This window comes from Mesorhizobium sp. P2_D1 (assembly GCF_056404455.1).
This window is the reverse complement of the sequence record NZ_JBFUDZ010000019.1, coordinates 1-109,625: the sequence shown is the minus strand read 5'-3', so window position 1 is coordinate 109,625 and position 109,625 is coordinate 1. Positions and strand designations below refer to the sequence as shown.

Sequence of the window (109,625 nt, the reverse complement as noted above, 5' to 3'; positions counted from 1 at the left end):
GGTTCGAGGCAACAATCTCGACCTCGATGCCGGGCTCCTCGATGCCGAGCCGCGCCGTTATCTCCGGCAGCACATAAGCCGCCACCACCTCGCTGGCGGCGATGCGCACCGTGCCTTCGATCGCCTCGACCGACCCCAGCGCCAGCCGGGAAAAGGCGCTCGCCTGCTCGCTCACCGCCTTGCCGCGCTCGAACAGCGTGCTGCCGGCCTCCGTCAATTCATAGCCGCGTCGCCCACGCCGGAACAGCGTAATATCAAGCGCCTGCTCAAGCTCGGCGATATGGCGGCCAAGCGTCGGCTGGCTGGCAGAGAGCTTCCGAGCGCCGGCCGACAGGCTGCCGGTCTCCGCCACGGTGACAAAACTCTTGATCAGGTTCCAGTCGATTTCATTCATTCATTTATGAATATCAGAAGCCAAATTATGGTCAATTTCCATTCGTGTGCGACGGGACCATATTCGAGCTGCAAAACATCCACACGGAGACAAAAAATGACCAAGATCGCAATTCTCGGTGCCAATGGCCGGCTCGGCCGTGTGGTCGCCAGGGCCTTCATCGATGCGGGTTATGACGTCCGCGCAATCACCCGCAGCGGTAAGGTGCCGGCCGAACTCAAGGGCGCCACGGCCGTTGCCGGCGACGCGCTCGACCGCGAAGCCCTGATCCGCGCCACGCAAGGCGTCGACATCATCTTCAATGGCCTCAACCCGATCTACACCGACTGGGGCAAGTGCCTGCCGATGGCCGAAAACGTCATGGCCGCCTGCCATACGAACGGCGCGCTGCACCTCTTTCCCGGCACCGTCTACAATTACGGCTCACCGATGCCGGCGGTGATCACCGAGGACACGCCCTTCCACCCGACGACGGAAAAGGGCCGCATCCGCTGTGCCATGGAAGACCTATTCCGCCGCGAGGCGAAGGTCGGACGTGTCCGCACCATTCTCTTGCGGGCCGGCGACTTCTTTGGCGGCACCGGCAGCGGATCATGGTTCGACCTCGTCGTCGCGGCCAAGATGAACAAGGGCATCTACACCGCGCCCGGTCCGGTCGATCTGGTGCATGAATGGGCTTACCTGCCGGACTTCGCCCTAGGCTTCGTCGCGTTGGCGCGCAATCTCGACAAGCTCGGCTTCTATGAGGCGCTGAACTTTCCAGGCCATGCAATCACCGATCTGGAACTCAAGGCTGCGTCAGAGAAGGCGCTTGGCAGAGCACTCAAGATGACTTCGATGCCTTGGTGGGTGCTGCGTGCCGGCAGCCCGTTCGTAGCCATGTGGCGCGAGATCGTCTCGATGTCCTATCTGCGCTTCGAGCCGCATCGGCTGGTCTCGACGCGGTTGGAACACATCATCGGCGAGACTCCGCACACGCCGTTGGGTCAAGCAGTCGCCGAGGCTCTCGGGGACATCGGCATCGCCGAGGTGAATGGTGTTGCGAAAGCGGCCTGACAGGCACGTCGGCGGGCGCAGCAATCCCCGCCCGTCTGTCCACACCGTTTCACTACCGAATGAGGGCGGCTCAGAGCCGCCCCATCAACAGCAGCACCAGAAGCACCACCAGCACGACACCGACAATGCCCGACGGCCCATAACCCCAGGAGCGCGAATGCGGCCAGGCCGGTATCGCGCCAATGAGGACAAGGATCAGGACGATCATGAGGATGGTGGTGATCGGCATAAAGAACGCCCCGCGCTGACATTTTGTTCAAGGGACAATGCAAAAGGCCGCCCGGTTGTTCCGGGCGGCCTTTGCGTCGGAGGTTCGCAGGCAGGTCTATTCGGCCGCCTTCGGAAAGGCGATAGCCGGCTCGCTGCCCACATCCGTATCGGGCGTCTCGGTCGACGAGACCTTTCCCTTGTCGCGCCGGAATAGCCGACGGAAAAACGCGTAGAAGCGGCTGTTCTTGCTGCGGGTGAAGATCATCAGCATCGACGGCGTCACCACCAGCGTCAGCAGGGTGGCAAAGGACAGGCCGAAGACGATCGCCGACGACAGCGAGATCCACCATTGCGTCGACGGCGCGTTGATCGTCGTCTCATGATGGAAGATTTCGAGACCGAGGCCAAAGGCGATCGGCAGCACGCCGAGGATCGCCGACACCGCCGTCAGCACCACGGGGCGGGCCCGTTCGCGGCAGGTCTGCAGCACCGCTTCCATCTTGTCCCAGCCTTCTTCGCGCAGCCGGTCATAGGTGTCGATCAGCACGATGTTGTTGTTCACCACCACACCGGCCAGCGCGATCACGCCGATGCCAGACATGACGATGCCGAAGGCCTCTCCCGTCAACAGCAGCCCCAGGAACACGCCGATAGTCGCCATGACCACGCAGGACAGAACCATCAGCACGCTGGTGAATTTGTTGAACTGCATCAGCAGTACGAGGAAGATCAGGAAGATCGCCGCGCCGAAGGCCTTGCCAAGGAAGGCACTAGCCTCCGCGCTGTCCTCGTTGGAACCGGCCAGCTTCCAGCGTATGCCACTGCCGAGATCCATATCCGCGACAGCCTTGGTGACCTCCTGCTGCACCGCCGCGACCTGGGTGCCCGCGGCGACGTTGGCCTGGACGACCACCGTGCGGGCGCCGTCGATGCGGCTGAGGATACCAACGGTCGGCTCGGGCTTGCGCACGACGAAATTCGAGATCGGCACCGAACCTTGCGAGGTCTGTACCCTCAACTCGTCGAGCGTCGACAGCGTCCGCCGGTCTTCGGGCAGGCGGAGCCGGATGTCGACGGCATCGTCAGCACCTGCCGGCCGGTATTCCGAGAGCTTCAGGCCATTGGTCACCAGCTGCACCACCGTTCCGACCGAAGTCGGGCTGATGCCGTACTGCGCCGCCTTGGCGCGATCGACCTCGAGCGCCCAGTCGACGCCGGGCGGCGGCAGGCCGTCGGAAATATCGATGACGCCGGGCACCTTGGCGATGCGGGCCGCCACGGCGCGCGCCTTGTCGTCGAGCCCCTTCGGATCGATCGCCGAAAGCCTGATCTGGATCGGCTTGCCGGTTGGCGGACCGGCTTCAGGCACGCGAACCTCGACATCGACGCCGGGAATGCCGGCCATGACGCCACGCAAATCGCTCAGGATCTGGTTCGCCGACTTGCGCTCGCGCCAGTCGATAAATTCATACTGGATGACGCCGACCACGTCTTCCGGAACATCCTGCCCGCCGCCTTGCGTCTTGCCGACGCGGGTGTAGACCGATTTGATGCCGGGCCAGCCGAGCAGCCTGTTTTCGGCGATCTTGGTCGCGGTATCCATTTCGGCCAGCGAAAGGTTGCCGCGAGCGTGCACGTAGAGCAGGCCGTAGTCTGGCTCGACACTGGGGAAAAACTCGACACCGGCGCCATATTTCGAATAGGCAAAGCCGACGCCGAACAGCAGCGCCACGGTGAGCACCACCACGGTGATGGGGAACCGCACCGCCTGCTTGACGATTGCCATGTACCAGCCGTCGCGATTGTCATCCGCATGGTGCTCGGGTGCCTTGGCGAAGATCGCCCCCAGCGTCGGCGCGAACACCAGCGCGTAGAGCATCGACGCCGACAGCGTGACGATCAGCGTGATCGGCATGTACTTCATGAAGTCGCCGATGATGCCCGGCCAGAACAGCAGCGGCGAGAAGGCGGCGATGCGCGTCATCGTCGCGGCGATGACCGGACCGGCCATGCGCTTGGCGGCAAGCGCGAAAGCTTCCGCCTTCGGCATGCCCTCGCCCATCCGCCGCTCGGCGAATTCGGTGACGATGATGGCATCGTCGACAAGCATGCCGACCGCCAGGATCAGGCTGAACAGCACGATCATGTTGATCGTGTAACCCATCATCGCAAGCAACAGGATGCCGATCAGGAACGATGATGGAATGGCCAGGCCGATCAACAGTGATGCACGGCCCGACAGCGCGTAGAGGATGACGATGAACACCAGGATGACGGCGATCATCACATGGTTCTGCAGATCGCCGAGCAGCTGGTTGACGAAGACCGACTTGTCCTGCGTGTAGGTGACATTCATGCCTTGCGGCATGGTCTTGACGAAGGCGTCGGAGACCTCCCTGACCTTGGCGAGCGTGTCGATCAAATTGGCGCCGATGCGCTTTTTCACTTCGATGGCGATGGCAGGCTTGCCGTTGAGGCGGGTCACCGTCTCGGCATCCTTGAAGGTGGAGCGGATCGTCGCGATGTCCTTGGCCTGAACCACGGCATTGGGGCCGGCGACCACCGGCAGCGCCGCCACATCCTCGGGCGTCTCGATCAGCGACGGCACCTTGACGGCGTATTTGCCCTCCGAGCCCTCGATATTGCCGGCGGCGACCAGGCTGTTGGAGTTGCCGACCGCACCGATCAGCTGATCGAGCTGCAGTCCGTAGGAAGACAGCTTCATCGGGTCGATGACGACCTCGACGAGGTCGTCGCGCGCGCCCTGCAGCGAGCCTTCGAGAACGCCGGGCACTTCTTCGATGCGGTCGCGCAGTTCGCGCGCGGCAGCGGTCAGCACACGCTCGGGCAATTCGCCTGACAGGGTGACGACGAGGACGGGAAATTCGGAGATATTGACCTCGGTGACAACAGGTTCTTCAGCCGCCTGCGGCAGGTCGGCCTTGCCATCCTGCACCTTGCTGCGCGTGTCCTGCAGTGCCGTCGCCAGATTGGTCTGCGGCTGGAACTCGACGAGCACGTAGCCGCCGCCCTGGAAGGCGGCCGAGCGCATTTCCTTGAGGCCCTTCAGGCTCTTAAGCTTGCTTTCCATCGGCCGCAGCAGAAGGCGCTCTGAATCTTCGGGCGAAATGCCCTGGTAGATCAGGCTGACATACATCATCGGAATCGGAACGTCTGGTTCCGCTTCCTTTGGCGTTGACTGATAAGCAACCCAGCCTGCGAGCAGAAGGAAGACCAGAACCGAGATGGTCAGGCGGGCATTGTTGATTGCGAGTCTGACGATATCCATGGCTAACGCCTGTTTTCGAATTTCAGGAGCTGCGTCGCAGCCGATTGTCCCCGCCCAGGGCTGGTCCGTCGCGACCCCTTCTACTGCGTCCCGGCGGTCGCCTCGCCCAGCAGCTTCCGGAGGGTCGCCTGGTCGGCCTCGACCGGATTGACCTCATCGCCTTCCTTCACCAGTTCCTGGCCTGCGACGATGATGCGCGCGTCGGCCGGGATGCCGCCGAGCACAAGGCCGGTCGGTGTGTCGTCGACGAGGTCGATCGGGAAGAACGCCACTTTGTTGTCCTTGCCAACGGCACGGATGCCGAGGTCGCCCTTGTCGCCCAGCGTCACCACCGAGCGCGGCAGTACGACCGCGTCGGTCGGTTGAGCGTTGAGCGCGATTTCCGCCGTCATGCCGGCGGGCACGGAGCCGTCGCCATTGGGGATCGCCACCTCGACGCGGAAAGTGCGGGTCGCCGACGAGGCGTCGCGGCTGATGTAGCGCACGGTGCCTTCGACCGTCTGGCCGCTGACCAGCCGGACATTGGCCTTGTCGCCGAGCTTGAGGTAGCCGAGGTCGCGCTCGCTGATTTCGCCGCGGGCGATCACCGGGTCAAGCTTGAGGATGGTTGCCACCTCGCCGCCCTCCATGATGGAACTGCCGAGTTCCACCGGCACCCGGTCGATAACGCCGTCGAAAGGTGCCCTCACCTCATTGCGCTCGAGTAAGGCCTGTGCCGTTTCCAGCATCGACTGCGCAGAAGTCAGGTTCGAGCGCGCTGTATCGAGCTGCAGCTTCGGCAAATTGCCTGACTTCATCAGTCGCAGAGCTGCGTCCAACTCAGCCTGGCGCTGCACTACCAATTGCTTGGCGTTGTCGACCATGGAGATCTTTTCTTCGGCCGCAAGCATCAGCACCAGATCTCCGGTCTTGACGTGCTGGCCCTGCTTGACCGGCAACTTGTCGATGACACCGGCAACGCGCGTCCCCAGCACGGCCCGCTTGTCGGCTTCGGTCAACCCGGAAACGCGGATGGCGCGCGCATAGGTCTTGCGCGGCGGCGTCACCACAGCGACGGTGCGCAGCGGTGCCTTCGGCTCGGCTTCAGCAGCCTTGGGCTTGTTCGCGTCCGGTGCCTTGCCCTGCTCGACTTCGGCAGCCTTGGCCTTGTTGGCGGCGACGCTGCCGACCGACGAAAACTCGCCTGTCGCCATCCAGGCCGCGAAACCAATGAGCACAACAACGGCTGCAAGCTTGTGAAACCTGATTCTCATCGTCGTTTTTTCCACTGCGGATTCGGCCAGCGTCCTCATAACGCGGGCGCGTCGCCGATATGGGTGCGCGCCAGGCCATCTTCAATTTGCCGTGATCGGCGAAGCGCGCTTCTACATCAAAGTTGCACCGCGATATAGCCTTAAAGTTGCAAGACCATTACGGCACAGGGCAAGGTGAACCCACCGCCAACCAGTTTTCGATCGCTTGAAAGGTTGCTTCGGCCGAACCCGGAGCCGGCTCACGGTTCGACCCCGGCGCCCAGCCCCAGCCGACCAACCTGTCGTCGCGAACATGCAGCGCGATATCGTCCAAACTGCGACCGCCATTGCGCGCCGGATCCTTGATCTGGGCGCAGATTTCGGCGGAGGATTTCCCGAACCAGGCCATCTCGGCCGGCGCCAGGCGCCAGTTCTCGGCTCCGGGCGGTCCATGCAATGCATTGGAATTGCTTGCGAAATGGCAAGTCGTGCAGCGCAGACCAGGATTGCCGAAGCCTGATCCGTCGTCACCGCGCTGGACATTGAAGGCGTGCACGCGCGTGCCGCCATAATGCGCACCCGACCAGCGCGGTCGGCCGTCCGCGACATGACAATCGGCGCAGCGCGGGTGTGAGAACACCGCATAAATCTTGTCCCATTCGGACTGGCCCTTGGTCATGTCGACCGCCTGGCTCGGTGATGTTTGGCTCTCCTGTGCGGTTGCGAACGACGCCACAAAGACGAGCATGGCAGCAGGCGTCAGCATGATGAGGAGCCTCTTCATGCGAAGGCCACCGTTTTCGACAAAGGCAGCGTGCGGATGCGCTTGCCGGTGAGCGCGAAGATGGCATTGGCCAGCGCCGGTGCGGCCGGCGGAGTGCCAACCTCGCCGACGCCACCCATCTTGTGGAAATTTTCCAGGATGGCGACTTCGAAGACCGGGCACTGGAAGATCCGCATGGCGTCGAAATCGTGGAAGTTCGACTGTTCGACCATACCGTCTGCGAAGGTGATCTCCTGTCCCATGGCCGCCGAAAGACCGTAGATGGCGGCGGAAATCAGCTGCGCCTCGATGATGCCCGGATCAAGCGCGGTGCCGACATCGGCCGCGATCCATACCTTCTCGATGCGGATGCCGGCCGGCGTATCCGCCACCTGGATGATCTCGCCGACCCAACTGCCGAAGGACAGCGTGAAGGCCATGCCCTTGGCCTTGCCAGCGGGCAGCGCCTCACCCCATTTCGCCATCGCTGCGACTTTCTCCACCACCTTCACCGCCGCGGGATAGGCGGCCATCAGCTTCTTGCGCATCTCGACCGGATCGATTTTGCCGGCAGTGGCAATCTCGTCCATGAAGCCCTCGTGGAAGAAGCCGTTGATCGAACTGCCGACCGATCGCCAGGAGCCGACGGGAATGGAGACGGGGGCGGCGACACCACTCACCCGATAGTTCGGGATGGTGTAGGGCTGGTCATAGGCGCCGTCGACGATGCTTTTGTCGGGTCCGAGCGGCGAGATCGAGGGAAACAGCCGGCGCAAGGTGCTGGCTATCATGGATGGCGAGGCGATCTTCATGTCGATGGCGATGGGCATGCCGTCGTCGCCGAGCCGCGCCTGGAACTTGCCGACCGCGGCCGGCCGGTAGGCGTCATGGCGCATGTCTTCTTCGCGCGTCCACGTCACCTTGACCGGACGCCCGTCTGTCGCCTTCGCCATCAGTGCGGCGCACAACGCGTAGTCCATCTCGACGCGGCGGCCGAAACCGCCGCCCATGAAGGTGGTGTGCACGGTGACCTTGTCTTGCTCGATACCGACCGCGTTGGCGCAAAGCTGCCGCACCAGAGTCGGCGCCTGGTTGCCGCACCAGATGTCGAGGGCACCATCCTTGAACCGCGCCGTGGCGTTCATCGGCTCCATCGTCGCATGCGCCAGATAGGGCACCGTATAGTCTGCCTCGACCATCCTTTCGCGTGGCGCGTCGGCAAAGGCGGTATCGACATCGCCATTGTCACGCATAGCCGAACCCTTGGTGCCGAGCGCCTGTTTGAGCACGTCGGAAATGGCGGCGCTGCTGAGCGGATATTCGGGATCCGCCCACTGGGCGTCGATGGCATCGGCCGCCTTGAAGGCCGCCCAGGTATTTTCCGCGATGATGCCGAAGCCATGACCGTAATTCGTCTCGAGCGCTACGATCTTGATCACGCCGGGCATTTTCTCGGCTTTGGCGAGATCCGCCTTGACCGGCTTGGCCCAGAAGCGCGGGCTCATCTTGACCGTGCCGTAGAGCATGTCTGGCAGCCTGACATCGATGCCGAAGATCGGTGCCCCGGTGACCTTGGCCAGCATGTCGACGCGCTTCTGCGGCTTTCCCAGCAGTTTCCAGTCGGCCCTGTCCTTGAGCCTGACTTCGGCCGGCGGCGCCATGGCGGCGGCAGCCGCGGCAACCGCGCCATAGGTCAGCGACTTGCCAGATGCCTTATGCAGGATCGACCCATTGGCCGTTTCCAGGTCGGTGGCGGCAACGCCGAGTTTCTGCGCCGCCGCGGCGATCAGCAATTGGCGGGCTGCGGCGCCCGCCTGGCGCATCTTGTCGAAACCGTCGCGCACCGAAGCCGAGCCGCCGGTGGCCTGGATAGCAAGGAGCTTGCCGACCACGCCGAGACCTGAGCGCACCGCCTGCGCGGTCATGCTCTCGTCGAAGAAGGCGAACGGGCCGCCCTCTTCGAGGATCGCGGCGTTGTAATAGGCATAGGAGGCCGGGCCGGGCTCGACCTTGACCTGATCGAGACCGACATCGAGCTCTTCGGCGACCATGACGGCCAGCGTCGTCGAAATGCCTTGCCCCATCTCTGCGCGCGGCGCCACGATGGTGATGGTGTTGTCGGCGCCGATCTTCACATAGGGGTTGAACGTCGCCTCGCCCTTGCCGAGGTCGGTCTCGAGCGGGTTCGGAAACGGTTTGCGATAATAGTAGTAGCCGACGGCCACGCCCCCCGCCACGGCAGCCGCGCCGATCAGGAACGTGCGGCGGGCAATCTTTCCGACACTGGCCATGGTCAGAGCCCCGCCGTCTTGAGCGCGGCGGCCTTCTTGATGGCCGAGCGGATCCTCGGATAGGTGCCGCAGCGACAAAGATTGCCGCCCATGGCGTTGTCGATGTCGGCGTCGCTGGGATCGGCGACCTCGTCGAGCAGTGCCACCGCGCTCATGATCTGTCCGGCCTGGCAGTAGCCGCATTGCGCGACCTGTTCCTCCAGCCATGCCTGTTGCACTGGATGGAGCTTGTCCGCCGTGCCGATGCCTTCGATGGTGGTGACGGCGCCGCTGACCTCGCCGACCGGGAGCGAGCAGGAGCGCACCGGCTGACCGTCGACATGCACGGTGCAGGCGCCGCAGGCGGCGATGCCGCAGCCGTACTTCGGTCCGGTCTTGCCAATGAGATCGCGCAACGCCCACAGCAGCGGCATGTCGGGATCGGCATTGATGTCGAATGACTGCCCATCGACGGTGAGGCGCATGGGGATACCCTTTTGTTGTCGTCCACAGCCCAAAGGCGAAGCGTCCCCTTGGGTCGCTTCGTCTCGATACAGATTGACAAATTACGTCATTTTGTCAATTGAGATTTTTCCAGGATAATGTTGTCCCATGAATCAGATCGAAGACATCGCCGCCGCTGACCCCAAACGCGTCCGTATCCTGGATGGCGCAATGAAGGTGTTTTTGGCTTATGGCTTCTCCCGCACGACCATGGACGACATCGCCCGCGCCGCCGACATGTCGCGGCCGGCGCTCTATCTCCTGTTCAAGAACAAGACCGACATTTTCCGCGCCATCGCCATGATGGTGCTGTCGCGCTCGGTCGAGTCGGCGAAAATGGCTCTGGCCGGCGATAGCGCTTTCACTGAGCGCATGACGCAAGCCATCGACGAGGCGTTCATCTCGATGATGAGCGCGGTCGTTGCCTCGCCGCACGGCGCCGAATTGCTGGACATGAAATCGAGCCTTGGCGATCTGGTCGGCTGCTGGCGCGGCGGTCTTGTCGAACATATCGCCGCCGCGATCGAGGGCGAGGCTGCCAGGAACGGCGCCGATCTCACCGCCAAGGGACTGTCGGCGCAACTGCTTGCCGACATGCTGCTCGACGGGCTGGAAGGCATGAAGGCGCGGATCAGCGATCCCGGCGGGCAGCGGCAGGCCGCCGCCGCCCTGATCAGGGTGATCGACCTGACCCTAAAAGCTGGATGAAGCCAAGAAGCCAGGCTGTGCCGGTTTTCGGGTCAGGCGCGACGGCGCTCTGCCTCCGGGTTCTTGCGCACAGCGAGGAATTCCTTGACCCGCCGGCCAGGTGCGGGACCACGCACCGGCTTGAAGCCGTCATCGAGCTCGCCTGACAGATCGAGCGTCGGGCGCTTGCCGACCGCATCGTAATTCTCCTCCAGCCAGTCGCTGGCGGCGGTGCGGCCGAGATCGCGCATATAGCTCAGGAACGCCCATTCGGCATTGACCTTCGACGACGCCGACAGGTCCTTGAACGCCTCGTCGGCATCGATGCGGTGCATGCGGATGTCGCGGTATTCGCCATGCGGCAGGCGGCCGGCGGCGATCAGCTCCTTGACAAAGGCGATCGAGCGGAATTCGCGCAACAGCCCGGCGTTGAAGGTGATCTCGTCGATGCGGTTCTGGATCTCGTTGGCGCTCCTTGGCGTTCCTTCCCGCACCACCGGATTGATCTGCACCAGAAGCACGTCCTCGGTCGCCGCCGTCTTGAAGAACGGATAAAGCGCCGGATTGCCGCCATAGCCGCCATCCCAATAGGGCACGCCCTTGATCTCGACGGCGCGGAACAGTTGCGGCAGGCAAGCCGAGGCCATCACCGTGTCGAGATCGATCTCGCCGTCGGAAAAGACGCGCAACTGCCCGGTTTCGACATTGGTCGCCGAAATGAACAGTTCCATCGACTTGCAAGCGCGAACATTGGCGAAATTAATCTCCTTCTGCACGACGTCACGCAGCGGGTTGAGGCCGAGCGGGTTGGCGACATAGGGCGAAAATACCCGCGACATGGTGTCGAAGAAGACATAGCCCGGCGTGTTCTCGATCGACCAATTGCCCCAGGCGACATCCCACGGCATGCGCTGCACCGGGCTGAACCGGCCCTTTGCCGCCACCGCGCGCCAGAAATCATCGAGCTTTTGCCGTGCTCCCTCGACGCCGCCACGCACGAAGCCGTCGGCTAGCGCCACCGCGTTCATGGCGCCGGCGCTGGTCCCGGACACCGCTGCGATCTCCAGCCTGCCATCCTCCAGCAGCCGGTCGAGCACGCCCCAGGAAAAGGCCCCGTGCGAGCCGCCGCCCTGAAGCGCGATGTTGATCTTCTTGGTTTCCTCCGCCTTGTCGTTTTTCGTCATGGCGTTCCTGTCGTTTTGGATGCTGCAGGCCTCATCGCGCCCGAGGATCGGGACGGTTCGGTTACAGCGGACCTATGTTGCAGTGCAGCATATAAGTCCTGACCAAGGCAAGAACACGAACACGGTCGCGTGATCACATGAATTTCGGTCATGAAGAACCGCCTCGCCGCTTCGAAGCGGAGGAGGCGGCATCCATCGAAACAGGCAGACAGCTTCAGGCAACGAGGTCCGGCACCGGCCCGACATAGCGCGACTGCGGCCGGATCAACCGTCCGGTCGTCTGCTGTTCGCGGGCGTGCGCAATCCAGCCGGCGACACGCCCGGCGGCGAAGACGTTGCTAAATGCCTCCTTGGGGAAACCCGCCGCCTCCAGCAGCAGCGCGGTGTAGAACTCAACGTTGGTCTGCAGCGAGCGCGACGGCTTGGCAATCCGCAGCACGTCGAGCGCGGCCTGCTCCACTGTCTCCGCGAAGGCCAGCCGGCGACCGGTTTCGCTCTCGCCGCCGAGTTGCCGCACGACCGCCTTCAGCACGTCGGCACGCGGATCGCGCACGCGGTAGATGCGATGGCCGAAGCCCATGATGCGCTGGCCATGCGCGACCTCGTCGCGCAGCCAGCCGGCGGCATCGCCATGCGCCTCGATCGCATCCAGCATCTCGATCACCGGACCGGGCGCGCCGCCATGCAGCGGCCCCTTGAGCGCGCCGAGCCCGGCCAGCACGGACGATGTCAGGCCGGCCTGCGTCGACGCGACCACGCGGGTGGCGAAGGTCGAGGCATTGAGGCCATGATCGCAGACGGTCACCAGATAGGTGTCGAGCGCCTTCGCCAGCGCCGGCGAGGCACGACCGCTGAGCATCCTCAACATGTCGGCGGCATGATCGGACAGGCTGTCCGGCGCGATGGGCGCCTCACCGCGCCGTAGGCGAAGCAGGGCCGGCGTCAGCACCGCGGGCGCCGCAACCAGCCGTAGCGCGTCCGGCAAAGTCTCGCCGTCCGGCAACAGCGCCATGCCGGCGCGCATGGCGCTGTAGACATCGAGCGGAGCCAACAAGGGCAATGAGGGCAAAAGCCGCTCGAACACTTCTGCGCGTGCCTGGCCCAGCGCTCGCGCCAGTTCGGCATCGCCGGGAAGGTCTTCGAAGAAGCCATCGAGCAGCAGGCTGACCACTTGCGCGTAGCTCCAGCGTCCGGCCAGGTCCCGCAGGGAATGGCCGCGGATGGTCAGATGGCCGCCAAGACCATCCACGTCGGAGAGAACGGTTTCAGCCGCCACAACGTCGTCGAGCCCACTCGCCATAGCCTGCCTCCTTGATCCATTTCCGCATCAGAGATAAGGCTAGGCAATCTGCCGATCAATCTTGATCAATATAATCAATATCAGAGTTCGATATGTCCGAGTGGTTGTCGCGGGAAGAGGCGCTGGAAAGGCTCAAGGTGCGGCCCCAGACACTCTACGCCTATGTCAGCCGCGGCCGCATCGGCATGCAACCGGACCGCGCCGATCCGCGCCGCAGCCAATATCGTGCCGACGACATAGCGGCACTGGCAACGCGAAGGGCGCGAGGACGCAGCCCGTCGGCCATCGCCGAAAGCGCCATTGCCTGGGGCGAACCGTCGATCGTCACCTCGATCTCGACCGTCCTGCACGGTCATCTTGTCTATCGTGGCCAGGACGCCGTTGCGCTTTCAGCGAGTGCCACGTTGGAAGAAACAGCGGCAGTGCTCTGGGCGCTGCCTGAACCGGTGGCCTTCCGAGCGCCGGCGCCGGATGCGGCCCACCAACCCGGCCGGGCCTCGGCCTTTGCGCAACTTGCCGTGCTTGCCGGCCAGGGGCGGCCTTCACTCGGGCGCAGCGCCACCTCGCTGCATGCCGATGCCGCGCACGCGGTCGGCGTGTTGGCCAGCGCCTTGGGCGCATCAGCGGGACCGGACCCAGTTCATCGGCGATTGGCGCGGGACTGGTCGGTGGATGCAGCGGGAGCCGATGCGATCCGCCGCGCGCTCGTCCTGCTCGCCGACCACGAACTCAACGCATCGACCTTCGCCGCCCGTGTCGCGGCCTCGACCGGAGCGCCGATGGCCGCTTGCCTGCTCGCTGGGTTGGCGACATTGTCAGGCCCTCGCCATGGCGGCGCCGGCGAAGCGGTGATGCAACTGGCCGAGGATGCGGGGCGGCACGGTGCCGAGGCGGCGATCCGGCGCTGGCTCAGCCATGACCGGCCTCTGCCGAGCTTCGGCCATCCGCTCTATCCCGACGGCGATCCCCGCGCGGCGGCATTGCTGAGCGTAATCGACATCGATGATCTTTCTCAATCGCTGCGTGATGCGGCCCTTGCCGCGACCGGCACACGCCCGAACATCGACTTCGCATTGGCCGTGCTGACACGCGGCCTTGGCTTGCCGCGCGATGCACCGTTCCGCCTGTTCGCACTCGCACGCRGCGTCGGCTGGGCCGCGCACACGATCGAACAGGTGACAAGTGGAAGTGTCATCAGGCCACGCGGCCGCTATGAGGGATTGCTGCCGCGATAGCACTATGCGCCGGCTAGCGGATCTTTCGATCCGAACCGTTCACGACATCGTGTCGAGCTTGCGCTGCATGGCGGCGATCTGATCCTTCAGATCCTGAAGGTCGTCGGGCTTTTCCGGTGTTTCCTTCCTGCCCGGCTCGGCCGGGGCCGCGGCTGGCGCGGAACCCGGCGGCGGGAAGGGCGTGAACAGCCGCATTGCATTCTGGAACATTTCCATGTTGCGCCGCGTCTGCTCCTCCAGCGCCTTGATCGGCGTGGTGATCTTCATCATGTCCAGCGGCGACTTGCCGAGCGCACCCTTCATCTGCTCGCGAAAGCGTTCCTGCTCCTTGGAGAAGGCCAGCATGGACTGTTCGAGGAAGCTTGGCACGATCATCTGCATCTGGTCGCCGTAATAGGCGATCAGCTGGCGCAGGAACGGGATCGGCAGCATGTTCTGCCCATCCTTGTTCTCCAGCTCGAAGATGATCTGGGTCAGCACCGGATGGGTGATGTCGTCACCGGTCTTGGCGTCCTGGACGGTGAACTCCTCGCCCTTCTTGACCATCTCGGCGAGGTCCTCGAGCGTCACATAGGTGCTGGTGCCGGTGTTGTAGAGGCGGCGATTGGCGTATTTCTTGATGATGATCGGATCGTCTTTCGCGGCCATCTGCATCCTCCCCGGGACACCGGCGCCCCCGAGTAAGCCGCCGGTAACGATTGTGCCTTTTTTGAGGATATGCGCAAAAGCCTCACAATTCCAAGCAGTTTGTGCACTGCGGCATCATTAAATGCTGCATAGCAGGCAAAATATGCTGCGCAGCAACGGACAGAGTAGCGCCATCGCAAGGTGCGATGTGCTTGCAGCGCATGGGCGCCATGCCCATTTCCGGTTTGACTTGGGTTCTGGAAAGGGCAAGAAAAGTCCTCAACGACAGAACAACACCCTTGAAGTCTGGAGAAGAAAATGTCCGCTTCCATCGTCATTGCCAGTGCGGCGCGCACGCCGGTCGGCTCCTTCAACGGCGCTTTCGCCACCACCCCGGCGCATGAGCTCGGTGCTATCGTCATCAAGGAACTGCTGTCGCGTGCCGGTGTCGAACCAGGCGAGGTCGACGAGGTCATCCTCGGCCAGGTGCTGACCGCCGCTCAGGGTCAGAACCCGGCCCGCCAGGCATCGATCAATGCCGGCTTGCCCAAGGAAACCACGGCCTGGGGCCTCAACCAGGTTTGCGGCTCGGGCCTTCGCGCCATTGCGCTCGGCATGCAGCAGATCGCCACCGGCGATGCCAAGGTGGTCATCGCCGGCGGACAGGAATCGATGTCGCTTTCGGCGCATGCCCAGCACCTGCGCGCCGGCGTCAAGATGGGCGACTTCAAGCTGATCGACACCATGATCAAGGACGGACTGTGGGATGCCTTCAACGGCTACCACATGGGCAACACCGCCGAAAACGTCGCTCGTCAGTTCCAGATCACCCGCGACGATCAGGACCAGTTCGCGCTCGCCTCGCAGAACAAGGCCGAGGCGGCGCAGAAGGCCGGCAAGTTCAAGGACGAGATCGTCGCCGTCACCATCAAGGGCAGGAAGGGCGACACCATTGTCGACCAGGACGAGTACATCCGCCACGGCGCCACGCTCGACGCCATGACCAAGCTCAAGCCGGCTTTCGACAAGGACGGTACGGTGACCGCCGCCAACGCCTCCGGCATCAATGACGGCGCCGCCGGTGCGGTGCTGATGAGCGAAGCCGAAGCGGTGAGGCGCAGCATCACCCCGCTGGCGCGCATCGTGTCCTGGGCAACCGCCGGCGTCGACCCCCAGATCATGGGCACCGGTCCGATACCGGCTTCGCGCAAGGCATTGGAGAAGGCCGGCTGGTCGGTCGGCGATCTCGACCTGATCGAGGCCAACGAGGCCTTTGCCGCCCAGGCTTGCGCCGTCAACAAGGACATGGGCTGGGATCCCTCGATCGTCAACGTCAATGGCGGCGCCATTGCCATTGGCCATCCGATCGGTGCGTCGGGTGCCCGCATCTTCAACACGCTGGTTTTCGAGATGCGCCGGCGCGGCGCCAAGAAAGGCCTCGCCACCCTGTGCATCGGCGGCGGCATGGGCGTCGCCATGTGCGTGGAAGCGCTCTAGGGATATCACCTGAACGGGCGGCGCGAGCCGCCCGGTCGGTATGCAGTGCCTGCCAAGCCCGACAACAGGGCGATATCAAAATAGGGGAAACGCATGACCAAGGTAGCAATCGTCACAGGCGGATCGCGCGGCATCGGCGCGGCGATCTCGATCGCATTGAAGAACGCCGGCTATTCGGTTGCCGCCAACTACGCCGGCAATGACGACGCGGCGGCGAAATTCAAGGCCGAGACCGGCATCCCGGTCTACAAATGGTCGGTCGCCGACTATGATTCCTGCACCGCCGGCATCAAGCAGGTCGAGGCTGATCTCGGTCCGGTCTCGGTGTTGGTCAACAATGCCGGCATCACACGCGACGCCATGTTCCACAAGATCACGCGCGAACAGTGGAAAGAGGTCATCGACACCAATTTGTCGGGCGTCTTCAACATGACGCATCCGCTGTGGAGCGGCATGCGCGACCGCAAGTTCGGCCGTGTCATCACCATCTCCTCGATCAACGGCCAGAAGGGCCAGGCCGGACAGGTGAATTATTCCGCCGCCAAGGCCGGCGACATCGGCTTTTCGAAGGCGCTCGCCCAGGAAGGGGCCCGCGCCGGCATCACCGTCAATGTCATCTGCCCCGGCTATATCGCCACCGAAATGGTCAAGGCGATCGACGAGAAGGTGCTCAACGAGCGCATCATCCCGCAGATCCCGATCGGTCGCCTCGGCGAGCCGGAAGAGATCGCGCGCTGCGTCGTCTTCCTCGCATCCGAAGATGCAGGCTTCATCACCGGCTCGACCATCACAGCCAATGGCGGCCAATACTTCGCCTGAAGCAATTCACTTCGCCTGAAGCATCCCAGGAAAAGTGTGAAGCGATTTTCTGTCCAGACGGCATAAGCGCCGGTGTGAGTGGCGAGACCGACGGGCCGGCAAACCGGTCCGTCTTTTGCCGGCGGCTTTATGCCTTCGGCCTGCCCCACGCCGGCTGCTGACCCAATCCGGCACGCAGAGGTTAACAGCCACCGGCCGCCTTGTGCAAAAGCGGCTCTGCAACCTGTGGATTCTTGGTGGATAAGCTGTTCGCAACACAAGATATTGGGGTGAACAAAACGGGAAGATTCTGGCATCGCCGATTCGTAGCCGGTTCGTTCCGGCTTTGAGCGGAGTGTTAACGACGACAGCCGGAATCGCCCGTCAAATCCTGAACGCCGTTTAGGAAAGGTTAACAATTTCATAATCTTGGATGAGGCTGACCAAAGCATTCCAGTCGTTCGCCGGCAAAGGTTAACGGCAGAGCTCGCCCTGCATGAAACGGGCCAGTTCGTTGATTCAGCATGTGGTGAGACTCATGGTCACAAAATCCATATGTAGCCGTGAACAAAAGCTGAATCTGGTCGAGTCACTGATTCGTGTCCGATTCGTTCCAGACTCGTTCCAACTGTTAACCCGCAGCCAATCTGGAGCCTGACAGGAGACGACTTCGAGCCGCCGGTGGAACATTCCGCTTTCGCTTCGCGCTCGAAATCCTTATGTGTCGCCTGTCATACGCGCCACTTGAGGCACGCTCCCGACAACGAGAGACCAGAAAGCCTTATTTCCAGGTCGATGAACATCCAGTCGAAACATACCGAGCCGCTGATCCTGTCGGGCCGTGACGTGACCGCCGTGCTTGGGCCGACCAACACCGGCAAGACCCATCTCGCCATCGAGCGCATGGTGGCGCACGAGAGCGGCATCATCGGCCTGCCGCTCAGGCTGCTTGCGCGTGAGGTCTATGGCCGCGTCTGCGAAAAGGTCGGCGCCCACAAGGTCGCGCTGATCACCGGCGAGGAGAAGATCCAGCCGCCCGGCGCCAAATATTCGGTCTGCACCGTCGAGGCCATGCCGCGCGAGACCGACGCCGCCTTCGTCGCCATCGACGAGGTGCAGTTGGCCAGCGATCTCGAGCGCGGCCACATCTTCACCGACCGCATCCTGCACCTGCGCGGCCGCCAGGAAACGCTGCTGCTGGGTGCGGCCACCATGCACGGCATCCTCCAGCGCCTCTTGAAGGGCGTCTCCGTGGTGACGCGGCCGAGGCTTTCGCATCTCGCCTATGCCGGCTCGAAGAAGCTGACGCGGCTGCCGCGGCGCACGGCGATCGTCGCCTTCTCCGCCGACGAGGTCTATGCCATCGCTGAATTGATCCGCCGCCAGCAGGGCGGCGCCGCCGTCGTGCTCGGCGCGCTGTCGCCTCGCACCCGCAACGCCCAGGTGGCGCTGTTCCAGTCGGGCGACGTCGACTATCTGATCGCCACCGACGCCATCGGCATGGGTCTCAACCTTGATCTCGATCATGTCGCCTTCGCCCAGAACCGCAAGTTCGACGGCTATCAGTATCGCAACCTGACGGCGGCCGAGCTCGGCCAGATCGCCGGCCGCGCCGGTCGGCATCTTCGCGACGGCACGTTTGGCGTCACCGGCCAGGTCGATCCGCTGGACGAGGATCTGGTCAAGAAGATCGAAGGCCACGACTTCGACCCGGTGAAGGTGCTGCAGTGGCGCACCGCGCATTTCGACTTCGCCAACCTCGACGCGCTGAAACGCTCGATCGAGACCAACGCCCCGGTCGAGGGGCTGACGCGGGCACTGCCTGCCGTCGATGCGCAGGCGCTCGAGCACCTGTCGCGCGACGAGGATATCCGCGCACTCGCCACCAATGCCAAACGCGTGGAGCTCCTGTGGGAAGCCTGCGCGCTGCCCGACTACCGCAAGATCGCGCCGGCCCAGCATGCCGACCTCATTGCTTCGATCTATACGGACCTCGCCCGGCATGGCCATGTCGACGAAAATTACATGGCCGAGCAGGTGCGCCGCGCCGACACCACCGAAGGCGACATCGACACGCTGTCGCATCGCATTGCCCAGATCCGCACCTGGACATTCGTGTCGAACCGGCCCGGCTGGCTGGCCGATCAGGCACACTGGCAGGAAAAGACGCGCGAAATCGAAGACAGATTGTCGGATGCGCTGCATGAGCGGTTGACGAAACGCTTCGTAGACCGCAGGACTTCCGTCCTCATGCGGCGCCTTAGAGAAAATACCATGCCTGAAGCCGAAATTAGTCCTACCGGAACCGTCCTTGTCGAAGGCCATCATGTCGGCGAGTTGCAAGGGTTCCGCTTCACCGCCGACCAGACCGCCGGCGGCGAAGACGCCAAGGCTGTGCGCACCGCCGCCCAGAAGGCGCTGGCCGCCGAATTCGAGGCGCGCGCCGAACGCTTCGGTGCTTGCGCCAATGGCGACATCGCACTCGGCTCGGATGGCACGTTGCGCTGGATCGGCGCGCCGATCGGCACACTGGTTGCCGGCGAAGACACGCTCAAGCCGCGCCTCGTGCTGCTGGCCGACGAACAGTTGACTGGCCCGGCGCGCGACAAGGTCGCGGCGCGTGCCGAACGTTTCGTCAATTTCCAGATCGAGTTGCTGCTGAAGCCGCTGGTCGACCTGAAGAACGCCGACCAGATTGCCGGCATCGGCCGCGGCATCGCCTTCCAGCTGGTCGAGAATTTCGGCCTCATCAACCGCCGCGACATTGCCGAGGAGATGAAGTCGCTCGACCAGGAGGGCCGTGCAGCCCTTCGACGTCTCGGCGTGCGCTTCGGCGCCTACCATGTCTTCGTGCCGGCGCTGATCAAGCCGGCGCCAGCCGGACTGGTGACGCTGCTGTGGGCGCTGAAGAACGACGGCAAGGACAAGCCGGGCTTTGGCGACGTGGTCCATGCACTCGCCTCCGGCCGCACCTCGGTGGTCATCGATCCCACTTTCGACAAGACCTTCTACAAGCTTGCCGGCTACCGCAATCTCGGCCGCCGCGCGGTGCGCATCGACATTCTGGAGCGGCTGGCGGATTTGATCCGCCCGGCGACCAACTGGAAGCCTGGTCTCGGCCAACGGCCGGACGGCGCCTATGACGGCCAGTCCTTCATGGTGACGCCGCCGATGATGTCGATCCTCGGCGCCACCGCCGACGACATGGAAGAGATCCTGAAAGGTCTCGGCTACCGTGCCGAGCCGAAGCCGGCCGTCGAGGTCAAGGCGCGGCTCGAGGCGCAGGACAATGCCGCGCGCGAAGCGGCGGCGGCGAAGGCCGCGGCTGAAGAGGCCACACGGGCCGAGCAGGCCAAGGCAGCGGAAGCCACGGCGGTCGACGCGGCTGCGGAGGCGCCGGTCGAAGGTTCGGAGCCGGCTGCCGCTGTCGAGGCCACCGCCGAAATTCCTGTCGAAACCATAGCGGAAGCGGCGGCCGAGCCGGTCGCGGAAGAACAACCCGAAGCGCCGGCCGAAGCCACGGAAGAAGCAGCAACCGAGGCCGTCGCCGACGCGGTCGCCAAACCCGTGCTGGCTGCCGAGCCAGAGACGGAAGCCGAACCTGTCGCGACTGCATCGGCCGAGCCAGTTTCCGAAGCTGCGCCCGCGGCTGAAGTGACGTCGGACGAGCCTGTCGTGGTAGCCGATGCAGCCGCCAGCGAGCCCGCTCCGGAAGCCGAGGCCCCAAAGCCGATCCTGTTGTGGCGTCAGGGCCGTTTCGAACAGCGCCCCCGCCATCCCGGCCGCAACAATCGCTCGCGCAACGGACAGGCGCGCGGCCGAAACGACGCGCCTGCGGATGCTGCCGGTGCGCCGGCCGCAGCCACGCCTGGAGAACGTCCTGCCCACGAGGGGCGGCGCGACGGCACCGGCAAGCCGCGCTTCGACCGCTCGAAGTTCAAGCCCAAGCCGCAGGGCGAGGGCGAGCAGCGTCGTGAAGGCCGCCCACAAGGCGAGCGCCCCGACCGACGCGAAGGTCGGCCCGACTGGAAGGGCGGCAGGCCGGATGGCAAGGGTGGCGGCCCCGATCGAGGCAAGGGCGGCGGAAAGCCGACCTTCCAGCCGAAGCCGCGCGAGGAGCGCCCGGTGCGCTTCGATCCGGACTCGCCCTTCGCCAAGCTCGCGGCTTTGCGCGACCAGCTGAAGAAGTAGACTCAGGGCTCGCGTCGATGGTTGCCCCAACGGCTGCCCGAGACCGCCAGCGCATCGACAAATGGCTGTTCTTCTCGCGCGCCGTGAAATCGCGCTCGCTGGCGGCGAAACTTGTGGTCGCCGGCCGGGTTCGCATCAATCGCGACAAAGCAGCGCAGGCCTCCGATCTGGTCAAGCCTGGAGACGTCCTGACCATCACACTTGATCGTCGGATCTTCGTCTGGAAGGTGCTGACCGCCGGCGTGCGGCGTGGTCCGGCCGAGGAGGCACGCACGCTGTACGAGGATATCTCGCCGCCGCCCGCGCCGACGGGCGAAGCCCCTCCCGATGCAATTCCGGCGCTGCGCGAGGCCGGCAGCGGCCGCCCGACGAAGAAGGAACGCCGCCAGACCGACCGCTTGCTTGGTGATGACTGATGGGTCGGCCAAAAAGTGCGCGACGATTTTGGGGCAACGAGACGCACAAAACGAACCCTGAACCCGGCAAACAAGGCACTTCGCGGGACCTGACCGATCCCTACCGGGCCTGCAGTCTGGAATTCCATTTCGGAAACGCCGATGCCGCCAGGCATGGCTGCCCTTGCAAGCTGCGGGCAAAGGCGTTACCTCACGGAAAAAGCCCAACAAAATGGGACGTCCCGGAGCCGACCGATGACCTATGTCGTGACCGACAATTGCATCAAATGCAAATATATGGACTGCATCGAGGTCTGTCCGGTCGATTGTTTCTACGAAGGCGAGAACATGCTCGTCATCCACCCCGACGAGTGCATCGACTGCGGCGTCTGCGAGCCGGAATGCCCGGCCGACGCGATCAAGCCCGACACCGAGTCGGGGCTCGACAAATGGTTGCAGATTAACACCGAGTACGCCGAGAAATGGCCCAATATCACCGCCAAGAAGGAACCTCCGGCCGACGCCAAATCCTTCGACGGCGAGGCCGGTAAGTTCGAGAAATACTTCTCGGCCGAGCCCGGCGAAGGCGATTGACAACAGGTCCGCAAAGGCTGGTATTACGTTGGGTAAGAGACAGGTCACATAAAGCGCCTTGACAGGCGGCGCTTAACTGTGGCCTTCGCTTATGCAGCAAAACCTTGATTCTTCCGACTTTTTGTGTTACATCAGCCAAACATGCCGGTGACACAACGTCGATTTATGGCGCAGACGCCCCAAATCACTGAAAGGTGAAAATCTCATTCCGGACCAGAGCGATCTGGGCCAGGCGGTCGCACTATTGCGGTTTGCCGGTCCCGGCTTTTCCGGATGGGTTCATCTGTTGTGCGGCTAACGATCGGCTTCCCCGATCGCGCGAGTTCGGGCCGGCAGGACGCCGGTACCACAACAAGGAGTTCAGGGCGCAATGGCAACGATAACCCCGCAGAAGAAGTCCACCGCTGCGCGTCACGGTTTCAAGACCGGCGAGTACATTGTCTATCCGGCGCATGGCGTCGGCCAGATCGTCTCGATCGACGAGCAGGAAGTCGCTGGGCACAAGCTGGAACTGTTCGTCATCGACTTCCAGAAGGACAAGATGCGTCTGAAGGTGCCGGTCGCCAAGGCGACCTCCATCGGCATGCGCAAGCTGTCGGAAGAAGATTATGTCGAGCGCGCGCTGAAAGTCGTGCAGGGCCGCGCCCGCGTCAAGCGCACCATGTGGTCGCGCCGCGCCCAGGAGTATGATGCGAAGATCAATTCCGGCGACCTGATCTCGATCTCGGAAGTTGTGCGCGACCTCTACCGCGCCGACAACCAGCCCGAGCAGTCTTATTCCGAACGCCAGCTCTACGAGGCGGCACTCGACCGCATGGCCCGCGAGATCGCGGCCGTCAACCGGATGTCGGAAACCGAAGCCGTGCGCCTGATCGAGGTCAATCTCAACAAGGGCCCTAAGCGAGGCGCCAAGGCCGATAATGAGGAAGCCGAGCAGGAAGAAGCTGCCTGAACTTTTTCAGCTTTGAATCCATGAAAACCCGGCCTCGTGCCGGGTTTTTTGTTTCTGGGACAATAGGCTGAAGGAGGACGGCGCCTACGCCTCACCGCCGCCTTCCCTCTCCGCTTCTTGCTTCAGCGTCGCAATGAAACGCCTCGTCCGCTGGTGTTCCGGATTGCCGAACAGCAGGGCCGCCGGGCCTTTCTCGACGATGACGCCGGCATCGAGGAAGACCACCTCCTGCGCGATCTTGGAGGCGAGSCGCAGATCATGCGTCGCCATCACCATGGTCGTCCCCTCGCTGGCGAGCTTGCCGAGCACGTCGACCACYTCYTGCGCCAGTTCCGGGTCGAGCGCCGAGGTTGGCTCGTCGCACAGCAACACTTTCGGCGACGGGGCCAGCGCGCGAGCGATCGCCACGCGCTGCTGCTGGCCGCCCGACAGGGTTGCCGGCCAGGCGTCGGCCTTGTGTGCCATGCCGACCTTCTCCAGCAAAGCGAGCGCCCGCTCGCGCGCCCGCTCCGTTGGCCATTTCAGCACCGTCACCAGCCCTTCCATGACATTCTCGATCGCGGTGCGATGCGGAAACAGCTGGAAGTTCTGGAACACCATGCCGGTTTGCAGGCGCAGGCGCCGGATATCCCTGGCCGGAACCTTGACGCCGGGGTGGAATTCGAGCGTCTCGTCACCGATCCGCACCGTGCCGGATGTCGGGATCTCCAGCAGGTTGATGCAGCGCAGCAGCGTGCTCTTGCCGCCGCCCGAAGGGCCGACCAGCGCCGTCACGCTGCCTTCGGCGATGGTGACCGTCACGCCCTTCAGCACGAGATTGTCGCCGAAGCGCTTTTCGATGTTGGTGAGGCCGATCATGAGCGCGCCTCCAGGAAGCCGCCATAGCGATTGAGTCGTTCTTCCAGCCGCGTCTGCAAGGCCGACAGCACCGAGCTCATCGCCAGATAGAGGATCGCCGCCTCGACATAGAGGATCAGCGGCTCATAGGTTGTGGCGACGATGCGCTGCGCCGCCTGGAACATCTCCGGAACGGTGATGGCGGCGGCCAGCGACGTATCCTTGACCAGCGAGATGAAGGTGTTGGAGAGCGGCGGCACCGCGACCCGTCCGGCCTGGGGCAGGATGGTGCGCCGCATCGCCTGGCTCCAGGTCATGCCTATCGAATAGGCGGCTTCCCACTGGCCTTTCGGCACCGAGCCTATAGCGGCGCGGATGATTTCCGACGTGTAGGCGCCGATGTTGAGCGTGAAGCCGATCAACGCGGCGGTAAAGGCGTCGAGCAGGATGCCGACCGACGGCAGGCCGTAGAAGATCAGGAACAGCTGCACCAGCAGCGGCGTGCCGCGGAAGATCCAGACATAGAAGCGCACAAGCGCGACCAGCGGCTTCGGGCCGAACAGCCGGGCAAGCGCTGCACCGAGTCCGACCGTCAAGCCGAGAACGAAGGACAGCAGTGTCAACGGCACGGTGAAGATCAGGGCCGCCCACAAGAGCGAAGGCAGCGACTCCAGCATCAGTTGCAGCCAGTGCGGCACGTAAGACCCTCCAAATGGTCGAGGCGGCTTGATCAGGCGCGAATGCGCTCGACATATCACGACAAAAGCGGCGGACCGTCAAAGACGGCTCGCCGCTTGATATCTCATCGGCCGGTGACTGGCCTCGCCGCGTAGATTACTTCGAAACGTCCTGGCCGAAATACGTGTCGGCGATCTTCTTGTAGGTGCCGTCGGCCTTGATGTCGGCCAGCGCCTTGTTGATCGCCGCAACCAGTTCCGGATCGCCTTTGCGCACGATGACGCCGGAATAGTCGGCATTTTCCTCTTGCGCGGCGATCTTCACATTGGCGTCGGGCTTGTGCTTCTTGAAGTCGAGGAACGACAGGCTGTCATTGATGGTGGCATCGGCGCGGCCGGTCAGAAGCAGCTGGATCGACTGGTCGAAGCCGTCGGTGCCGACGAGTTCGGCGCCGTTGGTCTCTGCGAGCTTGCCAAAATTCGAGGTCAGCGACTGCGCCGACTTCTTGCCCTTGAGATCGGCGAAGGTCTTGATGTCGGTGTTGTCGCCGCGCACGATCAGCACCGCCTTGGAGGCGATGTAGGGATCGGAGAAGTCATATTTGGCCTTGCGCGCGTCGGTGATGCCGACTTCGTTGATGACGGTATCATAGCGATTGGCGTCGAGACCGGCGATCAGCCCGTCCCACTTGCCTTCGAGGAACTCGGCCTTGACGCCGAGCTTGTCGGCGATGGCCTTGGCGATTTCGACGTCGAAGCCGACCAGAGCGCCCGAAGTGTCATGATAGGTGAACGGCGCATAGGTGCCTTCCGTACCGACCTTGATAACGCCCGCCTGCTTGATCTGGTCGAGATTGGCGCCGGCATGGCCCGACGTGACAGCCAGAGCCTGCAGCGTTCCGGCGATGATAAGCGACTTGAGCCATTTCATTTTTCTGTGATCCCGTCCTTGGCCGGCTGTCCGGCATGTTGTGAGGGTTGGAAACTGACAGATACAAGTCGAAAAAATAAGGAACGAGATTTCAAAAACAACCAACTTCTGAAATCAGATTCTCGAAATAGTGCTTTTTGGCCGCAATCGACAGGGTCGCCGATCATCGCCGAGATCCCTCGGACAACAAATCCAGCCGCCAACGGCTACGGAACCATTTTCCTGCATGGCACGTTCTGGATTTCTAGGGCACGACGCTGCGATTTCAACCCGGGCGCCCTGCCAAGTTTGCAAAGTCATCCGCATCGCCTGAGCCAGGGAGCGCCTCATGATGGAAGACACTGCAGGACGGATCATGGTCCGCGCGGCAATGAGGGCTCCCTACCTCGAACGTGAAGAAGAGCACCGACTCGCATTGCTCTGGAAACAAGACAACGACCAGAACGCGCTGCACAGCATCACGGTTGCGCATATGCGGCTGGTCATTTCCATGGCATCCAAATTCCGCCACTACGGTCTGCCGCTCGGCGATCTGATCCAGGAAGGGCATGTCGGCCTGCTTGAAGCGGCCGCCCGCTTCGAGCCTGAACGCGAGGTGCGGTTTTCGACTTACGCGACGTGGTGGATCCGCGCCTCGATGCAGGACTACATCCTGCGCAACTGGTCTATTGTGCGCGGCGGCACCAGCTCGGCGCAGAAGGCACTTTTCTTCAACCTGCGCCGCTTGCGCGCGCGGCTGGCCAACGGCACCGAACCGCTGTCCAACGCAACGCTCTATCGCGAGGTATCGGAGGCGCTCGGCGTCTCCGAGGCCGACGTTGCGATGATGGATTCGCGGCTGTCGGCACCCGACTCCTCGCTCAACATGCCGGTTGCCGATGACTCGGGTTCGAACGAGCGCATGGATTTCCTCGTCTCGGACGATCCGCTGCCCGACGAGGTCGTCGGCGACACGATCGATGTCGAGCGCCGCTCCGTGTGGTTGAAAGCGGCGCTCGCCGCCCTCAATGCCCGCGAGCTCCGGATCATCGAGGAACGCCGGTTGAGCGACGAAGGTGCAACGCTGGAAGCGCTTGGCGAGACGCTTGGCATCTCCAAGGAACGCGTCCGCCAGATCGAGGCGCGCGCCATGGAAAAGCTCAAGGTGGCGCTGGTGAAGCAGAATCCGGAATTTCTGGCCACTGCCGCCTGACGCGCGGCAGGTGTCTTACTTGTCGGTGACGATCTTGACCTTGTCGCCGGCCGAGACTGCGGCACCTGGCGACAGCGCATTCAGCACGCGGAACAGGTCGAGCTTGCGATCGACACCAACCATCTGGGCGGAAAGCGAACCCATCGTCTGGCCGGGCTGAACGGTGACGACGCGGATATGCAGCGGCTTCAGCGCCGCCTTTTCCGCGGCACTGAGGATACGGAACGATCCGCTCACCGAACGCGCCACCGCATCCAGCGACGTGCTGGYCGACGGCGCCGCCGTCAGCAGCCGGTAGACCTGGCCGCCGGCGCGGATCACGGCGATATCGAACTGCCAGCCTTCGGCACCGGCATGCGCGGTCGCCGCCTCGTTACCGTTGATCGTTTCCTGCTTGACGGTGCTGTCGTCCAGCCCAGCCACCCAGCCGCTGCGGATATAGTCGGTGAGCGCCCGGTTCTTGTCGATCGAAACACCGTCGAAGCGGATCGCCATGTCACCAGGCCCGGTTGCCGTCACCGCTGCCGCCGAATTGTCGATGATGAAGCCTTGAGGCACCGAGAAGGACACGCCGAGGCCCGGATGCAGGAAGGTTTCGCCGCGGACATAGCCTTCCTCGGGCGTGTCGCCATAGAGCAGGCCGTCTATGCCGGCGAGGAACGAATCGCGGTCGCGGGTGCCGAAGCCGGGCGCGCCGAACTGGCGGGCATGGCGCTGCGCCAGATCGATGCGCTGCGGCGTGTTGGGGTGCGTGGCCAGGAAGTCGAGGCTGGCGTCGGTGGCGCCGCTGATCGAGCGGAAATCGGTATAGGCCGACATCGACTGCAGGAAGCGGCCGGCGGCGAAAGGATCGTAGCCGGCTTCGCCGATCGACTTGATGCCGATGGCGTCGGCCTCCAGCTCCTGGTTGCGCGAGAATTGCGCCAGTCTCAGCTTGCCGCGGATCAAGGCCGCCTTGGCGGTCGGGCTGTCGCCGAGCACATCCGAAACTACCTTGGTCGCCAGGCCTTCCTCGGCTTCCAGCTGTTGGCGCTGCAAGCCATGGTTGGCGGTGACGTGGCCCATCTCATGCGCGATGACCGCGGCAAGCTCGGCCGAATCATTGGCCAGCGCCAGCAGACCGCGCGTGATGTAGAGATAACCGCCCGGCAGCGCGAAGGCATTGACGTTGGGCGAATTCAAAATGGTAATGCGATAGGTCTGCGTCGGATTGGCCGACACGACGGTCAGATTGCCGACCACCTTGGCGACCATGCGCTCGAGCTTGGGATCTGAATATTCGCCGCCATAGGTGGCCAGGATGCGCGGATGCTGCGCCTTGGCCAGTTCGGCGAGCTTGCTGTTGGCAGCGACATTGTCGACAGTGATCGGCCTGTCGGAAGGCTGGAAGCCGGATTCCTGAACCTCGGGAGGCGTGAACATCTGACAGCTCGCCAGCGCCACGGCAAAGCCGGCCAGCGTGAGAAAGCGCGCCAGCGGATTCATTCGTAGTTTGTCAACGCCGATCGCCAGAACGGCTTCCTTTCGGGTCCCGGCGCATGACCACGAAAATCGGGGGCGATCTTCGGAAAATGTCATGCGCTATCTCAAACTGCTGCAGCATCCGTCGCGCGTCCCCTCGGGGGCGAGCGGCGGATGCTGCAGGCAAATCACGGCCTGTGCCGGACCAGTAGGGCGGACCTAGCCACACTCCTCCAGCCATGGCAAGCAAGCGCCGCATCGCCTGGAGCCGGTTTGACCGTAAATTATGTCCGCTTCCGGGCAACATCTCGTGATACGGCATCCCCGGCACCCGTGCCGATATAGCGCCGGAACACTTCCGGGCCAGCCCCGGTGAAGAATTCGTCCGCCTTGCCGGTTGCCGCGACAACGCCATTGTCCAGAAACACCACGTGCTCGCCGATTCGGCGGGCATCCTCCGGCTGGTGGGTGACGAACAGCACCGTCATGCCTCGTTCGGCATGCACCGCGGCGACCAGATCCAGCATGTCGTCGCGCAGCGCCGGGCCGAGCGAGGCGAAGGGTTCGTCGAGCAGGAGCACTGGCCGGTCGCGCACCAGGACCCGAGCCAGGGCGACGCGCTGGCGCTCACCGCCGGAGAGTTCGCGCGGCAGGCGCTTTTCCTTGGCGGCAAGGCCGGTGCGTTCGAGCGCCTCAGCGATCGCGGCGCGGTCCGCTTCGGTCAGCAGCAAGGATGGCGAGCGGCCGAGCCCGACATTCTGCTCCACTGAGAGATGCGCAAAGAGATTGTTTTCCTGGAACACCATCGACACGGGCCGCGCTGACGGTGGCTCAGCGCTGACATCGACCCCGCCGATCAGCACGCGGCCCGACTGCGGCGTCTCGAACCCCGCCACTACGTTGAGCAGCGTCGACTTGCCAGAACCGCTAGGCCCCATGATGGCGGTGATTTTCGCCGCGGCGAAATCGACATCGAAAACGAGCGGCGCCTCGCCATAGCTGAATGACACCTGGTCCAGCCGCACCGGGGCGCCCTTTTCAGTCCTGCTGGCCACCCCGTCAGGCATCCCGGTCCTTCTCCGTTCCCAGCCAGTGCGCCGCCATGATCAACGCGAGGCAGACGAGGCCGAGCAGCAGCGCCAGGCCGGCAGCGTCCTGCGTGCGGTAGCTGCCCATGCGCGCCAACAGAAGGTAAGGCAAGGTCTGCACGGAATCACTGCCGAACAGCGCGATGACGCCGAGATCGCCGAGCGACAGCGCCATGGCGAAAGCAAAGGCGGTGGCGAGCGGCCGCCGCAGCGACGGCCAGTCGACCAGCATCAACCGGTTCCAGCCCGTGATTCCGAGCTGAGCACAGAGCCGTTCGTGACGCTCGCTCGCCGCATCATAGGCGGGACGGACAGCGCGCAGCGCGAACGGCATTGCCATCACTGCGTTGACGGTGACGACCATGACCGGGGCGATGGCAAAGACATCGCCGACATGGCGCAGCAACAGGAACCAGCCGGCGCCGACGACGATCGGCGGCACGACGAGGACAAAACCGGCGCCGGTATCGGCGGCATGTTCGAGCATCGTCTTTGTACCGGAGCGGCGGTTCAGCGCCAGCGCCCGGCGCGCCATGGTCAGCGCCAGCGACAGCGTCACGGAAAGCAGGGCCGACAGGAAGGCGAGCACCGCACTGGTCAGCGTCGCCCGCCGAACGACGGCCTCGCCGGCCAGCCGGCCGAGATCGGCGCCAAGCCCGGCCATCACCGTGGCCGCCATCGGTCCGACGACAAACAGCAACGCCAGCACGATGATCACGACGTTCAGCAAGGTCTCGGTCCCATTGACGGAGAGGTAGCGGCGTGGCGCCACCGGCAGGTTGGTGTCGCCGACCACATTGGCGCCAAGCCGCGTCAACGCCAGCACGACGACAAACGTCAAGGCGATCTGCAGTAAGGTCAGCGTGACGGCTCGAGCGGGATCGAAATCGAAGCGCAGCGCCTGGTAGATGCCGACCTCCAGCGTCGTCGCGGCCGGCCCGCCGCCAAGCGTCAGCACGATCGTGAAGGATGTGATGCAGAGCATGAACACAAGCCCGGCGACACCCGGCAACGCCGCACGCAGCGTTGGCCATTCGATCAACCGGAACGCCGGCCGCGCGCCCATGCCGAGCTGGCTGGCCAACCGCCACTGATCGGCGGGAATGGTCTGCAATGCCTCGAGGAACAGCCGCACGCTGAACGGCAGGTTGAAGAAGACATGCGCGACGAGGATGCCTGACAGGCCATAGATGCCCGGCCAGCTCCCACCGCCGATCACTGCGAACACGCCAGCGAAATAACCGGCACGGCCATAGAGAGCGAGAATGCCGAGTGCCGCGACGATCGCCGGCAGCGCCAACGGTACGGCGAACAGTTGCAGGATGAAGGAGCGGCCAGGGAAGCGTGGATGCCGCGACAGCGCGCGCGCCACCAACAGCGCCGACCCGACCGAAAGCAGCGTCGAGAGCGCCGCTTGCAAGAGCGTGAAGCGAACGACGCGCAGCAGATAAGGATCGAAGGCTGCCCAAGCGCCAGAGAAGTCGTGAGCGCCTTCGAAAAGCAGCCCGGCAAACGCGCCGCCGATCAGCAGCGCGATGGCGGCGAGCGCGATGATGCCGGCGGTGATGCGGGGGTCAGATGGATGGCGCGTGGGCATGTCGCGCTACCCAACGCTGTCATGGGTGTCAATTGATTGAAATGCTTGGCTAAGGTCTAGTTCCCGCCCACCCCCCTCTGTCCTACCGGACAWCWCCCCCGCAAGGGGGGAGATTGCTCGTTTCGCCACCCAGGCCAAATTCCAAAATGGCAGGAATGAGCGACGCGACAGAGCTGCCGATCTCCCTCCTTGCGGGGGAGATGGCCGGCAGGCCAGAGGGGGGTGACTTGGCACAAACATATGGCGAAGCTTGAATCCTACTTGCTCATCGCCGCCAGCCACTCATCGACCCAGGCCTTGCGGTTGGCGGCGACCTCCTCGGGGCTGAACAGCAAGGTCTTGGTCGGCTTGACCAATTTGTCGAAGGCCGGGTTGAGCGGCTTGTCGGTCTTGCCGGCCGGGAACATCCAGTTGGTCTCGGGGATGGCATCCTGGAATTTCGGTCCGGTCATGAAAGCCAGGAACTTTTCCGCCAGCGGGTTCTTCGCCCCTGTCGTGGTGATGCCGGCAACCTCGATCTGCAGATATTCGCCCTCTTCGAACGACGCTGCCTGGTAGCGCTCGGTGTTCTCGGCGACCATGTGATAGGCCGGCGACGTCGTGTAGGACAACACCATCGGCGCCTCGCCCTTGGTGAACAGGCCATAGGCCTCGCTCCAGCCCGGCGTCACGGTCAGCACTTTCGACTTGAGCTTGGCCCAAGCTTCCGGCGCCTTGTCGCCATAGACCGACTTGACCCACAACAGCAGGCCGAGACCCGGGGTCGAGGTGCGCGGATCCTGGATGACGATCTTGTCGTCGGCGCTGCCTTCGACCAGGTCCTTCAGGCTCTTCGGCGGGCTCTTCAGCTTTTCAGTGTCGTAGACGACGGCGAAATAGCCATAGTCGAAAGGAACGAAAGTATCGTCGCTCCAGCCGCCCGGCACATTGACGTCGGACACCGCGCCATGCGGCGCAAACAGGCCCGTGGCCTTGGCATCGGCGGTGAGATTGGTGTCGAGGCCAAGCACGATGTCGGCCTTGGTCGATGCCCCTTCCAGCCTGACGCGGTTGAGCAGCGCGACGCCGTCGGCGACGGAGACGAACTCGACATCGCAGCCGCACTCGGCCTCGAATTCCTTCTTCACCACGGGACCTGGACCCCAGTCGGCGGTGAAACTCTCATAGGTGTAGACGGTGAGCTTGTCCTTGGCCAAGGCAGGTCCGGACAGGGCCACAACCATGGCTGAGGCAAGGGAGTAGAAAAGCGTGCGCATCGGCGCCTCCTTCGTTCGAATTGAAAGGAATTGAGGCGCCGGACTGTCCGAAACGTCTAATCCCTCCGCCGGTACAAACCGGATCAGGTTCAGCGGGTTGGCGAGATTGCCTCTCAGCCGGTCCGCGAAGATCGCGTCCGGCACCCCGTTAGAGCGTTTCGACACATAGGCCGGGCCGATCCCTCACGCAAGTGGCAGTTTGCCGGCCTTCCGTTTCCCGTGCCGGGCTGGTAAGGGCCACACGATATGAGCACTTTCACCATCCTGCTTGGCGGCGATCTCGTCCGCACGCCGCGGCTCGACCACCAGGTCGAAGGCTCCCGCGTTATCGCCGCCGACGCCGGCATCGGCCATGCGCGTCTGCTGGGCCTTGTCCCGGAACTGTGGGTGGGTGATTTCGATTCCGTGCCGGCCAACCTGCCGGATGACCTCGCCGCCGTGCCCCGCCGGACCTTTCCGACGGAGAAGGACCAGACCGATGGCGAACTGGCGGTCGCCGCCGCATTGGAGCGCGGCGCGACCAGCCTGGTGCTCGCCGGCGCATTCGGCGGCAAGCGCGCCGACCACGCCTTCCTGCATCTGGCACTTGCCCTGCGGCTGGCCGAAGCCGGAACCGAGATGCTTTTGACCAGCGGGGCGCAGGAAGGCGCTCCGCTTCTGAACGGGAAAGCGGTCTTCGACTATGCCGACGGCACGTTGTTTTCGGTGCTCGGCTTTTCCGATCTTTCCGGCCTGACCGTCACCGGCGCCAAATGGCCGCTCGACCGCGTCAAGGTGGCGTTCGGCTCGTCATTGACCATCTCCAACGAGGTCAAGGGCCGCCTCGAAATCACACTCGGCCAGGGCCGCGCGCTATTGCTCGCCCACCCTTATCCACTACCTGAAAGCTGATATGGCCCCGCCCCTTCTCAATCTCGACGGGATAAAACTGACCTTCGGTGGCACGCCGCTGCTCGATGGCGCCGCCTTGACCGCCTCGGCCGGCGACAAGATCGCGCTGGTCGGCCGCAACGGCTCTGGCAAGTCGACGCTGCTGAAGATCGCCGCTGGCCTGATCGAGCCACAGGACGGCGAGGTATTCCGGCAGCCTTCGGCGACAATCCGCTATTTGCCGCAGATGCCCGACATGGAGGGTTTTGCGACGGTGCGCGCCTATGTCGAAGCAGGACTCGGGCCTGCGGACGATCCATATCGCGCCAGCTATCTGATGGAGCATCTCGGCCTGTCGGGCGAGGAGCGGCCAAACGATCTTTCCGGCGGTGAGGCCAGGCGCGCGGCACTCGCCCGCGTCATGGCGCCGGAGCCCGATATTCTGCTGCTTGATGAGCCGACCAACCATCTCGATCTCTCGGTGATCGAATGGCTGGAAGAAGAGCTCGTCCGCACCTCCTCGGCACTCGTCGTCATCTCGCACGACCGCCGTTTCCTCGAGCGCGTATCGCGCGCCACCGTCTGGCTCGACCGCGGTCAGACCCGCAGGCTGGACAAGGGGTTTGGCCATTTCGAGGAATGGCGCGACCTCGTGCTGGAAGAGGAAGAGCGCGAACAGCACAAGCTCGGCCGCCAGATCGTGCGCGAGGAGCACTGGCTGCGCTACGGCGTGACGGCGCGGCGCAAGCGCAACATGCGCCGCCTTGGCGAATTGCAGACCATGCGCCAGCGTTTTCGTGGCCATCGCGGCGCCGAAGGCTCGGCAACCATGGTGGCGAGCGACGCCGCCGAATCCGGCAAGCTGGTGATCGAGGCGAAAAACATCGAGAAGAGCTTCGGCGACCTCACCGTGGTTAGGGCATTCTCGACCCGCATCCAGCGCGGCGATCGCGTCGGCTTCGTCGGGCCGAACGGCGCCGGCAAGACGACGCTGCTGAAGATGCTGACCGGTGAGTTGAAGCCCGATGCCGGCTCGGTGCGGCTCGGCACCAATCTGGAGATCGCCACGCTCGACCAGAAGCGCGAAGCAGTCGATCCACAGGAGACGCTGGCGCAATATCTCACCGACGGACGCGGCGAGAACCTCGTCATCAATGGCGAGCAGCGCCATGTCGTCTCCTACATGAAGGATTTCCTGTTCAAGGCCGAGCAGGCACGCACGCCGGTGCGCGAGCTTTCCGGTGGCGAACGGGCGCGGCTCTTGCTGGCGCGCGTGCTGGCGCGGCCGGCAAACCTTCTGGTGCTCGATGAGCCGACCAACGATCTCGACATGGAGACGCTGGAATTGCTGCAGGAACTGGTTGCCGGCTTTGCCGGCACCGTCATCCTGGTCAGCCACGACCGCGATTTCCTCGACCGCACCGTAACCAGCATCATTGCGCCGGACGGCGGCGGCCGCTGGATCGAATATGCCGGCGGCTATTCGGACATGCTGGCGCAGCGCGGCGGCACCAGGCTAGACGATCGCAAGGCGCGGGTGAAAGCCGAAGCCGGCGAAGCCACGGCGGCAACCAAAAATGAAGCCGCCGCGCCAAAGGGGCCGGCGAAGAAACTGTCGTTCAAGCAGAAATTCACGCTGGAAACCCTGCCCAAGAAAATCGAAGCCGTGATGGCGTCGATCTCGAGGCTTGAGAACAACATCGCCGATCCGGCCTATTACGAGCGCGATCCGGCTTCGTTCCAGAAGACCATTGCCGCCCTCGACAAGGAGCGCGCGACGCTGGCCGCATTGGAGGAAGAGTGGCTGGAACTGGAGATGCTGCGCGAGGAGATGGAAGGGTGAGGAGCACCGGACCGCAACGGAGGCGTTAGCCGCCTTCGCTTGCTTGTGGGCTTTTATGCGCCTATATTATGCGCATAAAAGAGGCTATGTCCATGCTCCAATCGACGTCAAAACCTCAGCGCAAGTCCGTCAACACGTCCATTGACTCTCAGTTGATCAACGACGCGAAGGCGCTGGGTATTAACATCTCCCGCGCCGCCGAGGCGGGTATCGCGAAAGCGATTGCGGCGGAAAAAACGCGTCGATGGCAAGAAGAAAACAAGGAAGCCATTAAAAGCTCCAACGAATATGTCGAGCGCAACGGACTGCCATTGGCCAGACACCGGCTCTTTTGATGGCACGTTACGATTTCTATCGGAATACCGAGGGCAAAGGTTACCTTCTCGATGTTCAGTCCGACCTTCTTGACGGGCTGAGCACGAGAGTCGTCATTCCGTTGATGCCGCCCAACATAGCCCCGGTTCCGGGCCGCCGGCTAAACCCGACCTTCGCCATCGATGGCAAAAATCATGTGATGGTCACGCAGTTCATGTCAGCCTTGACGGCCTCTGAACTCCCGGGTGCAGAGGGGAATCTTTCCATGCACCATGACGACATCGTCGCCGCGCTCGACATGCTGTTCCAGGGCTTTTGAGACAGCGGGCGCCACGCCCGACGCCCTGCTCAGCCCGCCGTCTTCGCCTGCCAGGCCTTGATCGCCTCGTCGAACACCTTCTCGCCGGGAATGCCCTTTTCCATGGTCAGCAGCGCCCGCCGTCCGGTCTTGTAGACGACCGGCACATCGATCCAGTCCTGCCCGCGTAGCAAGGTCATGTTGGCGTCCTCATCGGCCTTGGTGTCGTTTAGCGCAACGAGGAAGAAACCGTCGGCGATCTTGGCCGGAATGCCGATCAACGGGCTGCCGGCATCTTGCTCCGAACTCTTCATCGCGACGCGCAGGATGTTGTCGACACCGCCGCCTTCGAAGCCGTCGGGCGTCAGGAAGATCATCTCGATGATATGGCTGGCCGGCAATGTCTGGTCGGTGTTGCGACGGATGGTCATGCGCAACTGGATGTCCTTGCCGGGAATGGTTGCCTCAGCACGGATCGCCGGTTCCGGTGGCAGGTCGCCACCGGGCGATTCCTGCACCAGCGACCAGACGATGCTGCCGGGCTCCGCCGAACCCTGGGCGGTGCTGGTGCGCTCCTCATAGAAGATTGCCTTTTGGCCCACCGGCAACGCGGTTTCCGCAGGCGCGGCCGCCGCGGCTGCAGGTGCCGGCGCGGCGCCTGCCGGTGCTGCTGCCGGTGCTGGCGGCGTGGCGGCTGCCGGTGCTGGCGGCGTGGCGGCTGCAGCCGGCGCCGCAGGTGCGGCCTCCGCTGCAGGAGGCGTCGCCGGTGCCGGTGCCGTACCGGGTGGTGGCGTTGTGGCGGGGGCGGCCGCGGGCGGAGTGGCGGCAGCTGGTGCAGAAACCGCTGGCGCGTTCGTCGCCGAGGGCGGCGTGGTCAGTGCGGCGACCGATTCGCCTTCGCCGATGCCGCTCTGTCCGCCGGCCGGGCCGGGGTCGACTTCGCTGCCCTGCGGCGTCAGCCGCTGGGTGAATTTCGGGGCTTCGCTTTCGGTGCCGCCGGCCGCGGGTGCTGGCGGCGCTGCCGCGGCATCTGTTGCCGGCTTGGCCGGCGCCGGCTTCACCGGTTCCGTCTTCACGACCTTGGTGCTGCCGTCGAGCCCCAGCATCTTGCCGAAGGCGTCCTTGTTCAGCCAGATGCCATAGCCACCACCGGCAACGACCAGCAAGGCGACGACGACAGCGATCAAGCCGCCATAGCTGCGCCTGCGTTCGGCGGGCCTCAGGCGCTGGAAAGTGTCCGACACCGGCTCTTCGTTGGTTGAAAAGACATCGACCCCGTCGTCCTCGGCCTCCTCGCTGTCCATCCCCGGAAGGGGCGTTTCTGTGCGAGCAGAAGGCGCTTGCGTCGGCTTTTGCCAGCTTGGCTCGACCTTGGCGGCAGGTGGTGGCGCCGGTCGATAAGGTTCCGGTTTGGCCGCGGGCGGTGCCGGCCAGGTTGGTTCTTCCTTCGTCGGTTGCCGTGCATGGCTCGGCTGGTTCTTGTTGCGGTCGATCGAGGAAAAGATGTGTTCCAGCTCCGCAAGCGGATCAGTGTCCGGCGCGCTCTTGGCGTAGTCCCGCTCGACACTCGCGACAGCGTCTTCCAGGGAGCGCTTCTGCTTGGCTATGACCTCGGCGGACAGCGGCGGCGAAAATTCCGCAAGCCTCTTTTCGAGCGCGGTACGCGCACCGTCATAGATCCGCTTGCGCGTATCGAGTCCCGGCTCGCCGTGCTTGTCGAGCTGCCTTTTCAGAACAGAAACGAAATCTGCCATGCTTCGGTCGACCTGTATTTTGCTCCCGGGCCGGGCCCCGCAAATCGGCCGCGATGCCCGGAAAGGCTGAGAAACTAGTCTTGAAACGGATCGGTCACAAGTATCGTGTCATCCCGTTCCGGGCTGGTGGACAGGAGCGCGACCGGGGCGCCGATCAGCTCCTCGATGTAGCGGACATATTTGACGGCCTGGGCCGGAAGATCGTTCCAGCTGCGTGCGCCGGCGGTGGTGCCCTTCCAGCCCTCCAGCGTCTCGTAGACCGGTTCGACGCGTGCCTGCGCGCCCTGGCTGGCCGGCAGATAGTCGATCATCTCGCCGTCGAGACGGTAGCCGGTGCAGACCTTGATCTCGTCCAGCCCATCGAGCACGTCGAGCTTGGTCAGCGCGATGCCCTTGATGCCGTTGACGGCGACGGCCTGGCGCACCAGCACCGCGTCGAACCAGCCGCAGCGGCGCTTGCGGCCGGTGACGACACCGAATTCATGGCCGCGCGTGCCGAGGAACTCGCCGATCTCGTTCTTCTGCTCGGTCGGGAACGGGCCTTCGCCGACGCGCGTCGTGTAGGCCTTGGTGATGCCGAGCACATAGCCGATGGCGCCCGGGCCGACGCCAGAGCCGGCGGCCGCCTGCCCAGCGACCGTGTTCGACGAGGTGACGAACGGATAGGTACCGTGGTCGATATCGAGSAACGTGCCTTGCGCGCCCTCGAACAGGATGCGTTCGCCAGCGCGGCGCTTGTCGTCCAGGATTTTCCAGACCCGGTCCATGTAGGGCAGGATCTCGGCCGCGACCGAGGTCAGCTCATGCATGATCGCTTCATGCGTGACTTCGGCATGTCCAAGTCCGCGACGCAGCGCATTGTGGTGCGTCAGCAGCCTGTCGACCTTCAAGGGCAGCGTTTCCAAATCCGCCAAATCCATCACCCTGACCGCGCGCCGGCCCACCTTGTCTTCATAGGCCGGGCCGATGCCACGGCGGGTCGTGCCAATCTTCGTTCCGGAATTGGAGGCGGCGTCCTCGCGGAATCCATCCAGCTCCCGATGTAGCGACAGGATAAGCGCTGTGTTTTCGGCTATTTTCAGGCGATCCGGCGCCACTTCGACGCCTTGCGCCTTGAGCTTCGCCACTTCGGCGACGAAAGCATGCGGGTCGAAAACGACGCCATTGCCGATGATGGACAGCTTGCCCTGGCGCACGACCCCGGACGGAAGCAACGACAATTTGTAGACCTTGCCGTCGACGACCAGCGTGTGGCCGGCATTGTGGCCACCTTGAAAGCGCACCACGACATCGGCGCGCTCCGACAGCCAGTCGACGATCTTGCCCTTGCCCTCGTCGCCCCACTGCGAGCCGACGACCACCACATTGGCCATGTTTCTTTTCCCTTGAGACGCCGCCGAGCGGCTTGAATATGGTTCGAAACGACAGGCCTCTATAACGTCAAGACCTCGTGAGCGCGACCTTTCTTTGCCGCCAAAATTGCGCTGAGGCACAACAATTTTCGGCTTTGACATCATTTACTTGGGCAGACGGGGGCAATAGGCCGGCAAACACCGCAGCTCACCTCTGGCGCCCGGAATCCCGCCATGCATCGACGCGCCTACATATTCCTGCTGCTCACCACCTTGCTGTGGGGCGGCAACTCGGTGGCCGGCAAGCTGGCGGTCGATCACGTCTCGCCGATGACACTCGTCTTCCTGCGCTGGGTGCTGGCCGTGGCGATCTTGCTGCCGATCGGCTTTCAGACGATACGCAAGGACTGGCCGGTGGTGCGCAAGCACTGGCTCGTGCTGGCGGCTCTTGGCGCCAGCGGCTTCACCTTGTTCAACACGATCTTCTACACCGCGCTCAACTACACGACGGCCATCAACGTCTCGATCGAACAGGCGGCGATGCCTATCCTGATCATCGTCGCCAATTTCGTCTTCTTCCGCTTGCGCGTGAACGGGGCGCAGATTGTCGGCGTCGTGCTGACCATCGCCGGCGTGGTCCTGACTGCCTGCCATGGCGATCCGCGTCGGCTGTTGACGCTGGAGCTCAATTTCGGCGACGCCATCATGCTGGTCGCGGTGTTTCTCTACAGCGGCTATTCGGTCGGGCTGCGGCTGAAGCCGGCGATGCACTGGCAGAGCCTGATGCTGGCCCTGTCGGTTGCCGCACTTGTCACCTCGCTGCCCTTCTTCGTGTGGGAGATCGCCGCCGGCAAGGTCATCGTGCCCGACGCGCGCGGCTGGCTGGTCATTGTCTATACCGCGGTCGGCGCCTCGGCCATCTCGCAGATCTTCTACATCAGGGGCAACGAACTGATCGGCGCCAACCGCGCCGGCCTGTTCATCAACCTGGTACCGATCTTCGGCACGCTGCTTTCGGTGCTGATCGTCGGCGAGACATTCCAACTCTACCAGGCGCTGGCTCTGGTGCTTGTGGTGGGCGGCATCGGGCTTGCCGAATACAGCGGGCGCAAGGCAGCGCTGCGGTCGGCCAGGACACGCTGAACAAACGAAAGGCGCGGACCAGGCCGCGCCTTTCGATCTTTCGTAGCAAGTCGCGGGGTCACATCGAGTTGACGTCGAAGTGCAGCCGCTTGGCCGAGTCGATCGACTTGTGCGCCTTGACCTGCTCCAGCACGTTTTCCGGGAATGGCGCATCGAGATAGAGCAGCGCGATGGCATCGCCGCCCGGCCGATTGCGACCAAGCTGGAAGTTGGCGATGTTGACGCCGTTCTCGCCGCACACCGTGCCCAGCAGGCCGATGATGCCCGGCGCGTCGGCATTGGTCGTATAGAGCATGTGCTGGCCGACCTCGGCGTCGAGGTTGATGCCCTTGATCTGGATGAAGCGCGGCTTGCCATCGGAGAAGCAGGTGCCGGCGATCGAGCGTGTCTTGTGCTCGGTCTTGACCGTCAGCTTGATGTAGCCGTCGAACACGCCGGACTTGTCGCGCTTGACCTCGGCAACGATGATGCCGCGCTCCTTCACCATGATCGGCGCCGACACCATGTTGACGTCGGAGACCTGCGGCCGGATCAGCCCGGCAAGGGTGGCGCTGATCAGCGCGCGCGTGTTCATCGTCGCGGTCGAGCCGTCGAACAGGATCTCGACCTCCGTGATCGGGTCTTCGGTGACCTGGCCGACAAAGGCGCCGAGCACTTCGGCGAGCTTGACGAAGGGCTTCAGCCGCGGCGCTTCCTCGGCGGTGATCGACGGCATGTTGATGGCGTTGGAGACGGCTCCCTTGATCAGGTAGTCGGCCATCTGTTCGGCGACCTGCAGCGCGACATTCTCCTGCGCTTCCGCCGTCGAGGCGCCGAGATGCGGCGTTGCCACCACATTCTCCATGCCGAACAACGCATTCTGCTCGGCCGGCTCGACCTCGAAAACGTCGATGCCGACACCAGCCACCTTGCCGCTCTTCAGCGCCGCGATCAGGTCGGCTTCGACGACCAGCCCGCCACGCGCGCAGTTGATGATGCGCACGCCGTTCTTCATCTTGGCGATCGCGGCGGCGTCGATGATGTTGCGCGTCTTGTCGGTCAGCGGCGTGTGCAGCGTGATGAAGTCGGCGCGGGCGAAAAGCTCATCCAGCTCGACCTTGTCGACGCCAAGCTCTTCGGCCCGCCTGTCCGACAAGAACGGGTCGAAGGCAATGACATGCATCTTGAGGCCGACGCCGCGCGTGGCGACGATCGAGCCGATGTTGCCGCAGCCGATGATGCCCAGCGTCTTGCCGGTGATCTCGACGCCCATGAAGCGGTTCTTTTCCCATTTGCCGGCATGGGTCGAGGCGTTGGCTTCCGGGATCTGGCGCGCCAGCGCGAAAATCATCGCCACCGCATGTTCGGCGGTGGTGATCGAATTGCCGAAGGGCGTGTTCATCACGATGATGCCCTTGCGGCTCGCCGCCGGGATATCGACATTGTCGACGCCGATGCCGGCGCGGCCGATGACCTTGAGATTGGTGGCGGCATTGATCAGCTTTTCGGTGACCTTGGTCGCCGAGCGGATGGCGAGGCCGTCATACTGGCCGATCACTTCGGCGAGCTTTTCCTTGTCCTTGCCGAGGTCGGGCAGATAGTCGACCTCGACGCCGCGATCCTTGAAGATCTGCACGGCGGTGGGAGAAAGTTTGTCTGAGACGAGAACGCGAGGCATGGATTTGATCCTTTGCGATTGGCGACCCTCCACCTTGAGAGGAGGGTCGGCGCGGAAGCACCGGGATGGGGTCCTTGTGGGCCGGATGGCCTGATCTTCTGGATGTTGGATCGTTGAGCCGGGTGGAGGCGACCCCACCCAGCCCTTCGGAGTCAGGCCGCGGCCTTGAGCGAGGCCTTTTGCGCGGCAAAGGCCCAGTCGAGCCAGGACAGCAGCGCTTCGAGATCGGCGGTGTCCACCGTCGCGCCGCACCAGATGCGCAGGCCGGGCGGTGCGTCGCGATAGGCGCCGATGTCATAGGCGACACCTTCCTTGTCCAGCACTGAGACCAGCCCCTTGGCGAAAGCCGCCTGCCCGTCGGCGTCGAGCGCGGACACGTCTGGGTCGGTGAAGGACAGGCAGACCGAGGTGTTCGACCGCGTCGCCGGTTCGACGGCGAGATGACCGAGCCATGAGGACTTGCCGACAAAGCGATCGATGACGGCGGCATTGGCATCGGCTCTGGCGATCAGTGCCTCGAGGCCGCCGATCGACTTCGCCCAGTGAAGCGCGTCGAGATAATCCTCGACGCACAGCATCGACGGCGTGTTGATGGTCTCGCCCTTGAAGATGCCTTCGATAAGCTTGCCGCCCGAGGTCAGGCGGAAGATCTTCGGCAGCGGCCAGGCCGGCTTGTAGGTCTCCAGCCGCTCGACGGCGCGAGGCGACAGGATCAGCATGCCATGCGCGCCCTCGCCGCCCAGCACCTTCTGCCAGGAGAAGGTGACGACATCCAGCTTGTGGAAGTCGAGCCTTTGCGCAAAGGCGGCCGAAGTCGCGTCGCAGATGGTCAGGCCCTTGCGATCCGCGGGAATGAAATCGCCGTTAGGCACCCGCACGCCCGACGTGGTACCGTTCCATGTGAAGACCACATCGCGATCGAAGTCGATCTTCGCCAGGTCGGGCAATTGGCCGTAGCCGGCCTCGATCTTGCGCACGTCGGCAAGCCTGAGCTGCTTGACCACATCGGTGACCCAGCCGGAGCCGAAGCTCTCCCAGGCGACCATGTCGACGCCGCGCTCGCCGAGCAGTGACCACAGCGCCATCTCGACCGCGCCGGTGTCCGACGCCGGCACGATGCCGATGCGGTAGTCCGCCGGAACCTGGAGAATTTCCCGCGTCAGCTCGATCGCCTGTTCGAGCTTGGCCTTGCCGATCTTGGCGCGGTGCGAACGGCCGAGCGCAGCAGCTTTCAGCGCCTCGACCGACCAGCCGGGGCGTTTTGCGCAGGGACCTGAGGAGAAATTGGGATTTGCCGGACGGAGTCCGGGCTTCGTATGTGTCGTCATCGTGGTCTATCCTTCCAGATAGTGGCCCCTCGTTGGGGAGGGGTGGCCCACGGACGGCGATATGCGTTCAGGCTTCGGGCGTCAAGAGGAAAGTTTTTGTCGTTGGCAGGATACCGGCGATCCGTGATCAGGATGTCGCGACCTCGAACGCAAACGGCAGATCCGAAGATCCGCCGCCGGTGTTTTGATGTGTACCGAGCCTGCTACCAGAGATCGTAGCGTAGCCCGAGCTTGAGCTGGTGATTGCTGATCCCCTTGTGGACCGGGAAGGAGGTCAGGCTTTCGGCAGTCACATATTCGGCGTCGGGGGCGGAAAAATACTGATAGCCCAGATCGACGGAAACGTTCTTCGACACCTGATAGGCAAGCCCCGCATTCAACGTGTAAGCCAGCGAGTACTTGGTCTGGTCGTCCTGCTGGATCAACTCGCTGGTCGGGTCATTGTTGTCGATGAAGCTAGCCGAAAGCTTGCGCGTGCTGCGGACAACGCCGATACCGGCGCCGAGGTAGGGCGTGATCCCGACATAGGTACCAAGGTCGACATAACCGTTGAGCATGCCAGAGAAGGCGTAGTTCTTCAGCGATGCCGATGCCACGGTCGACTCTACCGGCGGCGTCACGATCGCTGAATTGTCATAGCCGACGCTGATCTTGTTGCCGGGCAGGTAGCCGAGATTGAGATCTGCACGCAGATAGTCGTTGAAATGGTAGCCAAAGCCGATGCTGACAAAGATGGGATCTTCCTTGTCGTCGTAGCTCGCCGGCGTGAAGGTGAAATCCTCATTTTCGAAGCTCTTCTGCACCAGATAGGAGACATCGCCGCGCAGATACCAGCCCGAGCCGACCTCGACGGGCACATAGTCCGGCGCCTGGTCGACGTAGATCGGCGGATCATAGTCGGCGGCGAGCGTGGGCGTCAGCGGCATAAGGGCAAGTGCGCCGAGCGCCAGCGCTATACGCGAAGTAACTGTCATGGACCCGACTCCCGAATTTGGCGCCGCCAGCTATTGCAACGGCAGCCATCGTTTCAGGAAGCATTGTTAACCATAGTGGTTAAGTGCCGGTTAAGGCTAACAGAGCGTTAGCAAATTCATTTCCGGCGGAAACTTTCATTGCAGGCGACCCACGAGCAATCCAGGAAAAGTGTCAAACGGATTGCGTCAAGACAAAGAGATTGAGCGGTTCTGCGTTTCCATGAAACGCAGAACCGCTCAAACGAAAACCGCCCGGTCGATGCCGGGCGGTTCGCGAACTTGCTGGGAATGCTGGCGTTACTTGGTGTAGACCGGCTCGGGTTCGGGCTGATAGGCAACCACCGGCGCCGCGCAACCGTTGTTCCCGCCGAACTGATAGCGCAGGCCACCGCGCACCTCGTGGGTGTTGATGCCGCCGTCGAAGCCGGGGCCGGCGCTGCTTGCGTCCCATTCGAACATGCGACCGCCCTGGATGTGGCTGTAGCGATAACCGGCATCAAGGATGATCTTGTCGGTCAGGCAGTAGGAAGCACCGGCCATCAGAGCGTAGGCGAAGCGCCAGTTGGACGAGCCGGGGTTGAACTCGGTGGTGTTCGGGTCCCTGAGATCATCCCATTTGACATGCGCGCCGCCGATGCCGGCACCGACATAGGGCGTGATGCCATGATATGTGCCGAGATCGGCATAGGCGTTTGCCAGCAGGAGCAAGGCGCTCATCTTTGACTCTTCGGTCGATGTCGAGACGGCATCCGAAGTGCCGCCGTCGAAGTTCGACTTGAACCAGTAGTCGGCAGTCAAGTCCGTGCGGAAGTAATCATTGACCTTGTAACCAACACCGCCGCCGAGCGAGAAACCGCCCTTGAGATTGGCGAAATCGAAGCTCTTGCTGCCGGGTGTGATCAGGCAATTACAGGGATCGATGGAGTAAGTCATGTAGTCGACGCCGCGCACATCCGACTTGTGATAGTCGATATCGCCGCGAATATACCAGCCGCCAATATCGGCCGGCTGCTCGTAGACCGGCGGCGGAGCCTCTTCGACCACCGGGAGGTCGGCTGCGAAAACCGGCCCGGTCAGCCCTGCGAACAGCGCAGCGAGCAGGGCCTTTCTTGCTGTATTGAACATGCTTGTCACCCCTAGGAAGTTCGGAACGGCGATCGTGTCCGAAATGCGATTGCTTTCAGTCGTGGATAATGAATTGCAAAGGTTAAAAGGCGTTTAACCCTGTTGCTTAACCACGAATCTCTACACTTCGAGGAATCAGGGCGCGATTTTCGAGACCGGGAGCGACTGCTGGCCAACAAAAAGCCCGCCAGAAGGGCGGGCCTTTTTTTGCGGGTGGATATGCTGAGGCGCGACGCCTGCATGGGCGCTGGGCGACGCCCTTTGGGCGCGTTGGGCGCGACGCCCTTCGGGCGCGCTAGAGATCAGGCGGCGCTGCGTGTTTCCGAGATGACTTCGACGATGTCGTTGACGACGGCCTCGACCAGTTGCGGGTCGTCGCCCTCGGCCATGACGCGGATCAGCGGCTCGGTGCCGGATGGCCGGATGACCAGCCGCCCGGCCTTGCCCAGGCGGTGGCGGGCATCCTCGATGGCTGCCTTGACGGGCGCTTCCTCGAGCGGCTTGCCGCCGGAAATATGGACGTTCTTCAGAAGCTGCGGCACCGGTTCGAATTTCTTCGACAGCTCGCTGACCGGCCGACCCTGCCGTTTGATGCAGGCCAGCACCTGCAGCGCCGAAACGAGGCCGTCGCCGGTGGTCGAGAAATCCGACAGCACGATATGGCCCGACTGTTCGCCGCCGACATTGAGCCCATGCGCGCGCATATGCTCCACGACATAGCGGTCGCCGACCTTGGTGCGGTGCAATTGCAGCTTCATGTCGCCGAGGAAACGCTCGAGGCCGAGATTGGACATGACCGTCGACACGACGCCGCCGCCGGCAAGCCGCCCTCTCTGGTGCCAGGATTCCGCGATCAGTGCCATGATCTGATCGCCGTCGACGATCGCCCCGTTCTCATCGACAATGACGACACGGTCGGCATCGCCGTCGAGCGCGATGCCGATGTCGGCGCGCACTTCGTGCACCTTCTTCTGCAGCCCCGCGGGATGGGTCGAACCGCATTCCTTGTTGATGTTGAAGCCGTTGGGTTCGACATTGATGGCGACGACTTCGGCACCCAGTTCCCACAGTGCCTCGGGCGCCACCTTGTAGGCGGCGCCATTGGCGCAGTCGACCACGATCCTGAGGCCCGAAAGCGACATCGAGCGCGGCAAGGTGCGTTTGGCGAATTCGATGTAGCGGTCATGCACGCCATCGACGCGCTTGGCCCGGCCAAGCCCGTCTGAATCGGCGAGCGTCAGTTCGATGTCCTTGTCGAGCATGCCCTCGATGCGCTCTTCGATCTCGTCGGAGAGCTTGTAGCCGTCAGGGCCGAACAGCTTGATGCCGTTGTCGTAATAGGGATTGTGCGAGGCCGAGATCATGACGCCGATATCGGCGCGCAGCGAACGCACCAGCATGGCGACGGCTGGCGTCGGGATCGGGCCGAGAAGGAACACGTCCATGCCGGCGGCGCACAGGCCGGACACCATCGCATTCTCGATCATGTAGCCCGAAAGCCTGGTATCCTTGCCGAGCACGACGCGATGACGATGACTGCCGCGCTGGAACGAGAGGCCGGCGGCCATACCGACCCGCATCGCGATTTCAGCGGTCATCGGAAATTTGTTGGCGCGCCCGCGAATGCCGTCCGTGCCGAAATAATTCCCTGCCATGCTTACCAGATTCCTCGACAGTTCTTTGCCGGCACGTCATGCCACAATTGGCCGGGGCGCCATGATCACATTGTGTGATTGTATGTTACCAATCCTTAGAAAATCATTGTTGTGCACCGCACACAACATGACTGCAACCCAATTGCTGAGACTGCCACGCTGCAATATACCAGTCATGCGAGCATTTCAGCGCGAATGCACCTGAAAAAATCTTGCTCGCAATCCAGCAACAGGCAACAATTTCATCACCTTGTCGGGAGGAGCCAGCTTTGGGCGGTATATACGCCACTTAGCATCTGGCGCAACCGACCGTTGAGCGTTATTGATTTGCAGGGACGTATCATGGGCTGCTGCAACGGAGAAACGCTATGCTCATCCACCGACTTGCCACTTTGACCGGCCTCGCCGTCGCGACCTTGTTCCTGGCTTCGCCAGCCAACGCGCTGACGATGGCCGAGTGCAGCACGAAGTATAACGCCGCCAAGGACGCGGGGACACTCGCCGGGGCGACCTGGAACCAGTTCCGCAAGGCGCAGTGCGGCACCGATGCCGCCGCGACCACCGATACCAAGCCAGCCGACACCAAGAAGGCAGCTGAAACGAAGCCGGCCAAGGCAGCCAAGACGACCACCGCCGCGGCAACAGACAGCACCGCCAAGGGTCTGACGGCCAAGGAATGCAGCGCCAAGTACCAGGCGGCGAAGGCTGCCGGCACCCTGAACGGCATGAAGTGGAACGACTTCCGCAAGGCCGAGTGCGCCGCCGGCGCATCAGCCGCCGCCGACACCAAGCCGTCAACCACCAAGGCTGCTGCGGCCGCCGACAGCAAGGGTCTGACCATGGCCGAATGCAGCACCAAGTATCAGGCTGCCAAGACGGCCAACACGCTGAAAGGCATGAAGTGGAACGACTTCCGCAAGACCGAATGCGGTGCCGCCGCGTCGGATGACGACACGGTGCCGGCTCCGAGCGAGGCAAACTACACCAAAGAGCCGGCAAAGCCGACGACGGCTGCGCCGAAGGGCGTCACTTTCCCGTCGGCGATCTCGCCGAAATACGCCAGCGAGACCCCCGGAAAGGGCCGCATGCATACCTGTCTCGACCAGTACTATGCCCTCAAGGACGCAAACGCGCTTGGCGGCCTCWAGTGGATCCAGAAGGGCGGCGGCTTCTACAGCCTCTGCAACGCCAAGCTGAAGACCTGAGCGCCATATAACCAGACAAACACAAAGGCCCGCGAGGCGTCAGCTTCGCGGGCCTTTTGTTGCCTTCAAGCAGTCTCAATCGACCTGTTTCGCTGACCGCAGAAGCTCGACCAGGCTGGTGAGATCGGCGTTGGCCTTGCCGGCCGCCACGCCGCGCTTCATCAGGCCTTGCAGCGGCAGCATGAGTTCGGTGCCGATGCCTGCGGCCCTGCTGGCATCGATCAGATTGACATAGGCCTCGGCCTGCATGCCGAGATTGGAGGCGACATTGCTGGTGTGGTCGCCGGCGTCGATCCGCGCGGCCCATTTCGGCAACCCACCTTGCATCGCTTGCAACCATGACATCAGCAGCGGCACGAATTCGCCGGCTGGAATTCCCGCCGATCCCGTCAGCGCCAGCGCCTGCAACACGCCCCCGAACAGGCCATACATGCCCGCCAGCAGCGCGATATCGTGGAGCGGTGCCATGCCGGCATCTTCGCCGAGATATTTGCTGGTTCGCAGCGCATCGAGTTGTTCCGAGTGCGTGTCGAACCCCTGCCGAGAGCCGCTGTAGAGGATCAGGGCGTGCTGCCCGCCGATCATCGGCGGCACCGCCGACCGGCAACGCTCCGGCAAGGCAAGCGCGCTCGCGCCGCACGCCCTATGACCAACGCCGAACAGCAAAACGCCGCGGGTTGAAGCCGCGGCGTTTGTTTCTCTGAAATCAGTGGCCTCTGTCAGCTTGACGGCTGCGGTTCCATGCCGCCTTCGGGCTCCGGCCCCTTCTTGCGCCGGCCGCCGGACTTCGGCACCGCCGAGCCACGGCTGGGCGGCGTGTCGTCGCCAAGGTCGCGCGAAGGCTTCTGCCCGGCGATCAACTGTTTGATCTCTTCGCCCGACAGCGTCTCGTATTCGAGCAGCCCTTCCGCCAGCGCGATCCATTCCTTCTTCTTCTTGGTCAGGATGGATTTTGCCGTCGAATAGGCCTCGTCGATCAGGCGGCGCACTTCGGCGTCGATGATCTGCGCGGTCTCTTCCGAGACGTTCTGCGTACGCGCCACCGAATGGCCGAGGAACACTTCCTCCTGGTTGTCGCCATAGGCGACGTGGCCGAGCTTGTCGGAAAAGCCCCAGCGCGTGACCATGGCGCGCGCCAGCTTGGTCGCCTGCTCGATGTCCGAGGAAGCGCCCGAAGTGATGTTTTCCTTGCCGAACTTGAACTCCTCGGCGACACGGCCGCCCATCATGATGGCGAGGCGCGAGATCATGTATTTGTAGCTCATCGAGTAGCGATCGCCTTCCGGCAACTGCATGACCATGCCGAGCGCCCGGCCACGCGGGATGATGGTGGCCTTGTGCAGCGGATCGGCCGACGGCACGTTGAGCGCCAGGATGGCGTGGCCGGCCTCGTGATAGGCGGTCAGCGCCTTTTCGGCCTGGGTCATCGCCGACGAACGACGCTCGGCGCCCATCATGATCTTGTCCTTGGCGTCCTCGAACTCGGCCATGGTCACCAGGCGCTTGTTGCGCCGCGCGGCCATCAGCGCCGATTCATTGACGAGGTTCATCAGGTCGGCGCCGGAGAAGCCCGGCGTACCGCGAGCGACGACCTTGAGGTCGACATTGGGTGCCAGAGGCACGTTGCGCACATGCACCTTGAGGATCTTCTCGCGGCCGACGATGTCGGGGTTCGGCACCACCACCTGGCGGTCGAAGCGGCCCGGCCGCAGCAGCGCCGGGTCGAGCACGTCGGGCCGGTTGGTGGCGGCGATCAGGATGATGCTTTCGTTGGACTCGAAGCCGTCCATCTCGACCAGCAGCTGGTTCAGCGTCTGCTCGCGCTCGTCATTGCCGCCGCCGAGACCGGCGCCGCGATGGCGGCCGACGGCATCGATTTCGTCGATGAAGATGATGCAGGGCGCGTTCTTCTTGGCCTGGTCGAACATGTCGCGGACGCGGCTGGCGCCGACGCCGACGAACATCTCGACGAAGTCCGAACCGGAGATGGTGAAGAACGGCACATTGGCTTCGCCGGCAACCGAGCGGGCGAGCAGCGTCTTGCCGGTTCCCGGAGGGCCGACAAGCAGCACGCCGCGCGGAATCTTGCCGCCGAGCCGCTGGAACTTCTGCGGATCGCGCAGGAACTCGACGATCTCTTCCAGGTCTTCCTTGGCTTCATCGACGCCGGCAACATCCTGGAAGGTGACGCGGCCATGCGCCTCGGTCAAAAGCTTGGCCTTCGACTTGCCGAAGCCCATGGCTCGTCCGGAGCCGGACTGCATCTGGCGCATGAAGAATATCCAGACGCCGAGGATGAGGATCATCGGCAGCCACGAGATCAGATAGCCGAACAGCGAATTGGAACCGTCGCTCTCAGGCCGCGCATTGATGGTGACGTTCTTGTCCTGCAGCCGCGAGACCAGCGACGGATCGCCGGGCGAATACGTCTGGAAGCCGCTGGCATTGTCGGTGTAGGTGCCGGTGATGCGAGCGCCCGCAATGGTCACCGTCTTGACCCGGCCGGCCGCGACGTCCTGCAGGAACTGCGAATAAGGCACATCGCTGGAAGCCCCTCGCGTCTGCGGCGTCTGGAACAGATTGAACAGGGCGATGAGCAAGACCGCTATGATCGCCCAGAGCGCGAGGTTGCGATAGTTCGGATTCATCAATTGTCCCGTTGGCGTCCGCGCGTCGGACACACGTCATGAGAGGAAACTTGCGCCTAACATAGGGAGAGCGCCTCCCCTTGCCAAGCAGAACAGCAGGTCTGGGTTAAGCTTTCGCCCAACATCGTCAGGCACTGTGGCCACTGAAAGGCAAGGCGGGAAGCGGGGCCGCGCCAATCAGCCTGGCGACGGCCCGCGCCGGTGCCAGGTCGAAGGACGGCAGGAAGCGGGCAAAGGGGGCAACGGCCGGCCGTGCCTCGACCACAGCAGGGGCCCGGATGCTCCCCGGCAAACCCAAGCATTCACCGGCTCGCCATAGCGCCGGCTCGGCGGCGAGCGCGGCGCGCATCAGGCTTGGCGGGGTTTGCCCCTCGCCAATCGGCGGCCGCTTTGCTGCTGCGCCGAACGGGGCGATCAACAATGCGCCGCTGCTGTCGTTCAATGTGATGCGCCGGCGGCCATCCCAGAGGGTGCCCTCGGTGACTGCGGCGGCGGGCGGCAGGCCGCGCGCCTCGCGGCGCAGGAAAATGCCGGCGCGCCGGGAATCGACCACCGTCCGCGACAATGTGGCGCAAAGAAATCCGGCCTTCAGCCGGCCAAACAGCGCCTCGCTGCGGGCCTGGTCCGGCAGAAAGGCAATCCCGCCGGTCGTGGCCAGCAGAAGGCGCAGTGCGTAGACGGCCGCATGCTCCTCCCCGGCGGTCAGCAAGCCAGGATCAAGACGAATGAGCCCCGCCGCCGGCTGGGTCGCGAAACGGCGGATCAGGTCCGCGGCAGCCAGGCCAAGCTGCCAGCGCGCGTTGCCCTCATGCGCGGCCAGCGCCAGCGCATCGTCGATGCGCTGCATGCCGTTCTCGTCGGCTAGCGTCGCGCGCAGGCGCGGTCGCTCGAACGCCTCGTCGACATTGGTCGGGTCGTCGGCCCAGCCGACATGTTGACGTCGCAGGACGTTGCGCAACGCCGCGCGCCGCGTGCCGAGAAGCGGCCGCACGATCCAGCTGCGCCAGTCATACAAGGTGGCCGGCGCCATGCCGGCAAGCCCGCGGCCCGCCGTGTCGGCATGGCTCCCGCCCTCATCACGGACCTGCCGCATCAATACCGTTTCCGCCTGGTCGTCGGCGGTATGGCCGGTCAGGATCAGGCCGATGCCTTGCGCCAGTGCCGCCGCGGCCAGCAGACGGTAACGCGCTTCCCGGGCCGCGGCGGGCAGACCGGTCGATGGCTTGGGGCCGGACCATGTCAGGATGCGATGCGCAATGGCATGCTTGGCGCACAGCCTCGCCATCCCCTGCGCTTCCGCTGCCGAACCGGGCCGCAAATCGTGGTCGATCGTCACTGCCAGCAGCTTCGTTGCCGGCGCAGTGCGGTCGAGATGGTGTTTGAGAAGGAGGAGCAGGGCGGTCGAGTCGCTGCCGCCGGACACGGCCGCAACGGCGCCGCTGGTAAAATCGATATGCGAAAAAAGGCTCTTCGAGAGGTCAGGCTCGATATCGAGCATCAATGCATGTCGCCCAAAGATGGTCCCGGTTTCGGGGCAACGACATGCACGGAAAGGATCAGCACGCCGCCAGCGCCTTTTCCTGCTTGACGCGTTCCCTGAGCGCACCGGAGATGTCGGGGTAGCGCTTGCCGATCTCGCTGAAGGTGGCGCAGGCCACGTCATGCTGCTTCAGGCCGACCAGCGACACGCCGAGCTTCAACAACATGTCGGGAGCTTTCTTGGCCTTGGGATAGTCCTTGCTGGCGGAGAGGAAAGTCTCGGCCGCGTCGCGATATTTCTGCTGGCCGAGCAAAGACTCGCCAAGCCAGTAATGCGCATCCGCCGCCTTCGCATCCTTGGGGAAGCGGGAGATATGATCGCGAAAACCCTGCTCGGCGGTGCTGTAGTCGCCCGAGAGGATGAACTGATAGGAGTTGCGGTAGAGTTCCTCGGGGTCGTTGGTGGCGGGCAATGCCGCCACCACCGTGCCGTCGGACTTGCCGGCCTTGGCCGGAGCGCCGCTGGCTGGCGCGGTGTCCTGCACCGGCGCGGTCGCCTGGGTGCTGCCGCCGGCATCGATGACATTGCCGTTCTTGTCGACGGTGATGGTGCCGAAAGTCTTTTCCGGCGCTCCCGTTCCTGGAATCACCTTGCCGGGGTCGCCATTGGGCGATTCGACGATGACCTCCTGGCCGGCGGCGGGCGCGGTGCCCGCATCGGCCGGCGCCTGCGTTGCCGGAGCCGCTGCCACATCGGTGTTGGTATCCGTCGTGGTGGCGTCCGATTTCTTCTGTGCCGGCGGCTGCCCGCCTTGCGTGCCGCCTTCAAGCTGCTGGAAGCGGAACTCGTTGTCTTCCTGCTGCTTGCGGATCTGCTCCTGCATCTGCAGGACCTGGAAATTGAGTTCCTCGATCTTGCCGTTCATCTGCCGCAGCTGCTCTTCCAGCCCGGTCACGGCGGTACCGTCGGACTGCACCAGCTGAACCTGATCCGATTTCTTCTTCTGGCCGAAAATGCCGGGCAATTCGATGCTGGGCAGATGGAAGGAAAAGCCGCTGTCGGTCGATTGCCCTGTGCCCGCCAGAGCCGTGACGCCTGATAGGAGCAACAGCGCAAGGGTGCCGCTTAGAACCGATCTCAAATGCATGTGCCTCTCGCCGTGATTTCGTTAGCTTGTTCGCGCCTTCCAATCAGAGTGGGACCAGCCAAGCGCCCTCGGCTCATAGCAGGAGCCGAGACTTCGGCCAAATTTTGTTTCGGGTATCCGGATATGAAAAAGGCGGCCCTGGGGCCGCCTTTCGCAAGGGTGTGTGGCATTTTTGCCGCTAGACCGTAGCGCCTCCTTGACGCTCCGGTCGGCAGCACGAAGGCTCAGGAACCGGCGCCGCTGAGCGTGGTGACCGCGCGGCGGTTCTGCGACCAGCAGGAGATGTCGTCGCAAACCGCGACCGGACGCTCCTTGCCGTAGGAAATCGTCTTCAGGCGGCTCGCCGAAACGCCCTTTGCGACGAGGAAGTCGCGGGTGGCGGCGGCGCGGCGGGCGCCGAGCGCCAGATTGTACTCGCGCGTGCCGCGTTCATCGGCATGGCCTTCGATGACGATGGCATACTGCTTGTACTGGTTCAGCCACTGCGCCTGGCGCGAAAGCGTCGTCTGCGCATCGGCACGGATCGAGGTCGAGTCCGTATCGAAGAAGATGCGGTCGCCGATGTTGACGGTAAAGTCCTTCGCCGAGCCGGGCGTTGCCGCGCCGGCGCCGTTGAGGCCAAGGTCGGCGGCATTGTTAGGCGTCTTCTTCGAGGCGCAACCGGCGATGGCGAGCATCGCCACCAGCGCGATCATGACCGGATTTCTGGTAAGTGCTGCGATACGGCCCATGCCGCCTCTCCTTCGCATTTCGAGTGATTTCGTTGATCACCCAGTAACCACGTTTGGGTTAACCGGCATTCAAGAAACACGGTTAAAATTTGGTTTAGACTGCCCGTCCGCAGCCGTTTGGCAAAGCCACATTTCGCGCGGACCGTAGGCGTAAATGCGGCCAAAACGCGACCGTGACGTGAAAAGAGGCCCTGTTGGGCCTCTTTCAGCAGTGCCGCGCGGGATGCTGGAGCAAGGCATGCTCAAGCCCAGCATTATTCCAGCAACGGCGACCAAGCCGGGTCCGAAGCAAAATTCGTCGTCGGGATCGACTGTTCATTGCGGCCGGTGAGGTCGACCGAGACCAGCTTCGGTCCGCCGGCGGAATCCCGGAAGAACATCAGCACGCGGCCGTTCGGCGCCCAGGTCGGCCCTTCCTGCTGGAAACCGGACGACAGGATCCGCTCGCCCGAGCCATCGGTCTTCATGACGCCGATCTGGAATTCGCCGCCTGTCTGTTTGGTGAAGGCGATGAGATCGCCGCGCGGCGACCACACCGGCGTCGAATAGACGCCGTCGCCGAAGGAGATGCGGTTCTGGCCCGAGCCATCGGCGCCCATCACATAGATCTGGGCGCGCCCGCCGCGATCGGAGGTGAACACCACCTGGCTGCCGTCGGGCGAATAGGACGGCGACGTGTCGATGGCGGTCGAATTGGTCAGCCGCGTCGTCGAACGGCTCCGCAAGTCCATGGCGAAGATATTGGAATTGCCGTCGTCGCGCAGCAGGCTCATGATCACCTTCTGGCCGTCGGGTGAAAAGCGCGGCGCAAAGGTCATGCCCGGAAAATTGCCCACCAGTTCGCGCTGGCCGGTCTCGATCTGCAGCAGGTAGACCCGCGGCTGACCGCTTTCATAGGACATGTAGGTGATTTCCTGGCGGTTCGGCGAGAAGCGCGGCGTCAGCACGATCGACTTGCCGTCGGAGAGATAGCGGACGTTGGCACCGTCCTGATCCATGATGGCGAGGCGCTTCTTGCGCGCGTTCTTGGCGCCGGATTCGTCGATGAAGACGACGCGGGTGTCGAAATACCCCTTCTCGCCAGTCAGGCGTTCGTAGATCGCGTCGGCGATGATGTGGGCGACGCGCCTCGTATTGGCGTCGTTGGCAAAGAACTGCTCGCCGGACATCTGCTGGCCGGCAAAGGTGTCCCACAGCCGGTACTGGGCGCGAATGCGGCCGTCAGCCTCCTTGCCGACGCTGCCGGTGACCAGGGCCTGCGCATTGATCACTTTCCAGTCGTCGAAGCGCGGTGCTGCATCCGGATTGGAGATCTTCTCGATAAAGGCACTCTTGTCGATCGGCGCGAACAGTCCCGAGCGCTTCAGATCGGCGGTGACGATTTCGGAGATCTGGGCGCCAAGCGCGTCGCCGCCCTGGAAATCGGTGATGGCGATCGGCAGCGGTTCGACATTGCCCTTGTTGACGTTGAGCTCGACGAGCGCCAGGGCCGGCAACGTGCCGGCAGCAGTCATGCCCATCGCCATAGCTGCGATCATCAGGAGCGGCTTGAGGATTGATTTCATGTCTTCTCGCTTCTCGTACTGATTTTCGGATACTCGGGCCTACAGGCCCAGCATCTCCCTTGGATCGAAGGTGACGCGGACGTCGGCCCAGATGTCCTGCTTGCCCGCGGGGACCTGCAGGCCGGTGACATCGCATTTTTGCACGGCGCGAACGGCACTTTCGTCGAACTGGCGGTTTCCGCTCGACTTTTCGACATTCGGGCGGCCATCCAGCTTGCCGGAGGCGTCCAGGTTGAAGCGGACGACGACKACGAAGTTTTCCGAACCTTCAAGGCCAACCGGAAGGGTCCAGCAGCCGCCGAGCTGGCTTTCAAGGGCGCCCATTTCCGATTTCGACAGCTTCTGGCCCTGATCCTTGTCGCCGCCGAGCGAGGCCTGCTGGGTCGAGCGCTTGGCGCCGCCGCCGGACGGCTTCTGCTTGTCGAGGAGAGCCGAGATTTCGTCGGCGTTGAACTGCTTGTCTTCGGACTTCGGCTTCGACGAGGCTTCCTTGACCGGCTTGTCGGCATCCTTGCGTTCCGGCGCCTTGGCGCTTTCGGCCTGCGCCGGCTGCGGCTTCGGCCGCGCTTCCGGCGCGGGCGCCGAATTCGGCAGTTGCGTCTCTTCGGTGGGCGGATCCTTGGCTATGGCTTCGGCGACAGCGTCAGGCTTGACCTCGGGCGTCGGATCGATGGCCGCGGTCTTGTCCTGCGGCGGCGGGGTCGGCGCCGGCTTGGCCGGCGTCGGCTTGGGGTCCGCCTGCTTGACCGGCTCGGGCTTCACCTCTTCCTTGGGCGTCGGCGCCGGCGCCACTTCCGTTGCCGGAATGGGCTTCGGCTTTTCCTGCGGCTTGGGCACGTCCTCGGGCTTCGGCTTTTCGATCGGGGTCGGCGCCGGCGGCGGAGCCGATGTCATGTCGACCGGCTTCGGCTTGGCCTCCGGCGTTACCGGCTTGTCGGTGTCGACGCTGTTCTCGCCGACCTTCTGCGATACCGGCACGATGTCCGGGCGCTGGGTCGGCACAGGGGCCGGCTTTTCATGCATCACGGCCTTCTTGTCGCCCTGCAATGTCTGCGCGATGGCTTCCATCGGCACGATGTCGACCGCGACCGACTCGACATCGGCGGACGGGAGTGCGGCCGGCGCCGACAGCGTGAACAGGCCGAAGGCCAGCACCGCCGTATGCAAGATCACCGATGTGGTGAGGCCGGTCTTCATCTCGCGTCTATTGATCCTGTTCCTGCAGTGAAACCAGGCCGATATTCTTGTAGCCAGCGGCCGAAATGCGGGCCATCACCTTCATCGCCGTGCCATAGTCGGTGGTCTTGTCGCCACGGATGAAGATGCGCTCTTCATAGCCGGTCTTCGAGATCGCCTGCAGCTTGGCCACCAGTTCCTCGATCGGGATCTCGGTTTCCTGCAGATAGATCTGGCCGGCGGCGTTGATCGAGACGGTGATCGGCTGCGTGTCGGCGTTCATCGCCTTGGCCTGCGTGTCCGGCAGGTCGATCGGCACGCCGACCGTCAGCATCGGTGCCGCGACCATGAAGATGATCAGCAGCACCAGCATCACGTCGACCATCGGCGTGACGTTGATCTCAGACATCAGTGCATGGTGACGGCCGCGCCGCCTGTGGCCGCGCCCACCGCGTCCTCCCATGCCAACGGACATACCCATCAGTTACTCCTCAGGCCTTGGGGGCCACTTTTTCATCGATTTGGCGCGAGAGTATGGCGGAGAACTCGTCGGAGAACCCTTCCATGCGCACCGCTATCTTGCTCGCGTCGGACGACAGTTTGTTGTAGGCGATGACGGCGGGGATGGCGGCGAGCAGGCCGATGGCCGTCGCCAGCAGCGCTTCGGCAATGCCGGGCGCGACCACCGCGAGACTGGTGTTCTTGGAGCCGGCGATCGCCTGGAACGAGGTCATGATGCCGATGACCGTACCGAACAGGCCGATGAAGGGTGCCGCTGAGCCGGTGGTGGCGAGGAAACCGAGGCGCCCCTCCAGCTTTTCCATCTCGCGGGTCAACGCCAGGTCCATCGCCTTGTCGATGCGGGTTTGCAGGCCGAGCGGCGACTTGGCGCCTTTCTCGAAGCTTTTCTTCCACTCTCGCATCGCCGCCACGAAAATGGCGCCCATGCCGGTGGTCTTGCGGTCGGCGAGCGTGCGGTAAAGTTCCTCCAGCGACTGCCCGGACCAGAACACCTGCTCGAACCGGTTGAGTGACAGCCGCATGCGGGCATAGGCAACCAACTTGTCGACGATGATTGCCCAGGTCCAGACCGACGCGCAGAGCAAACCGATCATGACCAGCTTGACCACCCAGCTGGCCTGCATGAACAGCGCCCAAATCGACAATTGCGCGCCCGGTTCGGCGAGTGCGATATTTTCCATCGTTACGTCCTTAAGATTTTCCGGGCGAAGCTGGCGGCTGGCCCCTGGCATCCCTTGTGGTCGGTTCGCACGCAGCTACCGTAACAACCCCAAACCGTGCCGTTGGTGGCCTTTTCAGGGCAAATATTGGTGAAAGGAAGGCGCTTGATAACGCCAAACTTCACCAATCTCTTCATGAACCGTTATGGTTAAGGATGGGTTAGTCCATAAGGCGCGGCGCATTGCCGCGTCCCGCCATCGCAAAGAACCGGAGCGGAGCGTACTTGAAGTACGTGAGCACCGGAAGCGCAGGAAACCCCCGTTTGCAGGCCGGCATCACCTGAATATCAGCGCACCCGCGGCATGAACGCCGCCATCCATTCCCTCGGAAAGCGCCTTGGCCTGCCATTCTCGCCGATGATAGCCGCCTCGACCTTGGCCTCGACCAGCACCTCGTCGCCGCGTTTGAGCTGCTGCGCCATGAAGATGCGCGCACCGGAAATGTCCTCGGTGCGGGTCTCGATCGTCAGGATGTCGTCGATGCGGGCGGGGCCGCGAAAATTGATCTCCATGCGACGCACCACCCAGACGATCTTCTCGCCATGCTTGCCGTCGGCGAGCTCGGTGTGGTGCACGCCGGTCAGCCTGAGATAGTCGGAGCGGCCGCGTTCGAAGAATTCGAGATAGCGCGCATGGTAGACGACGCCGGAGAAATCGGTGTCGGCGTAATAGACGCGCGCCATCAGCCGGTGGCCGAATTCCGTCAACGCGCCGGAAAGCCCTGCCAGCAACGCCGCCGATTCACCATGATCGTCCATTGCGCTTCCTTTTTCAGTCCCGACCGGGCACGTGTTTTCCGCGCGACATAGCATCGGATGGCACTGTTGACGGCGATGATCAAGACCTTGATGGCGGCGCTGTTCGTGCTGGTGGCTCTGTCGCTGCCCGGCCAGGCGGCCACCTTCTCGATGAAGCGCGGCCTCAACCTCGACCAGTGGACGACGTGGCCGGGCGAGGACCGGTGGGGCGATGCCAAGGCGATCCTGCCCTATCCGGAATGGCGCAAATTCCTCAAGGACGACGATCTCAAGGCGCTTAAGGAGGCAGGCTTCGATTTCCTGCGCATGCCGGTCGATCCGTCGCCTTTCCTTTCCGGCCAGACCGTGGCCTTGCGCGACGACCTCTATGCCAGCGTGCTGGACTCGGTGCGCATGATCAACCGCGCCGGGCTGAAGGTGATCGTCGACATGCACCTGATCCCGGCCGGCGGTAGCCGCAAGATCGGCATGGCCGAAGTGATGGACGACCCGCGGACCTTCGACGCCTATGTCGACATGGTGCGCGAGATGGCCCGCACTCTGGCCGGCGAAGACCCCGAAAAGGTCGCCTTCGAGCCCATGAACGAGCCGATCGTCGACTGCGACAGTGACGGCACCAGCCTCTGGCCGGAGCGCCAGCGTAAGCTGTTCGCGGCGGCGCGCTCCTCGGCGACGAAACTGACCCTGGTGCTGACCGGCGCCTGTTATTCGGCCGCGACTTCACTGCAGAAGATCGATCCGAAGACGATCCCTGACGACAATGTCATCTGGACCTTCCACTCCTACGATCCGTTCCTGCTCACCCATCAGGGCGCGACCTGGGCCGGCGACTTCATCCCCTATGTGACCGGCCTGCCCTTTCCGCTGACCGCGGTGCCACAGGCACAGCTCGAGGTGACGCTCGACACCATCCGCGCCAGGATCAAGGCCGAGGCACCGTGGACACGGCGGAGCGGCCTGCTTGCCTATCTCGACGAACAGGTCGCCAGCATGGACAGCCCCGACAAGCTGCTCGGCCTGATGGATGCGCCATTCAGACAAGTCGAGGCGTGGGCGAAGGCAAACGGCATCAAGCCGCAGAACGTCACGCTGGGCGAATTCGGCATGATCCGCCAGGAATATGGCAACGCCTATGTGATGCCGGCCGCGTACCGCGCCGCCTATGTCAGGGACATGATCGCACGAGCCGAAGCGCATGGCTTCTCATGGTCGGTGTGGAGCTATGGCGGCGCCTTCGGCATCGTCGATGCCTTCAACGGCGACAGAGCCGAGCCTGAGGTGATGGATGTGATCCGCGCCCTGCATTGACCGCTCAGCCAAGGTCGATCGACAGGATTTCAGGGCGCATCCCGAAACGCACCGGCACAATGCTGAAGCCAAGCCCGCCCGAGACGATCAGATTGCCGTCGTTCTCGACGACATGGCCATAGGCATAGCGATTGCCGAACCGCGACGGCACGACCGGCGAGTAGCCGAACAGCCGTACCTGTCCGCCATGGGTGTGGCCTGACAGGGTCAGCGACACCCGCGACGGTACGGTGGGAAAAATATCGGGTTCATGTGCGAGCAGGATGACCGGCGAGGCATCACTGACTTTGGCGAGCGTGCCGTCAAGATCGTCAAGCCCCTTGAAGCCGGCGCGAGCCCTGGTCGGCAGCAGGGCCAGCTGATCGGCGAGCCCGGCGATCCAGACGCCATGCCCGTCCTTCTCCAGGCGCATGACGTCGTTCTCCAGGACCGGGATGCCGACTTTCTCCAAGGCTTTACGCGCTATGGTCGGGCCGGCGCCGGCCCGCTGCGCGAAGCCATCGCCCCACCAGTCGTGGTTGCCAAGGATCGACAGCACCCCGAGGGGTGCCTCGAGGCCCGACAGCGCCGATGCCCATTGTGACGGCATCACCGGCCCGGTCACCAGGGGCATGCCGGCGATGTAGTCGCCAAGCAGGACGATCAGGTCCGCTTGCTGCGCATTCGCGTCTTCGACAAGCGAAGCGATCCGCTCCGGTGTCATCCACGGCCGGCAGGCATGGATGTCGGCGAGCGCGACGATGCGCAGTTTCAATCCCGCCGGCCAATGCGGCGGGGTCAGCGTGTAGCGCTTCACATGCGTCAGCAGCATCGGTTCGATGCCGACCGCATAGGCGCTGAGCGCGGCGACCGACAGAAACGACCCGCCGACGAAGCGCAGGATCCCGCGTCTGGTTATCATGCTCGGCTCCGGGACAAAATCGCGGCGACAGTCGCCAAGGCCGCGTTAAAGTCCATGATTGCGCCGGCAAACCGGCGAAGCTGAGGAGATTTTGCGCAAGGACGGTCACGGATCCTTGATCGCCGATCCCAGTCCAATCGTCCGGACCGCTACTCTTCCTGGAACAGGTTGATCTGCTGCTGCGCCAGATCCTTCGGCGCATCGAGGCCGAGGTGCCGCCAGGCATTGGCCGTCAGCATCCGGCCGCGCGGCGTGCGTTGGATGAAGCCCTGCTGGATCAGATAGGGCTCGATGATGTCCTCGATGGCGTCGCGCGGCTCGGACAGGCCGGCTGCGATCGTCTCGATGCCGACCGGGCCGCCGCCGAAATTGCGGGCGATCATCGACAGATACCGGCGGTCGAGGGCGTCGAGGCCGAGCGCGTCGACCTCCAGCCGGGTGAGCGCCTCATCGGCAATCTGGCGATCGACATGGCCATCGCCGGCGACCGAGGCGAAATCGCGCACCCGGCGCAGCAGCCGTCCGGCAATGCGGGGCGTACCGCGTGCGCGCCGCGCGATCTCCAGCGCGCCATCGTCGCCGAGCGGCATTTGCAGGATGCGGGCGCCACGCCGGACGATCTGTTCCAGTTCATCGACCGTATAGAAATTCAGTCGTACCGGAATGCCGAATCGGTCGCGCAGCGGATTGGTCAGCAGGCCAAGCCGCGTGGTGGCGGCGACCAGGGTAAAGCGAGCAAGGTCGATCTTGACCGAGCGCGCCGCCGGTCCCTCGCCGATGATCAGGTCGAGCTGGAAATCCTCCATTGCCGGATAGAGGATTTCCTCCACCGCCGGGCTCAGCCGGTGGATCTCGTCGATGAACAGCACGTCGCCTTCTTCGAGATTGGTGAGCAGGGCCGCGAGATCGCCGGCCTTGGCGATGACCGGGCCGGAGGTCGAGCGGAAATTGACGCCGAGCTCGCGCGCCATGATCTGCGCCAGCGTCGTCTTGCCGAGACCCGGCGGCCCGACGAACAGCACATGGTCGAGCGCTTCGTTGCGGCCCTTGGCGGCTTCGATGAACACTTTGAGATTGGCCCGCACCGCCGCCTGGCCGACGAAATCGTCAAGCGTCTGCGGCCGCAAGGTCTGCTCTGCATCCTCGCCGCGTTTTTCGGGCGTAATGAGACGGGGTGACAGGCTCATGGCACCTTCCTTGCACGCGGCAAGGACCTGAACAAGCGACGCCTCACCGCGCCAGTTCCTTCAGGCCGAAACGGATCAGCTTCGGTGCATCGGCATCCTCGCCCGCAGTCTTGAGCGCCGCCGCCACCGCATTGGCGGCTGTGTCGCGCGAATAGCCGAGATTGACCAGCGCCGAGACGGCGTCGGTGATCGGCGCCGGAGCAACGCCTTCGCCGAGTTCCTGCTTCAAGCCGATGGTGCCCGAGGCGGTGCCCGCATAGGCCGGCGCCTTGTTCTTCAACTCGGTGACGATGCGCTCGGCCACCTTCTTGCCGACGCCAGGCGCACGAGAGACCATGGCGATGTCGCGCAGCGCAATGGCGTTGGCGAGATCGGCCGGCGCCAATGTCGACAGGATGGCCAGCGCCACCTTGGCGCCGACGCCTGGCACATTGTTCATCAGCAGCCGGAACCATTCGCGCTCCAGCTGCGACTGGAAGCCGTAGAGCCGCAGCATGTCCTCGCGCACGTAGGTCTCGATGAACAGCACCACCGCGTCGCCCGGCGCCGGCAGCGCGGCCAGCGTGYGCGCCGAGCAATAGGCGACATAGCCGACACCATGGATATCGACGAGGCAATGGTCCTCGTCGATCTCGTCGAGCGTGCCCTTGAGTTTGCCGATCATGCCAGATCTTTCATGGAAGATGGGCCTTCATGGGTGCGTTTCAGGAGAGATGATGTCGAGATCCGGGAAGTAACTGCGATAGCGGGCAGCGTCGCGGGTCAGCAGACGATGTCCGGCAACGGTCGCATGGGCTCCGATGAAAAAGTCTGGCAACGTCCGCTCGCGAACCCCGCCAGCACGGCGATAGCGGGAATGCGTGACGCCTGCAAGGAATGCCGAATCCCAGGGCAGGAACTCGCGATCCATCTCGAGCATGTCGACTGCTTTTCGAAGCGCTGTCTCTGTCGCTATGAGCGGCGCGAGCTCAGACCAGATGATAGTATTGATCACCAAGGCCCCATCGCGGCGGCATGACGCAATCGCCGATGCCGACCATTTTGTCAGCGGTCCGGCCGGTCCCCAGACATCGATCAGGACATTTGTGTCAATCAACGTCGAGATCTTCACGCGGCCCCCTCAGCCAGTCCATGTACTCGTCGGTCGTCATGCCTCCCAGATCCAGCGTCCCCTCCATCCGGTCAAGGACATCACTGAACCTGCGGGATGCCTCTTCCTCGGACAGGTTTTCGTTGACGGCGACAAGACGAGCGCCCTCGTCGGTGGCCACGAACTCCACCTCGGAGCCCGGGCCGATTCCCAGATGGTCTCTTATCTGTTTGGGGATTGTGACTTGCCCCTTGGTGGTCACGCGCATGGTAATACCTCAGAAGTATTACTTATCGCAGGCATGGGAACAAGTCAAGAACATGGCTACCCGGCGAGTGCCATCCGATAGGCGACGCTTTGCCGGTGATGCGCATGGCAGATGGCGATGGCGAGAGCGTCGGCGGCATGCTCGGTGTCGAAAGTGGCCTTCGGCAACAGCACCTTCACCATCATGTGGATCTGTTTCTTGTCGCCATGGCCGACGCCGATCACCGCCTTCTTGACAGCGTTGGGCGCATATTCGGCGACGACGAGCCCCGCGCGCGCCGGCACCAGCATGGCGATGCCGCGCGCCTGGCCGAGCTTCAGTGTCGCCACCGCGTCCTTGTTGACGAAGGTCTGTTCGACCGCTGCCTCGTGCGGCATGGCGGTGTGCAGGATTTCGGCGAGCCCGTCATGCAATTGGCAAAGCCGCGTCGCCAGAGCCGCCTTGTCGTCGGAACGCACGGTGCCTGAGGCAACGAAGCGCAGCGAATTGCCGAGGCTCTCGACGATGCCCCAACCGGTGCGCCTGAGCCCCGGATCGATACCGATGATGCGAATCGCTTCCCCCATGCTGCCAGTCTACCTCCGACGGACAGCGATGCCAGCGAAATGTGAACAAACCGGAAACGAATGGCGCCGCCCAGGTTTAGCCGCGAGCGAAAGCCGTGTTCAGCAGGCTGATCTGGTCGGAAACCGGATTGGGGCGGCGGGCCGCCGGTTGCATGTCGACCACGGCGTCGGAGCCGTAGATCTCCTCGTCCATGCGGCGCACCAGCGCCTGCAGGCGCAGCGAGCGGGTGACGAGGTCGAGGAAATCCTCGGGCAGTTCGGCCCAGCCCGCGGCTTCGTCATGGGCGGAAGCGGTGTCAAGGCGCACCTTGGACTTCTCAGACGCAACCTGGTCGCGGGTCATCTCACCGGAATTCGCGGCGCGCTGCAAAAGCAGCCACGAGGCAACCTGCATCAGCCTTGTGGTCAGCCGCATCGATTCGGCCGCATAGAGCGTGGCCCCCAGCCTGGACAATTTCTTTGCCTCGGCCCGGCCCTTGCCGTCGAGATACTCCGCCGCCTGTTCGACCAGGCCCATACCTTCCTGGTAAAGCGGCTTGAAGGATTGCGTGAAAACCCGGCGCTCCGCCAGCTTGACGGTTTTCGCACTGCCCGTCGAAGGCTCGTTCATTGCTACGCCCCTGCACCTACAGCCGGCTGATTCGGCTCACTGCCGATACACCCGGCAGCCTATATGACTGAAGCTTCAAAATGCGCTTCGTCACCCGCGATGGCAAGCACATGTTTAACAGAAGGTTAACGGCGAGCCGACATCGGACGCCCCCGGAATCCAGACAAAAAAAGAGCCGCGGATAAGGCGGCTCTCAGGAGTTTAACAGGGAGGCGTCAAACAAAGTGGCTCCAACCACTCGGTAAGAATCCAGATCACTGGATGGACATAGTAAACACCTGTAAAGCTTAATGAAGCCTTAACGGCGCGCGTGTTTTTTGATCCAACGCCGCTGTCCTGTGCCGTAACAGCACAGCCCGAACCTCACCTCCAGAGTCCGTTTCGAAATTCGCTCTGGCGAGTCACATGGCGGTGGTTTCGAGAACCGGAGCGGAGCGGACATTTGGTCCGTGGGCACCGGAGGCGCAGAAAACCCCATCAGATGGCCGCCAGAGTAGAGTTTCCGGACAGGCTCTCGGCTCAGGCTTTCTTCCAGACGGTCGGCAAGGCGATGAAGGCAAACAGCAGCATGGCCGCGTAGAAGCCCATCGAAGAAATCCCGACCAGCGGTTCGATCGCGGCATTGCCGGCAAGCAGGAAATAGAGACCGATCAACAGGCCGATGCCGCTGATTGCCGTCAGCCAGAAATGGATCGTGGCGAGCATCTTTTGTCCGACTGCCGGAAATAGATGGTAGAAGAAGGCGAAGACCGCCGACATCAGCCATCCGGCCACCATCGTGTGGGCGTGGGTCGGCATCTGGCTATGGTCCTGACTGATCGCCATGTGCAGGCCGAGCGCCATCCCGCACAGCGAATAGATGATGGCCAGCGTGAAGAAATTCCGTGCTACCCCTTGCATAATGTCCCCTCGAATGCCTCTTCCCGTGTGCGGGAATGGGTTGTTGTCAGGCGAATCTTGTCGCCACCGGGCTCCCGGCATTGGCGCACTAGCATCGGCACTGTTTCCAGACGATGTCGCGCCAACCCCTCCCGACACTTCTCCCAATAGCAGAAAACCAGGAAGCGCATTCACCATCTCAGTGGCTTCGTGTGCTGGCTGCAAACTGAAACAGAACCGGCTTTTCGCGACATCGTTCCGAAACAGGCGCGGCGCTAAACGCTCGCTCGTCTGACGGCCGGCGCAAATCGCCCCTGCCGCATCCCCTCCAGAACACTCCGGGAGCAACCATGGACTGGTACTCGATCGTAAAATTCCTCCATGTCGTCACGGCCATTCTATGGGTCGGAGGCGGCTTCGTGTTGTTCCTCCTCGGCGTGCTTGCCGAGCGCGCCGGCAACATCGAGGAAAAGTTGCAGGCGATGCGCGCCAGCGGGCAGTTGGGTGGCCGTTTCTTCGCGCCGATGTCGATGCTGACCCTGATCTTCGGCCTCATCATGTGCAGTTTCTGGGTTGGCTTCTCGGATCTATGGATCATCATCGGTCTGGTCGGCTACGCGACGACCTTTTCGATCGGCATGTTCATCTTCAAGCCAACGGGCGAGCGCATGGGAGCGATGATCGCCAAGGACGGTATCACGCCTGCTGTTCTGGCCATCGGCCAGCGCATGATGAGCGCCGCACGCTTCGACTACGCAGTGATGCTGGTAGTCATCGCCGACATGGTGCTCAAGCCGACTGTGCATGACATCGGCATTCTTGCTGGCATGGTGCTGGTCGTCGTGGTCGGCGCCACACTGGCCCTTGGCGTCGACCGTCGCCTCGTGCCGAGCGCCGCCTGACACCGCCGAGATGATGCGGGCGGCTGCACGACCGCCCCCTCTACATGAGGCCGGCGATGCCGTCCCACAGTAGCTTTAGCGCCACCACCGCCACGGTAGCGTAGGTGAAGGGATAGAAGGTTTCCGGGCGCATGCGCCGCACCAGCCAGGCGCCGGCGACGGTCGAGAGCGGCGCCAGCGGCATCAGCACCGCCGAAGCCGTCAGATTGGCGGTGTCGAACTGGCCGAGCGCGAAATAGGGAATGAGCTTCAGCGCATTGGTTGCGGCAAAGAAGATCGCCGCGGTTCCCGACAGAATTTTGGGATCGAGCCGGATCGGCAAGGCATAGACCTGGAACGGCGGGCCGCCGACATGGGCGACGAAGCTGGTGAAGCCGGCGACCGTTCCCCAGATGGCAGCAGCGACGCGATTGGGCGCGACCGCGTGGTCGGCGCCATGGCGAAACTGCAGATAGAGCCAGCGCAGGACGAAGATGATGGCGACGGCGCCGACGATCAGCCGTACCGCCTCCTCGGTGACCAGTGCTGCCGTCAGCCAGCCGAGTCCGATGCCGACGACCGCGCCCGGCATCATGTCGACCAGCATCTTGCGGTCGTAGACACCCCACCATGTCCACACCGACACGATGTCCATCAGGCACAGGATCGGCAGGAGGATCGCCGCCGCCTGCACCGGCGGCATGGTCAGCGCCATCAAGGGCACGCCGACGAAACCAACGGCGCCGCCGAAGCCGCCCTTGGACAGGCCGACCAGAATGACCGCCGGAATGGCGGCCGCGTAGAACCACGGTTCGAGAAGCAGGCCTGACATGGGGAGGGGCTGGGCTGGAGGGAAAGCGTATCGACGTCTGAATAGCCCAGATTCCCCAGCGGAGCGACAGCAAATATACCGCACCGACCGCCGGCGTTTCACCCGGCGTCGATCAGGAAGCCTGCAAGATCTTTGCCTTGTCACGCGGGGCGGTTACGTCGAGAGGTGGCGGCCGCCGCCGGATCGGCTGCGCCTTGATGATGGCGGTGCTCGTCTCAGCCTTGTCGGCGATGCGGTCGAGAATGCCGTCGAGATCGCCGATCGAGCGCACGAACAGCCGGGCGACGAAGCAGTCATCGCCCGTCACCTTGTCGCATTCGCCAAATTCGGGGATCTCCTCGATCAGCTTCTGGACGATGTGCAGCTTGCCCGGCAAAGGCCGGATGCGCACGATGGCCTGCAACGTATAGCCTAGCGCCAGCGGATCGATCTCGACGGTGAACGCCCGGATGACGCCGCGTTCCTCGAGCCGTCGAAGCCGTTCCGAGACGCTCGGCGATGACAGCCCAACTTGGGCAGCCAATTCCTTCAGCGAAGTCCGCGCGTCCTTGATCAGAATTTCGAGGAGGCGTCGGTCGAGATCGTCAAGCATTTTACATTTCCCGCAAATTTGGAGGCGAGGCCTAATATAATTAGGTCAATCGTCTATACTACCTTTCTCATCAGATGGAAAGCTTCGTTGCCGCATGAGATTATACCGGCTCAACGGGTTCGGAGGTTTGTCGTGAACGATACAGTGCGCGGTACGGTCGAAATGTCCGCCGCAATGGCGATCCTGGGGACGATCGGATGGTTCGTCGTCATGTCCGGCCAGCCGATCATGGACGTGGTGTTCTGGCGTTGCGCGTTCGGCGCGCTGACGCTGCTTGTCATCTGCGCCGGGCTGGGGTTGCTGCGCAACAGCTTGTCGCTGCGCATCATCGGCTTCGCCGCGCTCGGCGGCGTCGCCATCGTCGTCAACTGGCTGCTGCTGTTCAGCGCGTTCTCGCGCGCGTCGATCTCGATCGCCACCGCCGTCTACAACACGCAGCCCTTCATGCTGGTCGGCTTCGGCGCACTGTTCTTCGCCGAGCGACTGACCCTGACCAAGCTGACCTGGCTGGCCATCGCCTTCGCCGGCATGGTGCTGATCGTGCAGGCCGCCCCTGATGCCGGCGATGTCGGCACCGATTACTTTACCGGCATCGTCATGGCGTTGGGCGCGGCTTTCTTCTGGGCCGTCGCCGCCATCGTCACCAAGAAGCTCAAGGGCACGCCGCCGCACCTGATCGCGCTGATCCAGGTCTGCGTCGGCGTCGTCATGTTGGCGCCCTTCGCAAATCTTTCCCAGCTTCCCGCCGATGCGTGGAGCTGGGCCATGCTGGCGACGCTCGGCATCGTCCACACCGGCCTGATGTACATCCTGATGTACGGCGCCATCCAGAAGCTGCCGACGCATCTGCAGGGGTCGCTGTCCTTCATCTACCCGGTGGTGGCGATCCTGGTCGATGTCGTGGCCTTCGGCCATCGGCTGCATCTGAGCCAGATTGTCGGCGCCACCGCCATCCTGATCGCCGCCGCCGGCATGAATCTCGGCTGGACGCTCTGGAAGTCGAAGGCGCCCGTCGCGAGCCCGCACCCGATCAAGTGACACAGGCCCGCCGGCGGCCCGGCGGGTCACAATCGCGATCCCGGCTGCCCGCCTGTTCAAAGCGGGCACTTTGCTCTATGCCGCAATCCAACCATCTTCGCCCGGCATAGGCGAAACGCGGGATCGAAGAACCATGAATGACGCAACGCCCCCCAACCGCTGTCGCATCGTGCTGATCGCGCCGCCCGGCGTGCCGGCGGCCCGTATCGCCGCGGCATTCGAAGGCGGCGATGTCGCCTCGCTGATCCTGCCGGAGAACGGCATGGACGAGGGCTCCTTCCAGGCTTTCGCCGAACAGATCGTGCCGGCCGCGCAGGCCGCGGGCGTCGCTGTCGTCATCGCCGGCGATACCCGCATAGCCGGTCGCGTCCAGGCCGACGGCATCCATGTCGAGGTCTCCAAGGCCGAACTCGCCGAGACGATCGAACATTTCCAGGCAAAGATGATGGTCGGCGCCGGCGGCGCCAAGACACGTGACGACGCGCTCGAGCTTGGCGAGACACGGCCCGACTACATCTTCTTCGGCCGCTTCGGCTACGACAACAAGCCCGAACCGCACCCGCGCAACCTGTCGCTCGGCAAATGGTGGGCCGACATGATCCAGATCCCTTGCATCGTCATGGCCGGATCCGACATCGCCTCGGTGGAAGCGGTGGGCGCCACCGGCGCCGAATTCGTGGCACTGTCGAGCGCCGTGTTCGCCGACGCCGCCGACCCCAGGGCAGCGGTCGCCAGCGCCAACGCGCTGCTCGACGAGACCGCGCCGCGTTTCGAGGACTGACGTGCCTTCGGCGACGCTTCCCCTCCAGGCTCTGCTTGCGGTGCTCATGGTCCAGGCAGCGGCCGCGGAGAACATCCCGCTGCCGCAACCCAAGCCGGAAGCCGGCGTGCATACGGACAAGCCGATCGACAAGCCGCTGCCGCAACCCGCCACCACGGCCGAGCCGGCGCCGCTGCCATCGGCCGATGCCATCAACCCCGATCGCTTCGGCGCAAAGCCTGCCGACGCCGCCTATGGCGCTTTCCAGCGCGGGCTATACAAGACGGCCTACAATCTCGCGTTGATCCGCGCGCAAAACGGCGACCCGGCGGCGCAGACGCTGGTCGCCGAGATCCTGTCGCGCGGGCTGGGAGTACCGCTCAATGCCGCGGAAGCGGCGAAATGGTACGCGCTTGCCGCCGAGCAGGGTGTGCCGGAATCGCAGTTCCAATACGCGCTGATGCTGCTCGATGGCCGGTACGTCAAGAAGGACGAGAAAGGGGCCTATGCGCTGATGCAGGCAGCCGCCGAAGCCGGCAACCAGCTGGCGCAGTTCAATTTCGGGCAGATGCTGGTCCAGCAGGACCCCGGCGACGCCGGCCTCGCCAGGGCGGTCTCCTACTACGAGCGTGCCGCCGCCACCGGCCTCGCCGACGCGCAATATGCAATGTCGCAGATCTATGCCAATGGCGTCGGCGGCAAGCCGCGCGACGACGCGCAGGCAAGGCGCCTGCTGGCGCAGGCTGCACGCCAGAATTACGACACCGCGCAGATCGATCTCGCAGCCTGGATGATCGAGGGACGCGGTGGCGGCCGTGACCTGAAATCCGCCTTCGGCTGGATGAAGCGAGCGGCGGAGGGCGGCAATGTCGCCGCGCAGAACCGCCTTGCCAAGCTCTATATGCAAGGCATCGGCACCGATCCGGATCTTGTCCTCGCCGCGGCCTGGTACATCGTCGCCCGCCGCGCCGGTCTCATCGACCCGCAGATGGACGACTTCCTGCAGGGGTTGGATGACGACCAGACCAAGCAGGCGCTGCAGAAGGCGAACCGCCTGCCCTGACCGGGAATCCAGGACCCGGCCATGCAGATGGAGTGGGTGCACCGGGGTCACGGGCTCGGCCTCATGCCCATGCATCTACTCCCTCAGCATCTGCCGAAGGGCGTGATGCGCGTCGCCGATGCGATCGCCAAATCGGTCGGTGCGGTCATCGACCAGAATGCCTGACCCGGCCTTCTTCGGCACCGCATCTCCAGACCCCGCCTGGGTGTTTCATCCCTGCCGCTTGGCCCCAGCCTGCCCCGCTCCCTTGCCTCTTCTGGCGATTTGTGGTCTTGGGAGCCCGAAATCGCTTTCCCAGCGAACATCTCATTCCCGGATCAGATCACTATGGCCAAGATCAATGGCAACGAAATCCGTCCCGGCTACGTCATCGAGCATGACGGCGGCCTGTGGGTGGCGGTCAGGACCAACACCGTCAAGCCAGGCAAGGGCGGCGCCTACAACCAGGTCGAACTGAAGAACCTCATCAACGGCACCAAGCTCAACGAGCGCTTCCGCTCGGCCGAGACCGTCGAGCAGATCCGGCTCGATCTCAAGGATTTTTCCTTCCTCTACGCGCAGGAAGACGCGCTGGTGTTCATGGACACCCAGAGCTACGAGCAGCTCGAATTGGCGAAGGACTTCGTCGGCGATCGCGCCGCCTTCCTGCAGGACGGCATGATGGTCACGGTCCAGCTTTATGAAGAAAGGCCGATCGGCATTTCTCTGCCCGACTATGTGACGCTGACCATCACCGAGGCCGATCCCGTGGTAAAGGGTCAGACGGCCGCGTCCTCCTACAAGCCGGCGGTACTGGAGAACGGCATCCGTGTGCTGGTACCGCCGTTCATCGGCGCCGGCGAACGCATCATCGTCGACACCAACGAAATCACTTACGTGCGCCGCGCAGACTGATGCATGCCGCCCAAAAGTGGCCCCGGTTTTGGGTCACCGACATGCATCAAGACAGCGCTTGAAGCGCAGCAGCAGGAAGAAGCACGATGGCACGCTCAGCCCTTCTCAACGTCATGGTCCAGGCCGCAATGAAAGCCGGCCGCTCGCTGTCGCGCGACTTCGGCGAGGTGCAGAACCTGCAGGTCTCGATGAAAGGCCCTGGTGACTATGTCAGCCAGGCCGACCGCAACGCCGAGGAGATCGTCTTTGCCGAACTGTCGAAGGCACGGCCGGGCTACGCTTTCCTGATGGAGGAGCGCGGCGTGGTCGAAGGCGACGACGGCCAGCACCGCTGGATCGTCGACCCGCTCGACGGCACCACCAATTTCCTGCACGGCATCCCGCTCTTTGCCGTTTCGATCGCCCTGGAACGCCAGGGGCAGATCGTTGCCGGCGTCATCTACAATCCGGCAATGGACGAGCTCTACACCGCCGAACGCGGCGGCGGCGCCTTCATGAACGACCGCCGGCTGCGCGTCGCCGGCCGCATCAAGCTGGTCGATACGGTGATCGGTTGCGGCGTGCCGCATCTCGGCCGCGGCCACCACGGCAATTTCCTCGTCGAACTGCGCAACGTCATGGCTGAGGTCTCCGGCGTGCGCCGCTTGGGGGCCGTCTCGCTCGATCTCGCCTATGTCGCCGCCGGCCGCATGGACGGGTTTTGGGAAACCGGCCTGTCGGCCTGGGACGTCGCCGCCGGCCTGCTACTGATCCGCGAGGCGGGTGGCTTCGTTTCGGATATGGACGGTGGTCAGGACATGCTCGACAACGGCTCGGTGGTCGCCGGCAACGAGGTCATCCAGCGCGCTTTGCTGAAGGCCGTGAAGAAGCCGCTCTCGGCACGCTGACTGACACGCCGCGCTGATGCGCCGCAGTCGCAAAACCGCAATGGAAGCTTGAAATACTGCCCGGCAAGCGCCCAGATCATAGTGCGCGGCGCAGGAACCCGGCAGTGAACGACATCAAGCCCCACCACGACATCCCGTTCATCGGACGCTGGCACTATTCGCGTGCCGAGATGATCGCCGACGGCATCGTCCATGCGGTCGGCATCGTGCTGGCGATCTCGGCGGGTTCGGCGCTGCTGGCGCTAGCGGCGTTTCGCGTCGGGCCGGGCGAATACATCGCCGCTGCCTTCTATGTGGTTTCGCTGCTCACCGTGCTGTCGGTGTCGCTGACCTACAATTTGTGGCCGGTGTCGTCGCCGGCGAAATGGATCCTGCGGCGCTTCGACCATGCCGCGATCTATCTCCTGATCGCCGCGACCTACACGCCTTTCCTGGCTCAGCTCGAAGGCTCGCCGCTGGCGCACTGGATGATTGTCCTCGTCTGGGCCGCTGCAGCGCTGGGCATCGCCATCAAGGTGTTTTTTCCCGGCCGTTTCGACCGGCTGGCGATCGTCTTCTATCTCGCCATCGGCTGGAGCGGCATCGTCCTGGTAAAGCCGCTTGTCCAGACCCTGCCGACGACGTCGATCGCGCTGATCGTTGCCGGCGGCATCGTCTATTCCTGCGGCGTCATCTTCTTTGCCTGGAAGGGATTGCGCTTCCACAATGCGCTGTGGCACGGCTTCGTCGTCACCGGCGCCGGCCTGCATCTGGCCGCCATGGTCGACTGTCTGGTCATCAATCGCCTCTGACACAGGCTTATAGACGCGGCAATATTGCCAAGCGCCATTCAATTTGGTCACAATTCCGTTTAGAGTCGCGGTCTACGTGATCGGCGGCGGCATCGGAAACGGGGCACGGATGGCTTTTCTCAGATCCTTCGGCATGGGCAGACGCTCTGATGTCCTGATCTACGATCCGCATAAACTGTCGAGCCCGCAGGTCTTTCTGCTGACCATGATGATCTTCCTGGTCATCGTCGCCTTCATAGCCGCCATCCTGACCCGCCAGATCTCGACCGCCTTTGGCAGCAATCCCGGCCTCAACGGCCTGATCGTCGGCGTGTTGGTGGTCGGCATCCTCTTGGCCTTCGCTCAGGTCGGACGGCTGTTTCGCGAAGTGCGCTGGGTGAATTCGTTCCGTGCCGGCTCGGAGACCACCGAACCGGTGCTGCTGGCGCCGATGAAGGCGATGATCGGCCGCTCCTCGGCGACGGCCTTCTCGACCAGTTCAATGCGCACCATGCTCGATTCCATTGCCACGCGGCTCGACGAAAGCCGTGACACGTCGCGCTATCTCGTCGGCCTGCTGGTGTTCCTCGGCCTGCTCGGCACCTTCTGGGGTCTGTTGAACACCATCGCCTCGATCCGTGAGACCATCGAATCGCTCGATCCAGGTACGGGCGATGCCGCTGCGGTGCTCGATTCGCTGAAGCAAGGCCTTTCGGCGCCGCTGGCCGGCATGGGCACGGCCTTCTCGTCCTCGCTGTTCGGCCTGTCCGGCTCGCTGGTGCTCGGCTTCCTCGACCTGCAGGCCGGCCGCGCCCAGACGCGCTTCTATACCGAACTGGAAAACTGGCTGTCCTCGGTCACCGATCTGTCGTCCGACATCGTCGTCTCCGACCAGGCCAAGACCGAATCCTCGGACGAGATCCGGGTCTTGTCGGAAAGGCTGCGCAGCATGCAGGAGAATGGCGGCGGCTCCAATCCGCGCGTCGCCACCGCCATGGCCAATCTCGCCGACGGCATTTCCGGCCTGGTCAAGAACATGCGCTCGGAGCAGCAGATCATGCGCGACTGGGTCGAGGCCCAGTCCGACGAGCAGAAGGCGATGCGCAACACGCTGGAAAAGATTGCCGACGCCCTGAAGAAGCCCGGGGTGCATTGACGTGGCGCTGGCGCGTGGACGGCGCACCGATCGCCGCATCGATTACTGGCCGGGCTTCGTCGACGCGCTGTCGACGCTGCTTCTGGCGATCATGTTCCTGCTCACCGTCTTCGTGCTGGCGCAGTTCCTGCTGGGCCGCGAAATCTCCGGCAAGGACACGGCGCTCTCGCGACTCAATTCGCAGATCAACGAGTTGACCCAGCTTCTGGCGCTGGAGCGCTCGACGGCACAGGACAAGGAAGATTCGCTCGCCAATCTGCAGGCTTCGCTGTCGGCGGCGGAAGCGGAAAAGAGCCGGCTCGAACAATTGCTGGCGCAAGGTGCCGGCGCCGGAGACGCCGCCAACCAGCGTGCCGTAGCACTTTCGGGCGAACTCGACAGCCAGCGCCAGATCAGTCAGCAGGCGCTGAGCCAGGTCGAGATTCTCAACCAGCAGATTGCAGCACTGCGCAAGCAGATCGGTGCGCTCGAGGATGCGCTCAACGTCTCCGAAACCCGCGATCGTGATTCCAACACCAAGATCGCCGATCTCGGCCGCCGCCTGAACGTCGCACTGGCGCAGCGCGTCCAGGAATTGAACCGCTACCGCTCCGACTTCTTCGGCCGCTTGCGCGAGATCCTCGCCGACCGCGAGAACATCCGCATCGTCGGCGACCGCTTCGTCTTCCAGTCCGAAGTGCTGTTCCCGACCGGCTCCGAAGTGATCAACGATGCCGGCAAGGTGGAGATGAAGAAACTTGCCGACGCCATCATCGAATTGCAGAAGGAAATCCCGCCCGAGATCAACTGGGTGCTGCGCGTCGACGGCCATACCGACAACAAGCCGCTCTCCGGCACCGGCCGCTACCGCGACAACTGGGAGCTGTCGACGGCGCGTTCGACCTCGGTGGTGAAGTTCCTGATCGAGAACGGCGTGCCGGCCAACCGCCTGGTCGCCGCCGGCTTCGGCGAGTTCCAGCCGCTCGACCCCGCCGACACCGAAGAGGCGCGCAACAAGAACCGGCGTATTGAACTGAAGCTCACCGAACGTTGATCCATCATCACGCGGCATCACGCGAATTTGTTCGCCGGCTCAACTCTAGGGCGTAGAGCAAGGCCGGCAAGGCCTGAAAAGATTATCTTTTTTTAATTACACATCGTCGAATTGCGGTCCTAGCTTCCCCACCTGGGCCGAGAACCGCCGGCGATGAACCCCATCGCGACGCGACGGAACCGGACGGCCCGCAGCCGGAGGGCAGGCGAGACAATCGCCGCCTTCCTCTTCAGGAGGAGAACGCAACGATGCGCTCTTTTATTCCCAGCACCTCGCTTAGAACTGCAACACTCACGGCGGTCCTCATCGCCGTTCCGCTTGCCGGCGCCTATGCCGCGGGCCATCACAGAGGCGCTCTGGACGCCGGCGATCCGACCGACTTTACGGGGCCGCGCGTCGAAGGCCTCATCCAACAGGTTCAAGGCGTCCGCCAGGGCATAGTCGATGCAAGGCAGGCCAACAACATCACGCCCGCCGTCGCCGAACGCCTGGAAATGCGGACGGCCCGCATCAGTCAGGCGGCCGAGAAGATAGCGGCATCGGATCACGGCAGGATACCGGCCGCGCAATACCATGAGCTGCTGCGCCGTCTCGACAATGTCGACCAGCGTCTGAGGGTCGGTATTGGCAGCGATTTCCTGATGGGCGATGGCTCCGACGGCGGAAACTATCCGAACGGCTGAAAGCTTGAACGCCAAGCTCTAGCACTTCGATCTCGCGCATGATTCCTTCCGAGATCCTGCGCCAGGAAAGGACCAACTGGCGCCCTCGGGGCCCCCTCTCCCGCGGGCGTCCTTTTTCCCTCAGCCCAGCTTGCTACCAGCCCAGTTTCCTACCAACCAAGCCAGACGGCAATCAGGGCGACGACCGCCGGCACGGTCTGAATGAACAGTATCTTGCGGCCAACCGTTGCCGCGCCATAGAGGCCGGCAATGGCCACGCACAACAGGAAGAAGACCTTGACCTGAAAACCGGCTGTCCCGAGGTAAAGCCCCCAGATCAGGCCCGCGGCGAGGAAGCCGTTGTAGAGACCCTGATTGGCGGCGAGCACCTTCGAGGCGCTGGCGAATTCCGGCTTCAGATTGAACGCCTTGTGCCCGCGCGGCGTGTCCCACAGCACCATTTCGAGATAGACGATGTAGACATGGATCAAGGCCACCAGTCCGACCAGGATGTTGCCGATCATGTTGTTCCCCCCTTCATACGTCGCCGGCAGCATTTCACGCGTTACCTCACCTGTGCAAGGTGCATCCGCCGCACAGGGCCGCAGGCTTGCAAACGCTTTTGCGTTGGTATCTTTTCGCCCCGTCCTCAATCACGGAAGCCGCCATGTCCTTTCAGAAACTCGATGATCTCGGTCACAAGCTCGAAGCGCTTGAGCATGCGCTGGCCATTCTCGGCGCCGACGAGGCCACCCACATGGCTGTCGGCGGCGGCGAGAAGCGCGCCGAGGCAATGTCGGCGCTGGCCGGCATGTACCACACCAGGGCAACGGCGCCGGAAATCGCCGACTGGCTCGCCGCGGTCGAACAGGAAGCGTTGAGTGAGGAGCAACGGGCCGCGGTCGCCGAATTGCGGCGGCAATACACCAACCTGACCTGCCTGCCGGTCGAGTTCGTCGAACGTCAGACCACCGCGCGCATGCGTTGCGAGCAGCTGTGGCGCGACCTGCGCGCCAAGAACGACTGGGTGGGCTTCCTGCCGGCGCTGGAGGGCGTGGTGGCGCTGGTGCGCGAAGAGGCGGCGCTGCGTGCCGACGTGCTCGGTCTTGCCCCTTATGACGCGCTCATGGAGCAATACGACCCCGGCAACCGCGCCGCCGACATCACGCCTGTCTTCACCGACCTCAAGGCTTTCCTGAAAGGCTTCGTGCCGGAGGCTCTGGCGATACAGGAAGCGCGGCTGCGCAAGCGGCCGCTGAAGCCGCTTTCGGGCACCTATGCGATCGACCGGCAACGCGAGCTCGGCCTTGCCATGATGACGGCGGTCGGCTTCGACCTGACGCATGGGTCGCTGTCGGTGTCGCACCATCCCTTCTGCGGCGGCGTACCGAGCGACGTGCGCATCACCACCCGCTACAAGACCTCGGACTTCCTGTCGGCATTGATGGGCGTGCTGCACGAGACCGGCCATGCGCTGTATGAACAGAACCTGCCGAAGGCATGGGCGCACTGGCCGCTCGGCAAGGCACGCGGCATGGCCGTGCATGAAAGCCAGAGCCTGTTCGTCGAAAAGCAGCTCGGCCGCAACCCGGCCTTCTGGCGCTGGGCGCTGCCGGTGGTCGAAAAGCATCTCGGCGAAGCCTGGTCGCTCGACGACATCCTGCCGCATGTGCACCACGTCGAGCGCGGCCTGATCCGTGTCGATGCCGACGAGGTGACCTACCCGCTGCATGTCATCCTGCGCTACGAGCTGGAGCAGGAGCTCGTCTCGGGCAGGCTGGAGGTGGCAGAACTGCCAGAAGCCTGGGATGCCAAGATGCGCGACTATCTCGGTCTCTCCACCATCGACAATCCGGCCGACGGGCCGATGCAGGACGTGCACTGGCCGGGTGCCGCCTTCGGCTACTTCCCGTCCTACACGCTGGGCGCGATGATGGCGGCACAGCAATGGGCGGCGCTGACGCGTGAGCATCCTGCCGCCGATGACGATCTCGCCAAAGGCAATTTCGCGTCAATCAACGCCTGGCGTCGCGAAAAAATCTGGTCGCAGGGGTCTCGCTGGTCGACACCGGACCTGCTCGAACGCGCCACCGGCGAAAAGCTCGACGCCAGCTATTTCGTCAACCATCTGAAGCAGCGATACGGAGCCGCGTAAGGGCTGTCGGCACATCAGGGGCAGATGTTTGCGACTACTCCGCCGCGCCCCTGAAGGCGCTGGCGCCGGTTTCGAACTGCAGCTTGGCCAGCCGCGCGTAGATGCCGCCCTTGGCGACGAGGCTCTGATGCGTGCCTTCCTCGACGATGCGGCCGCCATCCATGACCAGGATCCTGTCGGCCTTCAACACCGTCGCCAGCCGGTGGGCGATGACGATGGTGGTGCGGCCCTGCATCAGCCGTTCCAGCGCCATCTGCACCAGCGTCTCGCTTTCGGCGTCGAGCGCCGAGGTCGCCTCGTCGAGCAGCAGGATCGGCGCGTCGCGCAGGATGGCGCGAGCGATCGCGACCCGTTGGCGCTGGCCGCCGGACAGTGTCACCCCGCGCTCGCCGACCTGGCTGTCATAGCCTTTCTCGAGCTTGAGGATAAATTCGTCGGCGAGCGCATCCTTCGCCGCCGTCTCGATCTGGGCCTCGCTGGCGCCCGGCCGGCCAAAGCCGATATTGTCGCGCGCGCTTGCCGCGAAGATGGTGACATCCTGCGGCACGATGGCGATGCGTTCGCGGACCGAGACCGGATCGGCTTCGCGCACATCGACGCCATCGATCAGGACCTTGCCGGTTTCAGGATCGTAGAAGCGCAGGATCAGCGAAAAGACCGTGCTCTTGCCGGCCCCTGATGGACCGACGATCGCCACCGTCTCGCCGGGCATGACCTGAAAGCTCAAGCCGTGCACGGCAGCGCGGTCGGGCCTTGCCGGATAGGAGAAGGAGACGTCATCGAAGGCGATCGCGCCCTTGGCGACGGCAGGCAGCGGCTTCGGATCGGCTGGCGCCTGGATTGCCGGCTTCTCAGCCAGGATCTCGGTCAGCCGTTCGGCAGCACCCGCCGCTTGCGCAAGCTCGCCCCAGACCTCGGACAGCGCGCCGAGCGCACCGGCGGCAAACACCGAATAGAGCAGGAACTGGCCGAGCGTGCCTGGCGAAAGATTGCCGTCGAGCACGTCGCGCGAGCCGAACCACAGCACCGCCACGACGGACGAGAAGATGGTGAAAATAGCAAAGAAGGTGAGGAAGGAGCGCGCGAAGATCGAGGCACGCGCCGCCTCGAAAGCGGCTTCCACGGCGCCGGAGAAATGCCCCGTGACGAGCTTTTCATTGGTGAAGGCCTGCAAGGTGCGCACCGCGCCGATCTGTTCGCTGGCATAGGCGGTGGCATCGGCAAGTGTATCCTGCGCCTGCCGCGACTTGCGCCGCACCGAGCGGCCGAAGGCGACCAGCGGCAGCACGATGACCGGAATGGCCGCAATGACCAGGCCGGACAGTTTCGGGCTGGTGACGACCATCATCCCCAACGCGCCAAGGCCGAGAATGACGTTGCGCAGCGCCACCGATGCCGTCGCCCCGACCGCCGACTTGACCTGCGTGGTGTCTGCGGCGAGCCGCGACACGATCTCGCCCGACTGGGCGGTGTCGAAAAAGGACGGCGACAGCGTCGTCACATGGGTAAAGACATCGCGCCTGATATCGGCGACGACGCGCTCGCCGAGCGTGATGACGAAATAGTAGCGGCTGGCCGAGGCGGCCGCCAGCACGGCGGCCATCGCCACCAAGGCTGCGAAATATTCGGCGATGAAGATGGTGTTGGCCGACGAGAAACCATGATCGATCATGCGCCGCACGGCCAGCGGCAGCGCCAGCGTCGTTGCCGCGGCGATGACCAGCGAAATCAGCGCACCGACGACGAGCGTGCGATAATGCGTGATATACGGGAACAGGCGCCTGAGCGGCTTGAGCGAGCGCCGGCGCTCGTCTGCGCTGCTGGTTTGCGCCATTCCTGCGTTTCCTCTAGCCGCCTCTCGGCTATGCGCCTCAATATATGCGCTTGCCGCGGCCTTGTGATTCAATTCCGGCTGATGTATAGGCTCGCCGACCGTTTTAGAAGCCGTGGCTCCTCAATAGCTGCGGCTTCGAGTTTTAAAAAGGGGCGCATCGACGCAGGCTTATGCCCGTCGGCAGCGCCGGCAAGCCAGGAACCGAACCATGAAGACCGACATCCATCCCGATTACCACACCATCAAGGTCGTCATGACCGACGGCACCGAATACATGACCCGTTCGACCTGGGGCAAGGAAGGCGATACGATGAACCTCGATATCGACCCGACCACCCACCCGGCCTGGACCGGCGGCCAGCAGACCCTGCTCGACCGCGGTGGTCGCTTGTCGAAGTTCAAGAAGCGTTTCGAAGGTTTCGGCCTCTAAGCCCGACGACCTTTTTCGCAGATCGGAAAACCCGCCCTCGAGGCGGGTTTTTTGTTGCTCACCTTCCATCGCGTCCTACTCCGCCAACAGTTCCCGCAGCGCCATCCGCTTGTAAGCAACCACCAGCCTGTCGCCCTCTTGCCGGTCGACCGAGATCGCCAGCCGGACGGCGGCCTCGCCCATCTGCCAGACCAGGAACGCCGTGGTTTCCAGCGCCGTCGGATCGGCTGCCGGCCGCAGCCGCTTCAGCACCGCGGTGAGGAATTCGGCGTTGGCCCGGCTGTCGGCGAGTTCGAGTTGGCGCAGCGCCTTGTCGGCCTGCGTGCCCGACCAGATGTCGCGCATCACCGGCTCGGCCAGGAACAGCCCGTAGTAGATATCGACCAGCTCCGAAAACGCTTGGCGCAGGCCTTCGGCGTCGCCGACATCGGCGAGTGCCGCCGAGATGCACGCCTGGCTTTCGGCGGTGTAGCGCTCGGCCAGAGCCCAGACGATCGCCCGCTTGTCCGGAAAGAACTGGTAGAGCGAGCCGATCGACACCCCTGCCCGTTCCGCCACTTCGCCCATGCGCATGGCGTCGCTGCCTTGCTCGGCAATCAGTGCCGAGGCAGCGGCGAGCATGCGTTCGACCCGCTCGCGGCTGCGCTGCTGGCTCGGCGCCCGGCGCGGCGAAGCAATCTGCTCCTGTGACGAAACCGGCGCTGTGTCTTCCATGTCTGTCTCCAGTGCCAACAAAATCGCTTGACTCACAAAATACGAGGATTTATCACGTTTTGCAAATATGAGGATTACTCATGTTTTGAAACAGAGGAAAACAGCCATGAACAACACGACACCAAACCCCATCCTGATCCTCGGCGGCACCGGCAAGACCGGCCACCGCCTTGCCGAGCGGTTGACGGCGCAAGGCGTGCCGGTGCGCATCGGCTCGCGCTCGGGCACCCCGCGCTTCGACTGGGAGGTCCCCGCGACCTGGGGCCTGGCAATGCAAGGCGTCAGCGCCGTCTACATCAGCTACTATCCCGATCTGGCCGTGCCGGGTGCCGCCGAGGTGATCGGCGCCTTCGCCAGGCTTGCCGTACAAAACGGCATCACCCGGCTGGTGCTGCTGTCGGGGCGTGGCGAGGCGGAAGCCCAGCGTTCCGAAGAGATGCTGAAGGCCTCTGGCGCCGACTGGACGATCCTGCGCTGCGCCTGGTTCTCGCAGAACTTCAGCGAAGGCTTCCTTGTCGAGCCCTTGGCTGAGGGTGAAGTGGCTTTGCCGGTCGGCAATGTCGGCGAGCCGTTTGTCGATGCCGATGACATCGCCGACGTCGCCTTTGCCGTGCTGACTGAGCCAGGGCATGTCGGCCAGCTCTATGAACTGACCGGGCCACGGCTGCTGAGCTTCGCCGACGCCGTCGCCGAGATCGGCAGGGTCGCCGGGCGCGACATCCGCTTTGTCAGGATTTCGCATGACGAATTCACCGCCGCCGTGGCCGCGCACGACCTGCCGCCCGAATTCGCCTGGCTGCTCAACGAGTTGTTCACCGAAGTGCTTGACGGCCGCAACGAGACGCTGGCCGACGGCGTCCAGCGCGTGCTTGGCCGTGCACCGAAAGACTTCTCCGTCTACGCAACCGAAACCGCCGCTAGCCGAATCTGGAGCAACTGACATGATCACGAAACTTCTTCCCACCCTTACCATCATTGCCGCAATCGGCTCGGGGGTCGTCGGCGGCGTGTTTTTCGCCTTTTCCAATTTCGTCATGGCGGCGCTTGCTCGACTGCCCGTCCCCAGCGGCATCGCGGCGATGAATTCGATCAACGTCACGGTGATCACCCCGACCTTCATGACGGCGCTTTTCGGTACCGGCCTGCTCTGTCTGGTGCTTATCGCCGCCGCCATCATGGGCTGGAGCCAGTCCGGCTCGTACTGGTTGCTTGCCGGCGCGGTGATCTACCTGATCGGCAACCCGATCGTGACCATGGTCTTCAACGTGCCGCTCAACGATGCGCTCGCCGCCGTCGACCCGGCCAGCAGCAACGGCGCCGCTGTGTGGGCGAACCATCTGAGCCAATGGGTGATGTGGAACCACGTCCGCACCATCACCGCCATCATGGCGATGGCCTGCTTCATTCTCTCATTGCTCTAAGCAACTCCAGGAAAAGTGCCTAGCAGTCCGGGTTTGCGTCAAGACAAAGAGAGAAGCGTTCTGCGAAAAGCAAAAGATCCTGCTCAGGCAGGGTCTTTTTGCGTATGACCCTTGCGGTCGGAATGACCGAGATCGCGATCCGGGTCGATGACRTCGCGGACCAGTTGCTTGAGCTTGGCCGCTTCCGGAAAGCCGCCGTCGCGCTTGCGGTCCCAGACCAGCGTATCATTGCAGGAAATGGTGAAGATGCCGCCGGTGCCGGGCACCAGCGTGACCTCGCCGAGGTCGGTGCCGAAGGTCGACAGCAGCTCCTGCGCCATCCAGCCGGCACGCAGCAGCCACTGGCACTGCGTGCAATAGGTGATGCGGATGGCGGGAAGCTGAGCTTCGCTCATGTCTCTGGCTGGACTCCGCTCATGCCGCGCTGAGCTTGGCCATGGTCTCGTCGTCGACTTCGAAGTTGGCGTAGACGCTTTGAACGTCATCGTCATCCTCGAGCGTGGCGACCAGCTTCATCAGCGACTGTGCCCGATCCTCGTCGACCGGAACGCTGTTCTGCGGCTTCCAGATCGGCTTCACAGATTCAGCTTCGCCGAGCGAGGCCTCCAGCGCTTTCGACACTTCACCGAGATTTTCAAAGGCGCAATAGATCGTGTGGCCTTCCTCATCGGATTCCACGTCATCGGCGCCGGCTTCGATCGCCGCGTCCATCACCTTGTCGGCGTTGCCTACCGATGCCGGATAATAGATCTCGCCGGCACGATCCCACATGAACGACACCGAACCGGTTTCGCCCATCGCCCCGCCGGCCTTGGTGAAGGCGGCGCGCACGTTCGAGGCCGAACGGTTGCGGTTGTCGGTCAGCGCTTCGACGATGACTGCGACGCCACCGGGTCCGTAGCCCTCATAGCGCACGGCTTCGTAGCTCTCGGCATCGCCCATCGAGGCTTTGTTGATGGCGCGCTGGATGTTGTCCTTCGGCATCGACACCGCCTTGGCGTTCTGCACGGCCAGGCGCAGGCGCGGGTTCATCGATGGATCGGGCGTCCCGCTCTTGGCGGCAACGGTGATTTCGCGCGCCAGCTTGGAAAACATTTTCGACCGCACCGCATCCTGGCGGCCCTTGCGGTGCATGATGTTCTTGAACTGTGAATGGCCAGCCATGGCACCCCTGTCGTCTTCTCGGCTAGAGCATCCCGAAGCGAGGCGATCTCACCTCGTCTTCTGCAAAATGCTCGAATTCAAAATTTCAGAGCGTCCCAGGTGCAACTCGTGGAAGCACGGCGTTCTCTGTCGGAATGGCCGGCTTATAGATAAATCGGCTCAATTCGTCCAGCCGCGAGGCCGCTGCAATCGCTCACGCCTCCAGGTCGGACTTCAGCCGGTCGATGATGTTGATCGCATGGCTGGCATACTGGCCGATCCAGCGATCCTACGCGACAGCGACAAACTCCAAGGTCTCGTGACGCGGCTATGCTCCTGCCAACCTCAATGCCCCTCGCCGGACTTCGCTTTTCTCCGTCGCCGCGCCAGCATGTTGAGCCCTTCGACCAAGGCCGAAAAACCCATCGCCGCGTAGATGTAACCCTTGGGCACATGGTAGCCCATGCCGTCGGCGATCAGCGTCATGCCGATCATCAGCAGGAAGCCCAGCGCCAACATGACGATGCTCGGGTTCTTGGCGATGAAATTTGCCAGCGGTCCGGCCGCCAGCATCATCACGCTGACCGCGACGATCACGGCAATGTACATGATGGCGATCTCGTCGGTCATGCCGACGGCGGTGATGATCGAATCTATGGAGAAGACGAGGTCGAGCAGCAGTATCTGGAAGATCGCGCCGGCGAGGCTCATCTGCAGGGTCTCACCCAGCATCGTGTCCTGGTGATCGTCGGGATCGACCGTGTGATGGATCTCCTTGGTCGCCTTCCACACCAGGAACAGGCCACCGGCAATCAGGATCAGGTCGCGCCAGGAGAACCCGTGACCGAAGGCGGTGAACACCGGCGTCGTCAGCTGGACGATGATCGAAATGGTGGCCAGCAGCACCAGCCGCATGATCAGCGCCGCCGAGATGCCAAGCCGGCGGGCGCGCGCCCTTTGCGCTTCCGGCAGCTTGTTGGTCAGGATCGAGATGAAGATCAGATTGTCGATGCCGAGCACGATCTCCAGCACCACCAGCGTCAGCAGCGCGACCCAGGCCGTTGGATCGGACACAAAGTGAAAATGCGGCGCCAGGAATTCGATGAGCTGCATGGAGGTCGTCCCCTCTACGATCTAGAGCAGTGTCGCCGGCAATTAGGTACTGCTTGCGTCCATATCAATGTCACGACCAGAAGGACGGTGCGGTTTCCTCCAGCCGCGGCCCGCGACGAAACGGCGCGATCCTCTCGGTAAGCCCCGTGCGGTCGGAAATATCGACGCCGACGCCGCACAATGTCGCCGGTCCGGTTGCTGCCTCGAAACGCCCTTTCGGCACTTTCGACAGGAACCGGTTGAGCGGTTCCTCCTTGTCCATGCCGAGCGAGGAATCATAGTCGCCGCACATGCCGGCGTCGGAAATGTAACCCGTGCCGCCATTGAGTATCTGGTGATCGCCGGTCGGCTGGTGCGTGTGGGTGCCGACGACAAGACTGGCGCGGCCATCGACGAAATGCGCGAAGCACATCTTTTCCGAGGTTGCCTCGGCGTGGAAGTCGATGATCACGGCATCCGCCTGCTCGCCGAGCGGACAGGCGGCCAGTTCGCGCTCACCGGCCTGGAACGGATCGTCGAGTTCGGGATGCATGAACACCCGGCCCATGATATTGGCGACCAGCACACGCGCACCGCTCTTGGCGATGTAGACGCCGGAGCCGCGTCCGGGCGTGCCCTTGGGGAAATTGGAGGGGCGCAAAAAGCGCTCTTCGCGCGGCGCGAAGGCCAGCGCGTCGCGCTGGTCCCAGACATGGTTGCCGGTGGTGACAACATCGGCGCCCGCCGCGATCGTTTCGCGAAAGATCTCTTCGGTGATGCCGAAGCCGCCGGCGGCATTCTCGCCGTTGACGATGACGAAATCGAGTTTGAAATCGGAGATCAGTCCCGGCAGTTGTTCCCACACTGCCGTGCGTCCCGTTTTTCCAACCATGTCGCCGAGGAAGAGAAGTCTCATATGATCCCGCACCGAATGTCAGCGAAGCAAAAGCTGCATGACGTCTGTGAAAAGATCATGCGTCCATTATGCCTGTCTACAATTTTGGCGAGAAGCGGCGCAACCCACTCTCCGTGAGTATTTCCGGGATGACAACGTCGTGGTCCTCATCCGGCACCAGCCCCACCTCCTGGCAGTTGAAGGCGATGCCGATCAATCTGGGCGGCAGCCCCTTGTCGACCAGCTTGGCGATGGCGCGGTCGTAGTAGCCGGCTCCATAGCCGATGCGATGGCCGCGCGCGTCGAAGGCGGCGAGCGGCACCAGCATCACCGTGGGGTCGAGCACCTCGGCCTCCTCATGCGGGCCGACCGTGCCGAAACCCATCTCGACCATCGGCGCGCCCCGCACGAGCTCGCGAAAGACGATGGTGGACCTGTCGAGGATCGCCGGCAGGCAAAGCCTGGCTCCCTTCTCGCGCAAGGCGAACATCAGCGGCCGGACGTCGACTTCCGAGCGCATCGGCCAGAAGCCGGAGACGATCTGACCCGGCTCGACAGCGAGGTGATCGCGCGCCGTCTCGGCCATTTCGAGGGCGATCTCCACCCGCCAGAATTCATCGAGCGCGTCGCGGCGCCCGAGTGCCTCGAGGCGAAGCTGCTTTTTCAGGTGTTTTGAAGATGTCATGCGCAGACGATAGAAAAGGTCAGATTTGGGTGGAGCTTTAGGAGCGACGTTTTCTACCGCATCATCCACCGAAAGACATGGATGCGTTGCGAAAAGTGACGATCCACACAACCGGTGGAGAGAGCGATCCCGGGAACCTACAAAGTAGGTGGGCGCCGTGTGAGAAAACCCACGGGTCTTCCCAGGGACAGCTCCCTAAGGATCGTTAAGGCCCCGGGGAAAATGTTCTCCTGCCGGGAAGCACAGACCGTCCCGACCAATATAGGCTGCTGGTCGGCTAAGCGCCAGTGAGACAGGCATTCTTTCAGTGGCGGATCCGCGCCCCTCGCCGCCGCCAACAAGGTTCTGCTTGATGCCGGGATAGTGCACGTCGACGATTTTGTGCAGCGTCTCGACGTCGGGAAAGCGGATGTAGTGGAAGAAGCAGCGGCGCAGGAAGGCGTCSGGCAGTTCCTTCTCGTTGTTSGAGGTGATGATGACGATCGGCCTGACCGCGGCGCGAATGGTCTCGCCGGTCTCGTAGACGAAGAACTCCATCCGATCGAGTTCCTGCAGCAAATCGTTGGGGAACTCGATATCGGCCTTGTCGATCTCGTCGATCAGAAGCACGACCTTCTTGCCGGCCGAGAACGCCTCCCAAAGCTTACCGCGCTTGATGTAGTTCCTGATGTCGTTGAAGCGCTCGTCGCCGAGCTGGCTGTCGCGCAGCCGCGACACGGCATCGTATTCGTAAAGGCCCTGCTGCGCCCTGGTGGTAGACTTGACGTGCCATTCGATGAGGTCGAGGCCAAGGGCTGCCGCAACTTGCCTGGCGAGTTCGGTCTTGCCGGTGCCGGGCTCGCCCTTGACCAGCAGGGGCCGTTCCAGCGCGATCGCGGCGTTGACCGCCACCATCAGATCCTTGATCGTACGCATCGCCTTGGTGTCGAAGCCGGTCCCCTTGGCTTCGGCGAACACTTCCTTGATGTCGTCGTTTTCACACATTCCCAATTTGACGTATGCTCTCCTGATAGGAAAGTTCTGAGCTGTCGGGGGCGGCGCGCTTTACTGCGCTTGGTGGCGCGAAGCGGCCAAGGCTGCGAAGTGCATCCCAAAATCGGAGCCGCGTAATGTCAGGACACGCCCTGCAAACCGAAAGCTGCCGGAAGTATGCGGCGACGGATGCCCTACAACATCTTCCTGACCTTTGCCGTATGGCGAACCACGGAAAAGGCCACCGGCGCCAAGGCCTCGCTGATGACGCTCGGCGCCACATTGTGGCTGATCCTGTCGGTCGTGGTCTGACAGTGCGGATACGGGGCACCTATCGCGCAATGAAAAAGGGCGGCCGCAGCCGCCCTTTCGATTCATCCGACGATCGGGTTAGGCCGTCGGCTCGAATTTCAGCGCCACGCCATTGATGCAATAGCGCAGGCCGGTCGGCGGCGGGCCGTCCTCGAAGACATGGCCGAGATGGCTGCCGCAGCGGGCGCAATGGCATTCGGTGCGGACCATGCCATAGCTGCGGTCGACGGTGTTCTCGACCGAGCCCGGCACCGGGTCGTTGAAGCTCGGCCAGCCGGTGCCACTCTCGAACTTCAGCTTGGATTCGAACAGCGGCTGGTCGCAGCCGACGCAGGAAAACGTGCCGGCGCGCTTCTCGTAGAGCAAAGCGCAGCTTCCCGGCCGCTCGGTGCCATGGCCGCGCATGACGGCATATTGCTCCGGCGTCAGCCGGGCGCGCCATTCGGCGTCGGTGCGGGTGACGGGGTAGGTGTGGGTGTCCATTTGATCTCCTCAGCCTTGCCGGCTCGTTGTTGATTGCAACCTCATATTCGCACCAAGATAGGCATTTGTTACGAGGTTTGCCCGCATTTTCGATCGTGCCTTCACGCGATGGCTGCAAGATAGCGCGCGACCGATATATCGAATGCCGCTTTTGCGTCCCCAATCACATTCTGGTTCCACCATGCGCCGTAGATGTGGTTGAACTGGAAGGGCTCCAATGCCTTCGCGATGCGGCGGACGGCGGCTGCGTTGAGCGGGATATAGTTGGGATAGCTGTACATGAAGCTGACATGGCGGCGCGTCGGCGTTACCTGCAATATGTCGCCGGACAGCAGGGCGTTGCCGCCATCGCGTTCCCAATGGAGCACCTGGCCGCCGGCAAAGTGGCCACCGCAGCGGACAAGTGTCAGCGAAGGGTTGATAGGCAACGTCTCGCCCTCCCAACTGACGATCGCCTTGTGCGGCCGCATGATCCATTGGCGGTCATCGGCGTGGAGAAAGATCGGCACACCGCCAAAAGCCTCGCTCCACTCGACCATCACCGAATAATAGTGGCAGTGCGAGATGGCTATCGCTGTCAGGCCGCCACGGCGGTTGATCTCGGCCACCGCCTCGTCGCTGACCATCGAGATGCAGTCCCACAGCACATTGCCGTGCGGCGTCTGCGCCAGCAACGCGCGCTGGCCGATGGCGAAGCGCGGCTCGATGCCGAAGGCGAGAACGCCGGCATCGTCCTTGACCACGACCCGGTTTCCGTCGGCGAGCTCTTCCGGTGTGATCCAGGCCTGGCCTTCCCAGCGCACATATTGCCGCTCGTCCTCGCAGATCGGGCAGCGGTTCGGCGGTGCCTTCGTTGCCGCGAACTGGACGCCGCATTGCAGGCAGAGAAAGCAGGTCATCGTTTTTCCTGTCTGTTCAATGCTTCCTTGAAAGCTGCCTGGTCGCGCCTTCGAGCCCGGCCAGCGTCAGCGGGAACATGCGGCCGCCGAAGACGTCGCGGATCATGGCAATCGAATGGGTATAGCCCCAGTTCTTCTCGTTCTCGGGGTTCAGCCATACCGCGTTGGGCCATTGCTGCAACAGGCGGCCGAGCCAGACGGTCCCGGCCTCCGGGTTCCAGTGTTCCACCGAGCCGCCGGGTAGGGCGATCTCGTAAGGGCTCATCGAGGCGTCGCCAACGACGATCACCTTGTAGTCCGGCCCATATTTATGGATCAGGTCGAAGGTCGGGATCGTCTCGGCATGACGGCGGCGATTGTCCTTCCACACGCCCTCATAGAGGCAGTTGTGGAAATAAAAATATTCGAGCTGGCGGAATTCGGCGCGGGCGGCCGAAAACAGCTCTTCGACGCTCTTGATGTGGTCGTCCATCGAGCCGCCGACATCGAAGAACATCAAGAGCTTCACCGCGTTGCGCCGTTCGGGCCGCGTTTGTACGTCGAGATGTCGGCGACATAGGCCGCCGTGCCTTCGAAACGCATTGTTGCTCCTTAGAGTGGTTCGCCGTTTCACGGAAACGTCGAACCGCTCTATCTCTTTGTTTTGACGCAATTMCGGACGGAAACCCTAGCGCGTGACGGCATTCCAACGGTGCTGCGAAAAGCCGCAGCTGAAGGGGTCAGAATCGCGAGGCGGTACATTGCGGGGCAAAGGTAATCCCATGCTTGAGATCAGGCCGATCGGACTACGTCGGAAGCCCCGCGAGTCGAAAGTARGTGCGCACGCGCCACCAGTCGCGGTCGCGAAGTCGCAGGAAACCCGGCGCAGAATTCTCGAAGGCCTCGCCCTTTATGAGTCCATTCTTTCGACGAAAGATCTTGAAAAGCTCGGCGGATTGAAACCGACTGTGAGTGGTTTCAAGAAGCTGACCCGTACCGGAAGCGATGCGCTTCGCGGCCCCAACGTCGATCTGAGGCCGCGACTCCAAGCAGAGTTGCAACGCCTCGCCATTCTTCACGAAACAAAGGAATTGCTAAAGAAGGCAAGCCCCCGCGGCACGGCTCAAGGCAAACGAAAGCGAGCAAAAACTCACGTTGCCAAGGAGCTTGTCAAGGAGGTGGAGGAATTGCGGGCGCTTCTGGCTCTCCGAGACGCCGACAACATGAGTCTTCTCAAGCAGCTCGAGGATGCTCGCGCCAATGAGGCTGCAGTTCGCAAGAAGCTGGCCGCGCTGCGCCTACACCATTCCTAGAGCGGCCTTGTAAAGATCGAGAATCGCCTCTTCCTCCTGGCGCTCGGCTTGGTCCTTCTTGCGGAGGCGGATGATCGTCCGGATCACCTTGGTGTCGTAGCCGCGGCCCTTGGCCTCCGCCATGACCTCCTTGATGTCGTCAGCCAGCGTGGCCTTCTCCTCTTCGAGCCTCTCTATCCGCTCGATAAGTTGCCTCAGTTCTGCAGCTGCAACCGTACTTTGTGGGGATGTCTCGTCCATGTTTTCCTCGTCGATTGACTTGTAACTCGGCATCGATGTTGCGGCTGCCGATTCCGCGCCGGGGACATCTGCAGGAGCCTTTCTATCAGGACGTTCCTGATAGAACCCAATTACCGCAACAGGTTGTATTCATTGCAAAGAGCTTATCAGGATGCCGCCGCGAATGTGTGAAACTCGTCGGAGATGGTCTTCTTCTCTTCCTCGAGCCGCTCGATGCGCTCGATGAAGGCACGCAGCTGGCCGGCGGCAACAGTCTGGCTGGTCTCGGTGATATCGTCGGCCATGTTTTCTCCACATCGTTTCTGCGCCGCGACTCGGGGGACTACGGCGGCAAATTTGAGCCGGTTCGATGCCCGACCGGCGGCGGCGGGTCAAGCTGTTATCGAACAAGCCACAGGGGCATGATCCCGAAAAGTGGGTACCGGTTTTCCCTGGAGTTCATACCCCAACACAGAGATGGAGCCCCAACCCGATTCCATCGGGATGGAACACGCTCCAGGCTGCCGACAGAAGCCGACAGCCTGCCCGTTCTTTGCCAGCTCTCAATTGAAGGCGATCAGCAGATCCTTGGCATCGATCTGGTCGCCGGCCTTGACCAGCACCTCGGCGACCGTGCCGTCGCGCTCGGCGTGCAACGCCGTCTCCATCTTCATCGCCTCGATGGAAAGCAGCACGTCACCGGCCTTCACGGCGTGGCCAGCGGCAACCGAAAGCGCCGAGACGACGCCAGGCATCGGCGCGCCGACATGCGCCTCGTTGCCCGGCTCGGCCTTGCGGCGGGCCTTGACGGCGGACGCGCCATGCGCCCTGTCGGGTACCTTAACGCGGCGCGGCTGGCCGTTGAGCTCGAAGAACACGGTGACCATGCCCTTGTCGTCGACATCGCCGATGGCCAGACAGCGCACCACCAGCGTCTTGCCCTTCTCGATGTCGACGAAGATCTCGTCTTCGGGTTTCATGCCGTAGAAATAGGTCGGCGTCGGCAGGACGCTGACCGGGCCGTAGGTCTCCTGCGCGCCGGCGAAGTCGGAAAACACTTTCGGATACATCAGCCAAGAGGCGAATTCGAACTCCGAGAGCTTGCGCTCGAGCTTCTCCTCGATCTCCTTGCGGCTGGCCTTGAGATCGGCCGGCTTGAGCAGCGAGCCCGGCCGCACCGTGATCGGCTTGTCGCCCTTCAGCGCCTTCTTCTGCAGTGCTGCCGGCCAACCGCCGGGCGACTGCCCGAGATCGCCGCGCAGCATCGAGACGACCGAATCCGGAAAGGCGATATCCCTGGCCGGATTTTCGACATCGGCGACAGTCAGGTCCTGGCTGACCATCATCAATGCCATGTCGCCGACGACCTTGGACGACGGAGTCACCTTGACGATGTCGCCGAACATCAGGTTGACGTTGTGGTAGGTCTGCGCCACCTCGTGCCAGCGTGTCTCGAGCCCGAGCGAGCGCGCCTGTTCCTTGAGATTGGTGAACTGGCCGCCCGGCATTTCATGCAGGTAGACTTCCGAGGCCGGTCCCTTGAGGTCGCTTTCGAACGCGGCGTACTGGTTGCGCACAGCTTCCCAGTAGAACGAGATCTTACGAATCCATTGCGAGTCGAGGCCGGGGTCGCGCTCGGTGCCTTTCAGCGCCTCGACGATCGAGCCAAGGCAAGGCTGCGATGTGTTCCCGGAGAAGGCATCCATCGCCGCGTCGATGGCGTCGACGCCGCTCTCCACCGCTGCCAGCACGGTCGCTGCGGAGAGGCCCGACGTGTCGTGGGTGTGGAAATGGATCGGCAGGTCGGTCGCCTCGCGCAGCGCCTTGAACAGCACGCGTGCGGCGGAAGGCTTCAACAGGCCGGCCATGTCCTTGACGGCGATGATGTGGGCGCCGGCAGCCTGCAATTCGCCGGCCAGGCCGACATAGTATTTGAGATCGTATTTGGCTCGCGCCGGGTCGAGTATGTCGCCGGTGTAACACATCGCCGCTTCGATCAGCTTGCCTTCGGCGCCGACCGCGTCCATGGCGACGCGCATGTTCTCGACCCAGTTCAGGCAGTCGAACACCCGGAACAGGTCGATGCCGCCGCTGGCCGCCTGCTTGACGAAATGCTGCACGACATTGTCGGGATAATTGGTGTAGCCGACACCATTGGCGCCGCGCAGCAGCATCTGCAGCAACAGATTGGGCGCTGCCTCGCGCACCAGCGACAGCCGCTCCCATGGGTCCTCGGTGAGGAAGCGCATGGCGACGTCGAAAGTGGCGCCGCCCCAGCATTCGAGCGACAGAAGCTGCGGCAGGGCGCGCGCATAGGTGCCGGCGATGCCGGCGATGTCATGCGTGCGCACACGCGTGGCCAGCAGCGACTGATGGCCGTCGCGCATCGTCGTGTCGGTGACCAGCACCTCCTTTTGGTCGCGCATCCAGGCGGCGAACTTTTCCGGTCCGAGCACGTCCAGCTTCTGCTTGCTGCCGCCCGGCACATTGCCGTTGAGGTATGGCACGATGGGTGCGGCCGCGTCGGCCTTCGGCTGCGGCCGGCCGCGCGCCTCGGGATGGCCGTTGACCGACACGTCGGCCAGATAGTTGATCAGCTTGGTGGCGCGGTCCTGGCGCTTCACCTGCTGGAACAGTTCCGGCGTCGTGTCGATGAACTTGGTCGTGTAGGAATTGTCGGCGAAGCTCGGGTGGTTGATGATCGCTTCGAGGAAGGTGAGGTTGGTGGCGACGCCGCGGATGCGGAACTCGCGCAAGGCCCGGTTCATGCGGGCGATGGTCTCGGCCGGCGTCGGCGCCCAGGCCGTCACCTTCTCCAGCAGCGGATCGTAGAAGCGGGTGATGACCGCGCCGGAATAGGCGGTGCCGCCGTCGAGGCGGATGCCGAAGCCGGTGGCGCCACGATAGGCGGTGATGCGACCGTAGTCGGGAATGAAATTGTGCTCGGGGTCTTCGGTGGTGATGCGGCACTGCAAGGCATGGCCGTTCAGCCGGATGTCCGTCTGCGCCGGCACGCCCGATTCCGGCGTGCCTATGGCGAAGCCGTCGAGGATGTGGATCTGCGCCTTGACGATGTCGATGCCGGTCACCTGCTCGGTGACGGTGTGCTCGACCTGGATGCGCGGATTGACCTCGATGAAATAGAACTTGGCGGTATCGGCATCCTGCAGGAACTCGACCGTGCCGGCACCGATATAGCTGGTCTCGCGCGCAATCTTCAGCGCGTAGCCGCAAAGCTCCTCGCGTTGCGACATTTCGAGATAGGGCGCCGGCGCCCGCTCGACGACCTTCTGGTTGCGGCGCTGGATCGAGCAGTCGCGCTCGAACAGGTGCACGGCATTGCCATGCGTGTCGCCCAGCACCTGCACCTCGACATGGCGGGCGCGTTCGATCAGCTTTTCGAGATAGACCTCGTCCTTGCCGAAGGCGGCTTTCGCCTCGCGCTTGCCTTCCATGACCTCGCGGGCAAGATCGGCCTCGGAGCGGATGGCTCGCATGCCGCGCCCGCCGCCGCCCCACGATGCCTTCAGCATCACCGGATAGCCAATCTCCTTGGCCAGTGTCTTGACCGCCTCAATGTCGTCCGGCAACGGATCGGTGGCGGGGATCACCGGCACGCCGACCTCGATCGCCAGATTGCGCGCGGCAACCTTGTTGCCGAGCCGGCGCATCGTGTCCGGCTTCGGGCCGATGAAGGTGATGCCGGCGACCGCGCAGGCTTCGGCGAATTCGGGACTTTCCGACAAAAGCCCGTAGCCGGGATGGATGGCATCGGCGCCTGAAAGCCTGGCGACGCGGATCACCTCCTCGATCGACAGGTAGCTTTCGATAGGTCCCATGTCGCGGGTCAGGTGCGGTCCGCGCCCGACCTGGTAGCTCTCGTCGGCCTTGAAGCGATGCAGCGAGTACTTGTCCTCCTCGGCCCAGATCGCCACGGTTTTGAGACCAAGTTCGTTGGCCGCGCGAAAGACGCGAATGGCGATTTCGGATCGGTTGGCGACGAGGATCTTCGTAATGGCCAAGGACGAACTCCGGACAGTGTCGGGGACGAAACTGGCGTCATGATTAGCGCGAAAATGCTGCAGTGCAAACAAAATTGACGTTGAATTAAATCGATTGAAACGGAATCTTTGCGCCAAAGTCGGTCGCATTCGGTCGAACGCGCAAGAAAGCCCCGGCGCGGCCATTCAAGGCCTGATCTTTTTCCGGCTAAACGCCGGCTTTATCGGCTTGCCGGATCGTCCGGAAGGGAGCGGGGCTCAAACGAAAAATGCCCGGCGCAAAGCGCCGGGCATTCCGTAGAGATCAAGGCCGACAGGCTTACATCTTCTGGATGTAGGTGTACTTGCCGTCGTCGCCCTTCTTCCATTCGTACATGACGTAGCCGGGCAGCGTCGGGTCGCCCTTGGCGTCATAGGACAGGTCGCCGAGCACGGTCTTGAACGGGCCATTCGCATGCAGCGCCTTGGCAACTTCCTGCGGGTCGTTCGACTTGGCGGCTGCTGCCGCTTCCGAAAGCGCCTGCACGGCAGCGTATGCGTAGAGCGTGTAGGCTTCCGGCTCGAAGCCCTGCGCACGGAACTTCTCGACGAGTTCCTTGTTCGCGGGGATCAGGCGCGGATCCGGGCCGAAGGTGTTGAGCGTGCCCGCAACCGCGTCGCCCGCGATCGAAGCCAGCTCGTTCGACACGATGCCGTCACCGGAAACCAGCGTCGCCTTGAGACCCTGGTCGGCCGCCTGGCGGATGATCAGGCCGGCTTCGGTGTGCAGACCGCCCCAATAGATGATGGAGACGCCGGCTTCCTTCATCTTGGCGATCAGTGCCGAGAAGTCCTTGTCGCCGACATTGATGCCTTCATACATGACTTCCGTCACGCCCTTGGCGTTCATCGCCTTCTTGGTTTCGTCGGCAAGGCCCTGACCGTAGGTGGTCTTGTCGTGCACGACGGCGATCTTGGCGTCCTTGAAGTTTGCGGCGAGATAAGCGCCGGCAATGCTACCCTGCTGGTCATCGCGTCCGCAGGTGCGGAACACGTTCCACAGGCCGCGCTCGGTGAACTGCGGGTTGGTAGCAGCCGGGGTGATCTCGACGATGTTGTTTTCCGCATAGACTTCGGATGCCGGGATCGAGACGCCCGAGTTGAAGTGGCCGACCACGAACTTGACGCCGTCGCCGACGAACTTGTTGGCGACCGAGATGCCCTGCTTCGGATCGGAGACGTCGTCGCCAACCTCGAGCTTGATCTGCTCGCCATTGATGCCGCCCTTGGCATTGATGTCGGCGACAGCCGCTTCCGCACCCTTCTGAAGCTGTGCGCCGAAGGCTGCGTTCGGACCGGTGATCGGACCGGCAACGCCGATCAGTACATCAGCCCACGCGCTGCCGCCGAACGCGACGAGCGCGGTCAGGGCGACGGCGGACAAAAGTGATTTTTTCATTTAAACGCTCCCATTTACGGAGTGGGCGTGGATGAAGCTTTCATGCGATGCCCACCCTTATCGCAGAAAGCATAGTTTGCCGATTTTCAGGCACTTGTCACGCCGATTCATCCCCGAAGCGGCGTTAATGATGAACCTCAGCCTTTCGGCTTCCAGCTCAAGATTGAAGCTCTTTCGTAGAGCCAATTATACTGCGTCACCATCTGGTTTGTTCGTGTGTATTGATAGCCGACGAAGCCAAGGATCATCAGCACGATGGTGTCGACGATATAGTAGTGCAGCGAGAACATCGTGCCGCCGAACAGCGCGTGATGGATGAAGCGGATGCCGATGCCGAGGCCCAGCATATAGACGAACAGATGGATGAAGCTGCGCCATGTCTGGGCGCTGGCCTTGCCCGTCATCCAGGCCGCCCAGCCGCCGAGCAGGCAAGTGACGAAGAAGAACTGCCAGATCGACGGCTCCTCATAAAGAATGCCCTGCATGGTGAAGTCTCCCTAGCATGATCCCGAAAAGTTGCAGACTTTTCGGACAAGGATCATGCGACAAACAAACAACTTGGAGCGGAATATCGGATGCACACGTTCCGCTCCAAACTCAGTGGTGTCCGCCTTCGAGATAGGCAGCGCGCACTTCCGGATTGGCGAGCAGTTCCTTGCCGGTGCCGCTCATCGTCACATTGCCGTTGACCATGACGTAGCCGCGCGTGGCGAGCTTGAGCGCGCCGAAGGCGTTCTGCTCGACCAGGAACACGGTCAGCCCCTGGGTGCGGTTCAGTTCGCGGATGGCGTCGAAGATCTGCTTGACGATCAGCGGCGCCAGACCCAGCGACGGTTCGTCGAGCAACAACAGCTTCGGCCGCGCCATCAGCGCACGTCCGATCGACAGCATCTGCTGCTCGCCGCCCGACAGCGTGCCGCCGCGCTGGGCGATACGCTCCTTGAGCCGCGGGAACAGCGTGAACACCTTCTCGACGTCCTCGTCATAGTGCTTGAGGTTGTCGAGGCTGGCGCCCATTTGCAGGTTTTCCATCACCGTCATGCGCGGGAAGATGCGCCGGCCTTCGGGCGATTGGGCGATGCGCATGCGCGCGATCTCGTGCGTCGGCATCTGGGTGATGTCGGTGCCGGCAAAGGTGATGGTGCCGGCCCGCGCACGAGGCGCGCCGAAGATGGTCATCATCAGCGTCGACTTGCCGGCGCCGTTGGCGCCGATCAGCGCCACGATCTCACCCTGGTTGACGGTGACATCGACACCGTTCAGCGCCCGGATGTTGCCGTAGTAGGTCTGCACGCCCTTGATATCGAGCAGCGTTGTCCCGGCCATCACTTGCCCCCTCCGCGCTTGCCCGCCGCAGGCTTGGCGGCCGCAGTCTTTCCGGAAGCCGCACTTGCGGTCTTCCCGGAAGCATGGCTGGTCGCCACTTTGCCCGCGTCGACGCGGCGCGAGAATTCCGTGTCCTTGCCCTGGCCGAGCAGCTTGGCCTGCTTGACCCATTCCTCACGCGCGATGCGACCATCGAAGGCAAGATAGGCCTCGGCGGCCTCGACGTCGGCCTTCTTCCACCCGCCGATCTGGTCGAAGTGGAAGATACCGTGCTCGTTGAGCTTCTTCTCGTTGACCGTACCGATGCCCTTGATGCGGGTCAGATTGTCGGCCTTGCCGCCGCGCGGTGCCGCCAGCCGGTTGGAGATTTCCCCAGCCTTCGCCGCCGGAGCCTTGGCTGCCGGCTTTGCCGGTGCGGGCGCTGCGGTCGACTTCACTGCCGTCCCAGTTGCCGCCTTTGACGCTGATTTCGGAGCAGGCTTTGCCTTTGCCGCTGGAGCGGGCTTCGCCGCCGGTACGGCGGCCAGCGAGGCCCCCTTGTTTGCCGCTGCGAGCGATCTTGCGTCGACCTGCGCCGCCTTGGAGGCGCCTTTCGACACGGTGACCCGCTCGCCCTCGCTATGGCCGACCGTGTCGGTCACCGGCCCGGCGAGATACGAGGACGATGTCCCTGGACCGTGCGCGGCATCAGGCCCCGTATCGAGCTGTTCGATGACGTCTTCGTCGCCGACTTCGGTGAGGACCGCCTCGACTTCCTCGTCGTCGACGCCGAGATAGGCGGCAATAACGCGCGGATCGGTGCGCACCGATTGCGGATTGCCGTCCGAGATCTTGCGGCCATACTCCAGCACCACGACGTGATCGGATATCTGCATGACCACCGACATGTCATGCTCGATCAAAAGGATCGAGGTGCCTGATGTGTTCTTGATGTCGATCAGCAGTTCGTTGAGCGATGCCGATTCCTTCGGATTTAGGCCGGCCGCCGGCTCGTCCAGGCACAGAAGCTCTGGACCCGTGCACATGGCGCGGGCGATCTCGAGGCGCCGCTGCGCACCGTATGGCAGGTCGCCGGCCGGATCGTCGGCGCGGTCGACGAGATCGGCCTTCTCCAGCCAGTGCCTGGCAAGCTCGACCGATTCGGCCGAGGCCTTGCGATAGCCGCTGAAGCCGAACAGGCCAAGCACCGTATAGCCCGAGGCCTTCATCAGCTTGTTGTGCTGGGCAACCAAAAGGTTCTCCAGCAGCGTCATGCCCGAGAACAGGCGGATGTTCTGGAACGTGCGCGCCACCTTGGCGCGCGCCGGGATCTCGTGGTTGGGCAGACGTTCGAGCAGATAGCTCGAGCCGTCGTTACGGTTGAGCGTGATCATGCCTTCCGACGGCTTGTAGAAGCCGGTGATGCAGTTGAACACGGTGGTCTTGCCGGCACCGTTGGGTCCGATCAGCGCGGTGATCTCGCCACGCTTGGCGGTGAAGGACAGGTCGCCGATGGCGACCAGGCCGCCGAACTTCATCGACAGGTGCTCGACCTGCAGGATGGCCTCGTTCATGGGTGTGCTCGCATTCATCAGCCGTGGCCCTCCTTGGTGAAGGAACTGGAGACAGCCCTTCGCTCCTTGAGGAAGGCGGTCGGTTCGCGACTGCCGACGAAGCCGCGCGGCTTCCACAGCATGACGATGACCATGGCCATGCCGAACAGAAGCATGCGGTAGAGTTCGGGAGTGAAGTCCGGCCCGAAGATCTGCTTGAGGAAGTCGAGTTCGCGCAGCGCCTCGGTGCCGCCGATCATTACCATTGCGGCAACCGCTATGCCGACCAGCGAACCCATGCCGCCGAGCACGACGATGGCCAGGATGATGGCCGATTCCAGGAAGACGAAGGATTCCGGGCTGACGAAGCCTTGCCGCGCGGCAAAGAACGAGCCGGCGAAGCCGCCGAACATGGCGCCGGTGGCAAAGGCCGTAAGCTTGGTCGTCGTCGTGTTGATGCCCAGGGACCGGCAGGCGATCTCGTCCTCGCGCAGCGCTTCCCAGGCACGGCCGACCGGTAGGCGGCGCAGCCTGATGGTGACGAAGGCGGTGAGCAGGCACAGGCCCAGGATCAGATAATAAAGGAAGATCTTATAGTAGGCACCTGACTGAGCGATGTGCAGCACCTTGGCTATGTAGTTCGAATCCGACACGTTGAAGGACATCAGGCCGAAGAAGCTGACCTTGGGAATGCCGGAAATGCCGGCCGACCCGTTGGTGACCTCACGCCAGTTGATCAGCACCAGGCGGATGATCTCGCCGAAGGCCAGCGTCACGATAGCCAGATAGTCGCCACGCAGGCGCAGCACCGGGAAGCCGAGCAGCACGCCCCAGAGGGCGGCCATGGCGCCAGCGGCTGGCAGCAGGATCCAGAACGACAGGCCGTATTCGGTGGCGAGCAGCGCATACGCATAGGCGCCAAGTGCATAAAAGGCGACGTAACCGAGGTCGAGCAGGCCGGCGAGGCCGACAACGATGTTCAGGCCCCAGGCCAGCATCACATAGATCAGGATCTGGATGCCGAAATTATCGACCCATTTCAGCGAGCCCTGCAGCCCTCCGACAATCGACCACGCGTTCAGCGACAAAACCGTGACCACGAGGATCGGGTACAGCACAAGCGCGGCAATGCCGAGCTTGGTGAAGTTGGCGTGGATGAAGGCCCTGAAATAGTAGATCACGCTGGCCAGCACATAGATGATCGCCAGGGCGCGCAGGAATTGCAGATAGCCGGCCGGTTCTGCTCCGACCCATCCGGCGAGCGAGTTGTTAAAAACGAACAGCAACACCGCCGCGATGACGGCCGCGATGAACCACGGCACCTGGAAGAAGCGCGACGCCACGCTGCCCGGCAACAGGCCGGTGGCGACGTCGGCGATCTTCTGGTTGGCCATGAAGGGCTGGCCATAGGCGACATAGAGGAAGCGTCCGACAGCCGTGGCGACCACCACGCCGGCAAGCAAGCCCCAGCGCGTGGTGACGACCAGTTCATTGGAGATGTTCTGGCCGGTCTTCAGGCCAATGAACAGCACGAACAGGCCGAGCGAAATGGCGCCGGCATAGAAGCCTTCCTTAAGGCCGCGTTGGACAGGGCTGGCGACGACGTCGCTTTCCGGAGATACGGTAACCGCCATGATCTCAGACCTTTTCGACTTCTGGCCGGCCCAGAATGCCGGAAGGCAGGAAGATCAGCACGATCGCCAGGATCGAGAACGCCGCGACATCCTTGTAGTCGATCGAGAAATACGCCGACCACATGCTTTCGATGAAGCCGATCATCAGCCCGCCGAGCACCGCGCCCGGCAGCGAACCGATGCCGCCCAGCACCGCCGCCGTGAACGCTTTGACACCCGGCGTGAAGCCGTCCGAGAAGGCAATGACGCCGTAGTACATCAGGAACAAGGTGCCAGCGACTGCGGCGAGCGCCGCACCCATGATGAAGGTGATCGAGATCGTGCGGTCGACGTCGATGCCGAGCAGTGCGGCCATCTTGCGGTCCTGCTCGCACGCTCTTTGCGCTCGACCCAGCGATGTCCTGTTGACCAGGTACCAGAACAGCGCCAGGAGCGCCGCCGTGACGAGCACGATGATGATCTGCTTCAGCGACACGCTGATGCCGTTGATGTTGTAGACCTGGCTGACCATCGGCGGGATCGGCTTGTTGCGCGGTCCTTGCGTCACCTGGACGAAGTTCGACAGCGCGATCGACATGCCGATCGCGGTGATCAGCGGCGCCAGCCGGAACGAACCGCGCAGCGGCCGGTAGGCCACCTTCTCGATCGTCCAGTTGTAGAGGCTGGTGAGCAGCATCGCCACGATCATCATGACCAGCAGCGCGATGACGACGGGCACCGAATAGAACAGTGCACCGAGGACGAGGAAGACGATCAGCGCCGTGAAGGCGCCCACCATGAAGATGTCGCCATGGGCGAAGTTGATCATGCCGATGATGCCGTAGACCATCGTGTAGCCGATCGCGATCAGCCCATAGATCGATCCCAGCGTCAGCCCGTTGATAAGCTGCTGGACAAAGTACTGCATGTGTACGTGGCTCCCCTGGAATGTCGCCCATGCAGACGCATTCCTTTTCGTATTTCCCCTAGTCGTAAAGTTTCGAGCCCGGATTGCAACGTCATTTTTCAACCGTCATGCGTGTTTTGCCGGCACGCCGTTCGATTGCCCGTTTTTCCCATCCGGCCCCTTGGACTATCGCGGACCCTACCATTGGCATAACGCAATGTCTTTGACGATTCGACCACATCATGCGCCCCATTTCGAAGAAATCACCGTCAAAACTAGGTGATGAGAGGAATCGTTGCGTTCCTGACACGATCCGTTTTTCGTTCCGTTGCTTTCCCCTGGGTCAGGATTCCCCTTAGCTGACCACAAAACTATGCGCGAACCGGATCGTGGTCGTCGATGAAGCTGGTGTTCATCCGGTCATCGGCGACCGGCCGCCGATCAAGGCAACGATGGCGCCTCGGGACTCAGTAGGCGGATCCGCCGCTCTCGCTCAGGACATGCCGCTCGGTGCCATCAAGCGGAGGATTGAAGACGCTGACCAGGATCATGTCGCCGGCGGCATCGGCACGCAGATAATGATCGTCATGTTCATCGAGCACATAGATCGTGCCTGGCTCGATACGATGCACTCCACCGGACATGTCTTCGACCTCGCCGGCGCCGGCGATGCAGTAGCAGGCCTCGAAATGCCGTCGATAGTGGAGGCGCGATTCGCTGCCTGCACGCACAACGGTGTGGCAGACGGTGAACCCCATGCCGTCCTTTTGTGTCAGCAGGCGGTGGCTGGTGCCATTGCCCCAATCCACGAAGAAGTCAGATTTTTCTACATCAGCCAATTGTCTGGTGAACATGATCGTTTTCCCTGCATATCGTCAAAAGCGCGGAATCTTCGGTTGCATCTGGGCTTGCCCCGAAGTCCGATTGCAGAAATGCCGCAAGGTATGCGCGTCTTCAAATGATTGCTTCTCACCCGATATGTTAGTAAATTTTACATATGGACTACATCCCGCTGAACGCCGTCCGTGCTTTCGAGGCCGCTGCGCGCCATCTCAGTTTTTCCGCTGCCGCAGAGGAGCTGCACGTCACTCACCCGGCCATCAGTCACCAGATAAGGCGGCTGGAGGAGTGGTTGGGCGTGCCGCTCTTCCATCGCGATGCGCGCAAGGTACGGCTGACGGATGCCGGAGTTATCCTCCAGACCTCGGCGAGCGGGGCACTTGCCGAACTCGGCGCCACATGCCGGCGTATCAGGCGCAATGCGGCCGTCGCGACCGTATCGGTAGGCTGCATACCTTCCATTGCCAGCCGTTGGCTCGTGCCCCGCCTGCCGGACTTCACCGCCAGCCATCCCGATATCGGGATGCGGGTGGCCTATGCCCGGGCAGAGGAAAGGCTCGGCGATGGTGAGAACGACGTGCTGATCACGCTTGGGGCTGATTCCACTCCTGGCGTCACCAGCCTCAAGCTGTTTTCACGCCTGAACCGACCGGTGTGCAGCCCCTACTATTTCGCCGGCAAGGACCATCTGCGAACAGCCGCGGGAATAGCGGGCGCGGACCTGCTGCATGACGAAACACGTCACGGCTGGCGCGAGTGGTTCTCCGAGGCCGGACTGCCCAATGTCGACATTGGCAACGGACCCGTCTTCGCCGACTTCAACATTCTGGCAACGGCGGTCATCGCCGGCCACGGCGTGGCGCTTTGTCCCGTCGACGTTTTTCGGGACGAACTGAAGCGGGGCGATCTGATTGTTCTGTCACAGCTCGCAACCAACCGCGACAAGGGCTACTTCCTGACGATGTCGGTGGATGCCTCGCCCGCCGCGTCTACCTTCGCCGATTGGTTTCGCCGGGAGGTCTCGGTCGATGCCGAGGCGCATCGGCTTTAGGTCCTTGCTTGTCGTTCGCCTAAACCCGCGCCCCGTTTGGCGACATGCAAAGCCTGTCGGTATCACTTGACGACGAAGCCATGCGCGAACGGATCGCGGTCGTCGATGAAGATGGTGTTCAACCCGGTCATCCGTGCCCAACCGCCGATCGAGGGAATGATGGCCGGCTTGCCCGCCACGGTGACGTCCTTTTCGACCTTGCCCTTGAACAGCGAACCGATGATCGATTCATGGACGAAGCTGTCGCCGGCCTTGAGCTTGCCCTTGGCATGAAGCTGCGCCATGCGCGCCGAGGTGCCGGTGCCGCACGGTGAGCGATCGATCGCCTTGTCGCCATAGAAGACGGCATTGCGGGCGTCCGCGCCCTCCACGGTCGGCTTGCCAGTCCACAGCATATGCGACAGCCGGTTGATGCCCGGGTTCTCGGGATGCACGAAAGAATATTTTTCGTTGAGCCGCTGCCGCACCACCGGGCTCCAGGCGATGAAGTCGCCGGCCGAATGGTCGGCCATGTCGCGATAGTTCTTCTGTGGCTCGACGATGGCGTAGAAATTGCCGCCATAGGCGACATCGACGGTGATTTCGCCGAGTTGCGGACACTCGACCGTCAAGCCTTCGGCATGGAGGAAGGACGGCACGTTGGTGATGCGCACCTCCTCGACATAGTCGCCGACCTGTTTGTACTCGGCGATGACCAGGCCGGCCGGCGTGTCGAGCCTCAGCACGCCCGGCGTCTTCGGCTTGATCAGCCCGTGCTCGATCGCCATCGTCACCGTGCCGATGGTGCCATGGCCGCACATCGGCAGACAGCCCGAGGTTTCGATGAACAGGATGGCGATGTCGCAATCCTGGCGCGTCGGCGGATAGAGGATCGAGCCTGACATCACGTCATGACCGCGCGGCTCGAACATCAGCCCGGTGCGGATCCAGTCATATTCGGCAAGGAAGTGCGCGCGCCGCTCCATCATCGTCGACCCCTGCAGCAGCGGGCCGCCGCCGGCGACCAGCCGCACCGGATTGCCGCAGGTGTGGCCGTCTATGCAGAAGAAGGATTTCTTGGCCATGACGCTCCTCGAAAAATCAAAACCCGAAAAAATCAGAATCGTTGTGGACTGAAGGGGCCCAGATCGATCGGCGGAGTCTGCCCCAGGACGAGATCGCGGATCAACCGTCCGGTGGCTGCCGCCTGGGTCAGGCCGAGATGGCCATGGCCAAAGGCATAGACCACCGGCCGGCTTCCCGACGCGCGACCTATGACGGGCACTGAATCCGGCAGCGAGGGACGGAACCCCATCCATTCGCGCCCGCCGGCCGGATCGAGCCCCGGCAGGAAGTTTTGCGCCTTCTGCAGCAGCGTCTTCGATCGAGCATAGTTGGGCGGCCTCTCGATGCCGCCAAGTTCGACCGCGCCGCCGACGCGCAGGCCGGCTTCGAGCGGCGTGATGACGAAGCCGTGGCCGGAGAAGATCAGCTGCCGCTTCACGTCGAAGGCAGCCTTCGGCAACGTCGTGTTGTAGCCGCGCTCGGTCTCCAGCGGAATGCGATCGCCGAATTGCCTCGCCAGCAGATGCGACCAGGCGCCGGCGGCAATGATGAGATGCTTTGCTTGCCTGGTCGTGCCGTCGGCCAGCGTCAATGTCGCGCCATCCTCATCCACCCCGACGCGCTCGATCCGGGCCATTTCAAAGCGCGCGCCCCTGGTCTGCGCGTAGGCCCATACCGCCTTGCCGAGCAGTTTTGGATCGGCGACCGTCTTCCATCCCGGCACGAACGTGCCCTTGACGAAGCGCGGTGAGAGCCCAGGCTGCAGCCGTGCCAACTCCTCGCCTTCGACATGGCGAAAGCCGATGTCGAAGCGCTCCCGCGCGGCCCAGCCGGGCAGCGAGGCGCGGAACTCGGCCTCGCTCTCGTAGAGTTCGAGCGAGCCGTCCTCGCGCAGCATGCCGCGCGTGCCGGAGCGATCGAGCAAGCCCATCCATTCGACTTCGGCAAGCTTCATCATGCCCGCCTGGGCGGTGAGGCTCGCTTCATATTTTGCCGGTGCGCCGGCACGCCAGAAGCGGAACAACCAGGGCAGCAGCTTCGGCAGATAGGCGGGTGGAATGCTGAGCGGGCCGAGCGGGTCGGCCAGCCATTTCGGCAACTGCCGGATCATGCCCTTGTGCGCCATCGGCAGCACGTCGGAGAAGGCGAAGGCGGCGGCGTTGCCGGAACTCGTTTCCTCGCAAATGCCGGTGCGATCGAAGACGGTGACCTTGCGCCCCGCCTCGGCAAGACAGGCGGCGGCGCAGATGCCGATGATGCCGCCACCGATGATGGCGATGTCTTCCCCCTCTCCCCGTTCACGGGGAGAAGGTGCCCGAAGGGCGGATGAGGGGCGGCGCCCCTCCTCTGTCGACTTGGAATTTGCTTGCACGTAGGCGCTGCCCCTCATCCGGCTGCCGGCATCTTCTCCTCGTGAAGGGGAGAAGAAGGCTTTAGAACTGCGGCAGTGTCGGCCGAACCGCCAGCGCGTCCTTGACGATCTTTTCGACTGCCTTGCGGCGCTCGCCCGACAGCGGCTGGCGAGGCATGCGCACGCGGTCATTGGTTTGAATGGCGAACACTTCGGCAAGCTTGATGTTCTGCACCAGATAGGTCGAGACGTCGAGATCGAGCAGCGGCCGGAACCACCGGTAGATGGCGAGCGCCTCTTCGCGGCGGCCCAGCTTCATCAGCTGGTAGATGGCGACAGTCTCGCGCGGAAACGCGGTGACCAGTCCGGCGACCCAGCCGATGGCGCCGACCGACAGCGCCTCGAAAGCGAGATTGTCGACGCCGGTGAACAGGTCGTAGCGAGAACCCAGGCGATTGATGATCTCGGTCGAGCGGCGGATGTCGTCCGAGGATTCCTTGATGGCGACGAAGCGCTTGTCCGATGCCAGCTCCTCCATCTGGTCGACAGTGACGTCGACGCGGTAGGCGAGCCGGTTGGAGTAAATCATGACCGGCAGGTCGCCGGCCTCCGCGACAGCGCGCAGCGCCGCGACCGTCTCCTCCGCATTGGTGTGATAGATCGGGCTCGGCACCACCATCAGGCCGTTGGCGCCTTCCTTGGCGGCGCGGCGCGCAATGCTGGCCGCCTCGCGGGTGCCGGCCTCATTGACTGTCAGCAGCACCGGCTTCTTGCCAGCGACCTTCTGCGCGGTCTTCAGCACCTCGATCTTCTCGTCAGGCGACAGCATCGGGCCTTCGCCGAGCGATCCGCAGACGATGATGCCGTCGCAGCCGGCCTCCATCTGCAGGCCAAAGCAGCGCTCCATCTCGGCATGGTCGAGACGATCGTCGGCAGTGAATTTGGTCGTGACGGCGGGGAAAACTCCGGTCCACATGGTCATGTCTCCATCTGATATATCAGCCGTATATCTGCTAGGAAATCAACTGTCAATGCGGATTTTTTTATGATATATCCTGAATATATCAGGAGATTGCCTTTGATATCCATGGAATCAACCACTGCACCCGAGCCGGCGGCGGCCAAGGCCTACCGTGTGCTCGAGCACATGATCGTCACGCTCGAACTGGCGCCGGCGAGCTTCGTCACCGAGGGCGCCTTGATCGAAAGGCTGGCGCTTGGCCGCACACCATTGCGCGAGGCGATCCAGCGGCTGGCCTGGGAGGGGCTGCTCGACGTGCGGCCGCGCGCCGGCATCGCAATCGCTCCGCTGCATCCAGGCGACTGGCTGCGGGTGCTCGATGCGCGCCGCGGCGTCGAGGTGGTGCTGGCCCGTTCCGCCGCCCGCTTCGTCACCCGCGAAGCCTCCGACATGTTTCACGAGGCAGCCCTTGCCATGCAGAAGGCGGTGATCTCGGGCAACGTGCTTGCCTTCATCCAGGCCGACAAGGCGCTCGACGAAGCGTTGGCGCTGGCCGCCGACAATCCTTTCGCCGCCCGCCTGGCGGCTCCCTTGCAAACTCACAGCCGCCGTTTCTGGTTCCGCTACAAGGCCGACACCGGGCTTGCTGAATCGGCCGAGCATCATGTCGCGCTGATCCGCTCGATCCTCGACGGCGACGAGGAGGCCGCGGCCAAGGATGCCAAGCGGCTGATAGCACTGCTGCGCGGCCACGCCGAGGTGGCCGCTACCCGCCGCTGATCGGGCGGTTCAGATCCCTTGCGCCGTGGCGTTGATGGAGACGGTATTCTCCCATCCGTCGCCGGTCGCGAAGATGCAGCTTCGGCCCTGCACGTCGGTCACCAGCATGGTCCATGTCCCGCTTGCCGAGACATAGATCTCGACGATCGCAGCTTGCCCGACCACACCGTAGCCGATCTGCTTTTGCTGGAAGGCCTGCGCCAATCCCGCGACAAGGTCGCTGTGGCCGCCGCAGATGAATTGCGCCTGTGCGGACAGTGTCGACAACGCCAGCGCGGCGCCGATCACGGCCATCCTGATCCATAGAAATGAAAATTTGTGTGCCATCTGGCACCTCCTTCGCCTTCACGTTCCGGCAAAGGGAGGCGCATGGGCAGCCTCGTTATGCCGGAGCGTTCCAGGCCGGGTCCGACGTCTTCATCACGTCACTCCTTCTGGTTTCCGGTCTGTCGTCGGGGAATTTTATCGCATTCCCTGGATTCGATATGGTGAGGTCCTGATCCGAAAACAAGCAGTGTCCATGGCCTAGGAATCGCCAGTGGCACCGAATGCAAACGGGCGCCCGCAAGGCGCCCGTTTGTTCCGGTTGTCTGTGGGACAAGTGTCTGGCTAGTTCATCGTCGGGATGACGAACTCGGCACCGTCCTTGATGCCGGACGGCCAGCGCGAGGTGACCGTCTTGGTCTTGGTGTAGAACCGGAACGCGTCCGGGCCATGCTGGTTGAGGTCGCCGAAGGAGGACGCCTTCCAGCCGCCGAAGGTGTAATAGGCGATCGGCACCGGGATCGGCACGTTGACGCCGACCATGCCGACTTGGACCCGTGAGGCGAAGTCGCGCGCCGCGTCACCGTCACGGGTGAAGATGGCGACGCCATTGCCCATCTCGTGGTCGTTGGCGAGCTTGATCGCGCTCTCATAGGTCGGCGCCCGCACCACCGAGAGCACCGGTCCAAAGATCTCTTCCTTATAGATGCGCATGTCCGCGGTGACGTTGTCGAACAGGCAGCCGCCCATGTAGTAGCCATCCTCGTAGCCCTGCATGGAGAAGCCGCGGCCGTCGACGACCAGCTTGGCGCCTTCCTTGACGCCGGTATGGACGTAGCCCTTGACGCGCTCCAGCGCCTGCGCAGTCACCAGCGGGCCGAAATCGGCCGAAGAGTCAGTCGAAGGTCCGACCTTCAGGCTTTCAACGCGCGGGATCAGCTTTTCCATCAGCCGGTTGGCGGTGTCGTTGCCGACCGGGACAGCCACCGAGATCGCCATGCAGCGCTCGCCGGCCGAGCCGTAGCCGGCGCCGATCAGCGCGTCGACGGTCTGGTCCATGTCGGCATCGGGCATGATGATCATGTGGTTCTTGGCGCCACCGAAGCACTGCACGCGCTTGCCGGCGGCGGTGCCGCGCGAATAGATGTAGTGGGCGATCGGCGTTGAGCCGACAAAGCCGATGGCCTTGATGTCGGGATCATCGAGGATGGCATCGACCACATCCTTGTCGCCGTTGACGACATTGAGGATGCCTGCCGGCAGGCCGGCTTCGATGAACAGTTCGGCGATGCGCATCGGCACGCCCGGGTCGCGCTCCGACGGCTTCAGGATGAAGGCATTGCCGCAGGCGATGGCCGGCGCGATCTTCCACAGCGGGATCATCGCCGGGAAGTTGAACGGCGTGATGCCGGCGACGACGCCGAGCGGCTGGCGCATCGAATAGACGTCGATGCCGGGGCCGGCGCCGTCAGTGAATTCGCCCTTCATCATATGCGGTGCGCCGATGCAGACCTCGACCACTTCGAGGCCGCGCTGGATGTCGCCCTTGGCGTCGGCGATCGTCTTGCCATGCTCGCGCGCCAGGATATCGGCCAGTTCGTCATAGTCGCGGGCGACGAGTTCGAGGAACTTCATCAGCACGCGCACGCGGCGCTGCGGGTTGGTTGCCGCCCATTTGGGCTGTGCTGCCTTGGCATCCTCGACCGCCGCGCGCAGTTCCGCCTGCGAAGCCAGCGCCACCGTGCCGCGCACGGAACCGTCCATCGGCTGCATGACGTCCTGCTTGCGGCCGCTGGTCCCGGCGACATGCTTGCCGCCGATGAAATGACCGTAGTCGATCATGATTTCTCTCCCTGGGTTTGTGATGGCCTATTGTCCGCCTTTGCCCGGCGGATGGCAACGCGAGCCAGAACGCAACCGTTGTGCATGAAATAGACAACGGAGGCCGACTGTGCATTAATTGCCGCAAATATCCGGTACATCGATCATTCCAAGGATTGAAAGATTGCATTCCTTCGCGCCCCCCTCTGTCCTGCCGGACATCTCCCCCGCAAGGGGGGAGATCGGATGTTGCTTTCGTCTTCGGAAACCTTCGACGCCGCAAAGATGCCG

The 109,625-nt window shown here is 63.3% G+C and carries 105 protein-coding genes, 1 other RNA gene, 3 pseudogenes and 1 riboswitch; of the genes and pseudogenes, 36 read left to right on the top strand and 73 right to left on the bottom strand.

All coding sequences use genetic code 11. The features are described from left to right. On the bottom strand, positions 1-394 hold a 394-nt coding region (locus AC1D0I_RS16265), incomplete at its 3' end, for a LysR family transcriptional regulator (RefSeq protein WP_477396335.1). A 96-nt stretch (positions 395-490) separates the two neighbouring features. On the opposite strand from AC1D0I_RS16265, the gene AC1D0I_RS16260 reads away from it, so the two are divergent. Continuing rightward, on the top strand, positions 491-1,450 hold the full coding sequence (locus AC1D0I_RS16260) for an SDR family oxidoreductase (RefSeq protein ID WP_477396333.1): 960 nt from the start codon (positions 491-493) through the stop codon (positions 1,448-1,450). 70 nt (positions 1,451-1,520) lie between these two features. Here the strand turns inward: AC1D0I_RS16260 and AC1D0I_RS16255 are convergent, their stop codons facing one another. The 6 genes from AC1D0I_RS16255 to AC1D0I_RS16230 all read right to left on the bottom strand — a co-directional run bounded on the left by AC1D0I_RS16255 (position 1,521) and on the right by AC1D0I_RS16230 (position 9,699). Further along, positions 1,521-1,679 carry a DUF3309 domain-containing protein gene (locus AC1D0I_RS16255; RefSeq protein WP_477396331.1) on the bottom strand — a complete coding sequence of 53 codons (159 nt, stop codon included), beginning with the start codon at positions 1,677-1,679 and terminating at the stop codon, positions 1,521-1,523. A 96-nt stretch (positions 1,680-1,775) separates the two neighbouring features. After that, positions 1,776-4,949, bottom strand: coding sequence for an efflux RND transporter permease subunit (locus AC1D0I_RS16250; RefSeq protein WP_477396329.1), 3,174 nt, complete (start codon positions 4,947-4,949; stop codon positions 1,776-1,778). An 80-nt stretch (positions 4,950-5,029) separates the two neighbouring features. Continuing rightward, positions 5,030-6,202, bottom strand: a complete 1,173-nt coding sequence (locus tag AC1D0I_RS16245) for an efflux RND transporter periplasmic adaptor subunit (RefSeq protein WP_477396327.1) — start codon at positions 6,200-6,202, stop codon at positions 5,030-5,032. Between the two features lie 157 nt (positions 6,203-6,359). After that, positions 6,360-6,965, bottom strand: coding sequence for a hypothetical protein (locus tag AC1D0I_RS16240; RefSeq protein WP_477396325.1), 606 nt, complete (start codon positions 6,963-6,965; stop codon positions 6,360-6,362). Next, positions 6,962-9,235 (bottom strand): xanthine dehydrogenase family protein molybdopterin-binding subunit, encoded by a 2,274-nt coding sequence (locus AC1D0I_RS16235; protein WP_477396323.1) that lies wholly within the window; start codon positions 9,233-9,235, stop codon positions 6,962-6,964. The genes AC1D0I_RS16240 and AC1D0I_RS16235 overlap by 4 nt, the downstream gene beginning before the upstream one ends. A gap of 2 nt (positions 9,236-9,237) precedes the next feature. Continuing rightward, complete coding sequence (locus tag AC1D0I_RS16230) at positions 9,238-9,699, bottom strand: (2Fe-2S)-binding protein (RefSeq protein ID WP_477299981.1); 462 nt, start codon at positions 9,697-9,699, stop codon at positions 9,238-9,240. A 127-nt stretch (positions 9,700-9,826) separates the two neighbouring features. Between AC1D0I_RS16230 and AC1D0I_RS16225 the strand changes: the two genes are divergently transcribed. After that, entirely contained in the window at positions 9,827-10,426 is a 600-nt protein-coding gene (locus tag AC1D0I_RS16225; protein WP_477396321.1) for a TetR/AcrR family transcriptional regulator, read from the top strand. A 32-nt stretch (positions 10,427-10,458) separates the two neighbouring features. Here AC1D0I_RS16225 and AC1D0I_RS16220 read toward each other — a convergent pair whose 3' ends face one another. Together AC1D0I_RS16220 and AC1D0I_RS16215 are read right to left on the bottom strand one after the other, a co-directional pair. Continuing rightward, positions 10,459-11,589 carry a patatin-like phospholipase family protein gene (locus AC1D0I_RS16220; RefSeq protein WP_477396319.1) on the bottom strand — a complete coding sequence of 377 codons (1,131 nt, stop codon included), beginning with the start codon at positions 11,587-11,589 and terminating at the stop codon, positions 10,459-10,461. A 214-nt stretch (positions 11,590-11,803) separates the two neighbouring features. Further along, positions 11,804-12,889 carry a citrate synthase/methylcitrate synthase gene (locus AC1D0I_RS16215; protein WP_477299983.1) on the bottom strand — a complete coding sequence of 362 codons (1,086 nt, stop codon included), beginning with the start codon at positions 12,887-12,889 and terminating at the stop codon, positions 11,804-11,806. A gap of 92 nt (positions 12,890-12,981) precedes the next feature. Between AC1D0I_RS16215 and AC1D0I_RS16210 the strand changes: the two genes are divergently transcribed. Then, positions 12,982-14,124, top strand: a complete 1,143-nt coding sequence (locus AC1D0I_RS16210; protein ID WP_477396317.1) for a citrate/2-methylcitrate synthase — start codon at positions 12,982-12,984, stop codon at positions 14,122-14,124. 39 nt (positions 14,125-14,163) lie between these two features. On the opposite strand, the gene phaR is transcribed toward AC1D0I_RS16210, so the two are convergent. Beyond that, positions 14,164-14,772, bottom strand: coding sequence for a polyhydroxyalkanoate synthesis repressor PhaR (gene phaR / locus AC1D0I_RS16205; RefSeq protein ID WP_477396315.1), 609 nt, complete (start codon positions 14,770-14,772; stop codon positions 14,164-14,166). Between the two features lie 297 nt (positions 14,773-15,069). On the opposite strand from phaR, the gene AC1D0I_RS16200 reads away from it, so the two are divergent. The 6 genes from AC1D0I_RS16200 to AC1D0I_RS16175 all read left to right on the top strand — a co-directional run bounded on the left by AC1D0I_RS16200 (position 15,070) and on the right by AC1D0I_RS16175 (position 23,178). After that, positions 15,070-16,248, top strand: coding sequence for an acetyl-CoA C-acetyltransferase (locus AC1D0I_RS16200; RefSeq protein ID WP_477396313.1), 1,179 nt, complete (start codon positions 15,070-15,072; stop codon positions 16,246-16,248). Between the two features lie 93 nt (positions 16,249-16,341). Beyond that, the gene (gene phbB, locus AC1D0I_RS16195) at positions 16,342-17,067 is read left to right on the top strand and encodes an acetoacetyl-CoA reductase (RefSeq protein ID WP_477227704.1); all 726 of its coding nucleotides are present in this window, start codon (positions 16,342-16,344) and stop codon (positions 17,065-17,067) included. Between the two features lie 774 nt (positions 17,068-17,841). Continuing rightward, positions 17,842-21,237: a helicase-related protein gene (locus AC1D0I_RS16190; protein WP_477396311.1), complete on the top strand. Its 3,396-nt coding sequence runs from the start codon at positions 17,842-17,844 to the stop codon at positions 21,235-21,237. A 17-nt stretch (positions 21,238-21,254) separates the two neighbouring features. Next, positions 21,255-21,653, top strand: coding sequence for an RNA-binding S4 domain-containing protein (locus AC1D0I_RS16185; protein ID WP_095089461.1), 399 nt, complete (start codon positions 21,255-21,257; stop codon positions 21,651-21,653). 234 nt (positions 21,654-21,887) lie between these two features. Continuing rightward, entirely contained in the window at positions 21,888-22,226 is a 339-nt protein-coding gene (gene fdxA, locus AC1D0I_RS16180; RefSeq protein ID WP_095089463.1) for a ferredoxin FdxA, read from the top strand. Positions 22,227-22,596: 370 nt separating this feature from the next. After that, the gene (locus AC1D0I_RS16175; RefSeq protein ID WP_006327799.1) at positions 22,597-23,178 is read left to right on the top strand and encodes a CarD family transcriptional regulator; all 582 of its coding nucleotides are present in this window, start codon (positions 22,597-22,599) and stop codon (positions 23,176-23,178) included. 84 nt (positions 23,179-23,262) lie between these two features. On the opposite strand, the gene AC1D0I_RS16170 is transcribed toward AC1D0I_RS16175, so the two are convergent. The 3 genes from AC1D0I_RS16170 to AC1D0I_RS16160 all read right to left on the bottom strand — a co-directional run bounded on the left by AC1D0I_RS16170 (position 23,263) and on the right by AC1D0I_RS16160 (position 25,623). Continuing rightward, positions 23,263-24,036, bottom strand: a complete 774-nt coding sequence (locus tag AC1D0I_RS16170; protein ID WP_477396309.1) for an amino acid ABC transporter ATP-binding protein — start codon at positions 24,034-24,036, stop codon at positions 23,263-23,265. Further along, positions 24,033-24,713 (bottom strand): amino acid ABC transporter permease, encoded by a 681-nt coding sequence (locus AC1D0I_RS16165; RefSeq protein WP_095089467.1) that lies wholly within the window; start codon positions 24,711-24,713, stop codon positions 24,033-24,035. Before AC1D0I_RS16165 ends, AC1D0I_RS16170 begins: the two co-directional genes overlap by 4 nt. A 136-nt stretch (positions 24,714-24,849) precedes the next feature. Continuing rightward, positions 24,850-25,623, bottom strand: coding sequence for an amino acid ABC transporter substrate-binding protein (locus tag AC1D0I_RS16160; protein WP_477227703.1), 774 nt, complete (start codon positions 25,621-25,623; stop codon positions 24,850-24,852). A 328-nt stretch (positions 25,624-25,951) separates the two neighbouring features. Between AC1D0I_RS16160 and AC1D0I_RS16155 the strand changes: the two genes are divergently transcribed. Next, the gene (locus AC1D0I_RS16155; protein WP_477396307.1) at positions 25,952-26,815 is read left to right on the top strand and encodes an RNA polymerase factor sigma-32; all 864 of its coding nucleotides are present in this window, start codon (positions 25,952-25,954) and stop codon (positions 26,813-26,815) included. A 15-nt stretch (positions 26,816-26,830) separates the two neighbouring features. Here the strand turns inward: AC1D0I_RS16155 and AC1D0I_RS16150 are convergent, their stop codons facing one another. From AC1D0I_RS16150 to thiB, 4 genes are all read right to left on the bottom strand, one after another. Continuing rightward, a complete protein-coding gene (locus AC1D0I_RS16150) occupies positions 26,831-28,300 on the bottom strand; it encodes a M48 family metalloprotease (RefSeq protein ID WP_477396305.1) in 1,470 nt (489 codons plus the stop codon). Between the two features lie 260 nt (positions 28,301-28,560). Further along, entirely contained in the window at positions 28,561-29,343 is a 783-nt protein-coding gene (thiQ, locus tag AC1D0I_RS16145; RefSeq protein ID WP_477396303.1) for a thiamine ABC transporter ATP-binding protein, read from the bottom strand. Continuing rightward, on the bottom strand, positions 29,336-30,961 hold the full coding sequence (gene thiP / locus AC1D0I_RS16140; RefSeq protein WP_477396301.1) for a thiamine/thiamine pyrophosphate ABC transporter permease: 1,626 nt from the start codon (positions 30,959-30,961) through the stop codon (positions 29,336-29,338). Before thiP ends, thiQ begins: the two co-directional genes overlap by 8 nt. Positions 30,962-31,218: 257 nt before the next feature. Beyond that, positions 31,219-32,217 (bottom strand): thiamine ABC transporter substrate binding subunit, encoded by a 999-nt coding sequence (gene thiB, locus AC1D0I_RS16135; protein WP_477396299.1) that lies wholly within the window; start codon positions 32,215-32,217, stop codon positions 31,219-31,221. Between the two features lie 43 nt (positions 32,218-32,260). Further along, a riboswitch (TPP riboswitch) is annotated at positions 32,261-32,375 on the bottom strand. Between the two features lie 88 nt (positions 32,376-32,463). Here thiB and AC1D0I_RS16130 point away from each other — a divergent pair. From AC1D0I_RS16130 to AC1D0I_RS16115, 4 genes are all read left to right on the top strand, one after another. Next, complete coding sequence (locus AC1D0I_RS16130) at positions 32,464-33,108, top strand: thiamine diphosphokinase (RefSeq protein WP_477396297.1); 645 nt, start codon at positions 32,464-32,466, stop codon at positions 33,106-33,108. 1 nt (position 33,109) lies between these two features. Beyond that, positions 33,110-34,930: an ABC-F family ATP-binding cassette domain-containing protein gene (locus AC1D0I_RS16125; protein ID WP_477396295.1), complete on the top strand. Its 1,821-nt coding sequence runs from the start codon at positions 33,110-33,112 to the stop codon at positions 34,928-34,930. A gap of 92 nt (positions 34,931-35,022) precedes the next feature. Continuing rightward, positions 35,023-35,265 (top strand): type II toxin-antitoxin system CcdA family antitoxin, encoded by a 243-nt coding sequence (locus AC1D0I_RS16120; RefSeq protein ID WP_477396293.1) that lies wholly within the window; start codon positions 35,023-35,025, stop codon positions 35,263-35,265. Next, positions 35,265-35,564: a CcdB family protein gene (locus AC1D0I_RS16115; RefSeq protein WP_477396291.1), complete on the top strand. Its 300-nt coding sequence runs from the start codon at positions 35,265-35,267 to the stop codon at positions 35,562-35,564. Before AC1D0I_RS16120 ends, AC1D0I_RS16115 begins: the two co-directional genes overlap by 1 nt. Positions 35,565-35,593: 29 nt before the next feature. Here AC1D0I_RS16115 and AC1D0I_RS16110 read toward each other — a convergent pair whose 3' ends face one another. Together AC1D0I_RS16110 and AC1D0I_RS16105 are read right to left on the bottom strand one after the other, a co-directional pair. Beyond that, positions 35,594-37,297, bottom strand: a complete 1,704-nt coding sequence (locus AC1D0I_RS16110; RefSeq protein ID WP_477396289.1) for a hypothetical protein — start codon at positions 37,295-37,297, stop codon at positions 35,594-35,596. 74 nt (positions 37,298-37,371) lie between these two features. Then, a complete protein-coding gene (locus tag AC1D0I_RS16105) occupies positions 37,372-38,670 on the bottom strand; it encodes an adenylosuccinate synthase (protein ID WP_477396287.1) in 1,299 nt (432 codons plus the stop codon). A gap of 213 nt (positions 38,671-38,883) precedes the next feature. Between AC1D0I_RS16105 and AC1D0I_RS16100 the strand changes: the two genes are divergently transcribed. Then, positions 38,884-39,792, top strand: coding sequence for a DMT family transporter (locus AC1D0I_RS16100; RefSeq protein ID WP_477396285.1), 909 nt, complete (start codon positions 38,884-38,886; stop codon positions 39,790-39,792). A gap of 58 nt (positions 39,793-39,850) precedes the next feature. On the opposite strand, the gene serA is transcribed toward AC1D0I_RS16100, so the two are convergent. The 5 genes from serA to glmM form a co-directional block, all read right to left on the bottom strand. Continuing rightward, positions 39,851-41,449, bottom strand: coding sequence for a phosphoglycerate dehydrogenase (serA, locus tag AC1D0I_RS16095; protein ID WP_477396283.1), 1,599 nt, complete (start codon positions 41,447-41,449; stop codon positions 39,851-39,853). Between the two features lie 152 nt (positions 41,450-41,601). Next, positions 41,602-42,777: a phosphoserine transaminase gene (locus AC1D0I_RS16090; protein ID WP_477396281.1), complete on the bottom strand. Its 1,176-nt coding sequence runs from the start codon at positions 42,775-42,777 to the stop codon at positions 41,602-41,604. 203 nt (positions 42,778-42,980) lie between these two features. Then, positions 42,981-43,751: an outer membrane protein gene (locus tag AC1D0I_RS16085; protein ID WP_477300001.1), complete on the bottom strand. Its 771-nt coding sequence runs from the start codon at positions 43,749-43,751 to the stop codon at positions 42,981-42,983. A gap of 297 nt (positions 43,752-44,048) precedes the next feature. Further along, positions 44,049-44,876 carry an outer membrane protein gene (locus AC1D0I_RS16080; protein WP_477396279.1) on the bottom strand — a complete coding sequence of 276 codons (828 nt, stop codon included), beginning with the start codon at positions 44,874-44,876 and terminating at the stop codon, positions 44,049-44,051. Positions 44,877-45,178: 302 nt separating this feature from the next. Next, a complete protein-coding gene (glmM, locus tag AC1D0I_RS16075; protein ID WP_477396277.1) occupies positions 45,179-46,531 on the bottom strand; it encodes a phosphoglucosamine mutase in 1,353 nt (450 codons plus the stop codon). Positions 46,532-46,899: 368 nt separating this feature from the next. Here glmM and AC1D0I_RS16070 point away from each other — a divergent pair, with 368 nt between their 5' ends. Then, the gene (locus AC1D0I_RS16070; protein ID WP_477396275.1) at positions 46,900-47,736 is read left to right on the top strand and encodes a hypothetical protein; all 837 of its coding nucleotides are present in this window, start codon (positions 46,900-46,902) and stop codon (positions 47,734-47,736) included. Positions 47,737-47,811: 75 nt separating this feature from the next. Here the strand turns inward: AC1D0I_RS16070 and AC1D0I_RS16065 are convergent, their stop codons facing one another. The 10 genes from AC1D0I_RS16065 to ybgC form a co-directional block, all read right to left on the bottom strand. Continuing rightward, on the bottom strand, positions 47,812-48,321 hold the full coding sequence (locus AC1D0I_RS16065; RefSeq protein WP_477396273.1) for an imine reductase family protein: 510 nt from the start codon (positions 48,319-48,321) through the stop codon (positions 47,812-47,814). Positions 48,322-48,455: 134 nt separating this feature from the next. Continuing rightward, positions 48,456-50,384: an ATP-dependent zinc metalloprotease FtsH gene (gene ftsH, locus AC1D0I_RS16060; protein ID WP_095089505.1), complete on the bottom strand. Its 1,929-nt coding sequence runs from the start codon at positions 50,382-50,384 to the stop codon at positions 48,456-48,458. 127 nt (positions 50,385-50,511) lie between these two features. Next, entirely contained in the window at positions 50,512-51,882 is a 1,371-nt protein-coding gene (gene tilS / locus AC1D0I_RS16055; RefSeq protein ID WP_477396337.1) for a tRNA lysidine(34) synthetase TilS, read from the bottom strand. Between the two features lie 58 nt (positions 51,883-51,940). After that, entirely contained in the window at positions 51,941-53,011 is a 1,071-nt protein-coding gene (gene ybgF, locus AC1D0I_RS16050; protein WP_477396271.1) for a tol-pal system protein YbgF, read from the bottom strand. Between the two features lie 224 nt (positions 53,012-53,235). Next, complete coding sequence (gene pal / locus AC1D0I_RS16045) at positions 53,236-53,742, bottom strand: peptidoglycan-associated lipoprotein Pal (protein WP_095089511.1); 507 nt, start codon at positions 53,740-53,742, stop codon at positions 53,236-53,238. 254 nt (positions 53,743-53,996) lie between these two features. Then, positions 53,997-55,280, bottom strand: a complete 1,284-nt coding sequence (tolB, locus tag AC1D0I_RS16040) for a Tol-Pal system beta propeller repeat protein TolB (RefSeq protein WP_245331229.1) — start codon at positions 55,278-55,280, stop codon at positions 53,997-53,999. A 66-nt stretch (positions 55,281-55,346) separates the two neighbouring features. After that, a complete protein-coding gene (locus AC1D0I_RS16035; RefSeq protein ID WP_095089515.1) occupies positions 55,347-56,504 on the bottom strand; it encodes a TonB family protein in 1,158 nt (385 codons plus the stop codon). Between the two features lie 7 nt (positions 56,505-56,511). Further along, a complete protein-coding gene (gene tolR, locus AC1D0I_RS16030; RefSeq protein WP_457150860.1) occupies positions 56,512-56,964 on the bottom strand; it encodes a protein TolR in 453 nt (150 codons plus the stop codon). A gap of 10 nt (positions 56,965-56,974) precedes the next feature. Then, positions 56,975-57,685 (bottom strand): protein TolQ, encoded by a 711-nt coding sequence (gene tolQ, locus AC1D0I_RS16025; RefSeq protein ID WP_095089519.1) that lies wholly within the window; start codon positions 57,683-57,685, stop codon positions 56,975-56,977. Between the two features lie 326 nt (positions 57,686-58,011). After that, positions 58,012-58,482, bottom strand: coding sequence for a tol-pal system-associated acyl-CoA thioesterase (gene ybgC / locus AC1D0I_RS16020; RefSeq protein WP_095089521.1), 471 nt, complete (start codon positions 58,480-58,482; stop codon positions 58,012-58,014). A gap of 57 nt (positions 58,483-58,539) precedes the next feature. Between ybgC and AC1D0I_RS16015 the strand changes: the two genes are divergently transcribed. After that, positions 58,540-59,790, top strand: coding sequence for a glycoside hydrolase family 5 protein (locus tag AC1D0I_RS16015; protein WP_457150859.1), 1,251 nt, complete (start codon positions 58,540-58,542; stop codon positions 59,788-59,790). 4 nt (positions 59,791-59,794) lie between these two features. Here the strand turns inward: AC1D0I_RS16015 and AC1D0I_RS16010 are convergent, their stop codons facing one another. From AC1D0I_RS16010 to AC1D0I_RS15975, 8 genes are all read right to left on the bottom strand, one after another. Beyond that, entirely contained in the window at positions 59,795-60,691 is an 897-nt protein-coding gene (locus AC1D0I_RS16010) for a metallophosphoesterase (protein WP_457150858.1), read from the bottom strand. Between the two features lie 149 nt (positions 60,692-60,840). Continuing rightward, the gene (gene ruvB / locus AC1D0I_RS16005; RefSeq protein WP_477227687.1) at positions 60,841-61,878 is read right to left on the bottom strand and encodes a Holliday junction branch migration DNA helicase RuvB; all 1,038 of its coding nucleotides are present in this window, start codon (positions 61,876-61,878) and stop codon (positions 60,841-60,843) included. A gap of 43 nt (positions 61,879-61,921) precedes the next feature. After that, a complete protein-coding gene (gene ruvA, locus AC1D0I_RS16000; RefSeq protein ID WP_477396269.1) occupies positions 61,922-62,542 on the bottom strand; it encodes a Holliday junction branch migration protein RuvA in 621 nt (206 codons plus the stop codon). A 27-nt stretch (positions 62,543-62,569) separates the two neighbouring features. Further along, complete coding sequence (locus AC1D0I_RS15995; RefSeq protein ID WP_477396267.1) at positions 62,570-62,989, bottom strand: type II toxin-antitoxin system VapC family toxin; 420 nt, start codon at positions 62,987-62,989, stop codon at positions 62,570-62,572. After that, the gene (locus AC1D0I_RS15990; protein ID WP_095089533.1) at positions 62,967-63,236 is read right to left on the bottom strand and encodes an AbrB/MazE/SpoVT family DNA-binding domain-containing protein; all 270 of its coding nucleotides are present in this window, start codon (positions 63,234-63,236) and stop codon (positions 62,967-62,969) included. Before AC1D0I_RS15990 ends, AC1D0I_RS15995 begins: the two co-directional genes overlap by 23 nt. Positions 63,237-63,292: 56 nt before the next feature. Continuing rightward, positions 63,293-63,802: a crossover junction endodeoxyribonuclease RuvC gene (gene ruvC / locus AC1D0I_RS15985; protein ID WP_095089535.1), complete on the bottom strand. Its 510-nt coding sequence runs from the start codon at positions 63,800-63,802 to the stop codon at positions 63,293-63,295. A gap of 76 nt (positions 63,803-63,878) precedes the next feature. Further along, complete coding sequence (gene rcdA / locus AC1D0I_RS15980; RefSeq protein WP_095089536.1) at positions 63,879-64,412, bottom strand: protease adaptor protein RcdA; 534 nt, start codon at positions 64,410-64,412, stop codon at positions 63,879-63,881. A gap of 519 nt (positions 64,413-64,931) precedes the next feature. Next, positions 64,932-65,312 carry a hypothetical protein gene (locus AC1D0I_RS15975; RefSeq protein WP_477396265.1) on the bottom strand — a complete coding sequence of 127 codons (381 nt, stop codon included), beginning with the start codon at positions 65,310-65,312 and terminating at the stop codon, positions 64,932-64,934. Positions 65,313-65,641: 329 nt separating this feature from the next. Here AC1D0I_RS15975 and AC1D0I_RS15970 point away from each other — a divergent pair, with 329 nt between their 5' ends. Next, complete coding sequence (locus AC1D0I_RS15970) at positions 65,642-66,193, top strand: DUF2269 family protein (RefSeq protein WP_457150854.1); 552 nt, start codon at positions 65,642-65,644, stop codon at positions 66,191-66,193. A gap of 40 nt (positions 66,194-66,233) precedes the next feature. Here AC1D0I_RS15970 and AC1D0I_RS15965 read toward each other — a convergent pair whose 3' ends face one another. Together AC1D0I_RS15965 and AC1D0I_RS15960 are read right to left on the bottom strand one after the other, a co-directional pair. Beyond that, entirely contained in the window at positions 66,234-67,004 is a 771-nt protein-coding gene (locus AC1D0I_RS15965; RefSeq protein WP_477227684.1) for a sulfite exporter TauE/SafE family protein, read from the bottom strand. Between the two features lie 112 nt (positions 67,005-67,116). Continuing rightward, on the bottom strand, positions 67,117-67,596 hold the full coding sequence (locus tag AC1D0I_RS15960) for an Lrp/AsnC family transcriptional regulator (protein WP_457150852.1): 480 nt from the start codon (positions 67,594-67,596) through the stop codon (positions 67,117-67,119). A 132-nt stretch (positions 67,597-67,728) separates the two neighbouring features. On the opposite strand from AC1D0I_RS15960, the gene AC1D0I_RS15955 reads away from it, so the two are divergent. The 10 genes from AC1D0I_RS15955 (at position 67,729) to AC1D0I_RS15910 (ending at position 75,880) form a co-directional block, all read left to right on the top strand. Next, positions 67,729-68,634 (top strand): DMT family transporter, encoded by a 906-nt coding sequence (locus tag AC1D0I_RS15955; protein ID WP_457150851.1) that lies wholly within the window; start codon positions 67,729-67,731, stop codon positions 68,632-68,634. 133 nt (positions 68,635-68,767) lie between these two features. Then, on the top strand, positions 68,768-69,415 hold the full coding sequence (locus AC1D0I_RS15950; protein ID WP_457150850.1) for a thiamine phosphate synthase: 648 nt from the start codon (positions 68,768-68,770) through the stop codon (positions 69,413-69,415). Positions 69,416-69,461: 46 nt separating this feature from the next. Further along, a complete protein-coding gene (locus AC1D0I_RS15945; protein WP_457150849.1) occupies positions 69,462-70,457 on the top strand; it encodes a tetratricopeptide repeat protein in 996 nt (331 codons plus the stop codon). Between the two features lie 21 nt (positions 70,458-70,478). Further along, positions 70,479-70,622 (top strand): hypothetical protein, encoded by a 144-nt coding sequence (locus AC1D0I_RS15940; protein ID WP_457150848.1) that lies wholly within the window; start codon positions 70,479-70,481, stop codon positions 70,620-70,622. 162 nt (positions 70,623-70,784) lie between these two features. Then, on the top strand, positions 70,785-71,351 hold the full coding sequence (gene efp / locus AC1D0I_RS15935) for an elongation factor P (protein ID WP_095084240.1): 567 nt from the start codon (positions 70,785-70,787) through the stop codon (positions 71,349-71,351). 86 nt (positions 71,352-71,437) lie between these two features. After that, positions 71,438-72,238, top strand: a complete 801-nt coding sequence (locus tag AC1D0I_RS15930; protein ID WP_477396262.1) for an inositol monophosphatase family protein — start codon at positions 71,438-71,440, stop codon at positions 72,236-72,238. Between the two features lie 104 nt (positions 72,239-72,342). Next, the gene (trhA, locus tag AC1D0I_RS15925) at positions 72,343-73,029 is read left to right on the top strand and encodes a PAQR family membrane homeostasis protein TrhA (protein WP_457150846.1); all 687 of its coding nucleotides are present in this window, start codon (positions 72,343-72,345) and stop codon (positions 73,027-73,029) included. 109 nt (positions 73,030-73,138) lie between these two features. Further along, complete coding sequence (locus AC1D0I_RS15920) at positions 73,139-74,164, top strand: MotA/TolQ/ExbB proton channel family protein (protein WP_095084237.1); 1,026 nt, start codon at positions 73,139-73,141, stop codon at positions 74,162-74,164. 1 nt (position 74,165) lies between these two features. Continuing rightward, entirely contained in the window at positions 74,166-75,197 is a 1,032-nt protein-coding gene (locus AC1D0I_RS15915; protein ID WP_095084236.1) for a peptidoglycan -binding protein, read from the top strand. Positions 75,198-75,445: 248 nt separating this feature from the next. After that, complete coding sequence (locus AC1D0I_RS15910; RefSeq protein ID WP_477396260.1) at positions 75,446-75,880, top strand: hypothetical protein; 435 nt, start codon at positions 75,446-75,448, stop codon at positions 75,878-75,880. Positions 75,881-76,029: 149 nt separating this feature from the next. On the opposite strand, the gene AC1D0I_RS15905 is transcribed toward AC1D0I_RS15910, so the two are convergent. Beyond that, complete coding sequence (locus tag AC1D0I_RS15905) at positions 76,030-76,383, bottom strand: DUF1304 domain-containing protein (RefSeq protein WP_095084234.1); 354 nt, start codon at positions 76,381-76,383, stop codon at positions 76,030-76,032. Positions 76,384-76,526: 143 nt separating this feature from the next. Between AC1D0I_RS15905 and AC1D0I_RS15900 the strand changes: the two genes are divergently transcribed. Next, positions 76,527-78,014 (top strand): carboxypeptidase M32, encoded by a 1,488-nt coding sequence (locus AC1D0I_RS15900; protein ID WP_477396258.1) that lies wholly within the window; start codon positions 76,527-76,529, stop codon positions 78,012-78,014. 34 nt (positions 78,015-78,048) lie between these two features. Here the strand turns inward: AC1D0I_RS15900 and AC1D0I_RS15895 are convergent, their stop codons facing one another. After that, positions 78,049-79,848: an ABC transporter transmembrane domain-containing protein gene (locus AC1D0I_RS15895; protein WP_477396256.1), complete on the bottom strand. Its 1,800-nt coding sequence runs from the start codon at positions 79,846-79,848 to the stop codon at positions 78,049-78,051. Between the two features lie 208 nt (positions 79,849-80,056). Here AC1D0I_RS15895 and rpmE point away from each other — a divergent pair, with 208 nt between their 5' ends. Further along, positions 80,057-80,278: a 50S ribosomal protein L31 gene (rpmE, locus tag AC1D0I_RS15890; RefSeq protein WP_006327661.1), complete on the top strand. Its 222-nt coding sequence runs from the start codon at positions 80,057-80,059 to the stop codon at positions 80,276-80,278. Between the two features lie 75 nt (positions 80,279-80,353). Here the strand turns inward: rpmE and AC1D0I_RS15885 are convergent, their stop codons facing one another. Then, a complete protein-coding gene (locus tag AC1D0I_RS15885; RefSeq protein ID WP_477396254.1) occupies positions 80,354-80,992 on the bottom strand; it encodes a TetR family transcriptional regulator in 639 nt (212 codons plus the stop codon). Between the two features lie 106 nt (positions 80,993-81,098). Here AC1D0I_RS15885 and AC1D0I_RS15880 point away from each other — a divergent pair, with 106 nt between their 5' ends. Both AC1D0I_RS15880 and AC1D0I_RS15875 read left to right on the top strand, forming a co-directional pair. After that, positions 81,099-81,932 (top strand): NAD(P)H-binding protein, encoded by an 834-nt coding sequence (locus AC1D0I_RS15880; protein ID WP_477396252.1) that lies wholly within the window; start codon positions 81,099-81,101, stop codon positions 81,930-81,932. 1 nt (position 81,933) lies between these two features. Then, positions 81,934-82,413 (top strand): anthrone oxygenase family protein, encoded by a 480-nt coding sequence (locus AC1D0I_RS15875; protein ID WP_477396250.1) that lies wholly within the window; start codon positions 81,934-81,936, stop codon positions 82,411-82,413. Between the two features lie 83 nt (positions 82,414-82,496). Here the strand turns inward: AC1D0I_RS15875 and AC1D0I_RS15870 are convergent, their stop codons facing one another. From AC1D0I_RS15870 to AC1D0I_RS15835, 8 genes and pseudogenes are all read right to left on the bottom strand, one after another. Next, positions 82,497-82,808 (bottom strand): Rdx family protein, encoded by a 312-nt coding sequence (locus AC1D0I_RS15870; protein WP_477396249.1) that lies wholly within the window; start codon positions 82,806-82,808, stop codon positions 82,497-82,499. 19 nt (positions 82,809-82,827) lie between these two features. After that, entirely contained in the window at positions 82,828-83,577 is a 750-nt protein-coding gene (locus tag AC1D0I_RS15865) for a YebC/PmpR family DNA-binding transcriptional regulator (RefSeq protein WP_477396247.1), read from the bottom strand. A 324-nt stretch (positions 83,578-83,901) separates the two neighbouring features. Continuing rightward, positions 83,902-84,669 (bottom strand): TerC family protein, encoded by a 768-nt coding sequence (locus AC1D0I_RS15860; RefSeq protein ID WP_095084227.1) that lies wholly within the window; start codon positions 84,667-84,669, stop codon positions 83,902-83,904. A gap of 70 nt (positions 84,670-84,739) precedes the next feature. Further along, positions 84,740-85,564 (bottom strand): TIGR00282 family metallophosphoesterase, encoded by an 825-nt coding sequence (locus AC1D0I_RS15855; RefSeq protein WP_477396245.1) that lies wholly within the window; start codon positions 85,562-85,564, stop codon positions 84,740-84,742. A 76-nt stretch (positions 85,565-85,640) separates the two neighbouring features. Beyond that, entirely contained in the window at positions 85,641-86,228 is a 588-nt protein-coding gene (locus AC1D0I_RS15850; RefSeq protein ID WP_477396243.1) for a 5-formyltetrahydrofolate cyclo-ligase, read from the bottom strand. Between the two features lie 96 nt (positions 86,229-86,324). Next, positions 86,325-86,480, bottom strand: a non-coding RNA gene (gene ssrS, locus AC1D0I_RS15845) — 6S RNA. Positions 86,481-86,564: 84 nt separating this feature from the next. After that, a pseudogene (locus AC1D0I_RS15840) lies at positions 86,565-87,143 on the bottom strand (AAA family ATPase); the annotation flags it as partial. A 21-nt stretch (positions 87,144-87,164) separates the two neighbouring features. After that, positions 87,165-87,212, bottom strand: a pseudogene (locus AC1D0I_RS15835) (hypothetical protein); the annotation flags it as partial. A gap of 177 nt (positions 87,213-87,389) precedes the next feature. Here AC1D0I_RS15835 and AC1D0I_RS15830 point away from each other — a divergent pair. Continuing rightward, positions 87,390-87,512: a hypothetical protein gene (locus AC1D0I_RS15830; protein WP_477396241.1), complete on the top strand. Its 123-nt coding sequence runs from the start codon at positions 87,390-87,392 to the stop codon at positions 87,510-87,512. Positions 87,513-87,590: 78 nt separating this feature from the next. Here AC1D0I_RS15830 and msrB read toward each other — a convergent pair whose 3' ends face one another. From msrB to AC1D0I_RS15815, 3 genes and pseudogenes are all read right to left on the bottom strand, one after another. Then, the gene (gene msrB, locus AC1D0I_RS15825; protein WP_023688927.1) at positions 87,591-87,995 is read right to left on the bottom strand and encodes a peptide-methionine (R)-S-oxide reductase MsrB; all 405 of its coding nucleotides are present in this window, start codon (positions 87,993-87,995) and stop codon (positions 87,591-87,593) included. Positions 87,996-88,096: 101 nt separating this feature from the next. Continuing rightward, positions 88,097-88,894 (bottom strand): MBL fold metallo-hydrolase, encoded by a 798-nt coding sequence (locus tag AC1D0I_RS15820; RefSeq protein ID WP_477227666.1) that lies wholly within the window; start codon positions 88,892-88,894, stop codon positions 88,097-88,099. Positions 88,895-88,910: 16 nt separating this feature from the next. Next, positions 88,911-89,441, bottom strand: a pseudogene (locus AC1D0I_RS15815) (VWA domain-containing protein); the annotation flags it as partial. A gap of 214 nt (positions 89,442-89,655) precedes the next feature. Here AC1D0I_RS15815 and AC1D0I_RS15810 point away from each other — a divergent pair. Then, positions 89,656-90,186, top strand: coding sequence for a hypothetical protein (locus tag AC1D0I_RS15810; protein WP_477396239.1), 531 nt, complete (start codon positions 89,656-89,658; stop codon positions 90,184-90,186). Here AC1D0I_RS15810 and AC1D0I_RS15805 read toward each other — a convergent pair. The 10 genes from AC1D0I_RS15805 to AC1D0I_RS15760 all read right to left on the bottom strand — a co-directional run bounded on the left by AC1D0I_RS15805 (position 90,172) and on the right by AC1D0I_RS15760 (position 102,076). Next, positions 90,172-90,426, bottom strand: coding sequence for a DUF2312 domain-containing protein (locus AC1D0I_RS15805; protein ID WP_352775294.1), 255 nt, complete (start codon positions 90,424-90,426; stop codon positions 90,172-90,174). The two genes, AC1D0I_RS15810 and AC1D0I_RS15805, sit on opposite strands and share 15 nt — an antisense overlap. A 146-nt stretch (positions 90,427-90,572) precedes the next feature. Continuing rightward, positions 90,573-90,710, bottom strand: a complete 138-nt coding sequence (locus AC1D0I_RS15800; protein WP_477396237.1) for a GapR family DNA-binding domain-containing protein — start codon at positions 90,708-90,710, stop codon at positions 90,573-90,575. Between the two features lie 258 nt (positions 90,711-90,968). Beyond that, positions 90,969-94,427 (bottom strand): pyruvate carboxylase, encoded by a 3,459-nt coding sequence (pyc, locus tag AC1D0I_RS15795; RefSeq protein ID WP_477396236.1) that lies wholly within the window; start codon positions 94,425-94,427, stop codon positions 90,969-90,971. Between the two features lie 298 nt (positions 94,428-94,725). Then, entirely contained in the window at positions 94,726-95,844 is a 1,119-nt protein-coding gene (locus tag AC1D0I_RS15790; RefSeq protein WP_095084216.1) for a branched-chain amino acid ABC transporter substrate-binding protein, read from the bottom strand. Between the two features lie 137 nt (positions 95,845-95,981). Further along, a complete protein-coding gene (locus tag AC1D0I_RS15785; RefSeq protein ID WP_095084215.1) occupies positions 95,982-96,329 on the bottom strand; it encodes a DUF6867 family protein in 348 nt (115 codons plus the stop codon). Between the two features lie 112 nt (positions 96,330-96,441). After that, entirely contained in the window at positions 96,442-97,170 is a 729-nt protein-coding gene (locus AC1D0I_RS15780) for an ABC transporter ATP-binding protein (RefSeq protein WP_184872396.1), read from the bottom strand. After that, on the bottom strand, positions 97,170-98,741 hold the full coding sequence (locus AC1D0I_RS15775; RefSeq protein WP_477396234.1) for an ATP-binding cassette domain-containing protein: 1,572 nt from the start codon (positions 98,739-98,741) through the stop codon (positions 97,170-97,172). The genes AC1D0I_RS15780 and AC1D0I_RS15775 overlap by 1 nt, the downstream gene beginning before the upstream one ends. Then, positions 98,741-100,336: a high-affinity branched-chain amino acid ABC transporter permease LivM gene (gene livM, locus AC1D0I_RS15770; protein ID WP_457154768.1), complete on the bottom strand. Its 1,596-nt coding sequence runs from the start codon at positions 100,334-100,336 to the stop codon at positions 98,741-98,743. The genes AC1D0I_RS15775 and livM overlap by 1 nt, the downstream gene beginning before the upstream one ends. 4 nt (positions 100,337-100,340) lie before the next feature. Then, positions 100,341-101,243, bottom strand: coding sequence for a branched-chain amino acid ABC transporter permease (locus AC1D0I_RS15765; RefSeq protein ID WP_095084211.1), 903 nt, complete (start codon positions 101,241-101,243; stop codon positions 100,341-100,343). A gap of 446 nt (positions 101,244-101,689) precedes the next feature. Beyond that, positions 101,690-102,076, bottom strand: coding sequence for an ectoine synthase (locus AC1D0I_RS15760; protein ID WP_477396232.1), 387 nt, complete (start codon positions 102,074-102,076; stop codon positions 101,690-101,692). A gap of 143 nt (positions 102,077-102,219) precedes the next feature. On the opposite strand from AC1D0I_RS15760, the gene AC1D0I_RS15755 reads away from it, so the two are divergent. Next, positions 102,220-103,113 carry a LysR substrate-binding domain-containing protein gene (locus AC1D0I_RS15755; RefSeq protein WP_477396230.1) on the top strand — a complete coding sequence of 298 codons (894 nt, stop codon included), beginning with the start codon at positions 102,220-102,222 and terminating at the stop codon, positions 103,111-103,113. A 62-nt stretch (positions 103,114-103,175) separates the two neighbouring features. Here AC1D0I_RS15755 and AC1D0I_RS15750 read toward each other — a convergent pair whose 3' ends face one another. From AC1D0I_RS15750 to AC1D0I_RS15740, 3 genes are all read right to left on the bottom strand, one after another. Next, a complete protein-coding gene (locus AC1D0I_RS15750; protein ID WP_477396228.1) occupies positions 103,176-104,177 on the bottom strand; it encodes a 4-hydroxyproline epimerase in 1,002 nt (333 codons plus the stop codon). A gap of 32 nt (positions 104,178-104,209) precedes the next feature. Continuing rightward, the gene (locus AC1D0I_RS15745; RefSeq protein WP_477396226.1) at positions 104,210-105,529 is read right to left on the bottom strand and encodes an NAD(P)/FAD-dependent oxidoreductase; all 1,320 of its coding nucleotides are present in this window, start codon (positions 105,527-105,529) and stop codon (positions 104,210-104,212) included. 61 nt (positions 105,530-105,590) lie between these two features. Next, positions 105,591-106,484 (bottom strand): dihydrodipicolinate synthase family protein, encoded by an 894-nt coding sequence (locus tag AC1D0I_RS15740; protein ID WP_477396224.1) that lies wholly within the window; start codon positions 106,482-106,484, stop codon positions 105,591-105,593. Between the two features lie 111 nt (positions 106,485-106,595). On the opposite strand from AC1D0I_RS15740, the gene AC1D0I_RS15735 reads away from it, so the two are divergent. Further along, the gene (locus AC1D0I_RS15735) at positions 106,596-107,249 is read left to right on the top strand and encodes a GntR family transcriptional regulator (protein ID WP_477396222.1); all 654 of its coding nucleotides are present in this window, start codon (positions 106,596-106,598) and stop codon (positions 107,247-107,249) included. 9 nt (positions 107,250-107,258) lie between these two features. Here AC1D0I_RS15735 and AC1D0I_RS15730 read toward each other — a convergent pair whose 3' ends face one another. Both AC1D0I_RS15730 and AC1D0I_RS15725 read right to left on the bottom strand, forming a co-directional pair. Then, the gene (locus tag AC1D0I_RS15730; RefSeq protein WP_477396219.1) at positions 107,259-107,576 is read right to left on the bottom strand and encodes a hypothetical protein; all 318 of its coding nucleotides are present in this window, start codon (positions 107,574-107,576) and stop codon (positions 107,259-107,261) included. Between the two features lie 282 nt (positions 107,577-107,858). Beyond that, a complete protein-coding gene (locus AC1D0I_RS15725) occupies positions 107,859-109,355 on the bottom strand; it encodes a CoA-acylating methylmalonate-semialdehyde dehydrogenase (RefSeq protein ID WP_477396217.1) in 1,497 nt (498 codons plus the stop codon). Positions 109,356-109,625: the final 270 nt, after the last annotated feature.

What these genes read in the sequence shown, in the direction of transcription:
- AC1D0I_RS16260 (WP_477396333.1), top strand. Translation starts at nt 491, where the DNA reads ATGACCAAGATCGCAATTCTCGGTGCCAATGGCCGGCTCGGCCGTGTG.
- AC1D0I_RS16255 (WP_477396331.1), bottom strand. Translation starts at nt 1,679, where the DNA reads ATGCCGATCACCACCATCCTCATGATCGTCCTGATCCTTGTCCTCATT.
- AC1D0I_RS16250 (WP_477396329.1), bottom strand. Translation starts at nt 4,949, where the DNA reads ATGGATATCGTCAGACTCGCAATCAACAATGCCCGCCTGACCATCTCG.
- AC1D0I_RS16245 (WP_477396327.1), bottom strand. Translation starts at nt 6,202, where the DNA reads ATGAGAATCAGGTTTCACAAGCTTGCAGCCGTTGTTGTGCTCATTGGT.
- AC1D0I_RS16240 (WP_477396325.1), bottom strand. Translation starts at nt 6,965, where the DNA reads ATGAAGAGGCTCCTCATCATGCTGACGCCTGCTGCCATGCTCGTCTTT.
- AC1D0I_RS16235 (WP_477396323.1), bottom strand. Translation starts at nt 9,235, where the DNA reads ATGGCCAGTGTCGGAAAGATTGCCCGCCGCACGTTCCTGATCGGCGCG.
- AC1D0I_RS16230 (WP_477299981.1), bottom strand. Translation starts at nt 9,699, where the DNA reads ATGCGCCTCACCGTCGATGGGCAGTCATTCGACATCAATGCCGATCCC.
- AC1D0I_RS16225 (WP_477396321.1), top strand. Translation starts at nt 9,827, where the DNA reads ATGAATCAGATCGAAGACATCGCCGCCGCTGACCCCAAACGCGTCCGT.
- AC1D0I_RS16220 (WP_477396319.1), bottom strand. Translation starts at nt 11,589, where the DNA reads ATGACGAAAAACGACAAGGCGGAGGAAACCAAGAAGATCAACATCGCG.
- AC1D0I_RS16215 (WP_477299983.1), bottom strand. Translation starts at nt 12,889, where the DNA reads ATGGCGAGTGGGCTCGACGACGTTGTGGCGGCTGAAACCGTTCTCTCC.
- phaR (WP_477396315.1), bottom strand. Translation starts at nt 14,772, where the DNA reads ATGGCCGCGAAAGACGATCCGATCATCATCAAGAAATACGCCAATCGC.
- AC1D0I_RS16200 (WP_477396313.1), top strand. Translation starts at nt 15,070, where the DNA reads ATGTCCGCTTCCATCGTCATTGCCAGTGCGGCGCGCACGCCGGTCGGC.
- phbB (WP_477227704.1), top strand. Translation starts at nt 16,342, where the DNA reads ATGACCAAGGTAGCAATCGTCACAGGCGGATCGCGCGGCATCGGCGCG.
- AC1D0I_RS16190 (WP_477396311.1), top strand. Translation starts at nt 17,842, where the DNA reads ATGAACATCCAGTCGAAACATACCGAGCCGCTGATCCTGTCGGGCCGT.
- AC1D0I_RS16185 (WP_095089461.1), top strand. Translation starts at nt 21,255, where the DNA reads ATGGTTGCCCCAACGGCTGCCCGAGACCGCCAGCGCATCGACAAATGG.
- fdxA (WP_095089463.1), top strand. Translation starts at nt 21,888, where the DNA reads ATGACCTATGTCGTGACCGACAATTGCATCAAATGCAAATATATGGAC.
- AC1D0I_RS16175 (WP_006327799.1), top strand. Translation starts at nt 22,597, where the DNA reads ATGGCAACGATAACCCCGCAGAAGAAGTCCACCGCTGCGCGTCACGGT.
- AC1D0I_RS16160 (WP_477227703.1), bottom strand. Translation starts at nt 25,623, where the DNA reads ATGAAATGGCTCAAGTCGCTTATCATCGCCGGAACGCTGCAGGCTCTG.
- AC1D0I_RS16155 (WP_477396307.1), top strand. Translation starts at nt 25,952, where the DNA reads ATGATGGAAGACACTGCAGGACGGATCATGGTCCGCGCGGCAATGAGG.
- thiQ (WP_477396303.1), bottom strand. Translation starts at nt 29,343, where the DNA reads ATGCCTGACGGGGTGGCCAGCAGGACTGAAAAGGGCGCCCCGGTGCGG.
- thiP (WP_477396301.1), bottom strand. Translation starts at nt 30,961, where the DNA reads ATGCCCACGCGCCATCCATCTGACCCCCGCATCACCGCCGGCATCATC.
- thiB (WP_477396299.1), bottom strand. Translation starts at nt 32,217, where the DNA reads ATGCGCACGCTTTTCTACTCCCTTGCCTCAGCCATGGTTGTGGCCCTG.
- AC1D0I_RS16130 (WP_477396297.1), top strand. Translation starts at nt 32,464, where the DNA reads ATGAGCACTTTCACCATCCTGCTTGGCGGCGATCTCGTCCGCACGCCG.
- AC1D0I_RS16125 (WP_477396295.1), top strand. Translation starts at nt 33,110, where the DNA reads ATGGCCCCGCCCCTTCTCAATCTCGACGGGATAAAACTGACCTTCGGT.
- AC1D0I_RS16120 (WP_477396293.1), top strand. Translation starts at nt 35,023, where the DNA reads ATGCTCCAATCGACGTCAAAACCTCAGCGCAAGTCCGTCAACACGTCC.
- AC1D0I_RS16115 (WP_477396291.1), top strand. Translation starts at nt 35,265, where the DNA reads ATGGCACGTTACGATTTCTATCGGAATACCGAGGGCAAAGGTTACCTT.
- AC1D0I_RS16110 (WP_477396289.1), bottom strand. Translation starts at nt 37,297, where the DNA reads ATGGCAGATTTCGTTTCTGTTCTGAAAAGGCAGCTCGACAAGCACGGC.
- AC1D0I_RS16100 (WP_477396285.1), top strand. Translation starts at nt 38,884, where the DNA reads ATGCATCGACGCGCCTACATATTCCTGCTGCTCACCACCTTGCTGTGG.
- serA (WP_477396283.1), bottom strand. Translation starts at nt 41,449, where the DNA reads ATGCCTCGCGTTCTCGTCTCAGACAAACTTTCTCCCACCGCCGTGCAG.
- AC1D0I_RS16090 (WP_477396281.1), bottom strand. Translation starts at nt 42,777, where the DNA reads ATGACGACACATACGAAGCCCGGACTCCGTCCGGCAAATCCCAATTTC.
- AC1D0I_RS16085 (WP_477300001.1), bottom strand. Translation starts at nt 43,751, where the DNA reads ATGACAGTTACTTCGCGTATAGCGCTGGCGCTCGGCGCACTTGCCCTT.
- AC1D0I_RS16080 (WP_477396279.1), bottom strand. Translation starts at nt 44,876, where the DNA reads ATGTTCAATACAGCAAGAAAGGCCCTGCTCGCTGCGCTGTTCGCAGGG.
- glmM (WP_477396277.1), bottom strand. Translation starts at nt 46,531, where the DNA reads ATGGCAGGGAATTATTTCGGCACGGACGGCATTCGCGGGCGCGCCAAC.
- AC1D0I_RS16065 (WP_477396273.1), bottom strand. Translation starts at nt 48,321, where the DNA reads ATGATCGGCGGGCAGCACGCCCTGATCCTCTACAGCGGCTCTCGGCAG.
- ftsH (WP_095089505.1), bottom strand. Translation starts at nt 50,384, where the DNA reads ATGAATCCGAACTATCGCAACCTCGCGCTCTGGGCGATCATAGCGGTC.
- tilS (WP_477396337.1), bottom strand. Translation starts at nt 51,882, where the DNA reads ATGCTCGATATCGAGCCTGACCTCTCGAAGAGCCTTTTTTCGCATATC.
- ybgF (WP_477396271.1), bottom strand. Translation starts at nt 53,011, where the DNA reads ATGCATTTGAGATCGGTTCTAAGCGGCACCCTTGCGCTGTTGCTCCTA.
- pal (WP_095089511.1), bottom strand. Translation starts at nt 53,742, where the DNA reads ATGGGCCGTATCGCAGCACTTACCAGAAATCCGGTCATGATCGCGCTG.
- tolB (WP_245331229.1), bottom strand. Translation starts at nt 55,280, where the DNA reads ATGATCGCAGCTATGGCGATGGGCATGACTGCTGCCGGCACGTTGCCG.
- tolR (WP_457150860.1), bottom strand. Translation starts at nt 56,964, where the DNA reads ATGGGTATGTCCGTTGGCATGGGAGGACGCGGTGGGCGCGGCCACAGG.
- tolQ (WP_095089519.1), bottom strand. Translation starts at nt 57,685, where the DNA reads ATGGAAAATATCGCACTCGCCGAACCGGGCGCGCAATTGTCGATTTGG.
- ybgC (WP_095089521.1), bottom strand. Translation starts at nt 58,482, where the DNA reads ATGGACGATCATGGTGAATCGGCGGCGTTGCTGGCAGGGCTTTCCGGC.
- AC1D0I_RS16015 (WP_457150859.1), top strand. Translation starts at nt 58,540, where the DNA reads ATGGCACTGTTGACGGCGATGATCAAGACCTTGATGGCGGCGCTGTTC.
- AC1D0I_RS16010 (WP_457150858.1), bottom strand. Translation starts at nt 60,691, where the DNA reads ATGATAACCAGACGCGGGATCCTGCGCTTCGTCGGCGGGTCGTTTCTG.
- ruvB (WP_477227687.1), bottom strand. Translation starts at nt 61,878, where the DNA reads ATGAGCCTGTCACCCCGTCTCATTACGCCCGAAAAACGCGGCGAGGAT.
- AC1D0I_RS15990 (WP_095089533.1), bottom strand. Translation starts at nt 63,236, where the DNA reads ATGCGCGTGACCACCAAGGGGCAAGTCACAATCCCCAAACAGATAAGA.
- ruvC (WP_095089535.1), bottom strand. Translation starts at nt 63,802, where the DNA reads ATGGGGGAAGCGATTCGCATCATCGGTATCGATCCGGGGCTCAGGCGC.
- rcdA (WP_095089536.1), bottom strand. Translation starts at nt 64,412, where the DNA reads ATGAACGAGCCTTCGACGGGCAGTGCGAAAACCGTCAAGCTGGCGGAG.
- AC1D0I_RS15975 (WP_477396265.1), bottom strand. Translation starts at nt 65,312, where the DNA reads ATGCAAGGGGTAGCACGGAATTTCTTCACGCTGGCCATCATCTATTCG.
- AC1D0I_RS15970 (WP_457150854.1), top strand. Translation starts at nt 65,642, where the DNA reads ATGGACTGGTACTCGATCGTAAAATTCCTCCATGTCGTCACGGCCATT.
- AC1D0I_RS15965 (WP_477227684.1), bottom strand. Translation starts at nt 67,004, where the DNA reads ATGTCAGGCCTGCTTCTCGAACCGTGGTTCTACGCGGCCGCCATTCCG.
- AC1D0I_RS15960 (WP_457150852.1), bottom strand. Translation starts at nt 67,596, where the DNA reads ATGCTTGACGATCTCGACCGACGCCTCCTCGAAATTCTGATCAAGGAC.
- AC1D0I_RS15950 (WP_457150850.1), top strand. Translation starts at nt 68,768, where the DNA reads ATGAATGACGCAACGCCCCCCAACCGCTGTCGCATCGTGCTGATCGCG.
- AC1D0I_RS15945 (WP_457150849.1), top strand. Translation starts at nt 69,462, where the DNA reads ATGGTCCAGGCAGCGGCCGCGGAGAACATCCCGCTGCCGCAACCCAAG.
- AC1D0I_RS15940 (WP_457150848.1), top strand. Translation starts at nt 70,479, where the DNA reads ATGCAGATGGAGTGGGTGCACCGGGGTCACGGGCTCGGCCTCATGCCC.
- efp (WP_095084240.1), top strand. Translation starts at nt 70,785, where the DNA reads ATGGCCAAGATCAATGGCAACGAAATCCGTCCCGGCTACGTCATCGAG.
- AC1D0I_RS15930 (WP_477396262.1), top strand. Translation starts at nt 71,438, where the DNA reads ATGGCACGCTCAGCCCTTCTCAACGTCATGGTCCAGGCCGCAATGAAA.
- AC1D0I_RS15920 (WP_095084237.1), top strand. Translation starts at nt 73,139, where the DNA reads ATGGCTTTTCTCAGATCCTTCGGCATGGGCAGACGCTCTGATGTCCTG.
- AC1D0I_RS15910 (WP_477396260.1), top strand. Translation starts at nt 75,446, where the DNA reads ATGCGCTCTTTTATTCCCAGCACCTCGCTTAGAACTGCAACACTCACG.
- AC1D0I_RS15905 (WP_095084234.1), bottom strand. Translation starts at nt 76,383, where the DNA reads ATGATCGGCAACATCCTGGTCGGACTGGTGGCCTTGATCCATGTCTAC.
- AC1D0I_RS15900 (WP_477396258.1), top strand. Translation starts at nt 76,527, where the DNA reads ATGTCCTTTCAGAAACTCGATGATCTCGGTCACAAGCTCGAAGCGCTT.
- AC1D0I_RS15895 (WP_477396256.1), bottom strand. Translation starts at nt 79,848, where the DNA reads ATGGCGCAAACCAGCAGCGCAGACGAGCGCCGGCGCTCGCTCAAGCCG.
- rpmE (WP_006327661.1), top strand. Translation starts at nt 80,057, where the DNA reads ATGAAGACCGACATCCATCCCGATTACCACACCATCAAGGTCGTCATG.
- AC1D0I_RS15885 (WP_477396254.1), bottom strand. Translation starts at nt 80,992, where the DNA reads ATGGAAGACACAGCGCCGGTTTCGTCACAGGAGCAGATTGCTTCGCCG.
- AC1D0I_RS15880 (WP_477396252.1), top strand. Translation starts at nt 81,099, where the DNA reads ATGAACAACACGACACCAAACCCCATCCTGATCCTCGGCGGCACCGGC.
- AC1D0I_RS15875 (WP_477396250.1), top strand. Translation starts at nt 81,934, where the DNA reads ATGATCACGAAACTTCTTCCCACCCTTACCATCATTGCCGCAATCGGC.
- AC1D0I_RS15865 (WP_477396247.1), bottom strand. Translation starts at nt 83,577, where the DNA reads ATGGCTGGCCATTCACAGTTCAAGAACATCATGCACCGCAAGGGCCGC.
- AC1D0I_RS15860 (WP_095084227.1), bottom strand. Translation starts at nt 84,669, where the DNA reads ATGCAGCTCATCGAATTCCTGGCGCCGCATTTTCACTTTGTGTCCGAT.
- AC1D0I_RS15855 (WP_477396245.1), bottom strand. Translation starts at nt 85,564, where the DNA reads ATGAGACTTCTCTTCCTCGGCGACATGGTTGGAAAAACGGGACGCACG.
- AC1D0I_RS15850 (WP_477396243.1), bottom strand. Translation starts at nt 86,228, where the DNA reads ATGACATCTTCAAAACACCTGAAAAAGCAGCTTCGCCTCGAGGCACTC.
- AC1D0I_RS15830 (WP_477396241.1), top strand. Translation starts at nt 87,390, where the DNA reads ATGCCCTACAACATCTTCCTGACCTTTGCCGTATGGCGAACCACGGAA.
- msrB (WP_023688927.1), bottom strand. Translation starts at nt 87,995, where the DNA reads ATGGACACCCACACCTACCCCGTCACCCGCACCGACGCCGAATGGCGC.
- AC1D0I_RS15820 (WP_477227666.1), bottom strand. Translation starts at nt 88,894, where the DNA reads ATGACCTGCTTTCTCTGCCTGCAATGCGGCGTCCAGTTCGCGGCAACG.
- AC1D0I_RS15805 (WP_352775294.1), bottom strand. Translation starts at nt 90,426, where the DNA reads ATGGACGAGACATCCCCACAAAGTACGGTTGCAGCTGCAGAACTGAGG.
- AC1D0I_RS15800 (WP_477396237.1), bottom strand. Translation starts at nt 90,710, where the DNA reads ATGGCCGACGATATCACCGAGACCAGCCAGACTGTTGCCGCCGGCCAG.
- AC1D0I_RS15790 (WP_095084216.1), bottom strand. Translation starts at nt 95,844, where the DNA reads ATGAAAAAATCACTTTTGTCCGCCGTCGCCCTGACCGCGCTCGTCGCG.
- AC1D0I_RS15785 (WP_095084215.1), bottom strand. Translation starts at nt 96,329, where the DNA reads ATGCAGGGCATTCTTTATGAGGAGCCGTCGATCTGGCAGTTCTTCTTC.
- AC1D0I_RS15780 (WP_184872396.1), bottom strand. Translation starts at nt 97,170, where the DNA reads ATGGCCGGGACAACGCTGCTCGATATCAAGGGCGTGCAGACCTACTAC.
- AC1D0I_RS15775 (WP_477396234.1), bottom strand. Translation starts at nt 98,741, where the DNA reads ATGAATGCGAGCACACCCATGAACGAGGCCATCCTGCAGGTCGAGCAC.
- livM (WP_457154768.1), bottom strand. Translation starts at nt 100,336, where the DNA reads ATGGCGGTTACCGTATCTCCGGAAAGCGACGTCGTCGCCAGCCCTGTC.
- AC1D0I_RS15765 (WP_095084211.1), bottom strand. Translation starts at nt 101,243, where the DNA reads ATGCAGTACTTTGTCCAGCAGCTTATCAACGGGCTGACGCTGGGATCG.
- AC1D0I_RS15760 (WP_477396232.1), bottom strand. Translation starts at nt 102,076, where the DNA reads ATGTTCACCAGACAATTGGCTGATGTAGAAAAATCTGACTTCTTCGTG.
- AC1D0I_RS15755 (WP_477396230.1), top strand. Translation starts at nt 102,220, where the DNA reads ATGGACTACATCCCGCTGAACGCCGTCCGTGCTTTCGAGGCCGCTGCG.
- AC1D0I_RS15750 (WP_477396228.1), bottom strand. Translation starts at nt 104,177, where the DNA reads ATGGCCAAGAAATCCTTCTTCTGCATAGACGGCCACACCTGCGGCAAT.
- AC1D0I_RS15740 (WP_477396224.1), bottom strand. Translation starts at nt 106,484, where the DNA reads ATGTGGACCGGAGTTTTCCCCGCCGTCACGACCAAATTCACTGCCGAC.
- AC1D0I_RS15735 (WP_477396222.1), top strand. Translation starts at nt 106,596, where the DNA reads ATGGAATCAACCACTGCACCCGAGCCGGCGGCGGCCAAGGCCTACCGT.
- AC1D0I_RS15730 (WP_477396219.1), bottom strand. Translation starts at nt 107,576, where the DNA reads ATGGCACACAAATTTTCATTTCTATGGATCAGGATGGCCGTGATCGGC.
- AC1D0I_RS15725 (WP_477396217.1), bottom strand. Translation starts at nt 109,355, where the DNA reads ATGATCGACTACGGTCATTTCATCGGCGGCAAGCATGTCGCCGGGACC.